Raw genomic sequence first — 115,343 nt, 5'->3', positions numbered from 1 at the left:
CCAGTCTTGTAAATAGCCGAGATCCTTTAGAAGCTGCTGAGAAGGAGATAGAAATAAGGACATGATTTCTTCTTTTTTCAACCCCGTTAGACGAGTTCGATAATTCTCCATCAGCTGCCAGCCTCCATACTTTCCTCGCCTAGCTACAACAGGAATCCCTGCTACACTTAAAGCTTCCATATCCCGATGTATCGTTCGTTCTGTCACTTCCAATTGTTGAGCCAATTCCTTCGTAGTCAATCTCTCTTGGTTCTGTAATAACAGAAGAATTCGAATCAATCGATCTGCCCTCACCGCATATCACCCTTACTTTTTATATAAAAGAAATGATCCCTTCACTTCTTAATATGACAATAGATGTCTACATTCATGAGTATACTATATTCATTACCAAATAGGAGCTGAGGCTATATGAAACCATTAGAGGGAAAAGTTGCACTCGTTGCAGGTGGAACCCGCGGAGCAGGTCGAGGAATTGCCATGGAACTAGGTGCGGCAGGCGCAACCGTATACGTAACGGGTCGAACAACCAAAAAGCAAATTTCAGAATATGGACGTTCGGAAACGATTGAAGAAACTGCGGAATTAGTAACTGAACTTGGGGGGATTGGTATCCCGGTTCAAGTAGACCATTTAGTCCCCCAACAAGTAGCATCTTTAATAGAGCAAATAGAAGAAGAACAGGGAAAACTTGATATCCTGGTAAACGATATATGGGGCGGAGAATACTTGACGGAGTGGGATACACCAGTGTGGCAGCACTCTCTGGATAAAGGCTTACGCATGCTTCGTCTCGGGGTAGAAACACACTTAATTACAAGCCACTATGCCTTGAAATTGCTTATTCAAAATAAAGGAGGGCTCGTAGTAGAAATCACCGATGGGACGGCAGATTATAATGAGGATCGCTACAGAATGTCCCTATTTTATGATCTGACAAAACAATCTGTCATTCGAATGGCCAAGTCACTTGCTCACGAACTCGCCCCTCATGAATGTACAGCTCTTGCTATTACACCAGGCTGGATGCGTTCAGAAATCATGCTTGAAGTATTCGGTGTCACCGAGGAGAACTGGAGAGATGGCACGAAAAAAGATCCGCATTTCATCATCTCTGAATCTCCGCGTTATATTGGACGAGCGGTTGCAGCGGTAGCGATGGATGAAAACAAACATGTACTAAACGGCAGCTCCTGTTCCAGCGGAGAGTTGGCAAAGAGATATCATTTTACAGATCTAGATGGATCACAGCCCGATTGCTTCCGCTATCTACAAGAAGTACAAGAAGCGGGAAAACCGGCAAACGCTGAAGGATATCGTTAAGCTTAATGCAATCTATTCTATTCATACTAAAAAAGAAGGAACCCCGGCCAAAGAATGACCTCGTGCTGGGGCTTTTTAATACTCGTTCTATTTCTCACTGCCTAAAATACTTCTCGTCTGAATCTTCCCATCCCGAACTCGAATTTGAATTTCTCCCATCGTATCCGTCCTGAAGATTTCACTTCCGTGGTCTTGCAGCCTCTCTGTGACAATCGGGTGAGGATGTCCATACGTGTTGTTTACTCCTGCCGAAATAACAGAGAGGCGAGGATGAAAGTAGTTCAGCCATTCTTCCGTCGTTGAAGATTTGCTCCCATGATGAGCAACTTTTAGTACATCGATCGGGAACATTTTACCGTTATTACTGCCGTTGACACTGTTAGTATGGCTCTTCCCGTTAGTAGATTGGTTTTTATCAGCTGAGTTTTTTATTCTATCCAAAATTTCCAGCTCTCCAGCACTGTCTACATCGCCCGAAAACAGAAAAGATACCTCCTCCATTTCCATCAGAAATACAACAGACACATGGTTTTGCTCTTCGAGAACAGGCAGTGCGGATATTTCTCCCGTATCGTCTGAAGATGTATGAAGGATATTCTCCTCAGGAGCGATAAAGGATAGGATCGTCTCCGCATCAGGGCGATACTCAATTCCGTCAGAAACTTCATACATCGTCACTTTTTGTTCCAATACCGTCTGTATGAGTTCTTGATAAAAAGGTTTCTCCGTTATTGTCCCATTACTTATGAACTTGGACACAGGTATATCTTCAAATACGGCTTTCAGTCCTCCGGCATGGTCTTGATCGGCATGGCTTAGAATGACCGCATCGAGTTTATGAACTCCCCGCTTTTTAAGCAGTGGAACGAGTAGTGATTTCCCTACCTCATATGGATCTCTTCGCTGTTTCCAGCTTGCCTGCTGTCCAAACTGAATGGTGCCTCCACCATCCACGAGAATATGTTTGCCTGTAGGCGTAGTGATCAGCATACTATCCCCTTGCCCCACATCAATAAATGCAACCGTTCCTTCCCCCTTGCGATAGGGTCCTTGATAACTAATCGATAGACCTGCTAACAAAACAATAGCCAAGATAATCAACGTGATTCTCTTTACAAAAGTAAATGGTTTCCGTGCAAAATATCCTGCGCCTTGGACTGAAAAAAGACTTTCCAGCTCAGGCCAAGCGGATGAAATCTGTACGGCTTGAAACACCTGTTGCAGGCGGGTCCCACCGCTAAGTAAACCTTGTCTTTTCTCGTTAGTCCGAACTGAATCAAATCCACTCACAAAAGAAAAAGTGTGACTTTTCCTCCTTACATCCGGCTGTACTGATTGCAGCAGAGGCGTGAGCGGAACCGTATCCTCTGAACTCAAAGGAAGCGGCTGTTTGCTTATTTTCCATTCCTTAAGCAGTTGGAAGAGGTAATACAGCAATAAATAATAAATAAGGACAATGATAAAGTGTGGTTTAGCCCAAATAAGTACGAACTGATCAAAGGTATTTAGCCAGTTCACAAAATCAAAAGTCCATTGGTTCAGCCAAGTAACGACCCATACGATCGGTTTCACCGCAGGTTCCCATATGTAAACAAGCAGCAGCACAAGTGCGCCGAGCGGGAGAATAAGAAAACTAATAAAACTGACAAGCAGGAAATTAGCACCAAATGATAAAAGGGAGAACTGATTAAAATAAAACACCGTCATCGGAAAAGATAGTAACTGAGCCGCAATAGTGATGACCGCTGTTCCTGACAGCCACTTGGGCCAAGCATCAAAGTGAGGCTGAAGCAGCGGAACAAAAATCATGAGACCCGCTGTCACCAAGAAAGAGAGCTGAAAACTGACATTTACCAGCATATATGGATCTACCCACAACATGATAAGCGCCGTAAGGCAAAGAATATTGAGCCCATCTTTCATCAGACCCTGCCTCGTCATATACAGTCCCATCATCGACATTATACCTGCTCTCACTACAGAGGGAGATGAACCCGACAACAATACATAGAAAGGGATCAGCAGAAAAGTCACAACAAGTGCCGTCTCCTTACTAAGCCGAAGAAGAGATAATAAGAAGAGTAGACCCGAAACATAAATTGCGACATGCATTCCAGATATCGCGAGAATATGGGTAAGCCCGAGTTTAGAAAAATCCCCGTACGTATCTGCATCTATCTCATCACCTATACCGATCACAAGACCTTTCATGTATCCCGCATGAGGTTCCTCAAACATAGATTCCATTTGGCTTCCTAGTTCTTTTCGCGCTGAGTCACTAAGCCTGAATACGATATATTTACTAAACCACGTTTCAAGAGGCTCATGGGCAATTCCTTCTGCACCTTTTCCTTTGAGCAGCCAGTGAATATGGAGACGGTGTAAATACTGTCCATAATCAAAACTCCCAAAATTCCTCGCTCCCCCCGGGATCTCTAAGGTACCTGTAAAATGGATCTGATCTCCTCGTTTCCATCTCTCTGCTGTCTCTTGTTCTCCTTCTTCCAGCAGCTTAATCTGAACTTGTACCTTTTCCGAAATGTCAGAGAATTTACCTTCTCCTTTCTCATCATCTGAGCCGAGCGGGTGAACACCCTGAAGTGAAAGGACAAACTGTGCCCGGTCTCCGTCAACTTTGACCTTAGAGGCAATCGTCCCCTCCACCTCAACGGACATCCCGACTACTTCAGCAGGCATCACGTTAAGCGTGGTCGGAAGTTTGCTCACATTACGCACATCTGTCCACTCCATATAACAAGAAGACACGAGAACAGCCATTAGCAAAACTAGCGAATATATTCCTTGTACTTGTTGCAAATAGAGAAATATACCCAGCAGCAATAAGACTCCGAGGAGTATCCTGATCAGGGACCATCCATTATAGAGATAAGCTGCCGAACTCCCTATAATCCAGCATACACAAAATAAGGCAAGCGGCCTCCCTTTCAAAGTCCTTTTCCTCCTCAAAAAGAAAAGAAGAACCCTATAAAGAGCCAGCTTTGACACTGTTCTTCATAAGGTTCTTCCTTATTATTTTCGATCCTTGTATTCTATTGTTGATCTTCTATCACTAATCAAGCACAGTCATTATAGTCTCTTTTGGAGGTTCATAGGTGCTCAGTGAACGGAAGGTAATCCCTTTTTGCTCCATCATTTGACGCACTTTCGATGTATCTTTCGGATAGGGACGGTGGTATACAATCTCGACGATTCCACTGTTCGCAAGCATATTAGCACAAGTCCAGCAAGGTTCATCTGTTACATAAACACTTGATCCTTCCCGGTCCGCACGATCAGTAAACAGCAGCAAATTTTGCTCTGCATGAATCGTACGCACACAGCGCTGTTTCTTGATCATTTCTTCTTTTCCGTCTTTAACGATTAACTCGTACTCTTCCGAAATCATACATCCTGCTTCCAGACAGTCCGGCACTCCCATAGGCGCTCCATTATATGCGGTTCCAAGCAGCTTCTTGCCCTGAACGAGAACTGCACCTACATGTCTGCGCGAACACCGGGAACGAGTAGATACCATATAAGCAATATCCATGAAGTACGTATCCCAGTCTTTTCTTACCCCCGTATTCATCCTTCTCCACTTCTCCTTACCTATAAGTTTAAATGTTTGCAATGTAAGCATTCAGAAAGTCTCGATAAAATAATACTCTAATCTATCACGACATAGGGTGACATTTTCTCAAGCATCTTTATCCCGATCCCCTTGACCTTTGTCAGGTCACTCGGTTTGGTAAAGGAGCCATGTTCTGTACGATAATCAATAATTGCTTGTGCTTTCTTCTCTCCAATACCAGGTAAATCCATCAATTCTTCACGTGATGCTGTATTTACGGTTATTCTGCCATCTGTATTGGCTGAAGATGGAGCGCTCTGACTCTGAGTACCTTGTTCTTCTATAGAAGTAGTTTCCGCTGGCTTTACCATTTCCTCTAGCAATGGTTTTGCAGCAACTTCAGTAGGTCCTGTCTTATCAATTTCTACTTTCTCTTTCTCTTTCTCTACAGTAGGAACTGCCGGCTGTATTTCCGGTAAAGTATTCTTATCCGAATCTGCTGAGCTCTGCTCCTGCTGCGTCTCTGCTGCCGTATCACTCACCGATATAGCTGCCCTGTCATTAATAGCAGTCCATTCCGCAGGAGCCGGGTCACTCTTTCCTCCGAACAAGATGAAACCACTCCCAAGAAAAGCCCCAATCGTTAACAGCACTGTCGCTTTCTTCACCGTATTCAAAACCTCCCAAACGATTATCATACCTAGGTAAAACTTATCGTCATGTCGTCCAAGTCTAGATGCATACATTAAGAAGAACGTACCCGCGCCAGTACCGTAAAGCAAGAAAGGGGGAACCTCAAGATGTTGAAGGTCGGATTTATAGGAACCGGCAGCATGGGAAGTTTACTCATTAACACCTTCCTTGCTTCCGGAGCACTTGACGCGTATCAAATTACTGCAAGTAATCGAACCCGTGAAAAAGTCGTAAACCTAGCTTCTCTGCATCCAGGTCTGTATCCAGCCGAAACAAATCGTGAAACCGTTGAAAAAAGCAACATTGTATTTCTTTGTATCAAACCGCATGAATTTAAAGAAGTCATCGAATATATTAAACCCGTCGTAACTCCTGATCAGATCATGATCTCAATTACGAGTCCTGTTCAAATTAGACACTTGGAATCCGTCTTACCATGTAAAATCACAAAAATTATTCCGAGTATTACTCACTTAACCGGCAGCGGCGCTTCCTTATGTATTCATGGAAATCGATTGAATGATGAAGACAAAAAACGGGTTGAGATGCTATTCAGCTACATTAGCAGACCGATACGCGTAGAAGAAACCTTTACCCGAATCAGCTCTGATTTTAGCAGCTGTGGTCCTGCCTTTGTTGCCTTTTTTATAGAACAATGGGTGGAAGCAGCCGTTCGCAAGACGGGAATCACTTCAGATGAAGCTACTCGTCTTGCAAGTGAAATGCTGCTTGGCACAGGTAAATTACTAGCAGAAGGAGCTGTGACTCCGTCACAGCTCCAAGAACGTGTTGCCGTACCCGGCGGTATAACCGCCAAAGCCTTGAACCTGCTTGATTCAAGCCTTGCGGGTGTATTTGATCAGCTCATTCAGGTCACGCACGCGAAGTACGAAAAAGACCTGGAAGCGCTAGATGCTGAATTTGGTGCAGGTGAGATTAACCGGCAACAATATTAACCAGTTTACCTGGTACTGCAATCACCTTACGGATGGTTTTGCCTTCTAATGCTTCCTTGATTGCAGGAATCTCTAAGCTGAACGCTTCAAGTCCTTTTGCATCAAGATCAGCTGCAACGCTTGCGCGCTGTACGATTTTACCGTTAATTTGAATAACGATTTCTATTTCTGCATCAACGGTTAGTGCCTCATCATACTGCGGCCAGGATACATAGCTGATGCTCTCTTCATGACCAAGACGCGACCACAACTCTTCTGCGATATGCGGAGCAAGAGGAGCAAGCATCTGTACAAAGTTCTCCATTGCTTCGCGTGGCAGGCGGTCTGCTTTGTACGCATCATTAGTGAAGATCATCAGCTGACTGATCGCTGTATTAAAGCGTAGATGCTCGAGATCATCGGTAACTTTCTTAATTGTTTTATGCCATGTGCGTTTGAAATCGTCATCTCCGCCATCGCCGATTTTCTCATTAAGTGTGCCATCTTCATTAATAAACAAACGCCACACACGTGCTAGGAAACGATAAGCTCCTTCTACACCATTCTCGTTCCAAGGTTTGGTTGCCTCAAGCGGCCCCATGAACATTTCGTAAATCCGCAGCGTATCTGCACCGTATTTTTCCACAATCTCATCTGGATTGATTACGTTGCCGCGGGACTTACTCATTTTCTCATTGTTCGTTCCAAGAATCATTCCTTGGTTTACGAGTTTATGGAATGGTTCTTTTGTATCTACGATGCCTAGATCATACAGAACTTTATGCCAGAAACGTGCATAGAGCAAGTGAAGTACCGCATGTTCTGCTCCGCCAATGTACAAGTCAACTGGAAGCCATTCGCGTTGTTTTTCTTTGGATACCAGTTCCTTATCATTGTGTGGATCAATAAAGCGCAGGTAATACCAGCAGCTTCCAGCCCATTGCGGCATGGTATTGGTCTCACGGCGCGCCTTCATTCCTGTTTCTGGATCGATTGTGTTTACCCAGTCTGTTGCATTGGCAAGTGGAGATTCCCCTGTACCGGACGGCTTAATCTCATCCATCTCTGGAAGCACAAGCGGAAGTTCACTTTCAGGTACTGTTTTCATCGTACCATCTTCCAGATGCAGAATTGGAATAGGTTCACCCCAATAACGCTGACGGCTGAAGAGCCAGTCACGAAGTCTGTACGTTACTTTTCCTTCGCCTTTTCCGTTCTCCTCAAGCCAGGCGATTGCTTTGGCAATAGCTTCTTCATTCTCAAGTCCATCCAGCATACCGGAGTTTACGTGTGGGCCATCACCTGTGTAGGCTTCTTTTTCCACATCTCCACCCGATACCACTTCAATGATTTCAAGACCGAATTGTTTTGCAAATTCCCAGTCACGTGAATCATGTGCAGGCACTGCCATAATCGCACCTGTTCCATAACCAGCAAGAACATAATCGGCAATCCATACCGGCAATTTCGCACCGCTGATCGGATTAATTGCATATGCGCCAGTAAACACACCTGTTTTTTCTTTTGCAAGATCCGTACGCTCAAGGTCACTCTTACGTGCCGCTTGATCTTGATATGCTTTTACCGCAGCCTGCTGCTCTGGTTTCGTAATCTTCTCCACCAATTCGTGTTCAGGAGCAAGAACGGCATAAGTTGCGCCAAACAAAGTGTCTGGACGTGTCGTAAATACTTTCAGCTGTTCTTCATGTCCTTCCAGCTCAAACGTCACTTCCGCACCTTTGGAGCGTCCAATCCAGTTGCGCTGCATATCTTTAATGCTTTCTGCCCAGTCCAGTTCATCCAGATCATCAAGAAGACGGTCTGCATATTCGGTAATTTTCAGTACCCATTGACGCATTGGTTTACGTACGACAGGGAAGCCTCCACGCTCACTTTTCCCATCGATTACTTCTTCGTTTGCAAGAACCGTTCCAAGCTCTTCACACCAGTTCACCGGAACTTCAGATACATAAGCAAGACCACGTTTATATAGCTGGATAAAGATCCACTGTGTCCACTTATAGTAGTCAGGATCTGTCGTGCTGATCTCACGATCCCAATCATATGAAAATCCAAGTGATTTAATCTGACGGCGGAAGTTATTTACATTCTTCACCGTTATATCACGCGGATGTTCTCCTGTATCGATTGCATGCTGTTCTGCCGGAAGACCGAAAGCATCCCAACCCATCGGATGCAGAACATTATATCCGCGCATTCTTTTGTAGCGAGATACGATATCAGTCGCTGTATATCCTTCTGGATGTCCTACATGGAGACCCGCTCCGGAAGGATAAGGGAACATATCAAGGGCATAGAACTTTGGTTTATCTGCCTCTTCCCCTGTTTTAAATGTTTTGTTAGCATCCCAATATTGTTGCCATTTCGGCTCAATGGATTGCGGTTGATAGCCGTGCTTCGGCAGTTCTTTCTGACTCAATGTCCATCCTCCTCGTCATATGAAAACGTTAGAACCGGATTACGCCTTGAACGTCATACCATGCCAAAACGTATCACGGACCAACAAAAAAACCTCCGCATCCCATAGCGTATCATCGCTAGGGACGAGAGGTTAGATTCCCGTGGTACCACCCTAGTTAGCGGACATACGTGCTTCGCTGTCCACTCCCTTAAGCACCCTGTAACGGCGGTGAACCGATGAGGCTTCCCCTATAAAATATAGCCTGACCTCATATCTCCAAGGCGAGTTCATACAACCATGGCAACCAGCTTGCACCACCCGCTGGCTCTCTGTTATGCATTGGTTCTATTACTACTCCTCTTCATCGAAAACATGTTAAGTTTAATCGCAATCATTATACAAGACTGCAACAGATAAAGTCAAATAACTCTGTAAACCCCTGGTCCCCGTTTTAATTAAACTAAGAATATATTTAGCTGAAGACTAAACAGTGCAGGGCCAATAGAAAGTGATTCTGCTGATCTCTTATTTTATAGAGCTTTGTCGTCTATAGAATTAAGATAATCTTCAATACTCGTAATTACAGAAGTTACACACCCGTCTTTGAAAGGTGAAATAAGACCTGCCTCTTCCACCAGTTTGGTAAAGGATAAACTTCCTCCTAATTTGCACAAGTGCAAATAATTCGTCCAAGCTGCTTGATAATCCTCTCTGGACTGCTTCCAGAACTGGAACGCACAGATTTGAGCCAGTGTGTAATCAATATAATAGAATGGAGATCTGTAAATGTGAGCTTGTTTTTGCCAGAATCCGCCTTGCTCAAAGTAGAGATTGCTCTCGTAATTACGATGAGGCAGATATTTACGCTCGATCTTACGCCAAGCTTGTTTGCGCTGTGCGGGAGTTGCTTCTGGATTACTATAGACATAATGCTGGAACTCATCCACGGAAACACCATAAGGAATAAATAGAAGAGCACTCGACAAGTGATCGAATTTATACTTTTCCACTTCATTTTCAAAGAATAGATTCATCCACGGCCAAGTAAAGAACTCCATACTCATGGAATGAATTTCAGCCGCTTCATATGTAGGAAATAAATATTCAGGCACTTCAAAATTCCGGCTTTGGTATACCTGGAATGCATGACCTGCCTCATGCGTGAGAACATCAATATCATCCGAAGTCCCATTGAAATTGGAGAAAATAAAAGGAGACTTGTAGTCATAAATAAATGTACAGTACCCGCCGCTTTCTTTCCCTTTCTTACTGACTAGATCCATCAGCTCGTGATCCAGCATGTAATTGAAAAACTCGCTCATTTCCGGGGCTAGTTCGTCGTACATTTTTTTGCCATTCTGTACGATCCATTCCGGATTTCCTTTGGGCGCTGCATTTCCTGATGGGAACACGATATTCTCGTCGTAATAATACAGCTCATCTACCCCGACACGCTCGCGTTGACGCTCTTTCAGCTTCGTAGCCACCGGAACAATCTCCTCCAGCACTTGTTTACGGAAGCTCGACACCATATCAGCGTCATAGTCCGTTCGATTCATTCTGGCATAACCCATCTCCACAAAGCTCGGAAATCCAAGTTTCTTCGCCATCTTGGTTCTTACCTTCACCAGTTCATCGTAAATCCGGTCAAGTGCTTCTTCATGTTCACTCAAAAAAGCAGTCCGTGCTTCTTCCGCACGTTTACGCATATTTCGATCTGTAGACCGCATGAAAGGAGCAAGCTGCGATAAGGTACGTTCTTCTCCTTCAAAAAAAATCTTAGCCGAAGCAATCAGCTTCGAGTATTCTGTCGTCAGTTTATTCTCTTGTTGCAAGTCACCAATAATGTCCGGACTAAATGTTTTGATGGTAAGCTCTGCAATCTGAAATAACTGTTTACCCCATTTTTTCTCCAGCTCAGCTCTAAACGGAGAACTCACAAGCGCCTCGTAAAATTCAGTCGTATATTTCTGGAACATAGGCGATGTTTCATCGAAAAAATCTTGCTCCGCCTTATAAAATTCGTCATTGGTATCTACGGAATGGCGAATCGAAACCAGCGTTTCCTGTGTGGATAAAGCCCCGCGCAGTTTGTTGATGGCCGCCATAGCAGCTTCCTGTTCATCTGCATTTTTTGCTTCACGGAATGTGGCGAGCAGCCCGTTAAACTCTTGTTCAAAACGTGCCACATCCGGCCGTTCATATGCATATTCACTAAATTTCACTTACTAAGCACCTGCTCTCTATTCTCAATTTCTATCCATTATATCCCAAATGGTTTCTTGGTTCTATGTGTAGTTCTTCTATAATTGAATTATGGTTAAAAAAAAGCATCCTTCTCAATAAATCATAGAAAGGATGCTATATAAGCTACTTTTTAACGGCTACAAAAAATAAACGCGATGAATTCTCATTCGCCGGTTCCCACTCAAAATCGGCATATATATTCACATCATGAAAACCTGCTTTAAACAGCTGCCCTTTCATCCATTCCGGATCATATGCTCTCTGATTATGAACTTCTTCAAAGCGGTGATATACATCAGGTCCGCTGCCCTCTGCACGCGTAAAAATGCTTAAATGATGTTCAATCTCATAACTAGCACGGTCTAAATCACAAGTCCAAATATAGGAGATTGATTTTTCATCCAATACAAAAGGCTGCTCTTCCTCATAACGAATAAAAGTGCTAGGGTGATGTACATCAAATAGGAACGTACCGCCTGACTTGAGACCTTGATACGTTTTTTGGAACGTGCGGATAATATCTTCTTCTTTTAGCAAATAATTAATACTGTCACAAAAAGAAATAACGGTATCCACGGGTTCCGGCAGTTCCCAGTTTCGCATATCCTGGTGAATCCAGCGGATCGTTCCTTCACGAAAGAAACGGTTACCCTGCGGAGTTTCTTCTAGCTTTTGCCGTGCTACGGACAGCATATCAGCAGAAAGATCAATCCCCGTTACTTCAAATCCTGATTTAACTAAAGGAATGGTCAGAGAACCGGTACCACAGCCGAGTTCTACAACACTTTTAGGTATTCCATGCTTCTCCCAAGCAATTCTAGCGAATCGAATCCATTCAGGGTAAGGCATGTCTTCCATCAGTTCATCATATACGTAAGCAAATTTGCGATAGGACATAGGAAACACCACCTTAATGTCAAAAATAATGTTGAAAATAAAGTGAAAGTGTGGGCAGGATTCTGCTGTTCGCGCGATTCCTGCTTATGAGGCTCCAGTGGATGGATGGTTCTTACGAGCGCTGTTGTTTTCGGATTTCTTGGGTTGTATAAAACCAGCCGAGGGGGAAATCCGATAACAAAGGCGCCCGCTTCGCTTCTACAGAACCATTCCATCCACTTCCGCTTCCTACTTACTTCCACTTTGTTTTCAAAAATATGGTTGCCCCTAAGTTTAGAGGGGCAACTGGGGTGAGTTCCTGCAGCTTTACTGGCAGGAACTTGTGAGTCAAAGGAAAAAACCAGCATGATTGGACACTACGCTTCGCTTCTCTCTAATCATGAACTTCTTCAAAGACAAACCTATCATGATTTAGACGCTACGCTTCGCTTCTCTCCAATCATGAACTTCTTTAAAGACAACACCCAGCATGATTGGACACTACACTTCGCTTCTCTCCAATCATGAACTTCTTCAAAGATAAAACATCCTTCATGAAAAGCAAAGAGCCCTTAAAGGGCTCGTCACTCCAATTACAACATAAGATTACTTGCTTATTCTTCAGACGCTTCTTCTTTTTTTACAAGATACGTCCAGTTTTCATCCTGAGTCACCAGGCCGTCTTTCATAAGCTTGCCCATGGCACGCTTGAAAGCAGACTTACTGATTCCGAATTTGTTTTTAATAATATCCGGCGGTGTCTGGTCAGAATAAGGCATTGCTCCGTTTGGTCGCTCCTTAATAAATTCAAGGATACGTTCAGCGTCTTCGTTACGTCCGATTTCCTTACGTTGAGTCATAGAAAGATTCACTCTTCCATCCTCACGAACAAGGGTTACACGAACGCTTACTTTCTCTCCAAGTCTAAGCATACGAGTTCGCTCGGAAGAGTGAATCATCCCAATCGCGCCAAAGCCTAATACCCCGCCGTCTACAAGCACAAAAGTACCCATCTGCAGCGGTTTATACACCGTCGCTTCTACCCACTCATTCATCCAAGTCGTCGGTGCATGGAACGTGAAAGGATCAAGTTCTCTTTCTCCTGCAAGTTTTGCACGCAGACGTCCCTGCCGGTCATGCTCCATAATAACAAAGACCTCATCTCCAACTTGCGGATGAAGTTCTCTCATTTCGGGAAGCTCGCGAATCGGCAGCAACAGCTGACGTCCAAGTCCCATTTCTAGAAAGCAACCCAGTCTTGGGTGGACGTCTGCTACTTCGAGCTTCGCCATTTCACCCAAGGTAAGATAAGGTTTCTTCATTGTTGCTGCTGGGCGATCATCGGTATCGAAGAAAAGAAAAACTTCCACTTCTTCTCCAACTTTAATGTCTCGCGTCAGCTCCGAATAATGCAATAATACATCTTCACTGCCTGTTGATAAAAAATACCCATACGGGGACACTTCCCTTGATACCGGGAGTGTAACTACCGTTCCTGCTACAAAACTCATACTTTATTCACCACTTTAGCATCTGACCAAAGTCTTTCAATATTATAATATTCCCGCTCATCGCGGTGGAACACGTGCACCACCACATCACCAAGATCCATCAGTACCCAACGTGCAGAATTCATTCCTTCTAGTCCTTTTATCTGAACTCCGGATTCTTGCACCCGTTTACGGATTTCTGTAGCGATGGCTTGTACCTGTGTATCTGAATTCCCGTGACAAATAACAAAATAATCAGCAACAAGTGAAACCCCTTTAAGATCAAGGGCTACAATGTTCATCGCTTTTTTATCGTCTGCTGCCTCTACTGCAATCTGAAGTAATTCTTTCGATGAGATACTCATGAATCAACCTCCGATTTTAAGTGTATTGGGTTTATCCATTCGCTTTATTTGCTCAATTAAATCATTACGAGTAAAAATCGTTAAAGGATAGATAATCTTTCTCTGAGAAACAAGGTGAGTAATGGTACCATCAAATCCAGCTAGAAGAGCTTCTTCGAGGCTATGCTCTGCAAGTTCACGGATCCGGTCCACTCCAGGGAAGTCTCGTCCCGGCTCCATATAATCTGCAAGACATACCACTTTATCGAGAAGACTCATACCTACACGTCCGGAAGTATGCCATTTAATTGCACTTAGAACTTCAGGATCTGTCACTTTATACTCCTGTTCCGCTACAAAAGCACCGACTTCTGAATGCCACAACTGTTTATCATGAAGAAGAAGATCTTGATTCAAGTTATTCTCCCGAATGATCTTTTCCATCTCTTTGACAGGCCAGTACTTCGCTACATCATGCAAAATAGCAGCAAGATCCGCTTTGACCGGATCTGCTCCGAATCGTTCAGCAAGCACTACCGCTGTTTGCATGACACCTTCTGTATGTTTCCAGCGCTGAGGTGGCATTTGATCGGAGACGGCTTTTATTAATTCATCTCGATTTAGACTCATATAATCCGCTCCTTGTAATATACGTAAGGACCGAGTCAGGTACCATGAACCGCACCGAATTGCCGCTTGCTAAACGTCTTCTAATCGCTGTTGATGAAATATCAACTTGCGGCATCTCTGCAAGTAGCACGCGGCTTTGCAGAAATTCCGGAAGATCATCCAAATGCAGATCAAATCCAGGCCTGCCTACACCGATAAAGGTTATCTGCTGGACAAGCTCTTCAATCCGCTCCCACTTCGGCAAGTAATTCACCATATCTGCACCAATGATAAAATAAAAAGTGGTATTTGGATATTCTTTATGCAAGAGCTGGATCGTATCAATGGTATAGGATACTCCCCCGCGAACGACTTCAATATCAAGCGTTGAATAATCTAGATAATCTTCCGTCGCAAGTTTGGTCATATCCAGCCTTTGCTCGCCTGTTGCTCCTGCTGCATGTTTATGCGGTGGAATGTGAGAAGGCATAAACCACACCTCATCAAGCTTATAAGCATCCTTCACCGTCTCTGCCGCAAGCAAATGCCCCATATGAATAGGGTCGAACGTACCGCCCATGATACCTACCTTCATACGGCCTACTCCTTTTACATCACATAATCTATTGTTTGTTTAGTTTCGCGGCAATTCAATCTGCTTATTATCGCGAGACTCTTTATATAGAGTAATCGTGTTTCCCAGAATTTGAACAAGTTCGCTGCCTGTACGCTCTGCCAGTTCAGCTGCTACTTCTTTTTTATCATCCAGATTATTGCTTAAGATGGAAACTTTCATAAGTTCACGTTTTTCAATTGCTTCTTCAATGTGACGGAATAGATGTTCATTCGTACCGCCTTTACCAATTTGGAACACAGGATCCAAGTGATGTGCCTGTGCACGTAAAAATCTTTTTTGTTTACCCGTTAACATTGTATTAACCCCTTATAATATGCATTTTCTGTTGGAATCTGCATTCCTCTTATGTTTGTCCATTCGCATGACAGAATATGAGGAATACAGACTAAGATAATTAAAAACTTTCTAGTACTGCTTTTCTCATGGCGTGAACAGGGGCAGGAATACCAAACCAATGTTCAAAAGCGATCGCTCCTTGGTATATAAACATACCAAAGCCACCGTGAATGATACATTTCTTTTCTTTTGCTATAGAAAGCAGCTTTGTCTCCAGTGGATTATATATTAGATCGCTTACGACAATCCCTTCTGGCAAAGCGTCTTGTTCAATCGGAGTTTCATGCAGATGTGGATGCATCCCTACCGAAGTCGTATTAATGATAATATCCGCATGTAAAAGTGCTTGATATGCCTCCGAAATAGGTAGTCCTTGAACTTGTCCCATCACTTTGAAATCAGCAGCCATCTTCTCAGCACGTTCAATGGTTCGATTAAGGATGGTGACCGATGCCGGGCTTTCCAGAAGCAGCGCATACACAATCCCCCGGGCAGCACCGCCAGCACCAATCACGACAATATGTTTTCCCTCTAGCGAAGAGATGGCTTCTTCTTTTAACGACCTCACATAACCGGATCCATCCGTATTATATCCGATTAGCCTGCCTTCTTCATGAACGACGGTATTGACTGCGCCCGTGAGCTTCGCACTGTCATCGAGCTCATCCATATAAGACATGATCTCTACTTTATGGGGGATTGTCACGTTTACACCGCGAAATCCCATTGACTTTATTCCTCTAACAGCTGCTTCAAGGCCCTCCGGTTTCACATGCAAGGGGACGTAATCCCCATTGAGCCCTGTTTCATAAAGTGCTGCTTGATGCATAGCGGGAGACTTACTGTGTGCAATCGGGTCACCCATGACTCCAAGAAGCGTATATCCACTAGGCTTAAGTTCTTGTATTTTGTTTGACATCCTGTCTCCCCCTATGAACTCCCATGTTCAGATAGAGCAAAATCAGATTAAGGAAGGACGAATCATAACACGAACTCCGCGCGGTGCATGTACTGCAACGAGAGCTCCTTCCTGTCCGTTCACTTTAATCCAGCCAAGTCCGGAAATAAAGACATCATTACGACTTCCTTTTTTAATGCGGAAATCATGACGTGTCCACTCTGGAAGATCTTCCATATCCTCGCGAGATGGAGGGGATAATAATTCGCCAGCATGATCTTTATAAAGTTCATCTGCACGCTCCAGTTTGGTCCGGTGGATCTTAATTGCATTGTTGATGTAACAAGTGAACGACTGACGTTCTCCTTCGATAAAATCAAATCGTGCAAGTCCCCCAAAGAACAGAGTTTGTCCGCTGTTCAGCTGATAGACAGCTGGTTTCAGCGGCTTATCCGGCATAATTGCAGATAAGTCTTTGCGCGATACAATCTCGCTGTAACGCCATGGATATACGATTCCTGGTGTATCAATGATGGATGCTCCATCATCAAGTGGAATATGGACCATATCAAGCGTAGTACCTGGATATCTAGAAGTTGTAAGCTCTTGATCTAAGTCACTGTAATCACGGATCAATCGGTTAATAAGTGTGGATTTCCCAACATTCGTCGCACCAACAACGTATACATCACGATCTCCGCGATGTTCATTAACGGATTCAAGAAGCCGATCAAAACCTTGATTCTGTTTCGCACTGCATAGCACGATATCTACTGTTTTCAGTCCTTGCGCTTTGGCTTGCATCTGAACCCAGTTACGAACCTTGTTCCAATTCGTTACTTTAGGAAGCAAGTCTGTTTTGTTTACTGCAAGCAATACCGGGTTGTTCCCGACAAAACGCTGCAGAGCTGAAATCATGCTGCCTTCGAAATCGAATAAATCGACGATATGAATAACGAGTGCGTCTTTATCTCCGATTTTACTGAGCAGTGCCAAGAATTCATCCTGATCCACCGTAACGGAAGAAGCCTCGCTATAATTTTTAATACGAAAACAACGCTGGCAAATGACAGGATCGCGATCCAGCGCTTTAATGGGTGTATATCCCGGCAGCTCAGGTTGTTCTGTCTGCAGTAGAATACCGCATCCGCTGCATCTTCCTTTTGTGCCGTCATGCATATGATTCATTTTTTCTTTTCCTCCTCAAGCCATAGGCCTTTCCTGCGTAGACGAGATAACGCAATACGTTCGATCCGTCTGTTAAACTTCGTCATAATCCCTTCGTCTGCAATTGCAATGGGCAGCACCAGAACGGTAAAGAGTCCTAGTCTGTTTCCTCCAAACACATCCGTAAGCATCTGATCTCCGACTACAATCGTCTGCTCTTCTGTTAAGTCCATCATTTTCATTGCTTTGCGAAACGGGGTGTTCGAGGGTTTACGTGCCTCATGTACATACTCAATCTGTAAGGGAGTAGCAAAAGTAGACACCCGAGTCAACTTGTTGTTGGAAACAATGACCAGTTTAAACCCAGCATCTCTCACCTTCTCGAACCAAGCGATGAGTTCCGGGGTTGCTTCAGGTGCCTTGGCTCCCACAAGTGTGTTATCAAGATCGGTAATAATCCCGCGATATCCGCGTTCATATAATGCTTCCAAATCAATATCAAACACGGTTTCCACCTGGAGTTTTGGTATTAGCCTTTTAAACAACATGTTCACCTCAATTTCATACGACAAACTATAACATAATCTGTACAGTTAGTAAAAAGGCAAACGGACACGGGGAAAGCTTACACCCGTGCCGATTTCAGCCTTTTCTTCATTTGTCCAGCTATGTCTTGTACCTCTTGCCAAGCATTCACCTGCACATGATCCGGGCTATACCTTGCCATTTCAAATTGTCTTAGCAGTTCAGAGAGCTCAGCTGCGACTCCAGGAACTTCTTGTTGCCATCTTGTAACCGATTCTCGAAGCGTTTCGTGCTGCTCTCGGCGCAGCCCTTTACGCCGAACCGTACGAATCCACCGCTCTGTTTCTACGACGACTTTTTGATCCGGTGTCAGCGGCTTACCTATTCTTAATCTAAGCACATAGAAATGCAGATTATATCGATTGCGCCATATAATATATCCTGCCCATAGGATGAGTATAGATACAGCAGACCATCCAATAATCGGACTTACGGTAAAAGCAGCATCCTTTTCATCTGTAATCGGTTCTTTTGTTTCTTCTGGCTGAACCTCATCTTCTTCCTCAGGTGTTTCCTCTGGATCTGCATCTTCTGTACTCGTAAGGAGCGGCATATTGAACCCCGGAGTCGCTTCCACCGGAATCCAGCCGTATTCCTCTCCAAAATACACTTCAGCCCAAGAGTGAGCATCGGCATTTGTTACCACGTATGACATAGAAGACATCTCACCATTATACTGTGAGAACGCAGCATCCTCAGCAAAATCAGCCTGACCAGGAGCATAACCTTTTACCCATCTTGCCGGAATATCTAAGGAACGTGCCATCATGACAAGTGAAGTGGAGAAATAATCACAATATCCTTCTTTTATTTCAAACAGAAATCCATCGACAAAGTCATTGCTTTGTTTTAACGATAGATCGGGATTGTTTGTGTAACTGAAATTGGTTGTTAGATAGTTTTGCAGTAAACTGACCTTTTCATACGGATATTCTGAAGTTGCTGTAATTTCTTTTGCAAGCTCGGTAACTCGTTTAGGGAAACGATTAGGAATCTGTAAGTAATCCGAATTCATCTTATCTGTTCCGTACAGTTCTTCGTATGTTTTAGCTTTAATTGTGTCCACTGGAATTAGCGGCACTTCGGACTGAATCGTATAGGTTCTAGGAAAAGGTGTGTCACGGCTCCCATCCCAGTGAAGCTCAGCTTGTTCACTTTTCCATAATAGCGTACTTGCTTCGCTCTCTCCATCAACTGAGACCACTTCATTAATCGCATACGCGCCAAAAAGAACAGGATACACCTTATCATTAAGCATTGTAACGGATTGAGTTACTTGCTTCGTATTTCCCCGAGCCGCAGCACCGTCGTTATGAAGTTTACTTCCGAGATCCGCATCATCAAACGATCTACGAGAATAAGAAGGATCCTGCCAACCTGTACCGGAATACTCATCCCGTGTTTCACCACGCCAGTAACTCCGTTCTGACGTATATATTGTCATTACAGGAGAATAGTCATAATTAAAGCCACCGCCGAGCTGATTGTCTTCTCTGCTATATCCAGATTCAGAGTTAGTGAAGCTTCCATTCTCCCCATTGGCAGAAAAATTTGCTTGTGTACTATCTCCTCTATTCTTAACCCATGCCGTGTATGGATCGGTTAAGATCGGAGGTATAATCGGCATATTAACACCGACAACGATAATCAAAGAAAAGATAATAATCACGTTGGCAACAATTTTAAAAGGATTACGTCGTAATCTTTTCCAACCTAGAGGATATTTGATCTGGAATGACCGAAGATGTAGACATACAAGCCAAGCCATTCCTGCAAATGCAGTCCAAGCTACTTCTTTCCATAAGACAGCAGGCGTGAAAGAATCTAGAATACCTAGCGCAACAATGTTCAAACCAAGAAACATCAGTACTTTTCTTGCATCCGTTATCAGCCGGATGATACACTCCATCATCACCCACGTACAAATTGCAAACCAAACATATGGATTCAGGCTGGCAACAAAGGCAATAAGGTTCTCAGGTAAGGTGCCATTTGGTATAAAAATACCGTAAAAAGATAATACATAATATAAAATAAATCCGATAAGGATGAATTTCAGAAACATTCGAATACTTGTACGAAAAGGAAGAATCATCTCACAGATCGCTACACTGATTAATGTGACGGCAACAAGTGTGGTCGTCTGCTGGAACCAAATAGGCTCTGTGTAAAAGACCCACTGCATCCCAATGATGACAATCCATAATAATGCGAATGCGTCATACCAAGAACGTTTTTTTCTGCTAGAAAAGATCCTCATGCATTCCCTCCTCCTAGAACTGAGGGCAGCTCTTGCAAATCAGACACCCTATACCCTTTTATTCCTCGAGTACGAAGCAATGAGATCCATTCGCTTTCTGACTTTGGTTCAGATTTGCTGATGATTTGAATATGACAAGCTGTCATGCCCCTCGAACCTGCAAAACGCAATGTTTCCATAATCTCTGAATTATGCTCGGCCGAAATGAGCACAAAAAATGCACCTTGCGGGAAGAAACGAATCGATTCCTGCACGCCCGAGAGTAAATTTCCAGTTCCACTGGAATCCAGATCGACTAGATGGTGCATCATTTTATAACGTTCATTTAAGCTATCGGTCGGCTGAAAACAAGTAGATTTCTCGCTAAGGGTACATAGACCCATGCCCATCCTCTCTCGGCTGCCGTATTCGAGAAGTGAGGCTGCTGTTGAAATGGCAAGTTCATAATGTTCTGAATTTTTATAGCCGAGTGTTCGTGAATCTAAGACAATCATCGTTTTCGGCACAGACTCATGTTCAAATTCCTTCGATTTCCACTGCCCTGTTTTTGCTGTAGCATTCCAGTGAATCCGAGATAACCGGTCTCCATACACGTAATCACGAACCCCATTAATTTGTGTTGTCTCTCGGCGAGATTTCATCATTGCTGTCTGCGGACCCGATAACTTGGAATTTCGATCATACAGCTGCCAGTATGGGATAAAAATGGTTCTCGGCAGTACTCTGAATGAACCTTGGGCTTGAAATTTCCCTTTATGCTCGATCAGTCCGAAAATATCTTCACTCACACATTCTGTATCTGTAAAATCATATTTTCCGCGTTCAAGCGGCGGGGTTTGAAAAATAAGCGTACCGTTTCCCCGCATATTCGGAATCAGACTTTCCTCAAATGACCAAGATTCTCCATTATGACGTTTTAATACTTCTCTAATCACAACATATGGCAATGGAAGTATGCCGGGAATCTGTAAATCCAGCCGTACTTGAACTTGATCGCCTGCATGAAGCAGATCCGCATGTTCATTACCCGAAGTTAATTTTCGTTCACCCTTCGTTCGGCCAGTCCCGTTAAACTTGCCAAGCACTAAATAAACGCTCAGTAAGCTGACCATACCAAAAAGCATAATCGATGTTTTGCCGCCTTGAAACAAAACATAAAACAGACATGTCATCCATACCAGCAGCACCACCCATAGTCTGGATTTCATAAATTGCAACGGCCTAAACCGCGCCGGTCTCAGCATGTAGTATCAGCGCTCCATCGAGACAGGAACTTTTTCGTTTCGAAGCACCTGTGCAAGAACGGTTTCCTGACTGATATGATCAAGCCTAGCTTCTGGTTTCAGTACGATCCGGTGCGAGATCACATAAGGAGCTAGAACCTTCACATCATCAGGAATGACGTAATCTCTTTCATGCAAAAAGGCGTAGCTTTTCACTGCGTTCATAAAAGAGATTGCAGCGCGCGGGCTCGCACCAAGCAGTGCTGCCGGATGTTCCCTTGTTCTACGGACAATCCCAAGTAAATAATCAGTAACCGCTTCCTCCATAAATACACTGCGAATTTCATCTTGAATGGATGCGATTTCTTCCATTGTAGTAACCGGAGCAAGATTGTCTGCCGGTTGCCCTAGCTGATGTTGTTTTAATAAATACTTCTCCGTCTCTGCGTCCGGATAACCGAGGCTAAACTTCAGCATAAATCGATCAAGCTGTGCTTCTGGAAGTGTATAGGTTCCTTCAAAATCAATTGGGTTCTGGGTGGCACAAAGCATAAATGGTTTAGGAAGATCATATGTATCCCCATCTACGGTTACACTGCGTTCTTCCATGACTTCAAGCAAAGCTGACTGAGATTTGGTGGTCGCCCGGTTGATTTCATCTGCAAGAAGGATATTCGTCATCACAGGACCAGGTCTAAAGTAAAAACGTTCATCTCGAGGATGAAATACGGAGACCCCTGTAATGTCACTTGGCAAGATATCAGGATTGCACTGAATTCGGCGGTACTCTCCCTTCATTGAACGAGCGAGCGCTTTAATCATTTGTGTTTTTCCCGTTCCAGGAACGTCCTCTATAAGCACATGTCCTCCGGCTAATAAAGCCGTTAGAAGCAACTTTATTTCAAATGTTTTGCCTAATATAGTAGATTCGAGATTCGATTTGACTCTGGATATAGTATGTACTGATTCCTTAGTCACAGGCATTTATTGTATTACCTCCTAATAGGCAGTAGTTTTTCCTTATATTGTACATGAAATTAGTGCGGAAAGTACAATTTATAACTAGGATTAAATGAGATATAAGAATGAATCCTTATTGACCATTTCATACAAAAATAGGGAAGTGTGGATAGTGTAACTTACATCGGGTAGTGCAAGCAAGCTGGAACTCTATTAAATGAAAAAAAGATAGAGTGACAACTCCATTATAAAAAAGTACCCCACAGGATAGACTTTTTTCAATGTGTCTATTCTGTAGGGTACCGTTTATATTCTCACAAGGTTTCTTTACTATAAATGTTTGATACAATTTACCCTTTCGGTCTGACAAACAAAGCTGCGAGGAAAGAAAAGATAATCGCTGACGAAATACCAGCACTTGTTACGTTGAATATCCCTGTAATTACACCCAGCCAGCCGTCTTTTTCAAGTTCAATCAGGGCGCCATGAACAAGAGAGTTCCCAAAACTCGTGATGGGCACAGATGCGCCTGCACCCGCAAATTTTACAAGAGGATCATATATACCAAAAGCATCAGCGACTGCGCCAGCAACAACCAGTGTACTCATTGTATGTGCTGGAGTTAGTTTAAGTACGTCAAACATCAATTGACCGATGACACAGATCGCTCCGCCTACCAAAAAAGCCCATAGAAACTGCATTTAGTTAGCCTCCTCTCTCTCGATCGCGACTGCATGTGCAATACAAGGGATGGTTTCGCCTTGTTGGTATGATAAAGGGGATAATAGGGCGCCTGTCGCTACAACTAATACCTTATTAAGCTCCCCTCGCTCCATTCGTTTTAATATATGTCCATAAGTTACCGCCGCGGAACATCCGCATCCACTGCCTCCGGCAAAAACATACGTTTGTTTTTTTAGGTCGTAAATCATTAGCCCGCAATCATTAAATACAGTTTGCTCCATTTGAATTCCTTCCTTTTGAAGCAAATCCTTAGCAATAGGAAGTCCCACCGAAGCAAGATCACCGGTAACTATGAGATCATAGTAGCCTGGTTCGAGTCCTGTATCACGAAAATGAGCAATCATGGTATCTGCGGCTGAAGGGGCCATTGCTGCACCCATATTATAGGGATCCTTAATCCCGAGATCCATAACTCGTCCGATTGTTGCCCGTGCAACAATTGGACCTTTGCCCGTACTGCTGACAACTGCGCACCCAGAGCCTGTTACCGTATTTTGCGCGGTTGGCGGTTTTTGAGCCCCGTACTCTGTCGGAAAACGAAACTGTTTTTCCACTGTACAGTTATGGCTTGAAGTACCAGCAAGGACCTTATCTCCCCCGCCAGAGTCAACAATAAGCGCTGCAAGAGCTAAACTCTCCATTGATGTAGAACATGCCCCGAATAATCCTAAGTATGGAACCCCTAGTTGCCTTGCTGAAAAGGAGCTGCTGATAATTTGGTTCATTAAATCGCCGCCAACAAAAAACTGTAGATCATTTTTTGAAATACCGGCATTCGCAATAGCCATTTGAGCTGCGTGTTGGAAAAGCCTTCTTTCTGCTTTCTCCCATGTCTTCTCGCCAAGTTCCAAATTATCGTAAATATAATCAAAGTAGTCTTTTAAAGGACCTTCGCCTTCTTCTGGACCTACTACACTAGAGGCTCCAATAATTTTGGGTTTGTTCTCAAATTCCCAGCTCTGCTTTCCAACTCGCTTCATAGATGGTACCCTCCAAACCCGAGACAAGCGTAAATAACTCCGATAATAAAGGCAGCGACCACACCGAAGACGATAACCGATCCGGCCAGCTTAAACATGTTTGCACCCACACCTAAAACCAGTCCCTCGGACCGATGTTCAAGTGCAGCTGAACACATGGAATTGGCAAAACCGGTAACCGGCACAGCAGAACCTGCACCCGCAAATTGCGCCAATTTATCGTATACTCCAAAACAAGTCAAAATGACAGATGTCAAAATAAGAACTGCAACCGTAGGGCTAGCAGCATCCTTCTGTGTCATATCAAATCCGGTCATAAAAGCCTGCTGGATACATTGTCCAATCAGGCAAATGGTCCCTCCAACAAGAAATGCACGAATACAGTTTTTCAAAACAGGCCTTGAAGGCTCATGCTTTGATGCAATCTTTTTGTATTCCTTCGTATCGATCGAAAGCGAAGAAGATTTCGTGCTTGTTTCCGGAGATTTCTTTTGATCCGAAATAGCTGACACCCCCCTTATAACCCTAAGTAATTTCTCTCACACTTTCGTCGTGCCTGAGATATGTTCATTATGGGTTACACTCACCAATCTTATGTTTGGTAAATCATCCTTTTGGATGGATAATAAAGGGGGTATTAAAGCTAATTGTCATATCGCCGCTCTCCCGAGAATTTATGTGTCATTTATAGAAAAGAACAAAAATAGTTAAAATAATTAAAACGCCGAGCATAATTAATCCTTTTCTTACGTGAGGATCCATATCTCGTCCGCTCCCTTCATCAATTTGGCAGTCTTTCGATGAACTTTTGCATTCATTATTAGTCTATGCACTAGGCAGTTGTCTTGTGTGCAACACCGAATCTAAGTTATGAAGTATCATCCTAAGGACCCAAACAGGGGGAGATTGCAACATGGACAATCAGGATTTCCAAGTTCATAATAGAGGAATTGAACATTGGTACATAAATAATAGATGACAGGAGAGATGATGATGGAACAAAAAACAAAAGAACTATTTAAAACGCTAACCGAGTTCCCTTCAGCACCTGGTTTTGAAAGAGAACTTCGTGCCTATACGAAAAGTTTAATGTCGCAGTATACTAATGAGTTCGTTCAAGACCGTCTTGGCAGCTTATTTGGTGTATTACGCGGGAATGAAGAAGGACCGAAAGTTATGGTCGCTGGACATTTTGATGAAGTAGGATTTATGACTTCGGGTATTACCGAGACAGGTATGGTTACTTTCCGTCCAATCGGCGGATGGTGGAGCCAAGCTGTATTATCACAAAGGCTGCAGATCATTACACCGGATGGCCCGATTACAGGCGTTGTCGGCTCCACTCCTACTCATTTGTTGTCTGAAGCGCAGCGCAGCAAGCCTGTTGAGCTGAGTACCATGTATTTAGATATCGGTGCAGATAACCGTGCGGAAGCAGAATCCTGGGGAATTAAACCCGGTATGCAGATCGTGCCTATTTGTGAGTTCACACCTCTTAAGAACGAGAAAAAAATCATGGCAAAAGCGTGGGATAATCGTTACGGAGTCGGCCTCTCCATAGAACTGCTGGAAGCATTACATAAAGAAAAGCTCCCAAATATTTTGTATTCCGGTGCAACCGTTCAGGAAGAACTTGGGCTACGCGGAGCACGCACAGCAGCCAATCTTATTCAGCCGGATATCTTCTTTGCACTCGATTGCAGTGCAGCAAATGATATGACAGGAGATAAGAGTCAATTTGGTCACATCGGTAAAGGTGCGCTTCTACGGATTCTCGATCCGGGTATGCTTACCCATCGCGGTATGGTTGAGTACGTGCAGGATACTGCTGAAACGAATAAAATTAAATATCAATATTTTATTTCTCCAGGCGGTACCGATGCAGGGCAAGTTCATTTGAGCGGCATCGGTGTTCCATCTACGGTAATTGGAATCTGTGCGAGATATATCCATACATCCTCTTCGATTATTCACACCGATGATTATGATGCAGCCAAAGAGCTGATTATCAAGCTCGTTCGTGGTCTTGATCGTACGACGATGAATACCATAATTGAGAATTCCTAATCTGTCTGTATAAGCAACAAAAAAGGTGTCCTATTAAGCACAAAGCTTAAAAAGGCACCTTTTTTATGGATAAAATCCTTCCGAGGGAAAGATACTTATAAAAACAAGGGTGAAAAGGATAGCCAGGCAATAATAAATGTAACCCCGATAAAGAAAATTTCTACCCAAGCGCCTTGCCTCGAACCCGTACTCATCAGTTTAAATTTAATCTTCCACTTGAACGGCGGAAGCGGGCGAATCCCTCTGCTTGTTAAACTGTCAGCCAATAGGTGAAGGGTATACGACAATCCTCCGGCAATCCATACTGCATCTCCATAGGACTTGGTGGTCCCGTATAGTAAAAACGTCCACACGGCAATTGCATACAAAGTATGGGTCAGTCCCCTATGGGGAACTAGGGTGGCCAAGATCAAAAGACTGCCAACAAGCAAATTCCACGGATGTAATGAGTGACCATACACGATGAGCCCAAGTCCAATAAAGAACATAATCCACTGCCTTAGCGACCTGGAAGGCATAAAAGAAACCGTGGCAATGAGGGCAGCAAGGATCCAGTTCCAGGGTGAACGAGCCATCCCATAAATACCAACAGCCAACGCCAGAATAATTAACGCAATCTGAACAATTCTAAGCAGCCAATTGGGAATTACACGTGTCACAAGTAGTGAGTTCGGTTCATCTATATCCGGCAATATGGAGCTTACGAGAGCAACAGCCACTGCAGGAACCGTGATTGGTATACCACCCAGCTCTAAAAGGGATAAAGATATCCCTGTTCCAACGATAATATGGGTTCTACCCATCATGGCAATAATACTTCCCTTCTGTAATATGTATAATTCTGAGGTGTCCGGCGCTAAGAAAGCTGCATTCCATCTGAAATATCTTGACCATTATAGCACGTACGTTCGTATAGGTATACCCAAATTTAACCCTACATGCTCCTCCTTGAACTTTCTTTCCTATCCCAGTTATTGGATTTCACCTCAACAAAAAACTCCCATTGAATTTATTCTGAATATGTCATCCAAAATAAATTCAAGAGAGTATTTTATATTACATTCTAAATTATTGAAACTCTAACGGTTAAGCAAATATTTAGTTTTAATGGCATCATACTCGGTTTTGGTTATCGGAATAACCGTCCCATGGCGAGGACTATTTGGTAAATCATACTGTGGAGAAATGTTCCATACTCCAGAGTCCAGATCCGTCGTTTCAAGCGGCACATACCCTCTGCCACCAAATTCGTCGACGAACAAATACCATTTTTCTTCCGTATTGGATTTGAAAACAGTTGGTCCTTCGACTCCTTTAATGCTGCCGACACCTTCTTTAATCATTTGATAATCAGGATCGAATACGGAATCCATTGACTCCTGAAAAATCATTTTACCGTAAGGGGATAGAGGCTGGTTATCTCTTTCATCTTTTGTAAATCTATAAATCTTACCTTTATGAGAAATCATTGTCGTATCGATAATGGAATATCCGAAATCTATATATTCCTGTGCTTCCGTAAAGACACGAAAATCTCGAGTTTTGCTGTACATGATTTTTTGATGAGCATCCCCGGTATGGGTTTCATCGGCAAACAATTTGGAAGCCCAAAATACAATATATTCACCTGTAGTCTCATCGTAAAAAACTTCAGGTGCCCAGGTGTTACCCGCTTCTTTAGGTGAAATCTCTACCATTCTTGGCTCCGACCACTTCACAAGATCGTTCGATTCCCATACCACAATGGAGCGACTCCCCTGTCTTTGGGCTCGGTCCCAGTTCCAGTCACCGTTTATTTTTAAATCGGTAGCTATCATATAGAATCTGTCGCCTTCAGGAGAGCGGATCATAAAAGGATCCCTTACTCCTTTTTCACCCATTGTAGATAGAAGTACCGGCTTCCCGCCATTCAACTCTTTCCAGTGCAGCGGGTCGTTTCCTTCACTAAGTGCAAAATAAACTTGCTCTCCTTCCGGTGTTCCTTCTCCCGTAAAGTAAGAGAAAAGATAACCGGCGTAATCTTCTTGGACAGGTTGCGCTATTACCACCGCGTTGAACACTTTCACTGCAGTGACGCCATTTTTGGAGATCGTTGCTGTGAGTGCTACCGATACATCTCCGTTCCCATACTTAGGGCGCATCACTTCTCCCGACTCTGTAATCACTTTAGGATTACCCGATTTCCAAATGATCTTCGTTCCATTGTCTCCTATGACAGGCAAATTCAAGTGACCCTTTACGTTATTAATATTGTATACTTGGAGCGCTTCTTTAGCCCGTTGAACCGCTTCTTCATCACTTCCGCTATTTCCATTCTCAGCATTCATTTTCTTCGTCACTTCACTTTCCATGTCATCGTTTGCTTCGACTGTACCCTCTGCCCCTCCGCCCGTCAGGGTAACGACAGACTTCGCAGGAATTGTGGCTTCAAAGGAATGATCTTCTAACGTAGGAACGTCCTCTCCCCTAGCAAGATCATGGCTATCTGAAGTAATGTAGGATTCCATCATGGCGATCGAGTGATTTTTATCCACGCCTTCAAGAGAAATCCGAATGCGCTTATCCTCTTCACTATCATTAATAAAAACAGCTGTAACCGTCTGTTCACCCGCATGAATGTAAGCCGAACCCAGCAAACCGCTACGGGAATGCTCATCCAGGCCCGAAAGCGAGATACGTTCTGCACCTGGGCGTAAAAATTTGCTGTAATTACCGAGAGTCCACATGATTTTAGAAGTTAAAATATTTTGCTCGTCGCCTTCTTTATTAAAATCGGTATAGATCAGTCCATCTTTATAATCGACCTTGGAAACCGCCGTCCACCACTGCCATGCGGCTGCATTCGCCTTAGTTAAATCAAAGTGAATGGTTCGAGCTACATGCAAAGCCGGAGTCATGCCAAGGTCACGACCAGGACCGTAATCCCCGAGTATACAATATTCCGTGACCCAGTATTTTGCATCAGCATCATACTTTTTCATATTATCAACCAGTAACTCTCTAAGTTCACCCAACCGATCGTCACCTGGCTTACTGTAATCGGACCAATAGGAATGCGAAGCAATCTTATTTCCAATGGCTTCCTTAAGATCAGGGGCGCCGAGTAAATCCTTAATATATTCGCGGTATTTGCCTGTTCCAAGACTGTTGGCCCCGCCTGTATATTGCTCCCCACCTGCAAATCTTTGATAATATTCATCATCTAATAACGAGGTGATCTCCACACCGTCTGGTGCGCTGATTTGTACATCAAATCCGCTTTCCTTTATCTGCCGATACAATTCGAGAATGACACGTTTTAGATCATCATTGTTATAACGATTCCCTTCCTGATGTGCCTGATTCCAATCCCAGGTCGGCTCGTTAATAGGACTTATATATGTAAAGTCCAGACCTTCCTGTCTAAAATGGGCTAAAACATCAATTAAGTATGTTGCAAACTTATCCTCGTAGCCTTCTTTCAAATTCGTGGAGCCAACAGACATATCAGGCTGGGCGTGACCATTCTTTGTCATCCATACGGGAGGGCTGTTCACGAACGCGATCAGGGTATCCACCCCGCGCGCCTTGGCTGCCTGCAAAAACCACTGCTGCCCCTTTTGCTTGCTCCAATCGTAATCGTCATCCTCTGACATCTTGAACGCCTCAGCCTGCCGCCACGGATCAGGAATAATCGTCTGATCCGTTTCTGCCGAACCTGCGCCAATATTAAAACGCCAGGCCGATAGACCGATCCCTTTCTCTCTTGAAAAAAGTAAATCCGCTACGCGATTTTTATTTTCATCTGTCCAATGTTTCCCTATAGGGTCCATGGACCACGCGTCAGAAGCACCGAAATTATCAACCGTTTGATATCGTACCGATCCATCAATCGATACATAGGCGTCCAGAGGCACCGGCTGCTGTATGGGCTCCTCCGCCTCTTTCACCTTATTTGAATTATGAGAACTGCCGGACCCACCTGATGTAATTCCGAAATACAAACCGAGTACTGAAGAAACAGCGACAAGTGTGATGACTATCGTTTTCTTTTTCATCCGCATCTCCTAACCTACTAATCCTGAACGTTCCACACTTTCTACAAAGTGTCTTTGCACGAACAGATATAAAATAATAAGGGGGAATATGGCCATCAAGACGCTGGTATTCATCATCATCGACATGAAAAACGGATCCTGAACGTAGGATGCCGTTGCTGCCTGTTCCCCTCCGCTAAGGTAAGTTGCAATTGCATATCCGGAAGATGACATCATCGACGACATAACCTTTGGTTCATTCAAATACATGTTTGTAAAGAAGGAATCGTTCCATTGCCATACGAACGAGAATAGCATGACCGTTACCATCGCAGGGACTGCATTGGGTAAAATAACTTTACTAAAAGTTTTAAAGTAGCCCGCTCCGTCGACGTAAGCGGCTTCTTCAATCTCCCGTGGAATCCCTTTGAAAAACTGGCGGAATATATAGACGTATAAGCCCGTCTTCACGCCCATGCCGAGAATTGCAGAAATAATAAATGGCCAGTAAGAGTTGATTAGATTAGCGGGTTTACCGCTAATCAGCTCAATTACTCCAAATAAATCAAAATTTTTGAAGTTTAGATAGAGCGGGATCATAATCGTATGAGATGGCACTAAAATTGTAAAAATTACTGCCCCAAATAAAAGACCGCTTCCCTTGAATTTCACTCTCGCAAAACCGTAACCAGCCAGCACGCAGGATATCGTCTGCAATAGCATAACTGCGGAAGAGAGAAATAACGTATTGAGTAGAACACGCGGATAGTTCATCGCTTCGAATACCAGTATGAAGTTCTCGAGTGTAAACTGCTTAGGCACCCAAATTACAGTGGGATCGTATAAATCGTCCATACTCTTAAACGAAATCGATAACTTCAATAGAATCGGATAGATGATGACAAACGAGATGCCAAAAATGAGTACAAATCGGACGAAGATCCATAACCATTTCTTTGTGAATTCAACCCAATAGTCAGGTGATGTTATACGTTGTATTCGCTCTTCTTTCGTCTGCCGCTTTTGCACTACGCTTTCCGTCTTCATGCAATCCCTCCTTCAAACCGCTAATCTTGGTAAAATACCTTTCGCGACACGATCAAAGTCGTGACCCACAGTACAAGTGCAATGACGGCAAAATACATCCATGCCATGGCAGCGCTAAGACCAAAATCGAAGTTTTTGAATGCCGTATCCACTACTAATCGGCTTGTATCATCACTGATAAAGCTATTGATTATCGTGTATACCAGATTGGTCAGAATCAATGGGCTGATCATGGGAAACGTAATTTTCCAAAAGGCCTCGTAGCCAGTAGATCCTTCAATCTTGGCGGCCTCGTATAAGGAGGGAGAGATTGACTGAAGCCCAGCTAGAAAAATCAAAATTTGAACACCTGATTGACTTACAATCTCATAAATTCGGCTGACAGCACCTGTCAAATACTCTACCAAAGTAACATTGATCCCTGATTCAACGAGCATGATAGTAAGCTCCAAATTTTTCATAAAAGATAAACTGCCTCCGGTCGTGTCGTTCGCGCTTCGAACGACCGACTGCATCAAATCACCGTTCTCGATGCTGGCAATAATGCCGGATGCGAGTATAACGGGAAGGAAGAAGATTGCTCGAGCAATCACCCGTCCTCTAAACTTCTGATTGAGAAGAACCGCAAAAAATAAACTGAATATAATAACGAGCGGTGTGTTAATCGCAATATTCATCACAGATTCCGTCAATACCCTGACATAAGATTCATGTGACAGCAGAGCCTCTCGATAGTTGGACAAGCCGATAAAATCCAGGCTAAATCCCTCATCCGTAACCTGTAGATTGCTTAAACTGTACCGGAATGAGGACAGCAGCGGAATCATAAACAGGAACAAGAAGCCTGCAAACCACGGAAGTATGAAATAAAGTCCGTAATATCTATTTTTTTGTTCTAGCGAAAGCTTCTTGAACCTCATCGCTGCGTTTCACCTCCAACCCAATAATCCTTTGCCCCCACTATTATTCCGTTCACGCTCGATTCCATATCGTTATAATTGACGATGATCGTTTTTCCTTTTTCAAACGTAGTTTGAAACACACCTTTGGCAAGCTCTCGATGATCGGTAATCGTTTGAGACTGTACATCATGGAGTACATCGTTAAGTTCGCGATACCTTTGTGCTGCTTCCTCGATCCATAGGCGGTAATCGGCGGAATACAAATGATCGAAATCTGTCATTTTTATCACCGACGAATCAGCAACAAACCATGTGTAATTCATAGCTGATCCCGTTTCGATTGCCTTCAAGAAGTTGTACGTTGAATCTTGATCATCCGCCATATTCCAGGCGGTTCCCGCATAATTTACATATCCGTGAAACACGAGTTGAAAGAAAGGAACGGACCCATCGGTAATGATAAAGTTACTGCTTGTCATCGGCGCTTCTACGATATGCTCCGCATAAGGAGCCGCGTAGGCATTCCCGCCCTCAAGCATAATTTCCTCGATCGAGCCACTAATTCGCTTCAACTGTTCGTCCATTATGCTTTTTGATTCTTCACGATCAATAACGTGGGAACGGTTAAAGTCGGAATTTAGCTTATTACCAAGATCACTCAGCGACAATCCGGTGAGCTGAAGCTTCTCGTAATCATCTATGAATCCGCTTACTACTTCGGGTATTGACTTCGGACTGAGTACATAACCAGGTTCAAGGTCGTCTTTTTCTTTGAAATCTGCATAACTGTAAGGAAAAACTTTCGCCAGCTTGCCTGTAATAAACCGGGAAGCCTGCGATTTTTTGAAACCTTCCGATTGCGGAGCTGCTTCAAGAAATGATGCTCCCGGGAACAGCGAGATACCATTCGCATCTGCATAAGTTTTTAGCTCTTTCAACCCTTTGCTTCCTCCAAGCTTCTTGTCGACAGTAATAGATTTCGCAAGATCATGGTTTATACCGCCGTTGAACCAACCTGTATAACGCAGCTTGATGTTGCCTATTCCCAAATCCAGCATTTGACCTAACACGGATTCAGCCTGATTAAAAGTCGTAAGCGACTCATAGGCGTTGTAGGGAATGCCTATGAAAAACTTCTTTTTAGGTATACCACCAATAAACTCAGCATAAAACGGAATGCTTTCTTCATCCGTCAGCCTAGTTAAACCTGCTTGTTTGATTAAATAATCACGGTAGTGCGCAGCCATACCGGAGTAACTGGCTTCCTCTGCCCCGAGAAAGCCGTAGCGCACGCTAATATCACCTTGAAAAGGCTCTGTTTGAAACTTCTTCACTGTACTAGAACGCCACCCATTCGTCAGTGTGACCTCTTCAAGTTTGCGCAGCGTAAAGCTAGGGGACACCGTGTTATAGACGTTCAGCCTTCCGCTTATGTCAGCCTCGACTGAAGCTACTGCATCTCCTTCTTCGATAATACCGACGATTGCCCTATCTACATATTTCATCCCGAATACAGGCAATCTCGCAGCTTTATCATTTTGTATTCGGATCTGCTGACTAATCGCTGAATCAGTTCCATATAGCTCTTTACGGAATGGGGCGGCATACGTTTTTTCATTATTGAAGCGGATCAATGAACCAGAACCATCTGGAACAAGTGTATAACCTTCATCCCCCAGTCCACTCGCGCCAAAGAATGGCAAAAGGGATAGGGTTTGAATTTTCAGCGATTCCGGATATTCGATACTGCCCGACTCAATCGTCACCTTCAAGTTCTCTCCATCAAGACGATAAAGGAGGGGGATCTTAACAGTGAGGTTGTCAGCAGCCGTCACGCCAAACGCAGCGTTATCAATCGCTTTCTGTTCCTCGTTATACCCAGCTTTTTCGAAAGCATCCGTCACCTTTTTTAATCCGACACCCTTGAGTGAGGAATCCCTTCTTTCGTATCTCTTCTCTTCCTCATTATGTTTAAAACGTTTTTCAACTTCTCTCTTTTCTCCCGCATCTTCAAGTTTATCTATAATGAGAGTTTGAAATCTTTCCTCGCTAATATATTTAGGGATCGCGTCGATATCGCTTTTAGCTTCTCCGAGCGTATAATCGATGTTCAAGCCGCCGTTTACCTTCTCTAAGACAAATTGTTCATTCTGAACACTATGTGTATAGTTATCATACTTTAATGAGTTTCCTGTATTATCCAAATAAGATATTTCGATCTGTACGTTCAGCTTTGCCTTGTTATATCCAGTTGCGAGCGAATCGTCCTCGCGATCTTGAGGATTGGAATACCAAATTGCTCCGCTGCGCTTATCTTTAACAGCGATTTCTGTCGTTAACGTGTTGACGTACAAAATCAAAAATTCATTCTCTGCCGCCATTTCCATATCGCTAGCTATACTCGCCGCTTTACCGGAGTCGACACTCGTAGCCGTACCCACGACAGTCTGTTCATCGGCCTGCGCAGATTCGGACACCGTCTCTGTCTTTAAATCAGATCCCGTCCCCGATATAGGTTTCGCGAAATTGGTGCCTTGGGATATTAGCAAACAGCCGATAATGACTGTAGTCAGGATAATCGCAAGTCTTCGCTTCACCGCCTGGCCCCCTTTCTCATGATCGCAATGAAAGTTCCTGATAAATCGTGTAAACAAACCCAACAAATTGTTGAATAAGATTGAAGAAAAGAAGCCCTAAAAAGATGATGACACCCATAACCACGACCGTTAAGAACATCGTCATGATCGTTTTGATAACCGTATATTGATGAACCGTCATTGTTCCGATAAACAATAACCACATAAACCAAAGCATAGCCACTGATTCCAGTAAATAATAGAACGGAGACTCCCGCAGTGAAATGACATTGCTAAGCAATAAATTAGGCAGATAGATAAGAATCAAAGGGATCATCGCGTAGCCAGTGACGATGACAATTTCTTTAAACTTTCCTTCCCCGTCCATCAGTGTGGTGAGCGACCAATTCGCGACGCACCAGAGCAGGAATGGAAGGACAATGTACTTCAACTCATCTATGCTGTTCAGATCAAGTGGGTAATTAAAGTTGACTACATAGCCGGCATATTGACGTTTCAGTATCATCATAACCGTCACGCATAACAAGATAGTAAGCGCGATTCTGAGCTTCCCTTTATTCTCGTATTTCAGATCCCAAAACCCATCAAAGGGATGAAAAGCAACGTGCAGCGTGTACTTAGCGTCCTTAAGAAACTGCATTCTGTTTCATGCCCCCTTTTCTTACCTTCAGAACTCGGCGCACGGCTATTGCGGCCCCTATGAGTGCGATCACCATCGTCATGTAGATCCCAAAATACTCCCGCATATATTCCCTGCGATATTTCGTTAATGCTTTAGAATAATATTCTCTGTCGTTTCCCAGCTTCAGATATTTCATAGCTTCCTTGTATTCTCCTTGACGCAGCATAGACTTCCCGATTCCGACATAAGCCATTTCAAAATTTGCGTCAAGCTTGAGCACCTGTTCCCATAGCTTCGCGGCATCATCGTGCTTCCCTATGCTGTATAATCCATTCGCTTCATTAACTAGGCTTCCGAATTTGGTCACGGTAAATTCCGTAATCATTCCTAGATCTTGATCCAAAACGAAGATACGATTATCGAAACTTTCAATTGCAATCGGTGTTTTGAATGTGCCGAGTTGATTCCCAAGTTGACCGACTACGTACAACAAATTGCCGTCCTCGTTGTAAGTGAAAACGCGTCCCCGAGTTGAATCAAGCGTGCGGTACACACCATTGCTGCTAACATCAATGTCGATGAAAGCCGATCTTTCTCTACTAAGATCACCTATCGGGCCTAGTTCCCCGTTTATACGAAGCACATCGATGCCTGACGGGTTCAGCCTTTTGACAGGAACTGCAGTTTGCTTATCCGCCGTAGTCGTATAAATAAATCCGTCTGCATCTAAATCCGTATTATTAAATTCAATCGGGACAAAGCGGATCATCTTTTCCCGCTGTTCTTTGGTGGATACTGTTTTCCAGAACAAATCGACTGGATCGAATTGCACTTTATTGGTACCTATAAAACCGGTAAAGCCGCCTTCATTATCAAACTCAATAATGCCGTCAAAGACACCTCTGGCAACGACGTAGATACGGCCGGCTTTATCGACAATAACTTTGCGCGGGAAGTATTCGAAATTGTCACTGAGCACCTCCGACTTCGGAGCACCAATTTCTCTGATAAACTTTCCGTTTTCGTCCAATACGACTACACGCCTATTTTCGGTATCCGCTACAAAAACATGACCTGCTGCGGTAACGAAAATGCCTTCCGGTTTATTAAAGCTGTTCTGCTTCCCATTATTATCGAAACCTTGGATTTGGTCGATCACCTTCCACTCCCTGTTAAGCACTACAATTCGCCCGTTACCGGAATCCAGAACGTACAGTTTACCGTCAGGCGCCGCAAACATATCACTCGGCGTTGTGAATGGTCCAATCCCTAACTCCTGGCCCGTTATCATCCTAGAAGGAAGATAAGCAATAGGCGATTTAACGTCCTCTTCCCAATACGAATAGGTATATCCCTCGTACGGCGATGCTTGAGCCGGCTTCGGACTTAGACCGAATATAATCATCGCTGCCGCTAGGATCAAAATCGATCGCTTCATTATCAAGCTATACGCCTCCATCGCTTTAGTCCTTCATTCCGGACGAAGCCATCGTGTGAATCACATTGCTTTGTGACAAAATAAACGTTACGATCGGCACCGTCATTATAATTACTGCAACTGCGGCTCCCACCCCTGCGCGGGCAATACCGCCTTGAACGATTTGCCCCATCGCATAGTGCATCGTCTTCAGTTGCTCGCTGTAAATAAAACTGCCTCCATCTGTTCCCCACAGCATTTGCATCATCAGAATAAGTAGTGTCAACCAAGCTGGCTTAACGAGCGGCATGACAATCCGCCAGAAAATACGGTATTCACTAGCGCCGTCAATCTTGGCTGCTTCGAGTAGTGCATCGGGTATTTGCTCCATGAACTGCTTCATCAAATACAAGCCAAGTGGATATGCGAACGCCGGAACAATAACAGCCTGATATGAATCAATCCATCCCAAGACAGACATGATCATATAGTTTGGAATAGCCGTTACATGCGGAGAAAACATCAATGAAAGAACAATAAGCGTAAACAGTACTTTATGACCACGGAATTTGATCTTAGCCAGCGGGTAAGCTGCCGCCGAAGCGAGCAGAATATGTCCTGCAGTACCTACCGCCGTAATAAAGAACGTATTGAAAATATATCTCGAAAATGGGACCCAAGAGCTTTTCATTACTTGAAACAAATCCAGAAAGTTATCGAGTGTCGCATTTCTCACAAACAGCGTAGGTGGGAATATGAACAACTCATCTAGCGGTTTAAATGCATTATTAATGACATAGATCAACGGTAACGCCATAAAAGCACCAAACAAACCAAGTAAAAGGAATAACAAGAGATCTACTTGCCAGGAGCGGTTCAATTTTTTTTCAAGACGTAGAGAGAGTTTCATCTAGCTATTCCCCCACCCTCTTCAGCAACTTTTGAATAATTAGGTTCGAGCCTAGCATCAGTATAAATAGTACGGTTGCAATGGCGGACGCATAACCCATTTCAAAACGAATCGTGCCATAATCGACCAAGTGGGTAACGACCGTATGAGCTCCATACTGCACGCTTGGAAAACCTGCTAAAGCCATTGCGACGTCCGCTACGGCAAGGGAAGCTGTAATCTGGATCACGGCACCGAACATCAATTGAGGCCGCATCGAAGGAAGTGTAATAAACCAAACCTCTTGCCAGCGGTTTTTGATTCCGTCTACCGCCCCCGCCTCGTACAGCGTCCGATCAACCGTCTGCAAGCCAGCAATAAATGCCAGAAAGCTGGTGCCGAGACTCAGCCATAATTGAACGATAATAATGATCGCGAGCATGTATTTGGTATCTTGAAGCCATAGAATCGGCTCATAGATCATCCCAATCTTCATCAGTAAACCATTCATAATGCCGTACGAATCACCTGAAAAAATAATTTGCCATATAAAAAATACGTTCCCTGATATTGAAGGTGCGAAAAAAACAAGCGTCATAAATGCCCTAACCTTCGGTTTAAGTTCATTAATAAGCCAGGCAAAGACGAAACAGGCGATATAGCTGACCGGTCCCGTAATAACAGCAAAGATCATCGTATTTTTAAGCCCAATCAGGAATACATCATCGTTCCATAACAGCTTGGAATAGTTCTCCCAGCCAACCCAGCTCGGAAACTCCAACATATTAAAACTCGTAAAACTAAAAAAGATAGATATAACGACCGGAAGCACGGTAAATAACAGGAACAACAAAACATAAGGAGCTAGCAGGACGTACGCATGCCGATCCCGTTTTATGTCCTTGACGAATAACTTCCACTTCTCTTGCAACCGGACAGGGCGACCATTCGGCTGCATCATCATCTCGGCAGCTATTTTCGTTTTTGGCAAAAGAGACCCTCCCTAGTCCTGACCATCCAACTTGAACTCGTTCCGTTTTTCCATGATTTCATAGTCGATTTCCTGTACATAGTCATAGAGGGCATCGGCCGTGTTTGTTCCATTGTTAATGACTTCACGAAGCGCATTGTCTAGATGCCTACCAGTGAAGTAACCGCCCGGCACTTCTGGCACCCCCTGCACCCATTGCCATTGCTCTTCCAAATTCTTATAATCACGAGCCGGCCAAGGCAGCTCCTTAATTGCTTCAATATTGGCTGTTGGATAACGTGCTGCGGCGCCCATCAGCCCTTCCATCTCTCTTCCGTAGCGTACCTGAGCGTCCTTGCTTACCCACCATTTCATGAACTCCCATGCCGCGTCCTTGTTCTTCGCTCCCTTGAGCATAATAGTTGATGTTCCGCTGCTAGCAACATCACGCCGAATTGTTCCATCCGATTGCTGCAAGCCAGGAACCGGAACAAATTCCCATAGACCTTTGATTTCGGGCGCGGATACGGTCAAATAGTTGTAAAAGGTGTAATCCTGAATCCCAATCGGCATTTCACCAGTACGAAACCGCATTGGAAAATCGAAAATCAAGGGAAGCTTGTAACTCGTATAGAAGTCGGTCCATTTTTTGAATGCGCTGAGACCAATCTCCGTATCCAGACCGCTTTTGGCACCGTCGTTGAGGTAGAAGGATCCGTCCATCTGATACAACATCATTGCAAAGGCACGGTTTGCCTCAAGCACAGGTACACCTGTCGATTGAGCAAGTGGAAGAGCAAAATCCATATGGTTCTTCTGCAAAACCGGGATCAGCGCATATACATCCTCCCACGTTTGCGGCGGGTCTAGATTTAGTTCCTCCAAAATATCTTTCCGGTAAAAGAGCATATTAAAGATTTGCTGCTCAGGTAGACCAAATACTTCACCTTCAAATTGATAAGGAACTGTTGCGCTTTCTCTGAACTGTTTTATAACCGTCTCGTAATCTGGGAATTTCGTTAAATCCTCCGCTGCATTCCGCATACCAAAATTGACCGGCACATCGTTTCCGACCTGCATACCTACGTCGGGCCCTTCCCCCGCGAGCGATGCACGAAGAAGTACATCCTGATTGACCAACTTCAGATTTACACTAATTCCGCTAAGCGGCGTAAACGTATCATCAATCATTGCTTTCAGCACTTGTGCCTGATCACGCCCCGTTCCGATCCATACCGTTATGGACTCTTCATCTTCGGCCGTGTTTCCGATCGTATTGTAATCTTCAAAGAAGGAAGTGAAAAAGGACGATACCTCGTGTACCATCTTTTTACCCAAAGAAGAATTTGCTTTAGGCAGCTTTTTGTCAGACGATGCAAGAATTAAGTAATCGATTTCAAGCGGCTGTTCTCTAACCTCGAGAAGCCAAGCACCGACGCTGCCTACATTGATTTTGAATTGATTAAGCCGCTTCTGAACCGTTTCTGGTTTAGCCGCCAAATCTGCCAGTTGATAAGCTGTTTTGTTCAAGACAGCAGTTTTATCGCTCTTTTCACCCGTTAGACGTACTAACTCTTCCGACACACCATATAAAATGTCGCTTTGTTTCTTAAACACTTCAACCATGTCGGGAATTTGCTTATTTAATTGATAATCTCGGTGAGGATCTGGTACATTACCGGTAATCATCAAGATTTTTCGATACATCGCATTAATTTCGAGGACACTTGCTTCTACTTGGCGAATCAAAGGTGCAACCGCACCTAAACTGACCTCAAACTTCAGCTCATGCTTACCCTTAGTCAAATAGAATAAATAGGGCTCTTCCTCGTTGCCGAGTACATTCATCTGCCAATCCGAGTCGTAATGAAACGGAATTTGCATCATTTCCTTAAAAGGGATTTCTCCATCAATCCATAGTGAGCGTGTAGAGTAAATTCCCCGAAGCAATTCTTGTCTGCTCTTAAGAGCAATTCGGTATAATCCATCCTCCGGTGCTTCAATTTCCCAGGAGATCCATTGGCCCGGTAATCGCCAATTATTTCCTCCAATTGTATTCATTCTGATCTTCGACACGTCGTAAGGTTCTGTAGACGGACTGGAACGATCGGGAATGGGATATAAAGTCGGAGAAGATTTGTAGGAAGCATTCTCACCCTGAACTTTAATCAAATGACCGCTTGTCTCTTTATAACCTTTAGTGTCATAGCCCGCCTTCACCTCTTCGTAAGCAGCAGGCATTTCATATTGGAACAATTTGATATAATCGATTGCCATCGGTTCTCTGGATGAGACGAGTGTCAACTTGTGTTTACCTGCTGAGAAATGGAACATATACGGTTCTTCGTAATATCCCTCTGTATCTCTAAGCAGCGATTCCTGCCACATCGGTAATTCGATTTGCCGCGGACGTAGCTCATTGCTCCTGTTATCTTTTGCGATTTGCTCGCTCTCGTTTTTCCATACCCGGTGAAAAGAAAGGTTTTTAGCACTGGAGAATGGAAGTACTCCGTCAATCAACAATTCCCTTTCGATTGCCGAGCTTTTTCCTTCTATCGGAAAATAACGAACGGCGATATGATATAAGCCCGATTTCGGTACATCAAGTTCCCAGCTAATGGAGCCGCTTTCCCCCGTCTTGACGAAATCACCCGCTAGTCCACCTAATTCGTTTACGATTTCAGGTTTCATTTCATTAGCATTTGTATAGTCCGCTCCTTGGATCACAATCTCGCCACTCGGCCGTTCTTCATTTTTGTACTGCTCCAAATATTGGTCGTAGCTGTTATCCAAAGTAGCTGTCAAAGAGTTCTGGTCGATGAGTGAATCGGCTTCTGTATTTGCTGCGGTTCCAGTACTAGACGCGCTAGACTGAGGTATAGGGAAAACCAATATCGAGATCAGCATAGTAATGAGAATCAGCCATGAGACGGTCATTCTGGAAAAGGCGATTTTCACCTAATATCCCCCTTTTGCAAACTAGCGGAATCTTATTTTGTCAGCCCGCCGGTCTTCTTAGCCAGAAAACCGGACAGGCTGCTTTTTTACATATAAGTCTACTCTTTCTTCTCTTCAATCTCGCCGCTCAGCACTTTGTCAGCAGCCGCTTGTGCGGGTCCAATTACTTGAGCAACACCCGTTGATGGCGTAATTTCACCTTTAACAAACTTGCCTGTCACGGAGTCGAGTTGATCTTTAACACCTAGGCCGCCGAAGCGTCCGCCAAATACTCGCTGTACCTTGCCTTCTTCATTCATCGCATTAGCGATCGAGGTTTCGTCCGGAAGCACATTTTCAAGCGAAAGTTGGCGGTTGGATTCCCAATTATCAAAATCCTGTAGTTCTTCCCAAATTTTCACGATAACTTCTGCATCCTTAACGCCTTTAGGAATGACATAAGAAGCGGTTTGTCCGATCGGATCTGAATAGGATGATGAGCTAGGTGATTTAGGAAAGTAGACGTAACCCCATTCATCTTGCATTTTATCTGTCAGACGTCCTTCGATTTCCCATATTCCGCCTGGATACATCGCAATCTTGCCTTCCGCGAAATATTTTGCTGGATCTTCCCAGTCATTTCCTTCATTTTCTTTAATAACTTTGTGAGTGTTGTACAGATCGTATTCGAAGTTAAGAGCTTCTATTGCTTGCGGAGAGTCAAATACTACTTTCTTGGTGGTTTCATCGAAGATACGTCCGCCGTTACTTGCGATCAACAATTCTGAGATAACATAATGGGCTCCAGCCAGACCATGTTGGTCCACTTTACCATCACCATTATTGTCTACCGTCAGTTTCTTCGCAGCATCCAGCATTGTCGTCCAGTTCCAGTTATCCTTATCCATCAATTGTTGAGGATCTTCCAAACCAGCTTCCTTGAAGATGCGTTTATTGTAGAACATGCCCGAGTCATTCGGGTTGTACCAGCTTTCAAGTCCGTATACATGCTCGCCGCCAAAACGCATCGAATCGATTACGTCTTGAGCAACACGCGTATCTTTCAGGTAATCTTCCAATGGCATTAAGAACCCGCCGTTCATCAGTCCCCAGATGAATCCGTCAGGCAGACGAACGATTTCTGCAAATGGATCGTTAGCCATAACAGAAGACGACAGTTTCTCAGAAGTCGACCAATATTCCGTGTTTAGGTATTTAATTTTGACGTTGTATTTCTCTTCTACCTTTTTAATTCTTTCCCGGGCCAGTTCATCCGCTTCCGAATCTCCTGCTGGTGTTGCATCCCACCAATGCGAAATGCGAATCTCTCTGCCTCCCAAATCTGGGGCAGCCGGCTCAGGCTCTTCGGCTGGCTGCGTTACGACTGGAGCCTCGGGTTCCGGAGTCTGAACTTCTGGTGTATCCCCCCCGTTGTTGCCGCTGCATGCAGTCATAATCATCAACACGGCTAATAAAAAAACAATCAACATCGGTTTCAACTGTTTCACGTTAAACCCACTCCCCTTAATGGATGATTAGACGAATGCAAACAAGACGGTTCGGTTAAAAAATCACTTCGATCCTCCCCCCAAAAACAGTACATCTTTCGCGTTATTAAATTATGTAAGGGTTTTCATGAAACCCATTTCATTATATCCTTATTACATTATTTGGTCAATATTACAATTTGTTTCTTTCCACTGTGACTCCTCAAAGTACATTTCAACATTTTAGTCCGTTCACCAGAATAATAATTATTCAAGTGAATCAATTTCATAATACCTTTAGTTGCTTTAATCAGGGGTATATATAGATCAAAATTGTTCTATTTGTCTATATATAGTTACAAATTTATCGTTTTAATGAGTTATGAAATTGATTTAAGTAAGGGAATATTTCAGCACGCTAAAAAGCAGCAACCTAAAATTTCGGATGCTGCTCTTATAAAATGAATTTCACTTTAATGAGTGCTGTAGAAGAATTATCGACTCCGATGTCCCGAGCTTTGCCGAATAATAAGCTGCGGCTCGAGCGAGGTAAGCTTCTTCACTTTTTCATTGTTCATCATCGCTTTAAGCACTTTAACTGCCGTTCTGCCCAGCTCATGTGCCTGCTGGGAAACGGTAGTTAGCTCCGGTATAAAATGATGAGCCAACGGAATATCATCAAATCCAACAATAGACATGTCATCTGGAATCGACAAACCCGCCTCTATTGCTGCCTTAATTGCTCCAATCGCCGTATAATCGTTGACACAGAATACGGCAGTCGGTCTCTCCTCCATCGCCAAGAGCTTCAGCATTTGCCGCTTACCCGAATCAATCGAAAAACTGTCGGGCAGTAACCATTCCTCCCGAACATCGAGTCCCTCATCTTTCATCGTCTTTCGGAATGTCCGCAACTTGATGGAAGTTGTCGTCATATGGCTTTCTCCTCCGATAAAGCCGATTTCTCTATGCCCAAGTAGAGTCAAGTGCCGAACCGCAAGAGCAGTGCCTGCCGACTCGTCCGTGACTACCCTAACCAAGTCGGTTTTGCGTAAATCTCCATTGACTAATACAGTCGGAATGACGCTTGCACACTGCACGAGCTCCTGTACTAGATGCTCTTCACAGTGTTTTAAATTGATCCTTCCTCCTAAGAATATAATACCGTCCACACGCTTCTCTCGCAGAATACTGAGATATTGCGATTCTTTAGCATAATCGCCGATTGTATTACTAAGCAAGAATGTATGTCCCGACTGCTGCGCCTCTTCTTCCGCTCCGGCGAATACTTCAGTGAAAAAGGGATTTGTCAGATCCGGAACAATTACGCCAATAATTCCCGTTTCATTTGTAAGCAGGCTTCTAGCCATCGCATTAGGCTGGAAATTGTGTTTTTGAATGACTTCTTCAATCTTGGCACGGGTAGATCTCTTTACTGGCGCAGTATCGTTTAATACCCGGGATACAGTTGAAACCGATACATTTGCTTCTTTTGCAATATCATATATGGTGACCTGTCTCAAGCCTAACGCTTCCTTCCTGATTTCACGATTAGCCCATTATAAATCCTCTCTGAATTGCAATTAAATTAACGTTTGCCAGCTTTGATTCGATTGCACATCATATAAGAGCCGTACTGAATCTGGTCGTCTGCCCTCTTCATCAAACAAGATTAACTCATTGCCCGTCTGCTTCAGCCACGCCATTGGAACTTTGTAATCCTCTTGAGGCCCGATTTGCCAATAGCGTCCAAGGTTTTTGCCGTTCAGAAGTATATAACCTTTGCTCATTCCCGTCATTCGGAGCTTCAGCTTAGGATTCAAATTATCTGGAATTGCTGGAAGATCGAATGTGCTGCGATTCCAGGTAGGACTCATTTTACTGTTGACTGAATCTTCCTCAAACTCCACTGTGTCTTCCATTATGACTGACGACCAATTTGTTAATTCCCGTGACCTGTTATACGTCAGCAATTCCAGCCGATTCACAGGTGTTTTGGATACTGGCATTTCAATCGTGTTGGTGCCGCTGACGATATAGGCGGAAATGTCGACAGCGTGATAGGCAAACCAATTTTGATAATCTTCCATAAGAACCTCCTTGCCGTTAATTTGAAGTCCGCTGTTTAACGCACCAACCAGTATCGCTTGGTCATTCACCATCAGCTCAAACGTTCGGGTTAACGCAGAAGTAAATGTTCCGGTATGTACCTCATCCAGATGGACAACCTCTTCGCCACTATACCAGTCTCTTCGAAGTTCAACGGCCGAGCCCTCCATATAAACGGAACCGAATATCCCCTTTTCTTCACCCAAGAAAGGGGAAAAATTGAGACTACCCATATGCTGTACGAGAAGTTGCAGCTTGTTGTGGCCTTTCGACAGTCGGACTGCAGCAGATGCCGCGCCGACCTGGCGAATCATCGCTTGTTCTTGTCCATTAACAAACAGGCGCGCAGAGTCCTGTATGGCTGAGAAAATAAGAGTGCTTTCTTGATCCTGATCACACTCCACATCATTGCTATATATGAGATAACCAAATTCAAGACCCAGTTCCGCAAATCCGCGAGGACGTTCAGTAAGCTCGCCTGATGTAAGCGAAAGAAGATTTGTGGTTTTCCGTTTCCATTCCGAAAAGCTTGGCGGTACTAGCGGTTTGATCGCATGGCCGGAGTAGCTTGTCATTCTGTCCGCATGATCCTGTACATCGTCTCTTTTACGACCCCATTCCCCTAAAAGAAACGGTTCACAATCGGATCCGCCGATTACTCCGATAGTGTTGCCACCAGCCTCAAAGTCGATGTCCGTCCAGCCGATTGCCCAGCGAATTTCGTCCCCTTGGATCCTCCAGGCTCTATCCGACATAAAACTATTTAACATGATGACTTCAACTAGCTGCCCGCCAGCCATCAGCCGAATCCGCTGAGGTGTCTGGAAATGAAATACGTCCAAATGTAGTGCTCGGCCATCCTTACTACTTTCATATGGGATATTTCCTACGTTATCGTAATGAAGGTCCTGATCTGCTTCGAATACGATATGTGTACGTCCTCCGTCTTCTCCCGCTAAGATCACAGTTTGGATTTCACCAATCCGGTCGTTTCCGATCACGAACCCGCTGCTTGTGAGCTTTAGACCTGGACAAATTTCAATCCGGTCAAGTATCGGAACGATTTGCCCCGGTCTGATCGATACCTGAAGCGTTCGGCCGTTTTCGAGCGTTATCGGAAAGATTCCCTTCTCCTGCTTGATACTCTCGGCAAACCAAAGCTTTTGTCCGTTCCACTGTCTACCCTGGAGTTGGATGCCTTCCTCACAACGTGCCTCCCCGTTATCAATCGGCTCTGATTCTAGTAAGATTTCTCCAAGTGCCTGCGTGAACAAAGACATCTTTTTGGCCGTTCTATATTTGTCTGTAATTCTTCCGTATTCTGATAAAGGAGCATCGTAATCATAGGAGGTCACCATAAAAATATCGCTGCTTCCTACAGTACGCCCTCCATATCCCCCGAAATTGGTGCCGCCAAAAAACATATAATGACTGATTCCGTCAAAACCTGCACGAATCGCCTCCATGATTCGCTTTTCGTATAAATCGGGCGTTTTTTGCGTAGCCGCTGGCGCTCCCCAATGCTCAAACCACCCCGTCCAAAATTCGGTTACCAGCTTCGGGACATCTGGCTGCTTACGCATTAACTTCTCATAATGTCCGTCTGCACCTGACCAAAAGTTCGCCCCTTCAATCGTCCCTTCCGCGCCTCCCTCACAGGTGATCAACGGTACCTCAATTCCCCGCTCCAGCAAAGCATCACGAAGACCATTCATGTAAGATATGCCGGACGCGTCTTCAGCCAGATATCCATATTCATTCTCTACCTGTACAAGAATAACGGAACCGCCTTTCGTCAATTGACGAGACCGAATAACGGGAACAAGCTGATCCAAGTAACGATAAACGTAATGGAGATACGCTTCATTATCTGTTCGGAACTGAATGTTTTCTTTTGTCTTCAGCCAGTAGGGAAAACCACCAAAATCCCATTCCGCACATATGAACGGACCCGGACGCGCAATAACCCACAATCCAAGTTCAGAGCATAAATCAAGGAAAGCCCCACAATCGTTATCGCCGCTAAAGTCCCATTTCCCTTCTTCTTGTTCGTGTACATTCCATGCAAAATAAGTATCAACGCAATTCATTCCTGCAAGCTTCGCCTTAACAAGTACTTCCCGCCATTCTTGCCTCGGCATCCGAAAATAATGAATTGAAGCGATGTTCAGAAATACTCTCTTGCCCCCAATGATAAAACTTTTCGCATCATATTGAAGCTGTATTTGTTGCTGCGGTTGATTACTTGATAATGTTTGTAATCCAGAGTCCTCTATCCTATTAGTCATAAATTCCTTACCTTCCTCTCTGAACGCAATAGTCGAATCGCTGATCGAATGTATGGAATTTTTTAAGGATTGTACGCAGCGATAAACGTAATCATTTTAAATCAATCATTTATGAAAGGGGTTTCATTATAGTGATTAAATTATAGAAGAATTTGGTAAATGTTGTCAACATCTATCCTCTCTTCTTAGATTTTACTACGTCCTCGTCAGTTATCTACGCCGCCTTATTCATCAACTGATTGATATTAGAAATAAAATAGACGCCCTGTATAGGACGTCTGTGCTATATTCCACTTTAATAAAGTTATTTCACTATTAATTCTTCGCCTTATAAAACTCATGATACAGTTTCATCAGTGCCCGTTTCTCGATACGAGAAACGTAGGAACGTGAAATACCAAGCTCTTTCGCAATCTCTCGTTGTGTCCGCTCTTCTCCGCCGGTTACCAGACCAAACCTGCCAACTACCACTTCTTTCTCCCGATCATCGAGGATATCAAGGTTCTGATAGATTTTGCTCTTCTCTATTTTAAGCTGAACCTTATCCATCACCTCATCGGCTTCGGTACCGAGGATATCGATAAGGGTAATTTCGTTACCTTCCTTGTCAGTTCCTATCGGATCATGTAGAGATACATCTTTTCTTGTCTTCTTCAAGGAGCGGAGATGCATCAGTATCTCGTTCTCTATACAACGTGCAGCAAAGGTCGCTAGTTTCGTCCCTTTTCCTTGCTGGAAACTCTCAATGGCCTTGATGAGTCCAATCGTTCCAATCGAGATCAGGTCTTCTTGATCTTCACCAGTGTTATCAAATTTCTTCACAATATGTGCAACCAGCCGTAAATTATGTTCAATAAGCAAATTACGCGAGCGCCCATCGCCTTCCGCCATTTGCTTTAAATGCTTTGCTTCGTCTTTCTCAGACAAAGGCTGAGGAAATGCATTATTTTTTACATAAGACACCAGCAAAGAAAGCTCTTTAATAAATAGTGCAATCGCCGTAAATAATCCAGGCACGGGTGACACCTCCTACAATTTTCGGGACAGTTCTTGGTTTGTCGTCTAATCATTGTATGTAGGCATACACCTATTCGTGCCTGTACGGCGGAAATAGCTAATTACCGAAAATTTTAAAATATCATTTCAGCAATCCTTATTGTTCAAAACGGAACCAGCCAAAATCAAAATTGCTTCCAGGCAAAAAGATAAAGGTGACTTTCTTCAGCCCAGTAACTCTCTCCAGCTCAAATCCACGTTCCACATATCCTTCGGACTCCGTAAATTCGATAAGTTGATTGTCTAAACCCTCATCATCCTCGAAGCGAACATGGATGGTATTCTTATCAACCGGTGATCTGCCATAAATAACGAGCTTTGAAACTCCTTCTGCTCCAAAATCCATCTGTTCGAACGTAAGGGATACGTTATTTCCGATCCCTTCCACTCCCTGTTCAGCTAAGGTAAAGGTATCTCCGTAAATACGATCACAATCTGCCGCCTTATTAACCTCAAAGGCCCGGTTCTTTTTCTCAAATGAGAATCCCTTGATATGCACCTTCTTCTGCAAAACAAAGCAAAGAGAAGTAACCCCAACAAGTCTTTTCAATAGTTGATACGTTTCCGCTTGATAGACATTCCACTGGGATTTTTTCTGATAAATTACATCAGCCAGCAGTTCACTGCCTTCTTCTTCCGGCATACCTTCCCAAATCTGCAGTTCATAAGGATCATCATCCAGCGCAAAGATTGGAATTGTGATCAGATCCGATCCATAGGCACCGAAATCGATATTGCGATAGCAGACTTGTGTTTCCCCATCACGGCTTGTCGCTACCCCCCGTTCATTTCCATTGCCGACCTCCCCTTTTACTTCATCGTATAGCCCTCCAAAAATAAAGCTGTATGGATCTTTAAAAGCCATACCCAAACCTTTTGCAGTGAATTCCAACTGGGATATCATTCTGATCTTATCCGAGCCATTCTTACTCATGCAGCGTACTCGAAAGCTTCCATCCCCGAGTGCCGTAATCTTCGCTTCTTGGCCAAAGGATTCAATTCGGGCTAGACTAGACTCAATCCCTGCATCATTCACCACACTCCAAATTACATCTTTATACGATGTGTCCGCAGGGAATAAATTAGCTTGCACTGTCATCTCTCTTGTGGATTCATCAAATTGTTGTCCGGAAGGACTCAGCAGTTCGATTTTGCGAAGAGGGATTTCATCCATATTTCCTAGATTAGGCTCCAGCTCTTTATTTTGCATACTTGCCGAAATCCCTTCTAATACGCTTTCATCTACAGGTAGAGATGTAATCTCAATCTTTTGGCTTTCTAACCCTTTTGATGAAACTTCCACCTCAATCGTACCTGGCTCTAGCGTTGTTCCAATGATCGCCATCAGTTTACCGCTGAACAATCTTCGGCTTGTGCCCTTGTATGGATCGTAATCTGTACTGTCCCCATTATCTAACCCTAGTAAGCGCCCGGCTCCTGTAACCTGTACATGTACGCGGCTATTCGCATTTTCTACCGGATACCCATGCTCATCTTCCATCGAAATCTCAACAAAGACCACATCGGTTCCACTTGCTGTAACCGCATTCTGATCCTTCTTCAAACAGATTCTGCTTGCATCACCAAAGGATCTTCTCACATCTACAGCGATGACTTGATCTGATTCGTCATAAGCAATCGCTTTCAGTTCTCCTGCTTCATAAGGAATTTTCCACCAGCCAACCAGCTGATCTCCGTGCTCATGATCGATTTCATAGGTTCCTACCGTTTCCCCATTGAGCTGAAGTTCAATCTTTGGTGCATTCGAGCAAACACGAACATCAATGATTTGACCCGGGTTAAAGTCCCAATAGGGGAAAATATGAATCATGGGCTTCTTCTTGTAATCCGTCCATGCAGCCTGGTAGATATAATAAGAGTCTTTCTTAAAATTAGCCGTATCAATTTGTCCGAAATACGAATTTTTCGTATGATACGGTGTCGGCTCACCAATATAATCAAACCCTGTCCAAATAAACTGTCCCAGCGAGAAGGGCGCATCTCTCTCCGCGATAATGCATGCTTCTGCCGACTTTGCTCCCCAGCTCGTTGTGCTGTTCCCGAGTGCTGAACACTGCTCATCGTCATCATCAAGAATGGATTGCTCGAACGGGAAATGATAGATCCCCCTGCTTTGGACAACCGATGCGGTCTCACTGCCGTAGATGATCCAGTCTGGATGCTCTTTGTGATGCTTATGATAATATTTTTCTGCATAATTATAGCCGGCCAACTTCACGATATCTGCACATTTCTGTGCGTTTTCCCATGGCATATAATTCGAGCCGATCGTCACTTTGGCATTTCCTTTGTAATCATATAGTTGGACTTCTTCCATCAGCATCTTCGTTACTTCTTGTCCCCGCTTATCGGCATGCGTATCATAAATTTCATTGCCGATACTCCACATCAGCAAGCTTGGACGATTACGGTCCCTCATTACCCAGCTTTTCACATCAATCGGAGCCCATTCCTTGAAAAAACGTGCATAATCATAGCTCGTCTTCGGTCTTTCCCACATATCAAAACCTTCCGAGACAATGAGCAATCCCATCTCATCGGCCAAATCCATAAACTCTACTGCAGGCATATTGTGTGCTGTCCGAATCGCATTAACACCCATATCCTTCAAGATTTCAAACCGTCTTCGCAGTGCCGTTACATGAAACGCTGCTCCTAATGCGCCCAAATCATGGTGCTCACATACCCCATTCAACTTCATCTTCTCGCCATTTAACTTCAACCCTTGCTGAGGGTCCATGACTAGAGTTCGAAATCCGATGTTCTGAGTGATGCTTTCAACGACCTTCCATTCCTTCTCCGCTATATCGTCCGGCAAGAGACATAATAATTCTGTTCTCAGCTGATACAAAGGCGGTTCATCTGTACTCCATAACAAAGGACTCTCGGTATGGAGTACTTGACTTACCTTTGAAACCGATTCACCCTTTTCAGAAATTACCTCTACACCATTTGTAATCATTTGATCTTTGTACAGCAATGTATGTAATAGCTGAGTTTCCCCTGCGCTATGTAGATCAGTGTCAATTTCAATACTCCATTTATGCCCTTCTTGATTCGTGTGTATATAAACTCCATTTGTCTCGATATAACTGCTTTCTCTTGTCTTAAGCCATACATTGCGATAAATGCCCGCTCCCGAATACCAACGACTGTTCGGACTTTGATGCACGACTTTCACGAGAATCTCATTCTCCCCTTCAATGAGCGCGTCGGTAATCTCAAATTCAAAGGAGGAGTAGCCATATTTCCATTCTCCAACATACGTATCATTCACATAAATGGTAGAGTCCATATAAACGCCATCAAAGCAGAGCAGCGTATGTTTCTCTTTCTTCGAGATCGTAAAGCGCTTACGATACCATCCAATACTATTCTCATATAAATCTAATGTGTTATAAATCAGCCAGTCATGAGGGATATCTACCGGCTCAAAATGAAGCTCCGTTATAGCCGTTGTTTCTAAATCACTCTTATAAAACTCCCAGCCATCGTTAAACAATTTCTTATGATTCACTGTGCATATCTCCCTTTCTTCCACCCTAAAATGTGTTCTCGATTAATGCCGAACTAATCAATAACAAGAATTCGTGGAGATGTGGCAGCGATCACTCTTGAGGAAGCCCACGAACCTATTCCTACCGCAATGAAGGTAACAGCCGCAAAAGAAAGAACTCCTCCCCAGTGCAAAATCAAAGGAAGCTCCGCAATCCCATACTCTGATAAAATTGTCCCAAGCAAGCTCGGAAGTAAATAAACGCCGAGTAAAATACCAACGATGACTCCCACAGCAGAGAGAACGATTTGCCCTATCAAAATCGATAATCGAAGATCCTGTGAAGATAATCCAATTGATTTATAAATCCCGTAGGTTTTGCTTTCTTTTTGAATCGTCATTCGGCTGATACTGTATATGATGATAATCGTTACTCCGGTGAACAACAACCCCATCATGCTCATCGGCAGAAGCAAAGAGGCTACCGCTTGTTTAAAAGTGGCATCTAATAACGTCTGCATCGTCGCTGCTAACAACGCATTTTCATACTGCCTATTTATTTCACTAACAATTTCATCCGCATCTTGTTCTTGGTTGATATTCACAAATGCAACAATATAATCGTCGTATTCATCGTGCAGGGCATCTGCCATAATTCTTGCGGATACAGACTGGTTTGCAATCGATTGGAAAATACCGCTTACGAGGAAGGATTTTTTGGTTCCTTCAATATAAACCTGGGCGGCATCCCCTACATCTTTGCCTAACTCCTCTGCAACGCGGATACCGATAGCAATCTCATTCTTCACTTGCGGGTTTCTTCCTTTAAGCGTGGTATATCCTACTTCATCATAATTTCCATTAAGTAACGAAATACTAAAATTCATAGACTTCCGATCTTCATCATGAGAGACCCTGTTTTCTTCTGAAGACACGACACCATTAACGTACCCTTGCCATGTTATATTTTTGATCCTTGGGTCAGAAGACCACATTTGATGAAATGACTCACGGGAGAAGGTAGAGGAATTTACAACTCGTAAGGAAATATCCGAGGAATCATACCCCCAGGATGTCGATGTCTGCTTAATGTAACTAATGCTGTATAAGAGAACAAATCCCAGAACAAGAACAGCCGTCATAATCGTAGCCAGAAGCATCATGAGCGTAGAAGCTTTCTTGTTTTTTCGTGTGTTTTTTAATCCTAGTACAACCAGAAACGGTGCCTTACCAAATGAATAGAGTCCTGCTTCTTTCCCCATAAATGGCTTTGTCTTCTTGCTATAGTCTATCTCTGACATTCCGTACCGAATCGCCTGCATCGGCTGAATATGGCGTGCTTTACTTGCATATAAAAACACGCAGAGCAGAATCAACACACATACGAAGCTACCCGAAGCGACAGGAATAAAATAGGCTCCGATCTTCTCTTGTGAATCTCCTAGTTTTAACGATGACAATGAGCTTTCTATGATCAACTTTGATACCCACTCGCTGGCTAATAAACCTGGAATAATCGAAATGATCGAAATAAAAGCATATTGCACTAGATAAATACCTACCATTTTACCTGAAGATAAACCTAATGCTTTCATCACACCAATCGTTCTATAATTCGATAACACATCATCTGAAATGGTGTAACCAATCGTAAATAAGGCGACCAGCGTCATTACAACACCTAGAAAAATCATAATAAATCCGATTGCTTTATTCATGATTAAATAAAAAGAAGACATCTGCTCATAACTGATCTTGGTCTCCAAATAGGGAGTACCCATATCCTGTTCAAATCGCTCCCAGTACCCCAGACTCTGATCATAATTATCATATCGAAGTCCGATCATATATTGTTCTTTGCCCTGCATACCTTGAGTCTGCTGTATATAATCCTCATGATTCATCCATATCCGTGCATCTGTAGCGAAAGGTGCGCCAAACGGCATATCGATGACAAGGGCAGATACCTCTAAGGTGAATGGACGCTTTCCATCGGTGAACTCCAGCCTGTCTCCTATCGTTATCTCATATAGATAAGCGATCGAAGTAGGAATCCAGATCTCCCCTCTTTCTGGAGATACACTCTCCTTCCCTTGCGCAAATAATAACTCATCTACTGCATACGGACGGGTCAGCGTATCCATCATATAGAGAGTGAGATTGGAAAGTTCGGCAGCCCGATCCTCACCCTGTACCGACATGCCAGCTAACATTCGGTAAGGATTCAAAGAGGAGGTTTTCACCCCTTGCTGCTCTTCCCACCACTGAGCGATCTGCTGCGGATGATGCAATTCGTCTCGTAAAAGTAACATCTCATGCGACCCCTGTGTTCTCGTATGCATCTCCGTAAATAAATTTGTAGTACTGAAGATCACATGAATAGAAGTGGTCAAAAGTAACGTCGATAATAGAATTAAGAGACCGATCAGTCCATTCTGAATTTTCTTTTTTTTGAGGTTTGCTAGACAGAGAGTGAATACAGCATTATTCATAAGGCTCACTCCTTCCCTGAGATACAAGAAAAGATAATAGATTCTCGATCCAGCAGATCACTAGAATCAAATTTACCAAATTCGAGCACATCTGCTACTTTTCCGTCTTGAATCATAATCAGTCGATCTGCCCTAGCCGCTGCTTTCATATCATGTGTTACCATGACCACCGATTGTCCTCTTCGATTCATTTCTGTTAGAATTTCAAGTACGGCTACCCCCTGATCGTAGTTCAAGCTTCCTGTCGGTTCATCTGCAAAAATGACGTCTGGATTGTTTATCAATGCTCTAGCAATCGCTGCTCGTTGTTGCTGTCCTCCTGAGGTTTGAGACGGCAAACGATGCTGCTGCTCGTCAATCCCCATCGCTTTTAGAAGTGAACGCACCGATTCCTTCACATTCTTAGTAGACTGCCCGGCGATATATCCAGGCAAAGCAATATTCTCGAACAACGTAAGATCAGGAACCAAATTTATACTTTGATAAATATATCCGATCCGCCTGGCTCTAAACTCGGCTAATTGCTTCTCCGTGTAGCGGTCTATTCGCTCTTCTCGAAAATAAACCTCTCCCACAGTTACTGCATCCAAACCACTTAGCAGATAAAGCAGTGTGGATTTCCCTGATCCCGAGTTCCCCATGATGACCGTGAAATCTCCTTCATACACTTCTAAATCTAAATTACGAATCGCATGGAATTGTTCCGTACCTGTAATATATGTTTTACAAAGGTTTTTCGCCTGAATCACTGCCTTTTTCAACAATAAAAGCCTCCTCAAGATAACGTATAATCTCATTGTAGGGAGTATTTATGTATAAATCCTTATCTAAATATGAATGAAATATTACAGCTGTTAAGAGTTACCTTACAGGGATACAGCAATAAAATACCGTTCCTTGATCAGGTACACTTTGAAAAGAAATCGAACCCTGATGTGCTTCTATAATATGTTTACAAATAGAAAGACCGAGCCCCGTCCCAGCAGCCTCTGGCTTCATTCTCGATTTCCCTTTAAAATATCGATCAAAAACAAAAGGCAGATCCTGCGGAAGAATTCCTTTTCCCGTATCTGCTATGGTTATTTTTAGATGTCCATGCTCAAGCATCGTATCCACACGAATCGAATCTCCTGAAGATGTATGTTTTAGAGCATTAGAGATTAGGTTTGTTATCACCTGCTCTAGCCGGTTCGCATCGACATGAATCAGTACATTTGGAATATGCTCGGGCTCCATAAAGATCACCCCAGCAGAACGAACGTAATGCCCCACCGGCTGCAAGATTCTAGTTAGTACGCCCTTACTGTATTGTTCGGTAAGCGTGACGGAGATTTGTCCTAGTTCCTGTAAGGCATGCTGTAGTAAATCTTCTGTTAATCGCGTCATTTTCAGCGCATTGTTATGCATCACTTCTACATATTCCATCACAGAGGGCATATCCCGGCATCCTCCCTCTCTTATCATTTCAATATAGGCGGTAAGGGTAGTAAGAGGGGTCTTCAGTTCATGAGAGATCGTAGAGACTAATTCTTTCTGTGCTTGCTCTTGTTCATCTCTCCGGCGGCTATGATGCATAATTTCCATTCTCATTTGGTCAAACATCGCATAAACCTCACCAATCTCGTCCATCGTTGTGTACTCCAATGTATTTTCGTAGTTCCCTTTTAAAATCGCTTCGGAATACTCTTTCAACTGATGTACTCGTCCTATCATATTAGTTCTTATTTTCTTTGCTAGAAGAAACAGGAGGAAGCATAGAATAAGAAATATCACCGTCATCACAATGAACAAAGAAACAGGAACAGCATGGGATTTCTGTGTGAAGATCTCACTTTCAGGCATAGTAAAAATTGCATTTCCCACTTGAATACCGGCTGCTTCATCAACGATGGGAAAAGCAATACTATAATTGCCATGGTTTTCTTTTGCATGATATAAATCGTAATGAAGTTCCGTATTCACATCGATGTACTCACGAGTATTTTCTTCTATGGTATCATATAAGATCTGTCCCTCTAGATTCGTATAAAGTAAGCTTACTTGCTGATCTTGAGCCATGGACCTCAGGGTTTGCTGTAACTCTAAATCATAAGGAATCTGCTCATGATACTCTGCTATGTATAACCTAAGGGCATTCACTTGGAGCCGGACCTGATTAATAACAGCTTCAGAAGCATTATTTTGCCTGCTAGAATGCATGAGGAGCATACCTGCGCCGCATCCCCATAGCAGAATAAGACAAGTCATCCCGGCGATCAGCCATGTTCGCATCCAATCCTTCAAATACATTTTGTTCTCCCACCCTGACTGGTCTCTTTTGTTGAATACCCTAACAAATTATTTTGTGAATATTTTCAATTCATACCCATTGCTTTTTTCATTTTAGAACCATATTTCTCTGTAAATCCGTCAAAAGCATAATGAACAACTAACATATTATCTCGTTTATACTCTGTCACTTTAGTCAAGGTGGTAATGGTGTATTCCGCATTTTTGACGGCATTTTCCACTTGGCTCGAAGACTTAAAAAAATAGATAAAGATGGCATCTTCGTTTCCCCCATTTTCTTTGATATTAAATTGATAAGGGACTACACTTTCTATCACTGCATTTGACGACGGCTCTACCTGTCTCATCTCTATTCCTTGACTTTTAAGAGACGTCTCGAAACTTTCTAGAAACTCATTCTTATCCAAACCTTCTCCCTTTCCCATACAACCAATAATAAAGAGCAATAACAGAATGCTCAGCAAATTAACCTTTTTCATGCGATCACCACCTAAATGAAGAGCTTCTTGTCCATTTTGCGCTAGTTATTCGTTGCTGCTAAGCTTGTAGCCCACACCCCACACTGTCCGAATATACTCAGGTTTTGAAGGATTTACTTCCAGTTTTTCACGCAATCTGCGAATGTACACCGTAATCGTATTTTCATCACCATACGCAGCATAGCCCCACACGGCATCTAGCAGCTGAGTTTTTGTGAACACTTGGTTTTTATGCTTGGATAGAAAAAATAGCAGTTCCAGTACTTTTGCGGAGAGCGAAATTTCTTTCCCCTCTCTTGTTACTTGATATGACTTTTTATCAATTCGAATCTTTCCAATATGTAAAATATGTTCATCACTTTTCTGCATTTGCTGTGTGCCTATCATTTCAATTCTTCGTAAGTTCGATCCAACTCTTGCAAGCAGTTCACGTAAGGAGAATGGTTTTGTCATATAATCATCCGCACCAAATCCAAGTCCGAGCACCTTATCTGTATCACTGCCTCGTGCACTTAATATGAGGATCGGCACAGGGTTGTTTGCCCGAATTTGACGACAGAGTTCGATTCCGTCTATATCAGGCAACATGATATCTAGAATAATAAATTCCGGGTTTTCTACTTCTATCGCTTGTAATGCTTCGATCCCGCTGTATACAGCACAAACTTCATAGCCATTAAGGACAAGATAATCTTTTATTACCCGAGAAATATCTTGGTCATCTTCTACAATAAGAATCTTTCGATTTAGGCTCATCTCTATTCTCCTGAACATGAATATGTATTACGCATCCATCATAACATATATACCCATTCCATCTAGAAAAAGGATGGAAAATTAAAAAGCATACCCTGCACAGCCTTTACGCTGTTCAGAATATGCTTTATTAACCATGTCGTTACTTAAACGACAATTAGATGTGTTCTTTGCAGAACGTTTCAAGCACGGCCAGTTCATCTTCTTCAAGATCAAAGTCAAGATATTTTTCGGTTACTTTTTCATACAAATCGTACTTAATAATTCCATCTTTAGGCTCGTCCGCTCTATAAATGACGCGAATGTAGACCCCATTCTCAGAGTACAACTCATCATCTTCCTCTGGATCAATTACGATTTGGAACTCATATCTAGTCCCTTCTACAATACCAAAGGGGTCGTTAATTTCTTGTACCTCAAATTCTGTAATTGTTAACATATGATTTTATGTCACCCTTTCTGCCTGTCTTAAAAGATTCATTATAACTGATCTTATGTACTCATACTATCCCTCGGAACCGTTCTTTAAAACTGAAAGCTTGGTATTTGCATAAAATTGCAGTCTTTTTCGACATTTTCCGATATACTTTACATAGCAATCCATAGAAACAGGAGGAGAAAGAACCGATGGCTATCTACCAGTATAGGACGATTTTAGGACAGAATATGCCTAGGAGAAACAGGGGTGTCTACTTGTGACTGACATTGAACTCACAAAAAAAAGAAATAACCGCTTGGTGTTTGTCCTAGCAGCAGCTATTACAGTAAACGAAATGCTTAGTTTTACAATTGGGATTTCACCCCAATTTATACTTCTAGTATTGGGTACCATATTTCTCATTATTGTACCTGTGACACTTATATCCAATCATCCCAAATTCACTCGGACCGTTCCTTACATAAAATACTTTATTACCCTCGTTAATGGTATTGCTTTATTTTTATTAATTAAGATCGATCCTCATATGATCAATATTATGACGATGTATTTTTATGTGGCCATCATGGGCATTTACCAGGATCGAATAATTAATGCACTCACACTGCTCATTACCTTGTCGATCTTATGTTTCTATTTTTTTACTCAAGGAGAAAATATATTTCACTCCACAAATGTTCAGGACCTTCTTTTCTATATCATAACTTTCACTTTGGTATCTGTCGTAAATCTGATGTATGCGCAGTTCAATAACACTTTACAGCAGGAAAAGGAACAAGAAAAGCAAAGAGCATTAGAAGCCAAATGCGCAATGGAAACGATGCTGACTAAAATTACAGAATCCGTTCAGGCTGCGAATCAATATCAGACTGATTTACAAGTGGCCACAAATGCAACCAATCAACGATCGATTGAGATTGTGTCTTCCATCGAAAACATCATTGAATCGTTTGAAATGCAGAACAAACAATCTTTGCTGCTAGCTAATCAGTTCAATCAGGTTAATGAGCAGGTTAATGAGCAGATTAATAATCTACTTATACCCACCCTTTTACCACATCAACAAAACTCTTCCTCCTCAGCTACAGCCGTAGATTTAACTGTAACTGCACCTGTAGAGGAGGCTCTTTTTGAGATGAAATCCATGTTACAGGACCTTGGAGTGGCAACAGAAATAACAGTAGATATGACCGAATACAATAAAGGAAGTCTAAATGATGTACTCCATCTGGTCTCAATTCAACAGCAGGAAATCCACTCTCTATCTGAAAGTTTTGCCAAACTTGAAAAACAGCTCAGCCGGATGAACCGGAGAAGTCAACTATAATTGAACAGGGGCATTCCGTTTTGGAATGTCTTTTTGTTAATAAAAACTGCACCTCCAATGTTAGTTGATGTCTAACATTAGGGGTGCAGTTCAAACTCGGCGGTTTACCTATTTCGCTTATTTCATTGTCATAACGTTATTTTTTCTTAATCATCACCGTTCTAGAATTCGTAAAAGCTGCAAGTCCTGCTTTACCGTGTTCAACACCAATTCCTGACTCTTTATGGCCGCCAAATGGGAAGTCAGGCTGCATGACTTGGGATTCATTAATCCAGACTGTTCCTGTTTCTAGACGTGAAGCCACATCATACGCCAGCTCCAAATCTTTGCCCCAGACAGAACCGGCAAGACCATATCTCGTATGATTAGCACGCTGTACCGCTTCATCAATATCTTTATATTTTAAAAGCGGTACGATGGGGCCAAACGGCTCTTCCTGAACGAGCCGAGAATCTTCTGGCGGATTATCTACAATCGTAACAGGAATATAATATCCTTTACCTGCAGGAACTTCTCCTTCATAAGCAATCCGGGCACCGCTGTCTTTTGTCTCTTTAATGAGTTCCTTCACCTTGTCATACTGCATTTTGTTTTGCAACGGACCTAGACCGGTCTTCGGATCAGAAGGATCTCCTACCTGAATCGTCTTCGCATAAGCGATCATTTCTTCCAGCACTTCATCATACATCTTTTCATGAATATAAAGTCGTTTTGCATCCACACATACTTGCCCTGTATTCGCAAAAGCTGCCCAGAATAACCCTTCAACCACTTGCTTCGGATCTGCATCAGGCAGCACAATCGCGGCATCATTCCCGCCTAGCTCAAGGGTTGTCCGTTTTAGATTGTCTGATGCGCTCTTCATTACTTTCTTCCCTGTTACCGTTGACCCAGTGAAAGAGATTTTATCCATTCCTTCATGTGCTGTCATCCAAGGACCCAGGTCGTCTCCACCCGAGATAATATTCAGTACCCCTTTAGGGAATAAATCCTTAGCGAGTTCTGCCATACGAAGGGTAGAAAGCGGCGTATTAGGAGATGGTTTAACAACGAGTGTATTCCCGGTAAGGAGTGCCGGTGCGATTTTCCAAGCCGCCAAATTCATAGGGAAATTCCAAGGTACAATAGCCCCCACTACACCAAGAGGTACATACTGCAGTACCACTTTATGCTCTTCGGAATCCTCCAAGATCTCTTCATCCAGACGCTGCGAGGCGATTGCTTGGTACCACCGGATCGCATCTTCCATTTCAGCCTGGCTTGCCTGAAGCGGCTTCCCATTCTCATTCATAAGAAGTTCTGTTAATTCTTCTTTGTTCTTCTCTATTACATCCGCTAGTTTTATCAGAAGTTCTGCACGTTCCTCAGTTGGTCTGCTCGACCAAGCAGGGAATGCTTCCCTGGCTGCTGCAACCGCTCTATCTAAATCCTCACGTGAGGCATCAGGAACTTCAGCGATGACCTCTTCATTGGAAGGATTAATTACAGGGATCGTTTTTTTCGTCCGAATATACTCGCCGTCAATTAACATGCCCAAAGGTTTATTAAATGTAATCGTTTTCATTTTTGGTTCCTCCGTTTCGCATTTACAGTTCCCACACCGGAACTGTTCTTAAAGATGAGATATAAGTATTGATTCTTCAATCTACTTATTACACTTGATTTATGTTATGCAGAATAAACTGCTTCACATCAGGCATACCAGCAAAGGTCTTGATGCTGTAGATGATTTCTACAGACTTCTCAGAATCCCAAGCTTCCACTTTCTCCATGATGCCTTCTTTCAGTTGAAAACAGATGGCTTTTCCATTTATTTCAATCTCCGCAGTATGTGGATCCGCAAGACCGGTGTAAACTCCTTCAGCTTCTATTTTATTAGATTCACTTGTTTTGATCTCGGTATTATTTTGAATCGTCTCTGAAGTTGTTTCATATATGATCGGCTTTTCAGGGGAGTCTGCTGTGCTGAGCTCTGCAGCCGCCGCCTGTTCTGCGTTAAAAGTAGCCACAGCTAACATCAATATACTTCCCGTTAACAACGTCGAATGATGTTTTCGTCTTTTCATAAGTTTATCCTCCCAATCCTGAGTTAAGCTTACTTTTCATTACACGAAAAATGATGGGTTCAATCATATCTCGCAAAGATGGGGTGCATTTCAAGTTTGTTTTTTTGCTTTTCGGCTTTATTATTTATCGGTATAATATGAAAGGTTGCAGGTGATTTTTAATATACATCTAGAGACAAACCATACATTCGATTGGGAGAATAAGAAATGCAAAGTGAACGACGGTCATTTAGTAAGTATGAACTGCTTTATATTATTGGCATTGTTGCCATATCGTTTTCCTCTATTTTTGTAAGATGGTCTGCGGCGGAAGTATCTGTCATTGCCATGTATCGGCTTTTTTTAACGAATCTATTGATGACTCCACTGCTCTATAAGTACCGCCATGATATCTTTCGACTAAGCAAAAAAGAGTGGATAACACTTGGCATCTCCGGCATCATGCTTGGGCTTCACTTTTTATTATGGATGAGCTCCTTACGGCTGACTACTGTTGCCAGTTCTACGGTCATTCTGACACTTGAACCGATTCTTGTAATGCTGGGTTCCATGTGGATTTTTGCTACCAAACCCAATCGTATGATGCTCATAGGCATGGGGATGGCTGTAGCCGGTTCCGTCATTATTGGAGCGGGTGATTTCCAGGTATCTGGGAATGCACTCAAAGGTGATTTTCTCTCTTTGCTTGGCACAATTGCGGTAGCTATACATATGATTATTGGACAATATGCGCGAAAGAACATCAGTGCTTTTGTCTATAATTTCTGGGTGTTCCTATTCGCAGGTTCTTCCCTGGCCGTGTATAACGCGGGAAACCAGATTTCTTTTACAGGATACGATGCTCGCGAATGGGGAATCTTCCTTCTTCTTGCGATTGTACCTACTTTGCTCGGTCACTACCTGTTTAATTGGCTGCTAAAGGTAATGAATGCAACAACTGTATCCATGTCTGTACTTGGAGAACCGGTGATTGCTTCTCTCCTCGCTTGGGTACTGCTTGGAGAAGCGCTGACCATCCTGCAGCTTATCGCGGGAGTAATTATACTTACCGGGGTATGGTTTTTTCTTCGGTATGGTAGTGAACCTCTTGATGCAGAGACCATGCCCCTGACAGAAGCAGCAGATCCCTTGAATACGATAAGCCCCGTTCCTCAAACCAAAGGATAATGCGTAAGAATATGAAGTTGAAGTCATTAAAAAGGAGGAAGCTCAAATGAACTCAATCGTAAGTATGAGATGGGTCTTGGCAAGAATGTATGAGCCAGATCTCTTTATCGCAGACTGCCGTTTTTCTCTGGCAGAGCCTGAAGCAGGAAGAAAGGCTTTTCAGCAAGACCACATCCCTGGAGCGGTTTATTTTGATCTTGAGCGCAGTCTGTCCTCTCCGCTGCAAGATCAGGGACACGGGGGACGCCACCCTTTGCCGGATATCGACAGCCTTGCGCAGCTATTGCGAAAATCAGGCGTAAGTAACGAGACACGTATTGTTGTGTATGATGATCAGGGCGGTGCGATGGCTTCCCGTCTATGGTGGCTGCTGCGCTATATGGGCCACGAAGAAGTATACCTAATGGATGAAGGATATAGTGCCTGGAAAGCATCGGGATTTCCGGTTACGGCAGAGGTGCCGGTTCGTATACCTGCTTCTTTTACACCTCATATTCAGCAGCATCTACTCGCAAGCTTGGAAGAAGTTCGAGAAGCTTCTAAACAAGGATCTTCCTTACTCATTGATTCTCGTGAACATGCACGTTATTTAGGAGTTGAAGAACCGATCGATCATACAGCAGGACATATTCCAGGTGCGATCAACTTTTTCTGGAAGGACAATCTCTGCTCGGACGGTACATGGAAATCCCCCGATGCACTTGCAGATCGCTTCCACCACCTGCCGAAAGATCAGGAGATCATTGTATACTGCGGTTCAGGTGTCACGGCTTGTCCTAATGTGATAGCTCTTCGCGCAGCGGGATTCGATAAAGTGAAACTATATGCAGGAAGCTGGAGCGACTGGATCTCCTATCGGGAGAATCCGGTGGTGACTACAACGGAATAAAATGGAAGAATCCGCACTCATCGCGGATTCTTTTTGTTTTTCGTTTTTTTAAATCCACCCATCATTACAGTGAGCGGATGCAGTAAGGCGATATTTATTTAGGGATTGTTTTACTTTTTCTTCTTCGGTTAATTACAACTTACAACCATGTATATATCGAAGGAGGTTACATAATGTGGGCTGCACTCTTGTGGGGCGGATTTTCAGCTTCCGCTGTTTTGTTGGGCGCCTTGGCCGCCTTATTTATGTCTATTCCTAAAAAAATCACCGGATTTATTATGGCTTTTGGTACCGGTACTCTCATCGGTGCAGCAGCATTTGAACTTTTAGATGAATCACTAAATAGTGGCGGAATTAAGGCAACAGCTTTAGGCTTTGCTGCGGGTTCTATCATTTACACTGCCTTTGACCTTTATATATCTAACAAAGGCGGGGCCAACCGCAAGCGATCGAATAACAATAAAAAAGATTCAAAAGAAGAGAATCAAAGCGGACTCGGCATTTTTGCAGGAACGGTAATGGATGCTATACCGGAATCGATCATGCTGGGAGCTAGTCTTCTGGCAGGTAAAGGAGTTAGTATCGTGCTTGTTGTTTCCATCTTTGTAAGTAACATTCCCGAAGGACTCTCCAGTACCATTGGACTCAGAAAAAGTGGTTATTCCAAAGCGAAAATTGCACTCATGTGGGCTTGTGTGTTACTCATTTCTGCCCTGGCTGCAATGGGAGGATATCTTTTTCTCGAACAACTGTCTGGTGAAATGAAGGCAGCAATAGGAGCTTTTGCAGGAGGAGGCATTATCTCGATGATCTGTTCAACCATGATGCCTGAAGCGTTTGAGGAAGGTGGACCTTTGGTCGGATTCATCGCTTCGATGGGGCTGCTTGCTTCTCTGCTTCTAGATATTTGGTCTTGAGGAATCAGCATAGTCAAACTGGATCATTGGCTAGCTATCAAATCTCGATAAAAACGAAAAAAGGACCCACACTTTTACGGACCACCCACTATAAGTTAGACATGGTTATTTCATATAGACAGCTTGAATAAAATGGGTTCGGTACTGTACCGGACCATTTTTCATTTTTGCCTTCACGGTAATACATTATGTACTTTTAGTTCCAATTTAAATACTTCACATTTTCAAATCCCTTTAAGTATAAAAATTCTGATCTCAATATGCCAAAGAAATTTTCCCTGCTGAGTTGTCGTAACAATTGCCTTTACACGACATACTTTGCGTAACCCCACTTGATTCAAGGGCATTACGATATGGTTTGTCTTTTGTTTCCCGACTCAATCTAATAACGAAAGTCCACAAGCAACAAAGGGAGAAAAAATTATCATTTGCACATCGATAGTTCTTTTGACCTATACAACGAATCTAGAAGAATCGTAAAATAGTATTATTACAACTAAATAAAGGTTATAGTGAGTTTGTATGATGTAGTTTAAATAATATGAAATGGAGATTTCAGAAGATGAACAATAAATTTACATTTTTGCTTTTAGGACCAGCCGGTTCAGGCAAATCCACATTCCTTGCTGGGTTTAGTAAATTAAGTATTTTTGACTATGTGGCAGCACAAACTTTTGGAGGAGCTAATACCACAAAGGTAAGTACTACATATGAATTCATTAAAAACAGTAACAGCTTAGCTATCACTGAATGTATTACGACTGATCCTGATGATAAAAAACAAATATTAAAGGAATTAAACGACCTCATTATTGAAGAGCACGGTATAATTAGATTATTTCAAAAAATAAATAGTGATGAGTTTTCTAAAAAGTGTTTGAGCATAACAATACAGTTACCTGCTAGAGAAGGAATATTTTCTGGAAGTAGCAGGTTTGACACTATCGTTATCAGAGATAGTAGAGGGTTTGGAGATGTTGGCGATAACAATAGTTTTGAATTAGAAAAGCTCAACGTAACTTATGATGTAAATGCTATTTTATTCTTTTCGATTTCATCAATACAGCAACCTATTATATTTAAAGAAATTATAGATAAAATAATGGAAACCAACTTAAAAACTCCAATGTTCCTTTTAAGAAGAGATATTGATTTAACAAAGAATGATGAGAAATTTGAAAGTGAAATATTAGAAAATATACTCAAGAGCGACAAAGACTTACATAGTATTATTTCCGAGGTTGGTAAACACAAACAGGAGTGGAGACTAAATAATTTTGTCTTTAATTTGCCTGAAGTAAAAAAATGGAAGGGTGCGATTAATGTTGAAGATCAGTCACATAATCGTCAGATAAAGGATTACAACAATGCTTCAAAACAAGTTCTAGAACATGCATTCTCCATGTATGATAAATTATATGAAGTTATTCTAAAAAAAATGCAGGGCGAGCTCCAAGGTATATTTACCAGTACAATACTAAACAATCTTTTGACTGTCCACTCACTTGAGATTGTTCAAAACATAGCAACTCAACCTTATACTAAGCCCCACGCTGATTATTATATTGATAGAGATACAGCAGCATTAGCAAATCCCGTACAATTATATGACTCCTCAGTGAATGAAGAAATTCCTTTTGTGAACGAAGTTAATAAAAGAGGAAACAGATATGCGGATGGAGTTATTCCTAGCTATAGCTACTCATGTGTTAACTTCAGGTCAGTATTCCAAGATATCGTAAGAAAGCTTACAGACTGCAGTAATTCAAAGAATCTGTTCTCTCTGTTTAGTACATTTATGGATATTGTACTAAAAGATTATACAATCACCACATATACTGGGTACACCTTTGCAGATAGTCGACAAAACGCTTTCAAATTCAACCTATTTTTAGAAGTTAGAGATAAAGCCACCGAGACACTAAAAGAAGTTGGACTGGTTAAAGATACTGGAGAATGGAAATCTTTTGATTATACAATTAATGGTCAGAGATATACCGAATCTGCCGCTATATGTGTTTTAATGTATAAATGTTTAATAGACGCTCTTAATTTAGAGCAACAGTTTAACAAATTAAAGATACTTGACATAGAAGGTGAAAGTTTGAAGTATTTAGAAATAAACCAAAAGGATAAAATTCAAAATAAAATTGCACGTAAATAATACATATTAGAATTTCTTTTGAAGGCAAGTGCCATTTTAAGATAGCACTTGCCTTTTATCATTTGACTAAAAATCACCACAATCAATCTCTTATTTTGCTAAATATCTTCAATCGCAGTAGCTACTTTTTCAAATATTTTTGATTCATCCCCTTGGGGCATGAGACTAAAGGATTCTTTAAATACATGCTCAACAATCAATCTCCATTCTCTAGAAATAGACTCCCACTGATTGTTCCAATTTTCTGCGATGAATTTGTAAGCTTTATAAGGTTTCTCATTTGTAGGTGCTCTATAACCCAACACATCCTCGATACAGTTAGATAACATTATTCGAGCTTCTTCATCACCAACAGCAACGAGAATTGGATTATTGAACATTTCTGCTTTAGCAACCCCCGTGTCTTTATCATGTATAACAATAGGATGCAATCCCATTGCTTTTAAATATTTCACAAGAGATATTATTGTAGCTTTTCCTCTAGCCTTTATAATTTGCCAATTACACTCAATATCTTTTTTAACTATTTCAGGCATTCTTTTAATTGTTTCTCTTAATACAATATCTTCAGTATCTCCCTCAATAATTAAGATATTCTTTGAAAAAAATACCCTTGATATATAATCATCGATTTTCAAAAGCATCTTAACATAAGTCTTATCTTCATGGTGAAGTTTTATAAACTCCTCACTAGTATTAAAAGAATTACAATTCAATTTTTCTACGTTAACCTCACTATCTCTAAGGTTAATTTTTGAATTTTTTCGTGATAGACAATTCAATATTTGTAAAGGTTTCTTACTTAAATCAATCATATACGGGGAATGAGTAGTACAGACAATTTGGTTACTTGTAGCACTTGCTAGTTCGTATATAGTATCTCTCATTTGTTTGGCGGCATTCGGATGCAAATAAATTTCGGGTTCTTCAAACCCGATAAGTAGCGGCCTAATTTGACCATTTTCTTTTTTATTCTCTCTAATATTTCTAAATCGTAACAAGGCAAAAACTGCCGAACGAATTATTCCTGTCCCTTGTAGTCCAACAGATGTAGTTACATTACTGAACATTGATATTTTAAATTGTGGTTTTATAACTTTATCAGCTTCTGTCAAACTTGTTACAGCCTTTAGTCCAGTATTAGGAAACACATCGCTAACTGTTTTATTTAATTCAAGCATCATTTGTCCAAACTCACTTTGGTCATCTTCAGGATCCAACTCATCAGCTAGCAAATTCAAGTACTGCTGAGCCTGTTTATAATTTTCCGAAGAGTCTCTGACATCATTGAATAATTGCGATAGTGTAGATATAAGTGTACCCGAAGCACCAGATAGTTCATCAGCCTTGTCTTGCGCAGGGATTAACAGAAACTTTGGCAATTTCGTAAGAACGTTTGCGGGAATTCCACCTGGGTTTTGAAACCATTCTTCATTTTCTTCATCATAATCATATAGATCATCTAGACCTTTTATTAGATTGTGTTCTTTTGTACTTAATTTTTTAGTGGAACTAATATTTAAGACTAAACAATCTAACAAAGAACTATCTAATCCAGAATCGATATATTCTTCGATAGTTGTACACTCTTTATATTGTGGCTTTAAGGTTTTTACTTGTTGGCGCATTTCAACAACATAGTCAGTATTAGGTTTAAATGTCTTCCTATAAATAACTCTAAGTCCTGTTTCACCACTGTCACTTAAATAATTTAATACACGTCCTTTGAACCCGATCCAATTCTTAGCTTCTTGTGAAATTTCACGAAATTCTCCTGTGAGAACAATTTCCTCAGCTACACGAATGTTTAAATTTGTATCTGCATCTCTGTAGGAAAAAAACTCTTCTTCGGGTAACTTTCTTACATCGTTCAGTAGTATGTTTAAAGCCATTAGTACTGAACTCTTGCCAATATTATTCTCACCAATTAAAAATGTCGCATCAGAGAAATTTACTTCCGAATCAGTATGTCTCCTGAAACCTTCAATTTTCAATTTATGTAATTTCAATACATCCACTCCTAATATAGATTATGATTCAATATACCTACTTTCAGTATTCAACAAACTTCTGTCTCTTCCTGCGTAAATTTACATATATCTTAATATATGGGTATTTAAGCCCAATTAAGAGAAACTAGATTCACACAGGATGCCGGGTGTATCATATTACTGGATATATTCAATGTAGGATCACCTGTTGATCTATTCTATTTTTCATCAGCCTCTTCGTTGACTTTAGATAGATATCTCATTGTTCTTTCGTAACATTAGCTACAATAAGTGGTCCATGATGAGCATCGAAGAAATTGATCACCACATCCTCTAGATCGCCCTGGGTCGTCTCTGTAAAAAGCGTAAACTCCAATTGACGAAACTGATACCCCTCGTCTACTGCATCCTTTTCGTAGGAAGCTATGCCCGTCGTGTAATATCCTTCATTCGTGCCTGTCGTATAGATGGCTGTTCCTCCATCTTCCGTTTCTGCGGCTGACTGATTCCATTCAGTGAATGACAATGGCTCATATATGGTAAACCCTTTCTCATCAGCCCACTTCGCTTGATCTGGAAAATACGCACCTATTTTAGTAATCGCACAGCCCTGACAAGACCCAGCCGTGTCGCTATAACGAAGCGTTTGCTCTTTATTACTTGGATCGGTCAACGTTACCCCATAAGAACCATCCGCTCCAACGACTGCGGAAGCTTCCCAACCGGTGGGTGCAAGCAGCAGATATCCAGAAGCCATATCTGAACGATAGACCAGTACCGCTTGCAGTTCATCCTTCATCTCAGGTGGAATCTTATAACTTACAGCAGTTGGTGTAAGAATGTGAGAAGGGTCTAACTGAGCACCATTATCCAGACTGAGATCAGCTTTTGTTATTTGTAATGGTAGTTCCACTTCTTCACCTTGAGTACCCGAGAATGTGATCACTTTTTCTGTAGAAGCAGCCCATTCCGCTTCATTATTTACTGTTGCCTGATTAGGTGAGGTTATTTGGGTAAGAAGCTGCTGTCGATCTGTACCTCCCCCGGAACTGTAGGTTATATAAATAGTACCAGCTAGTATAAGAAGCATAACAGCGGATATTATCCACTTTTTAAAACCTGACTTTTTCATCGTTCTTTTACCTCCTCTATGCCAGTATCTTTACTGAATAGACTGATTTATAACGGTAAAAGTTTTATAATCATCCTAAAATTCCTTTATTATTAGATCGTTATCAAAAATGAACAATAGAATACAAATAAAAATGGTCGTCTTCTTAGACCGGAGACTTAAAACTCGCGGACAAAAGCACGGTCCGACTTCATTCCTCTCTCATATGTTAGGGAGAAAGGGGTGAGATTTTCCGTTATGAACTATCAAAGTACAACCATTAAAAGCAAATGGACGAAAACAAAATGGCTTTTACAAAGCACAAGAATAAAAAAGTATATCCCTAAAACCCTTCCTTTTACCTATGAAAATTTGAAATTGATGCTTTCCAAATATTCCACTGTCTATTTCAAACCTACAGGCGGATCCGGCGGATTTCATATTATACGGATTATGAAAATGGGTGACAGCTATCAAACACAGCACAAATCTGTAAAAAAGCGTTACTCTACTATTCAAGAACTTTATTCGTACTTGAAAAAACGTTCGAATGGACGAGATTATATTTTACAAAAAGGGATTCAACTTGCCACGGTAAAGGGCCGGCCCTTTGACATTCGGGTCATGGTTCAAAAAACAGATCAAGATGCTTGGAAAAGCACGGGAATCTTCGTTAAGATCGGCAAACCGGATACCGTCGCAACGAATTATAACCAAGGCGGGGATATCGGATTCTTACCACAAACACTCTCTCAAGCAGGATTGAATAAGGAACAAATAAAAAGAATCGATGACGAACTTAAAAAACTCGGGGAATCCGTAGGATACGTATTTAACAAACACAGCACTGGATTTCAGGAACTTGGACTGGATGTAGCCTTGGATAAGGGCGGTAACATTTGGATTCTTGAAGTAAATACAAGGCCGCAGATCTATCCTCTTAAACAAATGAAGGACAAAAGCATGTATTACCGGATTTTATCCTATGCAAGGCAGTATGGAAGAAGGAAATAATTGAACCGGAAAAACAACTACAGATGTAAGTCTCCTCATGTTTCAGCTGTTCACATATTTACAGTCTGAATCTAATTCATTATAATGATTCTATTAAAAGAGCTGCGCAAGTTTAGGTTTGCACATAGCGATTAAAGGATATCCTTTCCTTTAGTCGCTTTTTTTGTGGTAAAAAGACAAACGGAGGAATTACACACATGAAGAAAAGAATGTATGACATGGTTATGCTCATCGTTGGAGCATTTATTTTTGCACTTGCCGTCAATTTATTCATTATACCTAATGATTTTGGAGAAGGCGGCGTTACTGGAATTTCTATTATTCTATTTTACTTATTTGAGTGGTCACCTGCTATTGTCAGTTTAGTCGCTAATAGTATCTTGCTGATTATTGGATATCGACTGCTCGATAAAACAACTACGGTGTATACGATCATTGTAGTCGCATTTAATGCTTTGTTTCTGCACCTGACCGAGCATTGGTATATTGAGTCGAATGAACCGGTTATCAATGCGATATTTGCAGGTTTATTTGCTGGAGTCGGCATTGGACTCATTATCAGAGTCGGTGGAACCACGGCTGGAACAACCATTCTTGCCCGTCTTGCTAATAAGTTCTGGGACTGGAATATAAGCTATGCTTTGCTGTTCTTTGATCTCATTGTAGCCGGATTATCCGTCTTTGTTATCGGGATTGAAAAAACGATGTTCACCGTTCTCATTCTCTACATCGGCACGAAAGCAATGGAATTTATTATTGAAGGTTTGAACCCGAAAAAAGCAGTAACCATCATCTCTCCTCATCACGATCGAATTGCAAAGCAAGTAACCGACATTATGGATCGCGGTGTCACCGTCTTGCGAGGTTATGGATATTACACGGGGACAACAAAAGATGTGCTGTATATCGTAATCAATAAACAAGAAGTATCGACCCTGAAAAAAATTGTAAAGGCAGAAGATGTAAATGCCTTCGTCACTATTCATGATGTTCGGGATGTATTTGGGGAAGGATTTATCGATATTTCTAAATAGGAACTCCTTATATTTAATTAAGAATCATATAGAGTTTCTCACTCTCGTGAAAAATTGTTACAATAGGGTATGAATGTGTGAATATAACTGAAGATTAGAAGCGAAAGTGAGGCCTATCCATTACATGATTATAAAACCGAGAACACGCGGATTCATCTGTACAACCTCCCATCCGGCGGGTTGTGCACGTCACGTAGAACAACAAATAGAATATGTAAAATCACAACCAGCAGTGAAAGGTCCAAAAAACGTCCTCGTTATTGGAGCGTCGACGGGATATGGTTTATCGTCCCGAATTGTGGCAGCTTTTGGTGCAGGTGCAAATACGATTGGCGTGTATCGCCCAAGCGCAGGGACTGAGAAACGCACCGCATCTGCAGGCTGGTATAATTCTGCCGCTTTTGAAGCAGCTGCGGAAGAAGCAGGACTTATTTCTTACAGTGTGACTGGCGATGCTTTTACAGAAGAAACAAAACAAAAAACGATAGAAGTCATTCGTGAAAAACTGGGACAGGTAGATCTTGTCGTATATAGTGTAGCAGCTCCTAGACGTCAAGATCCGGTTACGGGTGAGATGGTTAACTCGGTGCTTAAGCCGATCGGTGAGCCATATACTAATAAAACAGTCAATTTCCATACTGGTGAAGTAACGCCGATTACGATTGAACCGGCAACAGAAGAAGAAGTTCAGCATACGGTTACCGTTATGGGCGGAGACGACTGGCAGCTATGGATTCATGCCCTTAAAGAAGGCGGCGTACTTGCCGAGAATGCAGTGACCATTGCTTACTCCTATATTGGTTCTGACATTACACAAGCGATCTATCGCGAAGGTTCAATCGGACAAGCGAAAGATCATCTCGAAGCGACAGCCCATACCTTAAACGATACACTTTCTGAAAATGGGGGCCGCGCTTATGTAGCAGTAAGCAAAGCCCTTGTAACCCAATCCAGTTCTGCAATTCCTGTCGTTCCGCTATATGTATCCGCACTTTATAAAGTAATGAAAGAAAAAGGACTGCATGAGGGTACCATTGAACAAATGTACCGTTTATTCGCAGATCGTCTATATCATGCGGAAGGCACGGCAGTGGATGAAAAAGGCCGTATTCGAATTGATGACTGGGAGCTTCAAGCAGATGTTCAAGAAGAAGTTCGCCGGATTTGGAATGAAATTTCTACAGAGAATATTAATGAACTTTCGGATCTTGAAGGTTATCGTAAAGAATTCTTCCAATTATTTGGATTTGAAATGGACGGGGTTGATTACGAAGCGGATGTAAATCCGGATGTTAAAATCCCGCAAGCCATTACGGTTTCTGAATAAAATAATGAATAGCGATTCGATCGGCAGTTCCTTTTCTGTCGGTACGGATCGCTTTTTTATATTAGGCTGTCTTCCTTACGATGCGGTGCATATAGTATGAAAACCAGGATAGATAAGGAGGAAGAATACAGGGTGCATATCCTCATCGTAAGCCCCGAACAGTTTCCTTTGCCAGGAAGCGGATCTGTTGAAATTTGTATTCTTGCCATTGCTGAACAGCTATCTCAGCACCATTTAGTTACCGTAATCAGCCCTTTATTCTCTCATCAAACCGAAGAAACGTGGCGGAATCCCAAGCTGCGGATTAAACGAATAAACGACGCAAAACTTCCCTCTGAATACAGTAAAGCAGTGATTAAGACCATCACTCAGCTGGAACAGCCTGTCGATATCATCCAAGTCGATAATCGTCCCAGATCCATGTCGAGAATAAAGGAGGCGTTCCCTTCCATACCCGTCGTCCTTTTCCTCCACTCGCTTACCTTTATCCCGCAGAATCGTCTCATTACTTCTTCCCTGCAAAAGGCTGATCTTATCATAACCAATAGTAAGTCGCTAACACGAGCTGTTCTCCACCGCTTTCCTATACAGACAACAAAACTTACTCATATCGCTCTCGGCGTTGATCATTTTCGCTTCAAACCATTAGAGGATGCAGAAAAGCGAGTCTACTATGAGCACTATGGACTCCCGGCAGATCAATTTCATATTCTTTATGTAGGCAGACTTATTCCCCAGAAAGGGATTTCTACCCTTATTCGTGCGATTCATCACCTTAAACCGAGCATCAAATCTAAAACTCATCTGATCATTGCCGGAAAAACAAAAAGTAAAGCTTACAGAAACACCTTACAAAAGCTCGCTCAAAAACTGCACGTTTCCGTTACTTTTCTTGGTGAAATACCGCATGAGCAAATTCATACTTTATATCCGCTCGCTTCTTGTATGGTATGTCCCTCTCAAAAACACGAGGCCTTTGGTCTCGTCAATATAGAAGCTCTGTCGTGCGGGATCCCCGTGATCGCCTCCCGTAATGGAGGGATGAAAGAGATTATTACTCATGGATATAATGGTTTCTTAGTAACCCATTATAAACAAGCAAAAAACTTTACTTCTCATCTCTCCCATCTGGCTCAATCAACGGAACTATTAAGCTTAATGGGCGATAATGGAAGAACAGCTGTACTCGAAAGATATGCTTGGCAAGTAACCGCTCAAAAACTGGAATCTGTTTATATGAATTTGCTATGACAAGTTCGCTATGACCCGTTTGCTATGAAACCTATGTATCCGCCCGCTATTAGATTTGTTCCGATGGAGTGCGGTACATAATGAACGCTTCCTTCTCTCCCGTTCCCGGTTTCGTTGCTACTTCCTTCAGTTCAATAATAGCGATATCATGAAAAATAAACTGCACTACCCCTAAGGTCTGTTGCCGAAAGGAGTCATAGATCCGGCCCGCACTGCGGCATCCTCGAGGAACCGAAGCTGAATTATTCGCTATATAACCCACTTGTCCATGAGAAGGCAGAACGACCCGGATTGCCTCAGGATCAGACAGATTATCAGGATCCTTCACCAGGAATACAGGATCACCCACTTTTACTTTTAAAGAACTCGGATAATATTTCATACCTATAATGGCTGCGTAAACCTTTTTATGCATTGTTCTTCCTCCTTCATCATCAACACGATCAACATGTAATACTTACTATATCGGTAACCTATATTCGTTCTTTTACACTATTAACTAAAACTTTTGAACTATATGAAATATTTTGTTTCAATAAACTAGTTCTAAAGTCACTGTTCTGTCATTAAACATACCCTTGTTGTTTTTCACTGGATTAGGAAAATTGAGATTTTAGTTCGATTCATTCTGCATAATTATGAAAATGAATCCTACCTTTCTTCTTATGATCAAATACCGAAAAAGCTCGACCCTAAGGGCCGAGCTCTTTTTTACTTTCGATTTAATTACTATTACTAATTACTAATTTACATATTATTCTTCAGACAAGTTATTCTTCAGTCGAGTCCTCCGCTGGTTCTTCAGAAACAGCGGTGTCTTCACCTGTATCCGTATCTGCGGCTCTAAGCACGGTTACCGAAGCAATGAGCATATCTTCCGAAGAAACTAAGATGACCCCTTCCGGCAATTTCAGATCAGACGCAGATAATTTATCTCCGACATCCATTCCCGAAATATCCACTTCGATGGAAGCAGGAAGAGTATCCGGTAATCCTTCTACAATTAGTTCTGTTTCCTGTGTCTGAAGAACACCCGCTTTTTTAGTCCCTTTTGGTGTTCCTTGAAATTCAATAGGAATCGTTACTTGAATAGATTTATTTTTAGAAATTTGAATAAAGTCAACATGAATCAGCTGATCATTTTTCTTTTGCATATCTTTAATGAGAACCGGTACTTTTTTTCCGTCTTTCAATTGGATTTCAAATAACTCTGAACGTCCCGTACGAGCTAAACGATTGATATCCTTCTCGTCTACATGAATGGAGATACTATCAATCGATGGACCATATACGACGCCAGGAACTCGTCCACTTTTTCTGAGAGTTGCAAGTGCTGCGCCCTTGTTCTCTGTTCTTTGCTCAGCTGTGAGTTGGGCTGTTTTTCCGTTGGATTTCATTGTAAAACATCCTCCTTCAAAGATCCGTGGTTTCCTAATTTGGCCACTTGGTCATAATCTACATTACCCACTAGAGGAGGAAACTTAACTTATTAATGAATATTTTTTTAAAATAACCGTTGAGAATCCTTCCATCGAAAAAGAAAAGGACTGCCAAATAAGCAGCCTCTTCTCCACAATTATGCACTACTTAAACCATGCATCTTCATTAGTCGTTCTCCTATGGCTACGACGATTTCCCTTGTACCGCTCTTCACTTTGACCTTAATGCGCTCATTTCCTAGGGTCGAAGGGATTTCGATGAACAAATCGCGGTCACCTTCACGTCTTTCCCATTCATTCAGCCGTATGATATATCCAATTCGTTTCATACCTGGAGCGACTTTAACCTTGGCAACCACGCTTCCATCTGAAGTCGGATGGAATGGGATTTTCCCATCATGGATTCCGGTACCCCATACCCAAACGTTCCAGCCATCATAATGATGGTCAGGACGCTCATATTCAATCTCAACCGTCCGGATAGAAAAGGGATGAATCTGAACATTCCACTCCGCTGTAAGAGAACCACAGTGCGCCATGATCACTCCTTTTCCAGGACGCATGGCTAGAAGCTTTCCTGTATGATCTATGGACACAATTCGGGGAGTTGTCGTAGCAAGCTGGACTGTTTGGCCCGGAAGGACTTGATTATACTGATCCCGCACAGTCGTTTGTATAGGATAGTGCCGGGTTGCATACATCATGGGTTCTCCCGTAACTTCAATGCGGGCAGGTACTAGATGATCTACGATGATACGGATGGAAGCCTCAACTTCTCCGCACACAGCGGTAATGATTCCTTCACCTAAAGCCGTTCCTATTATTTTTCCTGTCTGACGAACGATCATCTTCTCAGGATCCGAAGATATCCACTGCGGCTGCAGTCCTTCTATCCTTTTGTCATGCTGATCTTTAAACACGACCTCAAGCTTCATTTCTTCTGCACATTGTATTGCTTTTTTAGGAGACCGGATGTCCATAGATGTTAGAATCTGAGGTTCCACTCCGCTTTCCTTGTCGTAAAGAACCATCATAGACAGCCGCGGAACGGTCACACTTCCTTGGACATGGTCCAGCACTTCGACTCCCGCAGTACGATCATTAACGACAACATTCCATACGCAGTCTTGAGGCAGATCCACTCTACTTTCCTGTTCTTTCCCATTATAAATAATCAAAATTCGGTTCCATGAGTCCTTTACCTCTGTTCCTTCTAAAAGATAAGCAAGTACTCCATGCCCGCAGCTAAGCACCTTTAAGTGACGTTCCACTTGTTCCCGGTGCGCCATCTTAAATGCCACATGCGCTTTACGCAAACGAAGAAGTCCGCAGTAATAGTCAAATACAGGGCGAAACCTTGCCTTATTACTCCAGCGCAGTGCATTTACAGCATCCCCGCTGCGGTAACTGTTATGGTCACCATATTTAGATCGAAGGATCTCATCTCCCGCATGAAGAAACGGAATTCCTTGGGAGGTAATCATGATTCCATTCGCTAGAAGTGAGCGCCGTACTGTATCATTACTGAGCATATTGTCCGGTTCAACAAATCGATATGGATCAGCGGAGGTAACGGCCTCTTGAGCACTATATCCTCCAGAAGGCGATCCATTATGCCACTCAGGAAAAGAAAGCGCATGCCGCATGCCTTGGGAAGTAACTATTTTGTCCCATAAGTTAAGATTATCGTGGGCCGTTACGTAATTAATGGTTTCCGAAGGATGATAAGTGAAATCATGAATCGCACCTTGAACTCCCTTAAGAACAGAACCTTCAACCCCCCACCAGCCCGTAGCAAAGCCGCTTGAATATCCATCATTGTCTCCTTTTACAGCAGACCGGTAGTTATCATTAAAGACAGCAAACCCCTTGCCTTTCTGTGCACCTTTTAATGTTTTATCCCACAGCGGTGAATCCCCGCCCGTCCACGGTTCTCCATAGACCAGGATCGTACGATCTATCTCTTGCTGCAGCATATTCGTAATTTCCGTCATGGTTCGTGTATCAATCAGTCCCATAAGATCAAACCGAAAACCATCGATATGATACTCTTCAGCCCAATAACGGACAGAATCTTTAATGTATTTCCGCACCATAGGCCGTTCTGTGGCAAGTTCATTTCCTACACCTGAACCATTTGTAAGATATCCCTCACTGTTCGTACGATAGAAATATCCCGGTACAATCCCTTCAAATGGACCATCATCCACACCAAATGTATGGTTATATACCACGTCCATAATGACGCGAATTCCCTTTCGATGGAGCGCTTGAACCATTTGCTTAAACTCGATAATCCGGGCAACTGGATTTGTTGGATCACTCGAATACGACCCTTCGGGAACATTAAAGTTTTGCGGATCATATCCCCAGTTATATTTCCCTTCGGCTACAGACGGGTCATGAACCGTCAACTCATTTACTGTTTTAAAATCAAATACAGGCATCAGATGCACATGCGTAATCCCCAGCTCAACCAAATGATCAATACCAACCAGATTGCCGTCTTGATCAGTTAGGCCTTCCTCCGTAAAGGCACGGTACAGCCCTTTTTGCTGAAACAAGTTGTCATCGTTAATCGAAAAATCTCTGACATGCAGTTCATAAATAATCGCATCTGTCGGTCTGATCTGCGGAGGACTTACATCATCTTCCCAATCTTCGGGATTTGTTTTCTTCATATCTATAATTGCGGTACGTGCTCCCCCTGCGGCCACCGCTTTTGCATAAGGGTCCACGGCATAATTTACGGTTCCACCCGGAAAAGCAACACGGTACATGTAATACTTCCCAGTATAATCTCCCTCCAATTCGAGAGACCAAGTCCCTTTTTTCCCTGGGTTCATGAGAAAAGCGAGTCCACCTTCATGGTTATGCACCATACCATACTGATCGTATTCCCCGGCATCCTCGTAGAGAACAACCTCTACTTGACTTGCCGTAGGAGCCCACACCTTAAACCTGCAAGCATTGCTCGAATACGTGAGACCCAGATCATTGCTTTCATAGTGTAAATCCTGCATATAACTCACCGCCCGTTATTGTAAAATCAATCTTTACGGACCCTGCTCTCGTATTAGTAGGTTTGTGGGTTATGCCACAAATACGTTTTCGAACTATAATATGTGTACCGACAGCAAGGTAATTAGCTTACGCTATAAAGCTCTTTCATTCCGTTACTATCAGTAATGCCATTTCATAGAGAAACTATAACTAAATGAACAGAGAATATTACGATACATCGGACAAGAATAAGCACAGAAAACGCTTACACCATGTAGTATATGTCGATATCAGCAAAGGTTGTCGGCTATTTTTCCCCTGGTCACAAAAAAAGGCTCCTATCTATGTTTTAAATGGAATATGAGAGGGACTTTATGTAGGACCTATTCATTCTGTCCATACGTCAAAAACTGCCCGTTAGCGCCTTGTTAGCAGCGAATTTGGGCAGTTTTTTCATCTATAGTATAGGGTATAGGGGAAAATGTCTATCACCCCGTGATAGATTCATGGCTGAATACAGTTTCTACCGCTGGGGTATGGGCAACGATCTCTCCCTTATTGTATGAAATCCTAGTTCTCTGACTTCATTTCTGATTCATGCCAAGAGCTGAGTGCCCATTTTGAAAATGCACTAACTAGCAAGAAAAAGGTAATTCCAAGGACAGAAGCAGAGAGCCCGCAAGCAAATAGATAAGGCGTTTGAAGTCTCGATGAGGCTACCGTAATCGCATAACCAAGTCCACCTTGACCGCCGCCAATACCCGCGATGTATTCACCGACAATGGCGCCAACAACGGAAAGTGTACAAGAGATTTTAAGTCCAGCAATAATGTAAGGCAGCGCAGCTGGCAGGCGGAGCCTCCACATCACTTGCCAGCGCGAAGCATTGTAAAGTTTGAACAGATTTTGCATATTGCCTTCCGTAGAATTCAGGCCAATCAGCGTGTTTGAAATCATGGGGAAGAATCCGATCAGAAAAGCTATAATGACGATGGAGTTCACCCCGGCACCAAACCAGATGACAATAATCGGCGCAATCGCAACGACGGGTATGGTCTGCAGGACAATCGCATAAGGGTATACTGCTTTTTCAATGATTTTGGAACTGGCGAGCAGTACCGCTCCCGCTACCCCGATTACGATACTTAGTAAAAAACCGAGTACCGATTCATACACTGTAGTAAGTACAGAGGTCATCAGATTACTCCAGTTCTCTGCAGCAGCACGTACAATATCAGAAGGCTTTGGCAGCAGGTAAGGAGCATATCCCAGCATTCGGGTCACCATTTCCCACAGTGCAACTACCACAACAAAAGCAATGGCTGGGGGAATGAATTTCTCTAAAAACTCATTATTCTTCTGAGCTGGAGGAATGGCCAGCATCTCGGTAGTAGAGGAAGGTGTTCCATTTCCGTCCTGACTGCTTTTCTCATATGCAAGCTTTGGTTGATTCATTGCCATGTCGCGCACGTCCTTTCTTTCTTAGAGCCTTTAATCAAATTTCCTAGGGTAACCCCTTGCTTAGTGGTGCAGTACACCCGAAACTTGACCCACAATCTGACTAAATTCGGAAGCAGTACGGAAATTCTCATTTCGCGGGAATGGAACAGGAACGGGAATGGTTTCTGCAATCTTACCGGGCCTAGCCGACATCACCACGATGGAGGTGGACAAATAGACGGCTTCAAATACGTTATGGGTAACAAACAAGACCGTCATTTTTTTATCTTTTTGCCATATACCAAGCAGCTCATCTTGCAGAGTTTGTCTTGTCATTTCATCCAGCGCTCCAAAAGGCTCATCCATCAAAAGCAGCTTCGGCTCAGATGCCAGCGCTCTTGCAATAGACACCCGCATCTTCATCCCGCCGGACAGCTGCCTTGGCAAAGCATGAGCATAATCTTGAAGGCCCACCATTTCCAGTACATGCATGGCCTTTTCGATCCTCTCTTGCTTAGGTATTTTGCGCAGTTCCATCGGCAAGGTGACATTATCAATTACTTTGCACCAAGGGAGTAGTGTAGCATCCTGAAAGACAAAGGAAATATCACTTTGCTTTCTCGCTTCCGCTGGATCCATTCCCATGAGCCGCATCGTTCCTGACGTCGGATCTCCAAGGCCGGCAATCAGCCTGAAAATCGTTGATTTTCCGCAGCCAGACGGGCCTACAAAACTGACAAACTCTCCTTCGGGAATACTTAGATTTACATCTTGGAGTGCAATGGTGCTTGTTTGATAAACTTTGCTGATTCTCTCCATTTCTACGAGCGGAGTGGATCCTTTTTTTACAGCTGGCATTACCCCAGATGTGCTAATGATACTGCTCATATGTCATCTCTCCCTTGGTAAGAATCCAATTGGACCATTCTTCTCATTAAAACTAAATATAGCCATCATTTTAAATAGTTCTGCTGCATTTCTACCTGCAGAGGCAAGAATCGCCTTCCCCTTCTCTTCCGTTGCCAGCTGTGCATTACCACAAGCACCGGAAGAAGACAGATCTTTCATCAGCCAAGCAAATCGTTTATTGCTAAATTGAAGTTTCCAATCTGATGTAATGGGAGGAAATTCATTCGGAAGTTTATTTTCGTGAACCCAGTCTCTATGTAAAACCATGATCATGGAAGTCTCGGAATCTCCAGCATGAATGCCGTACATTCGTTCTTCCTGTGTAAGCAAATCCTTCTCATCACCTAATCCGCCGCCGTCGAGCCGAAAAACGTACATGCCTGTTTTTTCGCGGATATCTCTCGCTGCTAGATTCAGAGCATCTATGTTGCCGCCATGCGTATTAAATAGAACGAGCCGCTGAAAACCTGTTTTCGCAAGACTATCCGCTATATCCATCAGCACAGCCAGCAAGGTGGAAGCTGACAGTGTAACTGTTCCATGCCAGCCGGTATGCTCGTTGCTTTTTCCATAAGGCAAATGCGGTAAAAGCCAGATATGATCCTCACGAGTAAGGTGCTTGAATGCTTCCGTTAATATCCCTTCTCCTATCAGTGTATCGGTGAAAACGGGAAGGTGCGGCCCATGCTGCTCCATTGCACCAATCGGCAGAATTACCATTGCCCCTGCTTTTGCTAATTCGCCGATTTCTGGTCCCGTTAATCTGGGCAGGAACAGCTGGTCATACGCTATGCCTCGATAACGTTCGTTCATTCACTCACCGCCTTCTCGTTCATTTTGTTAAGACCAATGTAATGGGAAGAAGCCACTCATGTAAACTAAATTCACTTCAATTTGGATATTTATATAAAATGACTGGAGCGATTTGTGCTTCAGGCACTCAATATGTTATATCAATGTAAGATTAGCACGAAAATTAAAATCATAGAGGGAATTCAACGATGTATTTCATGAAAAAAGGATACCCAACTAATGTCAGGTATCCTCCTCATATCTTTTTACCTTTAATGTCGCAGCCTCTTAACACTCTCTGCGATATCATCTGCCAGACTGATCGCTGAAATTACCGCTACTCCATCTGCTCCTGCCTCCAGCACCCTGGCAGCATTCAGTGCAGTAATGCCTCCAATACCTACGATCGGGATATCCAAATCTTGTGCCCTCATCGACTCAATTACCTCCGGTCCCTGCACCGCATATGCATCCTCCTTGGAATTCGTAGGATAAATTGGTCCAACCCCGATGTAATCAGCCCCTTGGTCTTGTGCTAATCTCGCTTCTTCCAACGTATGAGCAGAAACACCGAGAATTTTATCTCCGATTCGTTCTCTTACCTTAGAAGCTTCTTCATCCTCTTGCCCAATATGCACACCGTCCGCTCCGATCGCAAGCGCCAAATCTACATCATCATTAACGATGAAGGGAACACCTTGTTTCCGGCACAGTTGCTGCAAATGAAGAGCAAGTTTCATCCCCTCTACTCCACTCATAGATCCAGGCCCTTTCTCCCGAAACTGGAACAGGGTAATTCCGCCTAGAAGCGCTTCAGTTAACGTGCTTTCCGGAGATTTCTTACAATTTTGGCTTCCCATCACAAAATACACCTGAAGCAATACCTTCATACGGCTGCTTGAAATTCGAGTCACACAATCACTCCTTTGAGCTTCGCGTATGCCCAGTGATTCGTAGGACCATGGCCGCTTCCAATACCCAGCGTATCGGTAAGGGCCGCTTGCACGAATCCTCTCGCGATCGATGCCGCTTCTCTCATCTCTGTTCCCTTAGCTAGCTGCGCCGTAAGTGCTGCTGCAAACGTACAGCCCGTCCCATGAGAATGAACAGTATCCACTCGTCTTCCCGAAAGCTCGGTGAAAGAGGTACCGTCATATAAAATATCCGTTATCATATCGTTCACTGCATCATGCCCGCCTTTGATGACCACATTAGCCGCCCCCAGATCGTGTAATCGTCTAGCAGCTTCCTTCCGATCCGCTATGGTTCGAATCTCCATTCTCGTCATGACCTCTGCTTCCGGAATGTTTGGCGTAACGACCAGCGCAAATGGAAGCAAATGCAAGATTAGAGCTTCCACTGCTTCCGACTTCAGCAGAGAGGTTCCTCCTTTGGCAATCATGACAGGATCTATAACCAGCTTATCCACATGGTACCTGCTAATTCTTTCCGCTACCGCTTCAATGATTTCACTGCTAAACAGCATCCCTGTCTTCACAGCGTCCGGTCTCAAGTCAGAAAATACGGAATCGATCTGCTCCACTACAAAACGGGCAGGCAGAGGATGAACTCCCTGTACCCCAAGCGTATTTTGCGCAGTGACTGCAGTAATCGCCGACATGCCAAAGGCATCCAGCTCTTGAAAGGTCTTGAGGTCAGCCTGAATGCCGGCTCCTCCTCCGCTGTCTGATCCTGCAATCGTTAATGCTTTTATAACGGTCATTCTAGATCTCCCCCTTACTGAACAAAGAGTGGATATCCAAGACCGTTACATATTCTTCAAAAGAAGAAGGAGTAAGATTCGATAATTCATCGAGAAAAGCAATCTGAAAACTACCCGGTCCCGCCTGTCCTTTGTCCTCTGCTGCCCGCAGCGCTGCGGCTCCATAAAAGCCAAGCCCCGCTGTGCCTGCTTCCATTATGGAAGGTTCAACAGCCAAAAAAGCTCCGATGACCGAGGTAAGCAAACACCCTGCCCCCGTCACACGCGTTAATAGAGAATGACCGGACTTTACAACATATCCCGCATCTCCATCCGTAATCACATCTTCTGGTCCGGATACAATGACGGCGGTTCCAAGCGTACGTGCGGCGCGTATGGCTAACTGCGCTCTTTCTAATGTCTCAGTTTGACCTGCGTCCACCCCTTTAACGGTCATAAATTCACCAATCAGGCGACTGATCTCTCCTGCGTTGCCTCGAATCAACGTTACATTCACCTCGTGGATAATACGAAGAGCCGCATCCGTACGATAAGATGTTGCTCCCACACCTACTGGATCAAGTAATACAGGGATTTCATAAGCATTTGCAGCTTTGCCAGCCACGATCATGGCGTTTAAAAGTTCCGTAGTTAAGGTACCAATGTTGAGTACCAGTGCACGAGCATTTTGGACCATATCGGCCACTTCTGCCTCCGCATAGGCCATAACCGGAGATGCGCCAAGTGAAAGCAGTCCGTTAGCCGTAAAGTTCGTGACTACCGTATTTGTCATGTTATGAATTAGAGGCTGTTCTTCATGAATGAGGGTAATGAGGGGCGGAAGTTTGTTTATATTCAACATGTTTCATCAGACCTTTCTTTCTCGAGATAAGGGAGTCTGATCTAATGCCATTGACGGTGAAAAGATAGATAACTGAGGAATGGGATAAGACCCACATGATAAGAAGAATCATGATTTTTTATGCAGAATGCACAAAAAAACGCATGCGAATGCATGCGTAAATATACATGTTCGCTCCCTACGCTGGCATTATCCATGGCAGGTTCCACCGGTCAACAACAGATTAGTTGTACTCTCAGCTTGCTTCCGCAGGCTCCCGTTCTACGATTTAGTTTTTAGTATCCCTTCCAGTTTACACCAGGTTATTGTCATGGGCAACCAAGGTTTGACATTTCATTTGTTGCCGCGGCTTAAAAAGAAACTGTACACATTATTAGATAAGGGAGGTGTCTGCAATTGTTTTAGATAATAATACGAAAGGTCAATGCACCGTGCTGGTAAGAGGCAAACGAATCCAGATTGCTCATAAAAGGTTACAGAAATATGATAAACTAAATGAAATGATAATTCAGTAAGAGAGGTTCTACATGAACACACGCTCCATGAATGATCCGCTGATCTGCCCTTTATGCCGTAAACCTAATCACTGTGCTTATGCTGCGGGAAGACCTGCCGAAGAGTGCTGGTGTATGAATCTATCTGTCCCCAAACGACTGCTTTCGCAAATTCCAGACGAACAGAGAGGCAAATCTTGTGTATGCGAAGCCTGTGTAAGAGCGTTTAAGACAGACTCCTGAAATTAAAAAGCACCCTAAAGATTGGACACTCGTTGCAGATGTCTACTCTTGCAGGGTGCTTTTTTAAAATTAGCTATGTAAATTGGCTTATGCCTGAAATACTTTATCCGTAACATGATCAGAGCTTGGGAGCTTACGTGTGGTCTTATCAAACAACCAGTACAGACCAATTAATAACACAAAAAGTCCGCTTACCCCAATAATCATTTCACTTCCAAACACTTCTCCTAAGATACCTCCGCATAACGATCCAATAGGCGCTGCAATACCGCTGAGGCTGTAGGATGCAGAGAATACTCTGCCTAATAGATGCTGAGGGATTCCTTTTTGGATATAAGAATTGATCAGAATATTGGTCACTCCGCCGGGAACCCAAGACAAACCGTATATGATCATCATCATCCAGATATTTGGGCTGAGCACACTAAGGGTCCACAATATACCGCTCACCGAAAACGCGACGGCATAGATAAGACCCATACCGATTTGCTCCAACTTCAAAAAAGGAGCAATCAAGGCTCCAAACATACTTCCCATCGCTTGCGCCATTAGTAAAAGTCCATACAATTCGGGTCCCCCATGTAATTTACTAAACGCAGGCAAAACCACAAACGTGGCTCCCCCGACCAAGTTAATGAGGATCATCCCCCAAAGAAGTCTTGAGAAAGATTTGCCTAATAGAATGTGGATCCCTTCTAAGAGTTCTGTTCTATACTGCTTTAATATCACTGATATTTTTTCCTTTTCAACTGGGTGACTCTGTTTAATTTGCTGCTTATGCTTCGGAATTCGGAGGAAGGAGAATAAAATAGCGCTGATTATAAATAGGACAGAATCCAGTAAGTAAATGGAGACAGCTCCTACAATCACGATGAGTACACCGGATACTGCATTACAGAAGGTATCGATCCCTTGACCTGCAAAGGTGAAATAGGAGTTCGCTTTGGTGAGATCTTTTTTATGGACGAAAGAAGGTAAAGATGACATTTGTGCGGGGTATATGAGTGTATTGAAGATCGATATAATGGGTGAAATGATAAGAACAAGGACAACATTCAGCTGACCCAAATAACTTGCTGCCGGAATAATCAATAGTAGAAAAGCTTGGATGAGCTGAGTATGGATGAGCAGATGCCGTATCGATATCCGGTCTATGATCGGTCCGCTGAAAAATTGAATAAACCTGGGTATTAGCGAGAGGAAGCCAGCAAGCCCTGTATAAAAAGTAGAGCCGCCAAGCTCCGATACCAGCCACATTGCCGCTACAGCGTAGATGGAATCTCCTACATTTGTGACAAGCCTTCCAAAGAACATAAATAGAAAATTCCGATTCAAGAACAGATTCATAGATGAATCACTCACCCTTTCCTTTCTTGCTTAGGCTCTACCGATATGATCTTGATTCCAATACTAAATTCTTGTGTATCTTCGTTCCTCTCGGCTATAGACTTGTTAACCCAACGTTCCAGAAAGGATCTGAATTCACTCGTCATTTCTTCTTTTTGCGCTTCAGTCAACTCCATTCGGATGCTTAATTTGGTCGCATCTGCGGATTCATATTGATCACTGAGTACGGGATCAATGATCTCCACTCCCTCCGTGTTAAACCATTTCGACTTGGATTGGTAATACTTTTCGGTAACCCCCCCGTTCTTTTTCTCCTCGACAATTTCAAGTAAACCGCCATCGTACAGTTTTTTGATGTGGTAGTGAACATTTCCGCCAGATTCGCCAAGAAGATCAGCGACTTGTTTTGAGGTTTTCGGAGAATCGAGCAAATACTTCATAATTTTCACTCGCAGCGCACTGCTTAATAATTTGGATTGTTGAACGGAAATATTCAGCATTTCCTCATTCATAAATGAGTTCCCCTTTATCAATCTGTTTTTACAGATCATCGATCTGTAATTTTAGACTATCACTCCAAAATGGAATTGTAAACCATTTTTGGAGTGATTCACTTTTATTCCAAGGTTTTTTACCTTCTCCCTCAAAGATGGAAAACTACCTTCCTAAATAATTGTGACTTTTCACACTTTTAATCTATCTCTAAACCTTTACCATAGAATTATAAATTAGGTTACTCACGAGTAACCTAATTATCTATTTATGATTCAGCTCATTTAACCTTAGGAGGTACATACTGATGAATCATCCTTATGAAAAGCTATTTACTCCATTCCACATTGGAAGCATGGAGGTAAAAAATCGTATCGTGATGTCGCCCATGGGAACAAATTCAGCAAACCCTGATGGGCGAATCTCGATTGATGAAATTGATTACTATGAGGAACGTGCCAAAGGCGGAGCAGGAATGATTATCCTTGGCGCGCAGTTCTTGACAGAAGATCTGGCTCAGGGTGTATTGGAAGGCATCGTTGAAAAGGACTATGTCGTTCCACTTCTTACTGACCTTGTTGATTCTGTACAGCAATACGGCACTAAAATTATCGCTCAGTTAAGCTGCGGTACAGGGCGGAATGCACTTCCGGATCGTTTTGGTAAACCTCCGGTATCTGCATCGGCTATTCCGGCTGTCTACAATCCCGAGGTGCTCTGCCATCCACTTACTGTGGAGGAAATTCAAACGATTCTGGATCAATTTACAGATTCAGCAGCCAGACTTAAACGAGCAGGATTTGATGGCATCGAAATTCACGCTCATGCAGGTTATCTGATCGACCAGTTCATGTCCGAAGTTTGGAACAAGCGCGAGGACGAATACGGAGGCACTACAGAAAAACGGATGCGATTTGCAGTCGAGATTGTACAAGCCATTCGTAAAGCTATTGGTCCAACCATGCCTATTCTGTTCCGGATCGCAATGGATCATCGTTTTGAAGGTGGTCGTACAGTAGAGGAAAGCCTAGAAATACTGCAAATTCTCGAACGTGCCGGTGTAGATGCCATTGATATAGATGCTGGTTCCTATGAGAAAATCGATTATATTTTCCCACCAGCTTATCTGGGTGATGCTTGTATGGAATACATTTGCGAACCTGCTCGCAAAGCAGTTCAAATTCCAATCCTGAACTCGGGCAGCCATACACCTGAGAGTGCAGTTCGGTTAATTGAGTCTGGAGTCGCTGATTTCGTTATGTTTGGTCGAGCTCTAATAGCGGATCCTGAACTCCCAAACAAGTTGCGCTATAATATGCGTGAAGATATTCGCCCTTGTATTCGCTGTAACGAAGAATGTATAGGTCGCATTATTGAACGGAATACCAAAATCAGCTGTGCAGTTAACATACAGGCTGCGAACGAGAAACGCTTCGCAATTCTACCAGCACAGACCCCTAAAAAGGTTGTCGTTGTAGGTGGAGGTCCTTCTGGACTTGAAGCAGCTCGTGTAGCTGCCTTAAAAGGACATGAAGTTACTTTGTATGAAAAAGAAGCCACCATCGGTGGGCAGGTGACAAGTGCAGCTACTCCTGAGTTCAAAGGACAACTACGGGCGCTAATTGACTGGTACGAGAGACAATTAAGCCAGCTTCATGTAAACGTTCAGGTTAACTATGAGGTCAAACCAGATGACACAGCACTTGAAACAGCCGATCATATTTTCATTGGAGCAGGTGCCGTACCTATCACCCCTCCAATCCCTGGTATTGATGGCGAACACGTCATTGAAGCAATTGAAGCCCATTTACATAAAGAACGTGTGCTAGGCGAAAATATTGTCATTACAGGTGGTGGTTTAACAGGTTGTGATTTGGGCCTTGAACTGGCTATGGAGGGCAAAAAGGTAACGATCGTCGAAATGCGACCAGAAGCGGGACAAGATGTGATGTATATTAATAAAGCAGCCTTAATGCCCATGCTTGAAAGTTATGGAGTCACTATTCTTGCTGGTCATAAGGTTCTCTCTTTTGAAGAGAGTGGCCTGCATGCTGAGAAATCAGATGGTTCCAAGGTATACATTCAGGCCGATACGATCATTAATGCTTTTGGTATGAAGAAGAATACAACAATAGCAGAGCTTATCCGAAACAGATATAGTCATAAAACCAACCTCATTGGAGACTGTGTTAAAATTGGCAAAGTCGGGACTGCCGTTCGTTCAGGATTTTATGCAGCAAATGCAATCTAATCATACTCAAATGAAGCCGGACCCCAATAACACAAGGAGTCCGGCTTTTTAATAACTTTTCTGTATTACATGTTTTAATAAATCCCGTCATAATAAAGTATATTACTATACGTAATTGTTAGTTCCTATGATGTACGTCTAAGATTCCGTAGAAAAAAAGATCCTGTGTTCGTCGCGCCAGCTGTAAAGGACTTTCACGACCGGACAGCAGTTGGGTAAGTGTTAAACGTTCAACGATCCCCAGTAGACATTCTGCTGTAAAAACAGTATCTAGATCATGTCGATAATATCCAGATTGTTGCTCTTGAATCAAGTTCTGTTCCATCAGTCCGGCAATCTCAGCCTTGATTTCTGTAGACGCCGACGATTGAAACAAGCCTATTGTTGTTAATGCGGGATTTGCTGCGAGGTACGTATATATCTCTTCCAATGACTTAACAACCGCTTCCTTGAGATCCGCCCTATTCTTACCCGGTAGAATGTGGCCATTACGTACTACCTGACTCAATCCTTTCCTAAAATCTTCCACTAGTTCAGCAAAGGCAGCCTCCTTGCTTTCAAAGTACAAATAGAATGCAGGCTGTGTCACCCCTGCCCGAGCAACAATATTACTGACTTTGGTTTGATGAAATCCGTTCGATGCAAACTCCTCAGCTGCAGCCTCCAGCAGGCGCAGTCTGCTCTCTTTACCAGTAACCCCTTGCCTTTTCCTTTTACTCAAATCAAAACCGAACTCCTTCCTCCTAAAAACATTCTCTTATTCATCTTAACTTCTTCTATTTTAGATTATAACTGATGTGTAAGTAACTTTTGATTTTCGCTTTATTTATAGATATTATTCCTTCTCTATTGCAAATTAATATACTAACATTCCTGCTATCAGACACAGCAATTTCCTCGTTTATACTAATCTACAAGTAAAATATGTTATTAATCATAGATAAATAACTAGATTCAGAGTCAAATGTATGTTTGGCTAGTCCCTTTTTGCTACAAGTCACATATTAATAAACTACAGATAGACTTGAAGGACCAATGGAGGGGAACATTCGAAATTGATTCTTTTAATCTATCAAATCTTAAGTAAGAGGAAGGGGAAATAAATAATGACGAAAAAGGGACAAAGTATGAGAGGTTTATTAGGTAAAGTAGTAAAGATTAACCGAGGCGGACCAGAATCATTTGAAGGAACATTAGTAAAGGTAAGTTCAGACTATATGGTTATTCGCAGCAAAGAAGGCTTCATTTATGTGAATGAAGCCCATGTTAAGAGTGTAACTGAAGCAGGACATTCCCACCGTGAAAACGGACTAAAGCAGAAACTTATTCATTCCAATGATTTTCATGGAGTATTAAAATCCTTACGTCTTAAGCGCGTGCAGATCAATCAGGGGGGACCAGAGAAATTAGAAGGGGTACTCGTAAGTGTGTCTCATAATCGATTGATCATCATCTTAAAAAACAACGAAATTGTTCGAGTTTTTATCCATCATGTTAAAACAATCTCTGTTCATGTTCATGGCCATAATAACGAAAACCAGGAAAATAAAGATAATCAATCTAAGGACAACAAGTCGAATGACAATAAATCAAAAGATAACAAATCGAATGACAACCAAACGAGAGGCAACCAGTCTGGAGCAAGAAACAGCAACTCCAGAGGTAAACAATCCGGTGGCAATCAGTCCCGGGGTGCTCAAGCCCAAGGAAATCGGAGTGCAAAGAAAACTGCAAAATAAGATAAAGAAATAAGTTAAAAGTTAATTTTCAATCAAACTAAAGGGGGGAATCATCATGTTGATATTTATAGCAATCATTCTTACTGGCGTGCCTCTATACTTTATTGTCCTTCCCAAGAGATATACGCCGTCCGAAGAAGCACCCTTGCAGCTGACTCAAGGAATTCTTCCCTTAGGAGGTGAATCCCAATAGAATGCTTGATTATCAGCTTTGGCTGACCTTTGGTGTATTCATCACTACGGTGATCTTCTTAATGTGGCGTCCACGCGGAATGAATGAATCGATTCCAACCTCTTTGGGCGCCCTTCTTCTTATCATCACTGGGGTAACCAGTTATACCAACATCATTGACATTTTTGGTATTGTCTCAGGTGCTGCCGTAACCATTCTATCTACCATCGTCATGTCCATTATCCTAGATAGTATCGGTTTCTTTCGCTGGATCGCTATCAACATAATCGATAAGGCAAAGGGGTCCGGTGTTACATTATTTTGGCTTATCATCTTACTTTGTTTTCTGATGACCATATTTTTCAACAATGACGGTAGTATATTGATCACAACCCCCATTATTATTCGCATCTGCTCTATGCTTCGTTTGAAATTGCATCAAAAACTTCCTTATCTACTCTCTGGGGCATTAATTGCAACGGCTTCAAGCGCTCCGATCGGGTTAAGTAATTTAGCAAATCTGATTGCACTAAAGATGGTGGGACTGAACTTAAACACGTACACACTCATGATGTTTGTCCCTTCTATGCTGGGTATTCTAAGTATTATGTTATTACTCTATTATTACTTCCGCAAAAATATCCCTAAAAAGATTCATCATTTCCCTAACCAGTCCTCTTCTCCAAACTATCATCCATTACAGACACCACCTGATGAAGACGAAAAGGTGGATTGGTGGTTATTCCGGGTCTGCATTAGCATCGTCGTTTTCATTCGCGGAGGTTTTTTTCTAGCCGAGAGTGTAGGTATCCCCATGGAGATCGTTGCAATCACTGGCGTTGTTCTCTTGTTATCCGTTAGATATTACCGCACTCGTCAAGGACTGCGAGATGTGTTTACACAGACGCCTTGGCATATCTTATTGTTTGCACTCAGCATCTATGTAATTGTGGACAGCCTGCATCGGGCTGGTATCACTGAATCGTTAATTGATCTATTAAAGCCGATTGCTGAAATGGGAGATGCTGCTTTGATTCTATCATCCGGCATTTTGCTTACCCTCCTATCTAATCTAGTAAACAATCTACCTTCCGTGATGATTGGAACTTTTGTAGTTACAGATCTCGGCCTAACCGATCACCAACTCCACCTAGCTTATCTTGCTAATATTTTAGGAAGTGATATTGGAGCATTGCTGACACCAATCGGAACCCTCGCAACACTGATCTGGATGTACATTTTAAAAACTCACCATATTCGAATCTCTTGGAAACAGTATATGAAAGTCACGTTTATTGTGATACCCATTAGTCTAATCATCAGCCTAATCTCCCTATATATTTGGACATTAATTTGGTTTTGAGAGGAGGTAAACCATGCAGCTGATTACATCTTGGTTAGGCAAACAAGCAGAATTCGTACTTTCCGGTTGTAAGAACTCAATTCAAGGAGAAATAATTGATATTGGAAATGATATTGTAGTCGTCTATGAAAATTATCGTTATATTTATATACCAATTCATCACTTGCAGCAGATAAGACTTACTCCCAATCGAAGTAATATGGCCGACAGCACGCCTCCTGACCCTGCCATTGATCATAGTAAAATTTCGTATCGTAAAATACTCATGAATTCAAGAGGTATCTTTAGTGAAGTATCTCTCGGCGATCAATCAATACATGGATATGTCACTGCGATTATGAACGATTACTTTGTATTTTTCTCCCCCCTCCACCACTCCGTGTATATATCTGTAAAGCACCTAAAATATATCGTACCCTACCCGGTAAATACGACGCCATTCTCTCTGAGACACGATCATTTTCCTGTACAACCTGCTGCTATATCACTATCTAGGACACTGGATCAACAGCTTCTTAAACTGGAAGGACAACTTGTTACTCTGAATCTTGGAGCGAAACCGTACCGAGCCGGATTACTAAAGAGTGTGGAAGGTAATCTGCTCGAATTGGTAGAGGCCGAAGGCGCATCCCTGATGATGCACACGGACCATATCCAAGCGATTCATGTACCTTAATCCGTATAAAAACACAAGAAGACCTTACTGAGGATCTAATCCTCGAAAGGTCTTCTTTCCCTATTATTATTTGTATAATGGTTTGAATCAATTTCATAGTTCCTTTAGCTGCTTAAATCAGGACAATATATACCTTAAAAAATGGAGCTACTTCTTCTCCCACACTAACTCAAGCTTTGTTTGGTCTGATCCCTGGATATATATTTTATGTAGATCTTTATATTCATTTTTAATGTTGAGATGGAATTCTCCACTGGATTTTTGGAGGCTGAGTAGACTTCCTTGGATCTGTACATAAAGGGTATGATCACGGTAATCTACTTTGTACCCTTTGTACAGGCTGGCACTATCTATAATTCCTCCTGTTAAAGATATAGATTGCTCAGATACCTTGCTTTCCGATATATAAATAATTTCTGGATTGACTACACTAAAGCTCGGTAACAACATGATTCCAATAATGACGATAAAAAAGCCAATGATCATTCCTATCCTCATCATAACGCTCTTCAAGAAATATTCACCCCATTCTTTTCGAATAAAGTCTACCCTGTCAATCAGGAAGAAGCAATGCTCTTTACAATATGCTTCACCGAGTTCATAAAAAAACGGTATCCGCATAAAGCGAATACCGTAGTTACTGCAAAAGCAGTTATGAATTACATTGGAAAATGATAAAGGTCTTGAAAACTATTGTCCGATACTGCGAACAAGTTCAACGACTTGTTCTGCGGTTTGCATATCCAGCGCTTTTGCTGCAAGTTCTTTCATTTCTGCTTGAGACAGCTTCGTCAGCTGACTGCGTGCAGGAAGAATAGAAGTTGCGCTCATGCTGAATTCATCAAGGCCGAGACCGAGAAGAAGCGGAATAGCTGTTGTATCTCCTGCCATCTCACCGCACATTCCTGTCCATTTACCTTCACGATGCGATGCATCAATGACCATTTTGATCAAGCGAAGAATGGATGGGTTATATGGTTGATACAAGTAAGATACACGCTCATTCATGCGGTCTGCTGCCATTGTGTACTGAATCAGATCGTTTGTTCCGATACTGAAGAAGTCCACTTCTTTTGCAAATTGATCCGCTAATACCGCAGTTGAAGGAATCTCAACCATGATACCGAGCTGAATGTTATCTGCAACTTCGATACCTTCCTTCACAAGCTTCTCCTTCTCTTCAAGAAGAACAGCTTTTGCTTCACGGAATTCACCCAGTGTTGCGATCATCGGGAACATGATTTTCAGGTTCCCATGGACACTCGCCCGCAGCAATGCGCGTAGCTGCGTACGGAAGATATCCTGACGATCAAGGCACAGGCGAATTGCACGGAAGCCAAGGAAAGGATTCATTTCTTTTGGTAGATCAAGGTATGGAAGTTCTTTATCGCCACCGATATCAAGTGTACGAACCACAACTGGTTTGCCTTCCATTTTTTCAAGAACCGTTTTGTATGCATTGTATTGTACATCCTCGGAAGGAAGCTTATCGCGTCCCATATAGAGGAATTCTGTACGATACAAACCTACACCTTCTCCGCCGTTATCAAGCACGCCTGCTACATCATTAGGAGTACCGATGTTCGCAGCAAGCTCAACATGAACGCCATCAACAGTTACAGTCGGCTCGTCGCGAAGTTTTCTCCACTCTTCAACCTGAGCAGCGTAAGCAGCTTGTTTTGATCTATATTCTTCAACCACGGAATCTTCCGGGTTAACAAGAACATGTCCATCTAATCCATCTACGATGATCAGATCGCCGCTTTTAGCTTGTGTAAGAATGTCTTTTGTTCCTACTACTGCAGGAATTTCTAGAGATCTCGCCATAATTGCAGAGTGAGAAGTACGTCCTCCAATGTTCGTTGCAAAACCAAGAACATATTTACGGTTGAGCTGTGCTGTATCCGAAGGAGTTAGATCTTCTGCAAGAACAATCACTTCTTCATCGATCTCTGCTGGATTTGCGACTTTAAGACCAAGCAAGTGACCAAGCACACGCTTCGTAACGTCACGCATATCTGCAGCACGTTCTTGAAGATAAGCACTCTTCATATTTTCAAACATTTGAATAAATGTAGTTGCTGTTTCATCCAAAGCAAACTCAGCGTTTACTTTTTCATCAGCAATTTTGGATTTTACTGGATCAATTAGTTCAGGGTCATCCAAGATCAAAAGATGAGATGCAAAGATCTCTGCTTTTTTCTCTCCAAGTTCCTGTAACGTTTTTTCTTTGATTGCCTCGAGTTCGGCTCTGGATTTATCCAAAGCCGACTCCAGTTTAGCAATCTCTGCGTCTACGTCGTTAATCGAGCGTTTTTCTACAGAGTAATCAGGGTGCTCCAAGATAAACGCTCGGGCAATGGCGATACCAGCCGAAGCAGCAATCCCGGAAACATTAGGCATTAATTTCGCCCAACCCTTCGTTAACCATAACATCAGTCAAAGCTTGAAGTGCTTCTGCTTCGCCTTCGCCGTTAACGATGATGCTGATTTCATCACCTTTTTCAAGACCTAGAGAAAGTACTCCCAAGATGGATTTCAAAGTTACTTTTTTACCTTTTGCTTCTGCGAAAGATTCTGCACCTTTGAATTTATTAGCTGTGTTTACCAGCGCTGTAGCTGGACGTGCATGGATACCGTCTTCGTCTGTAATTCTGAATGATTGTTGCATATGGATTCATCCCACTTTCTGTTATTTTAGTTTGGATTTCATTTCAACCATAAAATCACGTAATACATAATACCTTTTTTTTAATGGTTGTGAACCTCAAAATTATTAATGAATTGTGATAATTTTTTCTTCTCCAGCCTTTTGCACTCCTGATTTTTCCAACTTAACCATAGAACCTTCAGGCAGATTAGAGAAAATTACCGGGGAAATAATAGATGGAGCATGTGCTTTCACATATTCCACGTCTACTTCCATAATGGGTTGACCAGCGGATACAAGATCGCCTTCTTCAACCAACACTTTGAACCCTTGTCCTTTGAGTTTAACCGTGTTAACCCCAATATGAACAAGTACTTCTTTTCCACCATCGGACAAAATGCCGATTGCGTGCTTACTAGGGAATACATTAAACACTTTTCCGTTAACCGGAGAATGAATCGTATTCTCATGTGGCAGGAAGGCAAAACCATCACCTGTCATTTTCTCAGAGAAAACAGGGTCAGGTACTTGCGTAATGTCCAGAAGTTCACCATTAGCAGGCATTACAATTTGCTCAGGAATAATTGCTTCACCAGACTCACCTTGAGCTTGTTCTACCTCTGGTTCTGGATCAACTTCCGGTGCCGCAGGAGCACGGCCATCCATAATATCTTTCATTTGCGACTTGATTGTGTCTGAACGTGTACCGAAAATAGCTTGTACATTATTACCCACTTCAAGAACACCCGAAGCGCCTAAAACTTTTAGACGATTCTTATCAACTGTCGATTTATCTTTAACTTCAATACGAAGTCTGGTGATACATGCATCCAGGTGTTTAATATTATCCGAACCGCCAAATGCTTTCAAGATTTGATGAGGCAATTCGTCTTTAGAACCTGTACTTGTCGAACCTGTTTCAATGACTTTTTCTTCTCGGCCCGGTGTTTTGAGATTGAATTTCGTAATAACAAAACGGAAACCGAAGTAATATATTACCGCAAATGCAAGACCCACGACAATAACTAGATACCATGGCGTACGGTTAGGAATAACCCCGAACAAGATGTAGTCAATTAAACCTCCCGAGAATGTCATACCTATTTTAACGCCCAGAATTTGCATTACCATAAAGGACAGACCAGCAAATACTGCATGGACTGCAAACAAAAGCGGTGCAACAAACAAGAAAGAGAATTCAAGCGGTTCTGTAATCCCTGTTAGAAACGCGGTAAGAGCACCGGATACCATCAGGGAACCAACCACTTTTTTGTTCTCTGGTTTAGCTGTGTGGTAGATCGCCAGTGCCGCTGCAGGAAGTCCGAACATCATGAACGGATATTTACCGGTAGTAAACGTACCTGCTGTGAATTCAACTCCATCACGAAGTTGAGCCATGAATATACGCTGGTCACCACGTACCACTTCACCTGCTTGGTTGATATATTCTCCAAATTCAAACCAGAACGGAGAATAGAAAATATGATGAAGACCAAAAGGAATCAGCGAGCGTTCAATGGTACCGAAAATAAACGCTGACAGTGTCTCGTTCGAACTAATCATGCTCTGAGACACAAAGTTTAATCCATTTTGAATCGGCGGCCATACGAGCGTAAGAGCCAATCCTATTATTAATGAAAACGCAGCTGTAGCAATAGGTACAAATCGCTTACCTGCAAAGAATCCCAAATACGACGGAAGTTCGATTTTGAAAAACCTATTGTACATCGCCGCAGCCAAGACCCCGATTATAATACCACCAAATACCCCAGTCTGTAAGGTAGGTATACCTAGTACACTAGCATAAGCAGCACCTTGTTGTGATAATACATAATCGTTTACACCCAGTACTGTTCCCATCGTTACATTCATGATGAGATAACCAATAATTGCTGCGAGTCCGGCAACCCCGTCTCCACCAGCAAGTCCTACCGCAACCCCAACTGCAAACAGTAAGGATAAGTTATCGAATACAATTTGCCCTGAGTTCATAAGAACGTTGGCAATCACTTGTACCCAATGTGCTTCAAGGACAGGTACGTATTGCAGAAAGTCTGGATTGACTAACAAGTTACCAATCCCTAGAAGCAAACCGGCAGCCGGCAAGATCGCTACCGGAAGCATGACCGCTTTACCGACACGCTGCAACACGCCGAAAAGCTTTTTGAACATTTTCGTCACTCCTTCTGTAGAATCCACACAGTGTTAATTGAAAACGCAAAAAAGCATGAGTTAATAGAGTATTCTTGTTCGACCTATGGGTTATCTTACCCCAATATAGTCTTCATCAATCATACTTTTCTCAACTCATGCCTGATCGTATCAGTAACACGTTGTAAGTATTAAGTTGTTAAGCCTTTCAAGGACTACATAATAGCACCATCAACAAAAGATTGCAAGCCTTTTCAATAAAAAAATTCATTTTGTTGTTTCCTGCTCTTTTTTTTGAGATAGCCGCTGCAAATGCAACGCAAGATAGCTGACTTCTGCTGCATACACCGCATGCTTCATACGCTTCTCCATAATTTTGGTTAACGTCCATGAAAGGGAATACATTTCTGGATATTCTTTACTTAGAAGAGAATCCAGTTTTTGAACCTCTGCTACTTCTTCTCCGCGCTTGATGCGTTCAATTGCAAACCTTAAATGTGTAACCAGCCTAGAATAATCTAAGGATTGCCGAGGAATTCGATAATCAAGTTTATCCTCCACGACAGCTACAAGATCGGCAATTAATTTAGAATGTTGCTGCACTTCGCTTAAGTTCTGATTCGTCATTGCACTATAGATATGGAGAGCGACGAACCCTATTTCTTCTTCTCCTAAATCTACACCAAGTCGTTCCTTGATCAGATTTATGGCATAAGATGCTAAACGGTATTCCATTGGATAAATTTCCTTCGTCTCATACAAAAAGGGATTGTGCAATACAATACCTTGTTCCATCCGTTTCAGTGCAAATGCAATATGATCCGTTAAAGCGATGTGAATATGCTCATTTAACTTCACATTACTCTCACTTGTTATATATAAAATAATATCGTTTACTGTCTCAATTAAATTTTCACTCACTCGCGGAATGAGCTGTTTGTATTGCTCTTGTTCTTCCTGATTGGTTAAAATAAACATTTTTTCTACCGTTTGGAGCGGGATAACATCTCCAGACTTGCGATGAAAACCAATCCCCTTACCGATAACAACAACTTCTTCGTGTTCTGGATGGGTTCCAATAATAACGTTATTGTTCAGTACTTTTGCCACTTTCAGGTTCACTTTAGCACCTCTTTTGCCCCATAATTCTTGTAACATCCGCGCAGTAAATTTAGATAAGGCATACTGCTAAAAGTAACAAATTATGAGGCAGAGGTCAAATGTAGATCATGTTAAACAAGGCTAATCATACAGGTAATTCTTTAAATAGAATCTTTAGTCGCTGCAACTTCAGCAGGAATGGTAATTTTCTCTATAGCTGCCGGTTCTTCTTTACTTAGTTTTTTAGTAAAACCTTGGATAAGTTGCTCTACGTCGATGCCGGATACACTCTTAAGCATTTCCGGTGCGGTCGCCATCAGTTCTGTCACATAATTACTTACGCGTGCAGCCCCCTCACCTTTACCTGTATCTACCACTGTTAACTTATCAATAGAAGAGATTGGTTCTGCAATTTTACCGGCAAGTTCAGGCAGCATTTTCACGATAATATCGAGTACCGCTGCTTCTCCAAATTTTTGGAAGGCTTCGGCCAATTTTTCTTTTGCTTCGGCTTCTGCTAAACCGCGCAGACGAATAACTTCTGCATCTGCTGTACCTTTTGCGAGTTCTGCATCCGCCATCGCTTGACCTTCGAGCCTTTTTTGCTCTGAAGTAGCTTTTGCCTGAGTTTCGATCGAATACTGAAGTGCATCTGCTTCACGCATTCTTTTCGCTTTATCCGCTTCTGCTGCCTGTTCAACCGCATAACGGTCGGCTTCTGCCTTTTTCTTCACTTCTGCATCGTATTGTTTCTCACGAACCATAATTTCTTTGGCTTGCAGATCAATTTCACGTTCTTTACGAACGAGTTCTACTTTCATTTGTTCCTCAACCATCGTCTGTTTTGCACGTGCTTCTTGGATATGATAAGCCTGATCCGCTTCTGCTTTTGCTGTATCTTGATCTTTCTTAAAGGAAGCGACTTTCAATTCTTTTTCTTTAGCAGCTTCTGCAATGTTCGTATCTCTTAAAAGTTCTGCTTTTTGTCCTTGCTCTTCTGCATTTGCTTTTTGAATCCTAGCATCCCGCACTGCTTCTGCTTCAGCAATTTCGGCATCCCTTTTCACCATAGCAATACGCGGTTTACCGAGCGCATCCAAATAACCATGTTTGTCACGTACATCTTTAATCGTAAATGATACAATGCTAAGCCCCATTTTTTTGAGGTCTCTTGCCGCTACCCCTTGCACTTCTTGAGCAAAGCGATCCCGGTTACGGTACACTTCTTCTACTGTCATGGTACCGAGAATAGCACGCAGATGTCCTTCAAGCACTTCCTGTGCCTCACCTCTTAGGGCTTCTACTGGTTTCCCGATGAACTGCTCTGCTGCAGTGGCTACGTCTTCGACTGAACTTCCTACTTTGATAATAGCTACCCCATCCGCAATAACCGGAACTCCTTGCTCTGTATATACTTCTGGAGTCATTACATCAAGCTTGTGAGATAATAAAGAGATGAATTCGGATTGCTGGAAGACCGGCCATATAAACGTACCGCCGCCTCTAACAATTTTAATTTTTCGTCCACTGTCATCATCTGCGATGTGTTTATTCCCTAAGAAAGAACCTGTTACGATCATGGCCTCATCCGGCCCAACTGTTTTGTACCTCGCCCAAAAAGCAATACCTAATACGAGAATCACACCTACAACAATAGCAGGAACTACGAACACATCTGGCATACTCATCTCTCCTTATTAATGAACATTTTTAATAATCCAGTTCAGCCACATGAAGGACTCCATCAGCGACTTCGACAACAACGACTTGGGCTCCGGCAAGAATAGGTTTGGCTTCAAAACTGGTTGCTGTATGTACCGTATTTCCGCTCACCAGCTTAATCATGACCTCTCCATACCCCTTTTCTGGAACAGGAATTGTAATTTCACCCATCTTGCCTGTCAGCTCTTTTATGGAAAAGCCTGTGGACATCTCACTATTCCGTGCTGGCTTTATGTAGGCAAAAAACACAAGTACGCCGCCTAGCAGTCCAATGAGCAAAGAAAGAAAAAGAAGCCCTGCAGTATCAAGCTCTGTGTACTTGGATAGCATGATTCCTGCTCCACCAAAGATCGTAATCACACTTGCAACAACCGTCGTATTCAAGAAATCGAACCCCGGGAAATCGGCAGCACCTTCAAGCAAGCCATCCAGCAAATCTCCAAATAAAACACCGATTACTGCAAAAAGCGCTCCTCCAATCAGACAAGACCAGTATAAAGTTTCCATGTTCCACCCCCTCTTCTGTTGTATGTACATGTAAATTAATACGTATGAATTAGGAAAATGTTTCAATATTTTGAAACTGCAGAAAAACGAATTAAATAGCCCTTCGCAGAGTAAACACCTGCAAAGGGCTTTTGGTTAGAATTAATATATATACGATTGCAAATTACAATGATGCTTTGTAGATGGCCACAACATCTTCACGTTGCAGTTTATTAAAGTTACCGAATGGGCCAAATACCATTGCTTTATCAGCCATTGTATCAATTTGACTGTCGTCAATATCATAATCAGCTAGGCGACTTGGTGCTCCAATGGAAGTCCAGAATGTACGAAGTGCTTCAATTCCTTCAAGGGCAATTTCCTCATCCGTTTTCCCTTCTGGATTCACTTCAAATACATTGATTGCTAAGCGTTTGAATCGAGCTACATCCACATGCAGGTTATGTTTCATCCAGTTCGGGAACAAGATCGCAAGTCCGCCGCCATGAGGGATATCATATACCGCAGATACCGCATGCTCGATGTTGTGGGTCGCCCAGTCTCCTGCTAGACCCATGCTTACCATGCTGTTTAGAGCCATCGTACCACAGTACAGAATCGTTTCACGCAGTTCATAGTTTTCGAGATCACCAATCAGTTTTGGCGCAGCTTCCATCACAGTGCGAAGCAGCGTCTCACAGAATCCAAGCTGAACCGGAGTATTTGGATCCAAATGGAAGTAATGCTCCAGTACGTGAGACATCATATCGACCATTCCATATACGGTTTGATCTAGAGGTACAGAATACGTATGTTCTGGATCAAGAATAGAGAATACAGGGAAAACGTATGGACTTCCCCAGCCCAGTTTTTCCTGAGTATCCTGGTTTGTAATAACAGATCCGCTGTTCATTTCTGAACCTGTGGCAGCCATTGTCAGTACCGTTGCTAACGGCAAAGCATCTTGCGGCATTGCTGTGCGTTTGCAGAAATCCCACATATCTCCATCGTATTTCGCGCCTGCTGCAATAGCTTTCGCACAGTCAATTACACTACCGCCGCCGACAGCAAGAATTAAGTCTATTCCTTTGCTTTTACAAATCTCTACTCCTTGATGAACGGTGGACAAGCGCGGGTTTGGTTCCACACCAGACAACTCATGTACTTCTGCCCCAATGTCGCTAAGAATGGATAGAGTGCGATCATATAGACCGTTACGTTTTATACTTCCTCCGCCATATACAAGCAGTACTTTTTTGCCGTATTTCGGTACTTCTGTTTTTAAAGCTTCCAACTGTCCTTTTCCGAAAATTAGACGTGTTGGATTATAAAATTGAAATGATCTCATCATGAGGATCGCCTCCAGATTGTTTAGAAGAATAGCGTCTATTTATTTGCGCCGTTCTATCATTATAAATGCCAAAGAATAGTAAAACAAATTTCATAGACTAGAAACCAACTTCAACATACCTTTGGTTGCTTTAATCACTATGAAATTACTCACGAGCTGAATGAAAAAATAATAACTTACATGCACTATTAGAATAAAAGCACACCCCCGGTTTGAAGGTGTGCCATATCGTTATTTTTGTTCTGTGAAACCAACATGTTGTACAAAACGACGGAATGCAGCTTTACCTGCTTCATCTCGTTTAAATACGCCGGCATGTTCAAGAATTTTCGCAAATTTGATACCTGCTTCTTCTTGAACTTTACCCACTGCTTTTTCCTTTGATAAGGAGGTTCCATATTTATCTGTAAGCTCTTCAATCCATGCTTTGTGCTTATAGAGAGCAGATTGTTCGTTCGTTATAGTTTGTTGTCTTAGTTCATGATTTCCTGCGAGCATGTCTGCAATGAGATCAAGTTCTTCTTTTAAACGACCTGGCAAAATAGCTAGTCCCATAACTTCGATTAGGCCGATGTTTTCTTTTTTGAGGTGATGCATTTCTGGATGCGGATGGAAGATTCCATCTGGATACTCGCTGCTCGTACGGTTATTACGCAGTACTAAATCCATCTCATACTGCCCATCTTCTGTACGGCGAACAATAGGAGTCACGGTGTTATGCGGTACCCGTTCTCCGCTTGCCTCTGTATGGGACAAGATATCAACTGCTGCATCGCTGTATTCCTTCCACGCCTCGTATATCTCATTACCTATTTCAAGAAGCGCATCCGAACTTTCGGACGTCAGACGAAGCACGGACATTGGCCATTTCACAAGACTAAGCTTCACTTCTGGAGCTTTTTCAATCGTAAATACCGCTTCCTGTACCGCCTTCTGAATTGGAAATGTATGACGTCCTCCCTGGAAATGATCGTGCGTTAGAATACTTCCGCCCACGATGGGAAGATCAGCATTTGATCCAATAAAATAGTGTGGATACTGATCAACAAATCCAAGCAAACGGCGAAGGGTATCTTTAGTCAGTTTCATCGGTACATGATCATGATGGAACACGATACAGTGTTCGTTGTAATACACATACGGTGAGTACTGGAACAACCATTTTTCTTGATTCATCGTCAGCGGAATCGTTCTGAGATTCTGACGAGCTGGATGGTTAATCCGGCCCCGATAGCCTACATTCTCTCGGCATAACTGACATTTCGGATAAACAGGAGGCGGCAAAAGTTTAGCCATTGCAATCTCTTTCGGACTTTTTTCCGGCTTGGATAAATTGATTGTGATCTCCATGTCGCCATACTCTGTAGACTGTTTCCAGTACACATTCTTCTTAACTCGTTCCATCCGAATATAGTTGGAGTCTATGGACAGTTGGTAGAAACGGTCGGTAGCCGCCTGAATTCCTGATTTCGACTCATTCTCTCGGAACTCCCGAATTACCTCAGATGGGCGGGCCATGAGAAGACCCATAATCTGAGCATCGAGCAAATCACGGTACGTATCCGTATTCTCTGGGATCAGACCCATTTCAACTCCATAATCAATTAGAATATCAAGAACAGGCTGCGGTCCGGAAAGCTCGGACTCATCTACCAATCCTGCAAAAGGTTCATCGAATTGAAACAAGCTCAGCAGCTGATTACGGCTGTAGTCTACATCTGCATCTTCAATGAGTGTGTGTCTGTGAGCAAACAATACCAGCCTTTCAATGGCATGAAGCGCTTCTTCTGCAGCTGGTAAGGACTGTGAATTTTCTGAAGTTGTTCCTGCACCGGCGTTCATATTCATTTCAGACATTAGTTTACTCTCCTTTATTGTTCGCACTATAACCTTCGGGATGAGACTGATGCCAGCCCCATGCACTCGCGATTACATCTTCAAGATTTGTATATTTTGGCTCCCAACCAAGAACAGAACGAGCTTTTGCGGAGGAAGCGACAAGAACTGCCGGGTCTCCTGCTCTGCGCGGTTCCATGACAACCGGGATTTCTAGACCGGTCACTTTCTTCGCCGTTTCGATTACTTGTTTTACACTGAAGCCTGTACCGTTTCCTAAGTTAAATACATTGCTTTCTTCACCCTTGCGAAGATAATCTACAGCCCGTAAATGCGCATCTGCCAAATCGCTCACATGGATGTAGTCACGGATACAAGTACCGTCTTCTGTCGCATAATCATCACCAAAGATAGCAATTTGTTTACGCTGTCCAAGTGCAGTTTGCAGTACCAATGGGATTAGATGGCTTTCCGGCTGATGATCTTCCCCAATTTTTCCATCCTTATGAGCACCTGCTGCATTAAAGTAACGAAGAGATACATACTTAATACCAAGAACTTTATCAAACCAAGACATCATGCGTTCCATCATGAGCTTCGTCTCACCATATACATTCGTAGGTTCGGTACGATCTGTTTCTTCAATCGGTACTTTTTCCGGCTCGCCGTAAGTAGCAGCGGTAGATGAGAATACGATTTTGCTAACCCCTGCATTATTCATTGCTTCCAGAAGAGTTAACGTACCAAATACGTTATTGTCGTAATATTTCGCCGGATTCTGCATGCTTTCACCAACCAGTGAATTCGCTGCAAAATGGATAACAGCTTCAATCTTATTCTCGGCAAACACCTGATCCAAAAATGCTTTGTCTCGCAAGTCGCCTTCGTAAAAAGCTCCGCCAAGTACCGCTTCACGGTGCCCTGTCTGCAAGTTATCCACTACCACTACTTCTTCTCCGCGTTCAAGGAGTGCCGCTACCGTATGAGATCCAATATATCCTGCTCCACCTGTAACTAAAATTGCCATTTTTTATTCCTCCCCGTCCCATTCTTTTACTCCATCGCCAACACCGCATACATAGAATTCGCCTTCAAGACCTGTGCGCTCTTTATATGCAGCCCCCACTTCTTTAACAAAACGCTCTACATCATCTTCATGGACAAGAGATACCGTACATCCGCCAAATCCTGCACCCGTCATTCTGGCACCAAGTGTTCCTGGAATCTTCCGTGCTTCTTCTACCATGACATCGAGTTCTGAACAGCTTACTTCATACAAGTCGCGAAGCGAGTCATGAGAAGCATTCATCAGCTGACCGAATGTCGTAAGGTCGTTTGCGCTTAGCGCTTCAACAGAAGCTAGTACACGCGCATTCTCTTCTACAACGTGTCTAGTCCGATTCTTCAGGACTTGTTCTCCGAGATGTACTTCGAGCTCTTCATATTGTTCTGGCTTCAGCTCAGCAAGATACTCGAGTGACGGTACATGTTCTTTCAGAATAGAAAGAGAACGATCACATTGTTCACGGCGTTCGTTATATGCGGAATCAACCAATCCCCGGCGTTTATTCGTGTTGCCGATAATGAGTTTGTAAGATCCCGTTTGGAAAGGAACATGTTTGTATTCCAGCGTATCGCACATGAGCAGAATCGCATGATCTTTCGCTCCATTTGCAACCGCGAATTGGTCCATAATTCCGCTGTTTACCCCAACATACTGGTTCTCTGCTCGCTGAGAAAGAAGGGAAAGTTCTACCGTATCGATGTTGCCGCCTTCCATCGTTAGCAGTCCAAATCCAGTAACGACTTCCAGCGAAGCAGAAGAAGACAAGCCAGCTCCATTTGGAATTTCGCCATGGAATAACAGGTCATATCCTCTAGTTACAGGAGTTCCTGCTTTTTTCAGTTCAACCATGACACCTACTGGATAATCGATCCACTCATCTGTCTTGGATGCACCAATTTCTCCTGCTTTTACAGTCGCTGTATAAGGAATATTGGTAGAGAAGAAGTGAATCTCATCATCTTCACGCTCGCGAATGAGTAGTGTTGTACCAAATTCAAGTGCTGCTGGCAGTACATAACCGCCGTTATAATCAATATGTTCACCGATCAGATTTACACGTCCCGGAGCATAAAATACACGAATGTCAGAAGAGCTGTTACCGTACTGATTAATAAAAGAAGCTGTAAGATCTTGCACGTTCACGGGTATATCACCTCTTGTATAAGTTGTTTTGATTTATAGGTTCAGTATACTTGAAAGCGTTACACATGGTAATGTAGTGATGTGTTTTATATATGGACAAATGTGACCTTCAAATAAAATTAAACATGGAAAACATTGGCATTACGGACGTATTCACCCTGTTTTTTATGGTATAATTCTTATAACAATAAACAAGTAAATGAATAAGGGAGAGAAGCCCATTCCCATGACACATAACGAAATTCCATATACGTATTCTATAGCTTCCAACCCTGTTTCTTATGAAAACAGTTCTTTGCACGTTCTTTTTGCAGGCGAAAGCCAAACCAAGCCAAGCCATGCACTTGGGCCGAAAATTTATGATTACTACCTGCTCCATTACATTGAGTCGGGTAAAGGCATCTACAAAACAGAACATCACACCTACCATTTAAAACAAGGGGATTTGTTTCTTATTCATCCTTCACAGCTCGTGAGCTATGTATCGGATGAGGAAGAGCCTTGGCGATATCGGTGGATTGCTTTTACAGGGGCAGAAGCCGATGAACAAGTACGGTATACCGGATTCACATTGGACTTACCTGTATCCTCTGCAGGAGAACAAGATCAATTCTCGAAGCTCCTCGGTATGATGCAGGAGGCCTTTTACGAGAAAAAAGAGAGTGCACACCTTACCTCCTTAGGATATTTGTATCTTGTTTTCGCTTTAGCTAAAGAACGACTTCTTTTAGAATCAGCATTGCCTCTCGTAGATGCAAGAGTCGGAGGAACGGTCAAGCAAATGATTCAGTACATGTCGACGCAGTATGCTCACCCCATCTCTATAGAGCAAATGTGTTCGAGCCTCGGATATAACCGGGCCTACCTTTCTCGTATTTTCAAAAAAGAAACAGGATTTTCTCCGGTAACCTATCTGCTCAAACTAAGAATTGATAAATCAAGACAACTGCTGCGAGAGAGACCCGAGTTATCCGTGGAACAGGTCTCTGCATCGGTCGGGTTACCGGATTCCCTATACTTTTCAAGACAATTTAAACGTTTTTATAAACAATCACCAACCGCCTATCGAAAACAAGTACAAGAGCAGCCTAGTGATAAAAAGTCATTCCCTTGAACAAGCAAAAAATCCTGCCCCGAGATCAAACCAGGCAGGATTTTTCTATTAATTTATCATGTTCGTTCATCTATATAAGTGCTCTACTAGGATTCATTGTCTCGAAGAATATTTTCGATTCGTTCCAGCTCTTCTAGAGAAAAATCGAGATTTTGCAGTGCGTTAACATTCTCCTTTATCTGACCAGGGCGGCTCGCCCCGATAAGAGCAGAGGTAACTTTTCCACCGCGAAGTACCCACGCAAGGGCAAACTGCGCCAGACTTTGTCCTCTTGAAGCTGCAATCTGATTGAGTGCGCGTACTTTACGCAGCGTTTGAGGAGTGATCTGATTTTCGTTCAAGAATACAGACGAGCTTTTCGCTCTTGAATTGTCAGGAATCCCATTTAAATATTTACTAGTAAGAACCCCTTGCTCTAATGGACAAAAAGCAATGCTTCCAACTCCATTTTCCTCGAGTACATCCTGAAGTCCATTTTCAATCCAGCGATCAAGCATTGAATATCTCGGCTGGTGGATTAATAACGGTGTGCCCAGTCCATTTAGAATACGAACCGCTTCTTTGGTCTGATCCGCAGAATAGTTAGAAATCCCAACATATAAGGCTTTTCCCGAACGAACAATATGGTCTAGTGCCTGCATCGTTTCCTCTAGCGGAGTCTCTGGGTCAAAACGATGAGAATAAAAAATGTCTACATAATCTAGTCCCATTCGTTTCAGGCTCTGATCAAGGCTTGATATTAAGTATTTACGTGAACCCCATTCCCCATAAGGTCCTGGCCACATGTGATATCCTGCTTTCGTAGAAATCACCAGCTCATCTCGGTAGGGTAACAGATCACTCGTAATTATTTGTCCAAACATTTCCTCTGCTGATCCAGGAGGAGGTCCATAATTGTTAGCTAAATCGAAATGAGTAATCCCTAAATCAAAAGCGGTACGAATCATCTCACGACCGTTCTCTAGACTGTTAATTCCACCAAAGTTGTGCCAGAGTCCAAGTGAGATGGCAGGCAATTTCAAGCCTGAGCGTCCCAGCCGATTATATGTCATCGTCTCATATCTTGCTTCATTTGCTATATAAACCATTATTGTTCATCCTCTCCCTATTCCTCATACCACACCATTCATTTCTAGTATTTATGATAGACCTTACCTCTGTTCTACGCAAGAAAACGTTTACAAATAAATAAAAAAATAAGCCTATCTTAAAAATTTAAGACAGGCTGTAGTGCAACCTTCTCTACAATAACGCATTTACTTGATCCATCACTTTACCAATTGGTTCCGAAATGAGAAGATCTGCTTTGTTATCGTACGGTGTAGGTGTAGCGTTTAGGAGTGCGATGTGCTTCCCTTGAAAATACGTCACAAGCTGTGCAGCAGGCTGCACGGTCAGCGAAGTACCGCCAATGATAAGCAAATCTGCCTCCGACAAGGCATCAACGGCATGATAAAGTGTTCCCTGATCGAGTGATTCTCCGTAGAGCACGACATCGGGTTTTACGATGCCGCCACATTTCTCACAGTACGGCACTCCGCTCCCCGATTGCAGAATATAATTCAAATGATAAAACTTAGAGCAGTCCATACAGTAGTTACGATGAACGGAACCATGTAATTCATGTACCACTTTACTGCCTGCTGCTTGATGGAGTCCATCAATATTCTGGGTTATGACAGCCGTCATCTTCCCTTCTTTTTCAAGACGAGCCAGCAGACGGTGTGCTCCGCTTGGTATGGCATCCGGGTGCAGCATCTTATTACGGTAGAAATCATAGAAGATATCGGGGTGCAGTTTAAAAAAATCGATACTTAATAGTTCTTCGGGTGAGTACGGAGAATGCTGTTCCGTTTGATAAATACCGGCCGCAGAGCGAAAATCAGGAATACCACTTTCCGTGGAAGTACCTGCGCCGCCAAAAAAAACGATTTTGGAACTTTGCTTTATCCAGGTTGTTAATTGTTCAACGGGTTCCATCATGAAAGTGCACTCCATTTCATAAAAAGTCTATTCAAGCGATATTTGGGTATAACTCGTAATGACGGTATCTGCATCATGTAAATAAAACGGATTATGTGACTGTATGAAACCAACAGCAAGTGCTGATCTTGCACTTTTCGCCATCTGCATATCACCATTACTGTCACCAATGACGGCACAATCTTGCGGAGATAAACCGAGCTTTGCACAGCAGGCATGAGCACTTTCCGGATGAGGTTTACTGTTCTGTACCTGATCATATCCGATTATAACATCAAAATAATCTAATATCCCGAGCCATCTCAAATGAAGCTCCGCAGTATCTGTTGAGTCAGCGGTCACGACGCCGAGCCTCAGCCCTTTTTCACGGCAACTGATGAGAAAAGGAATTAATCCTGGTGTGGGATGAGCATGCTCTTGTTTCACTTTGCTCATCGCCTGCCTGCTGACCATTCGTACATAAGTGATGGCATCATTCCACGGCATTCCAGCAGCGTACAGCTGCCAGGCAAGTAATCCCGTAGATTCACTTACGGTTGCAATGGCAAACGGCCCTTGTGCATCGTAACCAATGACGCTGCCGCTGCTATTATACTGCGTACCGAATACCTGGTCTCTATGTCCCGTAAAAGAACATCCCAATGAGGCCAGTTTCTTCTCCAGTTGATCAAGTACAAATGTAGCCCATGGCGCCCACAGCTTATTTAAATCAAGCAATGTTCCATCTTTGTCAAACAAAATTCCTGAGACGTGTGCCTCTGCTTTTTCTGTTTTTAATAAAACCATTGCTAGGTCCCCCCTCCCTCATTTCCATAATTAAACAATCTTCATCTTATCATGCAACAGCTTATGCAAAAAAAATTCTGACCGGGTCCCCGATCAGAATAAAAGTTAATATTGCTATAGATTACTGCCTTACTTTTCGGATTGTATCTGATCCATCCAAGAAAGAAGAGAATCGGCAGTTAATGTAATTTGTTCTTCCATCGTAATGTCAGCGGTGCCGTCCCCTTTTTGCAGACCATAGTCACCATACTGCGCATGATTACCTCCAGGCAGGTTGTAATAGATGGTATCTTGCGGAAGATAGTTTCTGCCTACCTCTACATTCTCACGATTGACTACATCATCTTTCTCCCCAATAATGCTGATGACAGAAAGCGATGTATCACTCACATCTCCTTTTTCATCTGCATAAGCACCTAATAAAAACATGCCTGCAAGATCATCTGCATGACCCGCTGCAAACCTTGCAGCCATAGCTCCGCCAAGTGAATGTCCACCAATCACAAACGTTTCATCAGGATAAGCTTCTATTACTTTACTAGCTGAATTTCCTCCAGCCACCGACAGATTAGCCGGCATTTTCATTACATATACGGGATGTCCGCCTTCCGCAAGCAGCTGAGCTAATGGAGCGTAACTTGCTTCTTCAACAAAGGCTCCTTGATAAAAAATCACACTCACGCCCTGTGGTTGTTTAGGTTGAAATTCAATCCAATTCTTCTGATCTATCACTTCAACTTGCTCGGTAGACTGCATTGCAGCTTGGGCTTTCTCCAGCGGTTCGAGGGTGTTCATGGAAAGATAAGCCCACATACCTCCAATAGCAAGCACTACTACTAAGATAATGCTCCAAATTGTTATTTTTAATTTTCGATGTTGTTTTGTCTTGCTGTTATTCAACTCAGTCACCTTTTCTTTTCTTATTTCTCGAGAATCGCTTTACGGTAAGCACCAATATACTCTTCAGCCTTTCGCTTTACGTAAGTCATATCCCCTGTTTTTACTGCTTGCTGTGTCAGATCTGAGCCAATTCCTACTGCTACAGCTCCGCCCTTAATCCATTCACCTAAATTATCCAAGGATACACCCCCCGTAGGCATAAAATTAGCCTGTGGAAGCGGACCTTTCATCGTTTTGATGACGGATGGATCGTATACACTGCCTGGAAACAGTTTTACTACATCCACACCAAGCTCAAGTGCAGTTTGAACTTCAGCAATCGTCATCACACCTGGCATCACAGGCACTCGGTATAAATTACACAACCTTACCGTGTCCGGATTTAACGAAGGTCCTACAATAAAAGCGGAACCTGCCATAATTGCAGCTCTTGCGGTCTGAGGTTCAAGCACCGTCCCCGCTCCGATGATTGCAAAACGCTCTTCATCTGCTGTGTCCCAGCTGTACGTTTTACTTAGTTCCTCAATAGCCTGCAAAGCACCCGGTACGGTCAAGGTAATTTCAATTACTTTAATCCCGCCTGCAATCGCTTGCTCGGCCATTTCAACAACCTGCTTTGCAGAATCTGCACGTAAGACAGCTACGACACCATGTTCCACGATTTTTTGGATTAACTGCAGTTTTTTCATCTTCCTTACAACTCCTTATATTATGTATGATTTGTTCTATGATTTCAAAAGGGAAATTCTTTAGATCAAAGATCCAATGACCCCATACTATCGTTCAATATGCTGAATATTGTTCAGGGCAGCTTCTACTTGGGCATGTGTCGGGAGCGCTTCCCAGTCTCCTACCGCCTGAATAACCATGCTTCCCATTAAACTTCCGAGTTTCGTTGCCTCTAAAGGTGTCTTGCCTTGTAATATACCAGCAAGGAAACCAGCGCAAAATCCATCTCCCGCCCCTACGGTATCAATTACTTGCTCTGCTTTGACATAAGGAACCTTTTCTATTCTGCCGTCATCCAGCACATAGGTAAGATCAGGTCCGCCTTTTACGATGGACACGGCCTTCAAAGTCGATAACTTCTCGAAAATCCGTTCTGAATTTTCCTCATCATATAGAAGTTTCAATTCATCAAGACCCGGCAAAAAATAGTCTGCTTGCTCGGCCAAAGACAAAAGCACAGGTCTAGCCTCATCAATTGTCCATAACTTCAACCTTACATTAGGATCAAAACTCACTTTCACACCAGAATCTTTAGCGATGCGAATCGCTTCCTGCACCGTCTTTAAGCTGGATGGACTAATAGCAGCTGTAATCCCGGTAACATGAAGTATTTTGGCACTGGCAATATAATCCCTGTCGAGTTCAGATGGTGTCATACAGCTTGCTGCAGACAGCTTCCTATAATAATGCACCGAAGACTTGCCCGGTAGATTTTCTCGGATCATAAGCCCTGTTGCCATTCCTTCCTTCAACTTCGCTCGGGATACATCAACTCCTTCTCCGCGAATCGACTTCATGATCATCTGACCTAAAGGATCATTACCAAGCCATCCGCACCATCCACTTCGTTGCCCCAAACGAGCAAGACCAATGGCTACATTGCTCTCTGCTCCGCCAAAAGATTTATGCAAGGTTGAAGCGTATTCTAGTCCTCTGGTATCTTGCGCGGTGAACAACCCCATGCTTTCCCCAAAAGTAACTACTTCAGGCTGAACGGATGTATTTCGCATTTTCTAGAAACCCCACCTTTTCATCACAAAAACGATAGGCGTTTTTGCTTTAGATAATTTCCGTTTCGGTTCATAATCTTCCATTAAGGTTCATTAACTCTATTGTCATCTGCATTGTAACCGTTGTCAATTATAAAATTGTTAAAATAATATGCTTTACAACATTTTTTTACAATCACTCATTTTCTTCGTTTCACAGCAAATCAGCTGTGGTAATTAGATGTTAATAATGAAAAAGGAGAGAGTCTACATGTCAAATTCAAAAACCAACCGACCCAAAATGACTCGTGCTGAAGCAGGGCGGCTTGGCGGGGAAGCCACTTCAAAAAAATTTGATCGATCATTTTATGAAAATATAGGTAGAAAAGGAGGAATCTCCACGTCAGAGAACCATGATGCAGATTTCTACCAAGAGATTGGAAGCAAAGGGGGACAGGCTACGGCTCGCTCCCACGACCGTACATTTTATCGTGAGATTGGACGCAAAGGGGGCCTTCGTTAAGATATCTTGTGTACTGGCTTAATTTCAGAAACGTAAAATTGATAAATAAAAGAGACTTTATTTCACATGACAATCATCTGCTCACATAAAACGAATCTAGCGGATCTTTTAGGAAAATATACGGGTTCGTAAAGCTGCGGAGTCTTGATCACTGGGAAATTCAGGTCTCTTTTTTGTTTTTCTGTACCTATGATCCCTTAATTTTGTAGAAATATGCCGGAAACTGTGATAGACTCATACAAATTATATATTCATTTTACGGTAAAGCCTATTTGCGGTAAAGCATTACAGAACGAACGAAGTACAATTGAAATTATTTTGATTCTGGGGGGAAACAGTCACCATGGCACCGAAAAAAATGCGTTCAGACATGATTAAAAAAGGGTTTGATCGAGCACCGCATCGGAGTTTGCTTCGTGCAGCTGGAGTAAAAGAGGAAGATTTCGGTAAACCGTTTATTGCCGTATGTAATTCATATATCGATATTGTACCAGGACATGTGCATCTTCAGGAATTCGGAAAAATTGTAAAAGATGCGATTCGTGAAGCAGGCGGTGTTCCTTTTGAATTCAATACCATTGGTGTAGACGATGGAATTGCAATGGGTCATATCGGGATGCGCTATTCGCTTCCAAGCCGTGACATTATTGCAGATTCAGTAGAAACCGTAGTTTCTGCTCACTGGTTTGACGGTATGGTATGTATTCCTAACTGTGACAAAATTACACCAGGCATGATGATGGGTGCACTTCGCGTGAACATCCCAACGATTTTCGTTAGCGGCGGACCTATGAAGGCAGGACGCGACAGTAATGGCCGGGCATTATCTCTTACTTCTGTATTTGAAGGAGTAGGTGCTTACCAAGCGGGTAAAATAGATGATCAAAGCCTGCTCGAATTAGAACAATTCGGTTGTCCTACATGCGGATCCTGTTCAGGTATGTTTACTGCAAAC

General features: G+C 42.7%; 96 protein-coding genes, 2 pseudogenes and 1 other annotated feature (2 of these 99 cut by a window edge). Of the genes and pseudogenes, 22 read left to right on the top strand and 76 right to left on the bottom strand.

From position 1 onward, the window contains the following. Positions 1-294 carry the start of a helix-turn-helix transcriptional regulator gene (locus GQY27_RS12030; protein ID WP_160034628.1) on the bottom strand. Its footprint begins 708 nt before the window's first position, so only the first 294 of its 1,002 coding nucleotides appear in the window; it begins with the start codon at positions 292-294; its stop codon lies off the left edge, out of view. 117 nt (positions 295-411) lie between these two features. Between GQY27_RS12030 and GQY27_RS12025 the strand changes: the two genes are divergently transcribed. Next, positions 412-1,323: an SDR family oxidoreductase gene (locus GQY27_RS12025; RefSeq protein WP_160034627.1), complete on the top strand. Its 912-nt coding sequence runs from the start codon at positions 412-414 to the stop codon at positions 1,321-1,323. A gap of 87 nt (positions 1,324-1,410) precedes the next feature. On the opposite strand, the gene GQY27_RS12020 is transcribed toward GQY27_RS12025, so the two are convergent. From GQY27_RS12020 to GQY27_RS12010, 3 genes are all read right to left on the bottom strand, one after another. After that, positions 1,411-4,272 (bottom strand): ComEC/Rec2 family competence protein, encoded by a 2,862-nt coding sequence (locus GQY27_RS12020; protein ID WP_160034625.1) that lies wholly within the window; start codon positions 4,270-4,272, stop codon positions 1,411-1,413. A gap of 121 nt (positions 4,273-4,393) precedes the next feature. After that, positions 4,394-4,912, bottom strand: a complete 519-nt coding sequence (locus GQY27_RS12015; protein ID WP_160034624.1) for a deoxycytidylate deaminase — start codon at positions 4,910-4,912, stop codon at positions 4,394-4,396. Positions 4,913-4,989: 77 nt separating this feature from the next. Next, positions 4,990-5,562 (bottom strand): ComEA family DNA-binding protein, encoded by a 573-nt coding sequence (locus tag GQY27_RS12010; RefSeq protein ID WP_236570571.1) that lies wholly within the window; start codon positions 5,560-5,562, stop codon positions 4,990-4,992. A gap of 117 nt (positions 5,563-5,679) precedes the next feature. On the opposite strand from GQY27_RS12010, the pseudogene comER reads away from it, so the two are divergent. After that, a pseudogene (gene comER / locus GQY27_RS12005) lies at positions 5,680-6,543 on the top strand (late competence protein ComER); the annotation flags it as partial. On the opposite strand, the gene leuS reads toward comER, so the two are convergent. The 3 genes from leuS to GQY27_RS11990 form a co-directional block, all read right to left on the bottom strand. Then, positions 6,524-8,962: a leucine--tRNA ligase gene (gene leuS / locus GQY27_RS12000; RefSeq protein WP_160034621.1), complete on the bottom strand. Its 2,439-nt coding sequence runs from the start codon at positions 8,960-8,962 to the stop codon at positions 6,524-6,526. The pseudogene comER and the gene leuS overlap by 20 nt on opposite strands. Before the next feature lie 117 nt (positions 8,963-9,079). Beyond that, positions 9,080-9,318 (bottom strand) — a binding site (T-box leader). 156 nt (positions 9,319-9,474) lie between these two features. Beyond that, complete coding sequence (locus tag GQY27_RS11995) at positions 9,475-11,169, bottom strand: M3 family oligoendopeptidase (RefSeq protein WP_160034619.1); 1,695 nt, start codon at positions 11,167-11,169, stop codon at positions 9,475-9,477. Positions 11,170-11,314: 145 nt separating this feature from the next. Next, entirely contained in the window at positions 11,315-12,088 is a 774-nt protein-coding gene (locus tag GQY27_RS11990) for a class I SAM-dependent DNA methyltransferase (protein WP_160034617.1), read from the bottom strand. A 345-nt stretch (positions 12,089-12,433) separates the two neighbouring features. Here GQY27_RS11990 and GQY27_RS11985 point away from each other — a divergent pair, with 345 nt between their 5' ends. Beyond that, positions 12,434-12,595 carry a hypothetical protein gene (locus tag GQY27_RS11985; RefSeq protein WP_160034615.1) on the top strand — a complete coding sequence of 54 codons (162 nt, stop codon included), beginning with the start codon at positions 12,434-12,436 and terminating at the stop codon, positions 12,593-12,595. Positions 12,596-12,681: 86 nt separating this feature from the next. Here GQY27_RS11985 and GQY27_RS11980 read toward each other — a convergent pair whose 3' ends face one another. The 14 genes from GQY27_RS11980 to spoVAC form a co-directional block, all read right to left on the bottom strand. Further along, positions 12,682-13,578, bottom strand: coding sequence for a CvfB family protein (locus tag GQY27_RS11980; RefSeq protein WP_160034613.1), 897 nt, complete (start codon positions 13,576-13,578; stop codon positions 12,682-12,684). Further along, positions 13,575-13,922, bottom strand: a complete 348-nt coding sequence (gene rsfS / locus GQY27_RS11975; RefSeq protein WP_160034611.1) for a ribosome silencing factor — start codon at positions 13,920-13,922, stop codon at positions 13,575-13,577. The genes GQY27_RS11980 and rsfS overlap by 4 nt, the downstream gene beginning before the upstream one ends. A 3-nt stretch (positions 13,923-13,925) precedes the next feature. Continuing rightward, on the bottom strand, positions 13,926-14,531 hold the full coding sequence (yqeK, locus tag GQY27_RS11970; protein WP_160034609.1) for a bis(5'-nucleosyl)-tetraphosphatase (symmetrical) YqeK: 606 nt from the start codon (positions 14,529-14,531) through the stop codon (positions 13,926-13,928). After that, on the bottom strand, positions 14,512-15,105 hold the full coding sequence (locus GQY27_RS11965) for a nicotinate-nucleotide adenylyltransferase (RefSeq protein ID WP_160034607.1): 594 nt from the start codon (positions 15,103-15,105) through the stop codon (positions 14,512-14,514). Before GQY27_RS11965 ends, yqeK begins: the two co-directional genes overlap by 20 nt. Positions 15,106-15,144: 39 nt before the next feature. Then, positions 15,145-15,441: a ribosome assembly RNA-binding protein YhbY gene (gene yhbY / locus GQY27_RS11960; protein WP_160034606.1), complete on the bottom strand. Its 297-nt coding sequence runs from the start codon at positions 15,439-15,441 to the stop codon at positions 15,145-15,147. A 100-nt stretch (positions 15,442-15,541) separates the two neighbouring features. After that, the gene (gene aroE, locus GQY27_RS11955; protein ID WP_160034604.1) at positions 15,542-16,402 is read right to left on the bottom strand and encodes a shikimate dehydrogenase; all 861 of its coding nucleotides are present in this window, start codon (positions 16,400-16,402) and stop codon (positions 15,542-15,544) included. Positions 16,403-16,444: 42 nt separating this feature from the next. Beyond that, positions 16,445-17,569 (bottom strand): ribosome biogenesis GTPase YqeH, encoded by a 1,125-nt coding sequence (yqeH, locus tag GQY27_RS11950; protein WP_160034603.1) that lies wholly within the window; start codon positions 17,567-17,569, stop codon positions 16,445-16,447. Next, positions 17,566-18,093: a YqeG family HAD IIIA-type phosphatase gene (locus GQY27_RS11945; RefSeq protein WP_160034647.1), complete on the bottom strand. Its 528-nt coding sequence runs from the start codon at positions 18,091-18,093 to the stop codon at positions 17,566-17,568. Before GQY27_RS11945 ends, yqeH begins: the two co-directional genes overlap by 4 nt. Before the next feature lie 80 nt (positions 18,094-18,173). Next, positions 18,174-20,393: a DUF4129 domain-containing transglutaminase family protein gene (locus GQY27_RS11940; RefSeq protein ID WP_160034602.1), complete on the bottom strand. Its 2,220-nt coding sequence runs from the start codon at positions 20,391-20,393 to the stop codon at positions 18,174-18,176. Further along, positions 20,390-21,637: a DUF58 domain-containing protein gene (locus GQY27_RS11935; RefSeq protein ID WP_236570570.1), complete on the bottom strand. Its 1,248-nt coding sequence runs from the start codon at positions 21,635-21,637 to the stop codon at positions 20,390-20,392. The genes GQY27_RS11940 and GQY27_RS11935 overlap by 4 nt, the downstream gene beginning before the upstream one ends. 6 nt (positions 21,638-21,643) lie before the next feature. After that, entirely contained in the window at positions 21,644-22,600 is a 957-nt protein-coding gene (locus tag GQY27_RS11930) for an AAA family ATPase (protein WP_160034601.1), read from the bottom strand. 326 nt (positions 22,601-22,926) lie between these two features. Continuing rightward, entirely contained in the window at positions 22,927-23,277 is a 351-nt protein-coding gene (spoVAE, locus tag GQY27_RS11925) for a stage V sporulation protein AE (RefSeq protein WP_160034600.1), read from the bottom strand. Continuing rightward, positions 23,278-24,300 (bottom strand): stage V sporulation protein AD, encoded by a 1,023-nt coding sequence (gene spoVAD, locus GQY27_RS11920; RefSeq protein ID WP_160034599.1) that lies wholly within the window; start codon positions 24,298-24,300, stop codon positions 23,278-23,280. Further along, positions 24,297-24,812, bottom strand: a complete 516-nt coding sequence (gene spoVAC, locus GQY27_RS11915) for a stage V sporulation protein AC (protein ID WP_160034598.1) — start codon at positions 24,810-24,812, stop codon at positions 24,297-24,299. The genes spoVAD and spoVAC overlap by 4 nt, the downstream gene beginning before the upstream one ends. Positions 24,813-25,293: 481 nt before the next feature. On the opposite strand from spoVAC, the gene GQY27_RS11910 reads away from it, so the two are divergent. Then, a complete protein-coding gene (locus tag GQY27_RS11910; RefSeq protein ID WP_160034597.1) occupies positions 25,294-26,367 on the top strand; it encodes a M42 family metallopeptidase in 1,074 nt (357 codons plus the stop codon). A 95-nt stretch (positions 26,368-26,462) separates the two neighbouring features. Here GQY27_RS11910 and GQY27_RS11905 read toward each other — a convergent pair whose 3' ends face one another. From GQY27_RS11905 to GQY27_RS11805, 21 genes are all read right to left on the bottom strand, one after another. After that, positions 26,463-27,173: a metal-dependent hydrolase gene (locus tag GQY27_RS11905; protein ID WP_160034596.1), complete on the bottom strand. Its 711-nt coding sequence runs from the start codon at positions 27,171-27,173 to the stop codon at positions 26,463-26,465. A 273-nt stretch (positions 27,174-27,446) separates the two neighbouring features. Further along, positions 27,447-30,404, bottom strand: coding sequence for a glycoside hydrolase (locus GQY27_RS21740; RefSeq protein WP_236570569.1), 2,958 nt, complete (start codon positions 30,402-30,404; stop codon positions 27,447-27,449). Positions 30,405-30,413: 9 nt separating this feature from the next. Further along, complete coding sequence (locus GQY27_RS11895) at positions 30,414-31,430, bottom strand: carbohydrate ABC transporter permease (RefSeq protein ID WP_160034594.1); 1,017 nt, start codon at positions 31,428-31,430, stop codon at positions 30,414-30,416. Positions 31,431-31,450: 20 nt separating this feature from the next. Further along, a complete protein-coding gene (locus tag GQY27_RS11890) occupies positions 31,451-32,350 on the bottom strand; it encodes a carbohydrate ABC transporter permease (RefSeq protein ID WP_160034592.1) in 900 nt (299 codons plus the stop codon). Then, positions 32,347-34,929, bottom strand: coding sequence for a DUF5696 domain-containing protein (locus GQY27_RS11885; RefSeq protein ID WP_160034590.1), 2,583 nt, complete (start codon positions 34,927-34,929; stop codon positions 32,347-32,349). The genes GQY27_RS11890 and GQY27_RS11885 overlap by 4 nt, the downstream gene beginning before the upstream one ends. Positions 34,930-34,945: 16 nt before the next feature. Continuing rightward, a complete protein-coding gene (locus GQY27_RS11880; protein WP_160034588.1) occupies positions 34,946-35,569 on the bottom strand; it encodes a Yip1 family protein in 624 nt (207 codons plus the stop codon). Continuing rightward, positions 35,556-36,989 (bottom strand): gluconolactonase, encoded by a 1,434-nt coding sequence (locus GQY27_RS11875; protein ID WP_236570575.1) that lies wholly within the window; start codon positions 36,987-36,989, stop codon positions 35,556-35,558. Before GQY27_RS11875 ends, GQY27_RS11880 begins: the two co-directional genes overlap by 14 nt. 25 nt (positions 36,990-37,014) lie before the next feature. Beyond that, positions 37,015-37,878 carry a carbohydrate ABC transporter permease gene (locus tag GQY27_RS11870; protein ID WP_160034584.1) on the bottom strand — a complete coding sequence of 288 codons (864 nt, stop codon included), beginning with the start codon at positions 37,876-37,878 and terminating at the stop codon, positions 37,015-37,017. A 4-nt stretch (positions 37,879-37,882) separates the two neighbouring features. After that, a complete protein-coding gene (locus tag GQY27_RS11865) occupies positions 37,883-38,821 on the bottom strand; it encodes a carbohydrate ABC transporter permease (protein ID WP_160034643.1) in 939 nt (312 codons plus the stop codon). Positions 38,822-38,860: 39 nt separating this feature from the next. After that, positions 38,861-41,785 (bottom strand): extracellular solute-binding protein, encoded by a 2,925-nt coding sequence (locus GQY27_RS11860; RefSeq protein ID WP_236570568.1) that lies wholly within the window; start codon positions 41,783-41,785, stop codon positions 38,861-38,863. 98 nt (positions 41,786-41,883) lie between these two features. Then, entirely contained in the window at positions 41,884-43,272 is a 1,389-nt protein-coding gene (locus tag GQY27_RS11855) for an extracellular solute-binding protein (protein ID WP_160034582.1), read from the bottom strand. A gap of 473 nt (positions 43,273-43,745) precedes the next feature. Then, a complete protein-coding gene (locus GQY27_RS11850; RefSeq protein ID WP_160034580.1) occupies positions 43,746-44,774 on the bottom strand; it encodes a LacI family DNA-binding transcriptional regulator in 1,029 nt (342 codons plus the stop codon). Positions 44,775-44,834: 60 nt separating this feature from the next. Next, positions 44,835-47,648, bottom strand: coding sequence for a beta-galactosidase (locus GQY27_RS11845; protein ID WP_160034578.1), 2,814 nt, complete (start codon positions 47,646-47,648; stop codon positions 44,835-44,837). A 315-nt stretch (positions 47,649-47,963) separates the two neighbouring features. Further along, positions 47,964-48,665: an RNA polymerase sporulation sigma factor SigK gene (sigK, locus tag GQY27_RS11840; protein WP_160034576.1), complete on the bottom strand. Its 702-nt coding sequence runs from the start codon at positions 48,663-48,665 to the stop codon at positions 47,964-47,966. A 136-nt stretch (positions 48,666-48,801) separates the two neighbouring features. Continuing rightward, positions 48,802-52,242 carry a glycoside hydrolase family 2 TIM barrel-domain containing protein gene (locus GQY27_RS11835; protein WP_160034574.1) on the bottom strand — a complete coding sequence of 1,147 codons (3,441 nt, stop codon included), beginning with the start codon at positions 52,240-52,242 and terminating at the stop codon, positions 48,802-48,804. A gap of 53 nt (positions 52,243-52,295) precedes the next feature. Continuing rightward, positions 52,296-54,713 carry an ABC transporter permease gene (locus GQY27_RS11830; protein WP_160034572.1) on the bottom strand — a complete coding sequence of 806 codons (2,418 nt, stop codon included), beginning with the start codon at positions 54,711-54,713 and terminating at the stop codon, positions 52,296-52,298. 5 nt (positions 54,714-54,718) lie between these two features. After that, positions 54,719-55,477, bottom strand: a complete 759-nt coding sequence (locus tag GQY27_RS11825; RefSeq protein ID WP_191798767.1) for an ABC transporter ATP-binding protein — start codon at positions 55,475-55,477, stop codon at positions 54,719-54,721. 97 nt (positions 55,478-55,574) lie between these two features. Further along, positions 55,575-57,002, bottom strand: a complete 1,428-nt coding sequence (locus GQY27_RS11820) for a sensor histidine kinase (protein WP_160034568.1) — start codon at positions 57,000-57,002, stop codon at positions 55,575-55,577. 65 nt (positions 57,003-57,067) lie between these two features. Next, entirely contained in the window at positions 57,068-57,481 is a 414-nt protein-coding gene (locus tag GQY27_RS11815) for a hypothetical protein (protein ID WP_160034566.1), read from the bottom strand. 45 nt (positions 57,482-57,526) lie between these two features. Further along, complete coding sequence (locus tag GQY27_RS11810) at positions 57,527-58,237, bottom strand: response regulator transcription factor (protein ID WP_160034564.1); 711 nt, start codon at positions 58,235-58,237, stop codon at positions 57,527-57,529. 157 nt (positions 58,238-58,394) lie between these two features. Continuing rightward, on the bottom strand, positions 58,395-58,676 hold the full coding sequence (locus GQY27_RS11805; protein WP_160034562.1) for a DUF6509 family protein: 282 nt from the start codon (positions 58,674-58,676) through the stop codon (positions 58,395-58,397). Between the two features lie 256 nt (positions 58,677-58,932). Between GQY27_RS11805 and GQY27_RS11800 the strand changes: the two genes are divergently transcribed. After that, a complete protein-coding gene (locus tag GQY27_RS11800; protein WP_160034560.1) occupies positions 58,933-60,003 on the top strand; it encodes a hypothetical protein in 1,071 nt (356 codons plus the stop codon). Between the two features lie 136 nt (positions 60,004-60,139). Here GQY27_RS11800 and GQY27_RS11795 read toward each other — a convergent pair whose 3' ends face one another. After that, on the bottom strand, positions 60,140-61,567 hold the full coding sequence (locus GQY27_RS11795) for an aldehyde dehydrogenase family protein (RefSeq protein WP_201450722.1): 1,428 nt from the start codon (positions 61,565-61,567) through the stop codon (positions 60,140-60,142). Positions 61,568-61,655: 88 nt separating this feature from the next. Further along, positions 61,656-62,069, bottom strand: coding sequence for a LytA/YqiH family protein (locus tag GQY27_RS11790; protein ID WP_160034558.1), 414 nt, complete (start codon positions 62,067-62,069; stop codon positions 61,656-61,658). 207 nt (positions 62,070-62,276) lie between these two features. Between GQY27_RS11790 and GQY27_RS11785 the strand changes: the two genes are divergently transcribed. The 3 genes from GQY27_RS11785 (at position 62,277) to GQY27_RS11775 (ending at position 65,042) form a co-directional block, all read left to right on the top strand. Continuing rightward, the gene (locus GQY27_RS11785) at positions 62,277-63,236 is read left to right on the top strand and encodes a DMT family transporter (protein WP_160034556.1); all 960 of its coding nucleotides are present in this window, start codon (positions 62,277-62,279) and stop codon (positions 63,234-63,236) included. Between the two features lie 46 nt (positions 63,237-63,282). Beyond that, on the top strand, positions 63,283-64,125 hold the full coding sequence (locus GQY27_RS11780; RefSeq protein ID WP_160034554.1) for a sulfurtransferase: 843 nt from the start codon (positions 63,283-63,285) through the stop codon (positions 64,123-64,125). Between the two features lie 173 nt (positions 64,126-64,298). Further along, positions 64,299-65,042 (top strand): ZIP family metal transporter, encoded by a 744-nt coding sequence (locus GQY27_RS11775; RefSeq protein ID WP_160034552.1) that lies wholly within the window; start codon positions 64,299-64,301, stop codon positions 65,040-65,042. Positions 65,043-65,147: 105 nt separating this feature from the next. Here the strand turns inward: GQY27_RS11775 and GQY27_RS21735 are convergent. Next, positions 65,148-65,402: pseudogene (locus GQY27_RS21735) on the bottom strand (IS3 family transposase); the annotation flags it as partial. Between the two features lie 202 nt (positions 65,403-65,604). Between GQY27_RS21735 and GQY27_RS11770 the strand changes: the two are divergent. Then, positions 65,605-67,206, top strand: coding sequence for a hypothetical protein (locus tag GQY27_RS11770; RefSeq protein ID WP_160034550.1), 1,602 nt, complete (start codon positions 65,605-65,607; stop codon positions 67,204-67,206). 98 nt (positions 67,207-67,304) lie between these two features. Here GQY27_RS11770 and GQY27_RS11765 read toward each other — a convergent pair whose 3' ends face one another. Both GQY27_RS11765 and GQY27_RS11760 read right to left on the bottom strand, forming a co-directional pair. Next, positions 67,305-69,215 (bottom strand): AAA family ATPase, encoded by a 1,911-nt coding sequence (locus GQY27_RS11765; RefSeq protein WP_160034548.1) that lies wholly within the window; start codon positions 69,213-69,215, stop codon positions 67,305-67,307. A 241-nt stretch (positions 69,216-69,456) separates the two neighbouring features. After that, on the bottom strand, positions 69,457-70,329 hold the full coding sequence (locus tag GQY27_RS11760) for a DUF4850 domain-containing protein (RefSeq protein WP_160034546.1): 873 nt from the start codon (positions 70,327-70,329) through the stop codon (positions 69,457-69,459). Positions 70,330-70,566: 237 nt separating this feature from the next. Between GQY27_RS11760 and GQY27_RS11755 the strand changes: the two genes are divergently transcribed. The 4 genes from GQY27_RS11755 to GQY27_RS11740 all read left to right on the top strand — a co-directional run bounded on the left by GQY27_RS11755 (position 70,567) and on the right by GQY27_RS11740 (position 74,934). Continuing rightward, complete coding sequence (locus GQY27_RS11755) at positions 70,567-71,322, top strand: YheC/YheD family protein (protein WP_160034544.1); 756 nt, start codon at positions 70,567-70,569, stop codon at positions 71,320-71,322. A 197-nt stretch (positions 71,323-71,519) separates the two neighbouring features. Then, positions 71,520-72,356 carry a YitT family protein gene (locus GQY27_RS11750; protein ID WP_160034542.1) on the top strand — a complete coding sequence of 279 codons (837 nt, stop codon included), beginning with the start codon at positions 71,520-71,522 and terminating at the stop codon, positions 72,354-72,356. 124 nt (positions 72,357-72,480) lie between these two features. After that, entirely contained in the window at positions 72,481-73,683 is a 1,203-nt protein-coding gene (fabV, locus tag GQY27_RS11745; protein ID WP_160034540.1) for an enoyl-ACP reductase FabV, read from the top strand. A 132-nt stretch (positions 73,684-73,815) separates the two neighbouring features. Continuing rightward, positions 73,816-74,934: a glycosyltransferase family 4 protein gene (locus GQY27_RS11740; RefSeq protein ID WP_160034538.1), complete on the top strand. Its 1,119-nt coding sequence runs from the start codon at positions 73,816-73,818 to the stop codon at positions 74,932-74,934. 49 nt (positions 74,935-74,983) lie between these two features. Here GQY27_RS11740 and GQY27_RS11735 read toward each other — a convergent pair whose 3' ends face one another. From GQY27_RS11735 to thiM, 9 genes are all read right to left on the bottom strand, one after another. Continuing rightward, positions 74,984-75,349, bottom strand: a complete 366-nt coding sequence (locus tag GQY27_RS11735) for an HIRAN domain-containing protein (RefSeq protein WP_160034536.1) — start codon at positions 75,347-75,349, stop codon at positions 74,984-74,986. A gap of 355 nt (positions 75,350-75,704) precedes the next feature. Continuing rightward, positions 75,705-76,331 (bottom strand): 50S ribosomal protein L25, encoded by a 627-nt coding sequence (locus GQY27_RS11730; protein WP_160034534.1) that lies wholly within the window; start codon positions 76,329-76,331, stop codon positions 75,705-75,707. Between the two features lie 179 nt (positions 76,332-76,510). Next, a complete protein-coding gene (pulA, locus tag GQY27_RS11725) occupies positions 76,511-79,396 on the bottom strand; it encodes a type I pullulanase (RefSeq protein ID WP_160034532.1) in 2,886 nt (961 codons plus the stop codon). Between the two features lie 550 nt (positions 79,397-79,946). Next, the gene (locus GQY27_RS11720; RefSeq protein WP_201450723.1) at positions 79,947-80,759 is read right to left on the bottom strand and encodes an ABC transporter permease; all 813 of its coding nucleotides are present in this window, start codon (positions 80,757-80,759) and stop codon (positions 79,947-79,949) included. A 138-nt stretch (positions 80,760-80,897) separates the two neighbouring features. After that, positions 80,898-81,704 carry an ABC transporter ATP-binding protein gene (locus tag GQY27_RS11715; RefSeq protein WP_160034528.1) on the bottom strand — a complete coding sequence of 269 codons (807 nt, stop codon included), beginning with the start codon at positions 81,702-81,704 and terminating at the stop codon, positions 80,898-80,900. A 3-nt stretch (positions 81,705-81,707) separates the two neighbouring features. Then, positions 81,708-82,538 carry a creatininase family protein gene (locus GQY27_RS11710; RefSeq protein WP_160034526.1) on the bottom strand — a complete coding sequence of 277 codons (831 nt, stop codon included), beginning with the start codon at positions 82,536-82,538 and terminating at the stop codon, positions 81,708-81,710. A gap of 251 nt (positions 82,539-82,789) precedes the next feature. Then, complete coding sequence (thiE, locus tag GQY27_RS11705) at positions 82,790-83,431, bottom strand: thiamine phosphate synthase (protein WP_160034524.1); 642 nt, start codon at positions 83,429-83,431, stop codon at positions 82,790-82,792. Further along, positions 83,428-84,240 (bottom strand): bifunctional hydroxymethylpyrimidine kinase/phosphomethylpyrimidine kinase, encoded by an 813-nt coding sequence (thiD, locus tag GQY27_RS11700; protein WP_160034522.1) that lies wholly within the window; start codon positions 84,238-84,240, stop codon positions 83,428-83,430. The genes thiE and thiD overlap by 4 nt, the downstream gene beginning before the upstream one ends. 1 nt (position 84,241) lies before the next feature. Further along, positions 84,242-85,081, bottom strand: a complete 840-nt coding sequence (thiM, locus tag GQY27_RS11695; protein ID WP_160034520.1) for a hydroxyethylthiazole kinase — start codon at positions 85,079-85,081, stop codon at positions 84,242-84,244. Between the two features lie 527 nt (positions 85,082-85,608). Here thiM and GQY27_RS11690 point away from each other — a divergent pair. Further along, complete coding sequence (locus tag GQY27_RS11690) at positions 85,609-85,818, top strand: cysteine-rich CWC family protein (protein ID WP_160034518.1); 210 nt, start codon at positions 85,609-85,611, stop codon at positions 85,816-85,818. Between the two features lie 87 nt (positions 85,819-85,905). Here GQY27_RS11690 and GQY27_RS11685 read toward each other — a convergent pair whose 3' ends face one another. Both GQY27_RS11685 and GQY27_RS11680 read right to left on the bottom strand, forming a co-directional pair. Then, positions 85,906-87,165 carry an MFS transporter gene (locus GQY27_RS11685; RefSeq protein ID WP_160034516.1) on the bottom strand — a complete coding sequence of 420 codons (1,260 nt, stop codon included), beginning with the start codon at positions 87,163-87,165 and terminating at the stop codon, positions 85,906-85,908. Between the two features lie 11 nt (positions 87,166-87,176). Further along, complete coding sequence (locus GQY27_RS11680; protein ID WP_160034514.1) at positions 87,177-87,677, bottom strand: winged helix-turn-helix domain-containing protein; 501 nt, start codon at positions 87,675-87,677, stop codon at positions 87,177-87,179. 287 nt (positions 87,678-87,964) lie between these two features. Between GQY27_RS11680 and GQY27_RS11675 the strand changes: the two genes are divergently transcribed. Further along, positions 87,965-89,908, top strand: coding sequence for an NAD(P)/FAD-dependent oxidoreductase (locus tag GQY27_RS11675; RefSeq protein ID WP_160034512.1), 1,944 nt, complete (start codon positions 87,965-87,967; stop codon positions 89,906-89,908). A gap of 118 nt (positions 89,909-90,026) precedes the next feature. Here the strand turns inward: GQY27_RS11675 and GQY27_RS11670 are convergent, their stop codons facing one another. Continuing rightward, entirely contained in the window at positions 90,027-90,629 is a 603-nt protein-coding gene (locus GQY27_RS11670) for a TetR/AcrR family transcriptional regulator (protein WP_160034510.1), read from the bottom strand. A gap of 385 nt (positions 90,630-91,014) precedes the next feature. Between GQY27_RS11670 and GQY27_RS11665 the strand changes: the two genes are divergently transcribed. The 4 genes from GQY27_RS11665 to GQY27_RS11650 are packed head-to-tail and all read left to right on the top strand — an operon-like array spanning position 91,015 to position 93,858. Further along, positions 91,015-91,647, top strand: a complete 633-nt coding sequence (locus GQY27_RS11665; protein ID WP_160034508.1) for a hypothetical protein — start codon at positions 91,015-91,017, stop codon at positions 91,645-91,647. A gap of 55 nt (positions 91,648-91,702) precedes the next feature. Further along, positions 91,703-91,840, top strand: a complete 138-nt coding sequence (locus GQY27_RS11660) for a hypothetical protein (RefSeq protein ID WP_160034506.1) — start codon at positions 91,703-91,705, stop codon at positions 91,838-91,840. Between the two features lies 1 nt (position 91,841). Continuing rightward, positions 91,842-93,182, top strand: coding sequence for an arsenic transporter (locus GQY27_RS11655; protein WP_160034504.1), 1,341 nt, complete (start codon positions 91,842-91,844; stop codon positions 93,180-93,182). A gap of 13 nt (positions 93,183-93,195) precedes the next feature. Next, positions 93,196-93,858 (top strand): YwrJ family protein, encoded by a 663-nt coding sequence (locus tag GQY27_RS11650; protein WP_160034502.1) that lies wholly within the window; start codon positions 93,196-93,198, stop codon positions 93,856-93,858. A gap of 147 nt (positions 93,859-94,005) precedes the next feature. Here GQY27_RS11650 and GQY27_RS11645 read toward each other — a convergent pair whose 3' ends face one another. The 11 genes from GQY27_RS11645 to GQY27_RS11595 form a co-directional block, all read right to left on the bottom strand. Further along, positions 94,006-94,344: a hypothetical protein gene (locus GQY27_RS11645; RefSeq protein ID WP_160034500.1), complete on the bottom strand. Its 339-nt coding sequence runs from the start codon at positions 94,342-94,344 to the stop codon at positions 94,006-94,008. A 204-nt stretch (positions 94,345-94,548) separates the two neighbouring features. Next, on the bottom strand, positions 94,549-96,261 hold the full coding sequence (gene ptsP / locus GQY27_RS11640) for a phosphoenolpyruvate--protein phosphotransferase (RefSeq protein WP_160034498.1): 1,713 nt from the start codon (positions 96,259-96,261) through the stop codon (positions 94,549-94,551). Further along, positions 96,254-96,529 (bottom strand): HPr family phosphocarrier protein, encoded by a 276-nt coding sequence (locus GQY27_RS11635; RefSeq protein ID WP_160034496.1) that lies wholly within the window; start codon positions 96,527-96,529, stop codon positions 96,254-96,256. Before GQY27_RS11635 ends, ptsP begins: the two co-directional genes overlap by 8 nt. Positions 96,530-96,634: 105 nt before the next feature. Continuing rightward, on the bottom strand, positions 96,635-98,680 hold the full coding sequence (gene ptsG, locus GQY27_RS11630) for a glucose-specific PTS transporter subunit IIBC (RefSeq protein ID WP_160034494.1): 2,046 nt from the start codon (positions 98,678-98,680) through the stop codon (positions 96,635-96,637). Positions 98,681-98,926: 246 nt separating this feature from the next. After that, on the bottom strand, positions 98,927-99,781 hold the full coding sequence (gene glcT / locus GQY27_RS11625; protein ID WP_236570567.1) for a glucose PTS transporter transcription antiterminator GlcT: 855 nt from the start codon (positions 99,779-99,781) through the stop codon (positions 98,927-98,929). A 140-nt stretch (positions 99,782-99,921) separates the two neighbouring features. Continuing rightward, a complete protein-coding gene (gene floT / locus GQY27_RS11620; protein ID WP_160034490.1) occupies positions 99,922-101,442 on the bottom strand; it encodes a flotillin lipid rafts scaffold protein FloT in 1,521 nt (506 codons plus the stop codon). Positions 101,443-101,470: 28 nt separating this feature from the next. After that, the gene (locus GQY27_RS11615) at positions 101,471-101,989 is read right to left on the bottom strand and encodes an NfeD family membrane protein (RefSeq protein WP_160034488.1); all 519 of its coding nucleotides are present in this window, start codon (positions 101,987-101,989) and stop codon (positions 101,471-101,473) included. A 163-nt stretch (positions 101,990-102,152) separates the two neighbouring features. Next, positions 102,153-103,316, bottom strand: coding sequence for an iron-containing alcohol dehydrogenase (locus tag GQY27_RS11610; RefSeq protein ID WP_160034639.1), 1,164 nt, complete (start codon positions 103,314-103,316; stop codon positions 102,153-102,155). A 234-nt stretch (positions 103,317-103,550) separates the two neighbouring features. Next, the gene (locus GQY27_RS11605; protein ID WP_160034486.1) at positions 103,551-105,176 is read right to left on the bottom strand and encodes a UDP-glucose--hexose-1-phosphate uridylyltransferase; all 1,626 of its coding nucleotides are present in this window, start codon (positions 105,174-105,176) and stop codon (positions 103,551-103,553) included. Positions 105,177-105,180: 4 nt separating this feature from the next. After that, the gene (galE, locus tag GQY27_RS11600) at positions 105,181-106,182 is read right to left on the bottom strand and encodes a UDP-glucose 4-epimerase GalE (RefSeq protein ID WP_160034484.1); all 1,002 of its coding nucleotides are present in this window, start codon (positions 106,180-106,182) and stop codon (positions 105,181-105,183) included. A 3-nt stretch (positions 106,183-106,185) separates the two neighbouring features. After that, the gene (locus GQY27_RS11595) at positions 106,186-107,364 is read right to left on the bottom strand and encodes a galactokinase (RefSeq protein WP_160034482.1); all 1,179 of its coding nucleotides are present in this window, start codon (positions 107,362-107,364) and stop codon (positions 106,186-106,188) included. Positions 107,365-107,590: 226 nt separating this feature from the next. On the opposite strand from GQY27_RS11595, the gene GQY27_RS11590 reads away from it, so the two are divergent. Then, a complete protein-coding gene (locus tag GQY27_RS11590; protein ID WP_160034480.1) occupies positions 107,591-108,478 on the top strand; it encodes an AraC family transcriptional regulator in 888 nt (295 codons plus the stop codon). An 86-nt stretch (positions 108,479-108,564) separates the two neighbouring features. On the opposite strand, the gene mgrA is transcribed toward GQY27_RS11590, so the two are convergent. The 6 genes from mgrA to GQY27_RS11560 form a co-directional block, all read right to left on the bottom strand. Then, the gene (gene mgrA, locus GQY27_RS11585) at positions 108,565-109,566 is read right to left on the bottom strand and encodes an L-glyceraldehyde 3-phosphate reductase (RefSeq protein WP_160034478.1); all 1,002 of its coding nucleotides are present in this window, start codon (positions 109,564-109,566) and stop codon (positions 108,565-108,567) included. A gap of 154 nt (positions 109,567-109,720) precedes the next feature. Beyond that, positions 109,721-110,458: an NAD-dependent protein deacylase gene (locus GQY27_RS11580; protein ID WP_160034637.1), complete on the bottom strand. Its 738-nt coding sequence runs from the start codon at positions 110,456-110,458 to the stop codon at positions 109,721-109,723. Positions 110,459-110,488: 30 nt separating this feature from the next. Further along, positions 110,489-111,247, bottom strand: coding sequence for an HAD family hydrolase (locus GQY27_RS11575; protein ID WP_160034476.1), 759 nt, complete (start codon positions 111,245-111,247; stop codon positions 110,489-110,491). 129 nt (positions 111,248-111,376) lie between these two features. Beyond that, positions 111,377-112,147, bottom strand: a complete 771-nt coding sequence (locus GQY27_RS11570) for an alpha/beta hydrolase (protein ID WP_160034474.1) — start codon at positions 112,145-112,147, stop codon at positions 111,377-111,379. A gap of 20 nt (positions 112,148-112,167) precedes the next feature. Next, on the bottom strand, positions 112,168-112,836 hold the full coding sequence (locus GQY27_RS11565) for a bifunctional 2-keto-4-hydroxyglutarate aldolase/2-keto-3-deoxy-6-phosphogluconate aldolase (protein WP_160034472.1): 669 nt from the start codon (positions 112,834-112,836) through the stop codon (positions 112,168-112,170). Between the two features lie 87 nt (positions 112,837-112,923). Continuing rightward, the gene (locus GQY27_RS11560) at positions 112,924-113,886 is read right to left on the bottom strand and encodes a sugar kinase (protein ID WP_160034470.1); all 963 of its coding nucleotides are present in this window, start codon (positions 113,884-113,886) and stop codon (positions 112,924-112,926) included. Positions 113,887-114,136: 250 nt separating this feature from the next. On the opposite strand from GQY27_RS11560, the gene GQY27_RS11555 reads away from it, so the two are divergent. Together GQY27_RS11555 and ilvD are read left to right on the top strand one after the other, a co-directional pair. Beyond that, a complete protein-coding gene (locus GQY27_RS11555; RefSeq protein ID WP_160034468.1) occupies positions 114,137-114,388 on the top strand; it encodes a KGG domain-containing protein in 252 nt (83 codons plus the stop codon). A gap of 343 nt (positions 114,389-114,731) precedes the next feature. Continuing rightward, on the top strand, positions 114,732-115,343 hold the 5' end (the start) of the coding sequence (gene ilvD, locus GQY27_RS11550) for a dihydroxy-acid dehydratase (RefSeq protein WP_160034466.1). Its footprint extends 1,077 nt past the window's final position; 612 of the gene's 1,689 nt are visible here — the first part of the coding sequence; it begins with the start codon at positions 114,732-114,734; its stop codon lies off the right edge, out of view.

Origin of the sequence: Paenibacillus sp. An7, assembly GCF_009870785.1 — a bacterium.
Lineage (GTDB): Bacteria > Bacillota > Bacilli > Paenibacillales > Paenibacillaceae > Paenibacillus.
The sequence above is the reverse complement of the archived record's forward strand: the minus strand, read 5'-3'. Positions and strand labels throughout refer to the sequence as shown.

Excerpts from the sequence above, each read along its gene's own strand:
- GQY27_RS12025 (WP_160034627.1), top strand. The coding sequence starts at position 412 with ATGAAACCATTAGAGGGAAAAGTTGCACTCGTTGCAGGTGGAACCCGC.
- GQY27_RS12015 (WP_160034624.1), bottom strand. The coding sequence starts at position 4,912 with ATGAATACGGGGGTAAGAAAAGACTGGGATACGTACTTCATGGATATT.
- GQY27_RS11990 (WP_160034617.1), bottom strand. The coding sequence starts at position 12,088 with ATGTCCTATCGCAAATTTGCTTACGTATATGATGAACTGATGGAAGAC.
- GQY27_RS11985 (WP_160034615.1), top strand. The coding sequence starts at position 12,434 with ATGATTGGACACTACGCTTCGCTTCTCTCTAATCATGAACTTCTTCAA.
- GQY27_RS11980 (WP_160034613.1), bottom strand. The coding sequence starts at position 13,578 with ATGAGTTTTGTAGCAGGAACGGTAGTTACACTCCCGGTATCAAGGGAA.
- rsfS (WP_160034611.1), bottom strand. The coding sequence starts at position 13,922 with ATGAGTATCTCATCGAAAGAATTACTTCAGATTGCAGTAGAGGCAGCA.
- yqeK (WP_160034609.1), bottom strand. The coding sequence starts at position 14,531 with ATGAGTCTAAATCGAGATGAATTAATAAAAGCCGTCTCCGATCAAATG.
- GQY27_RS11965 (WP_160034607.1), bottom strand. The coding sequence starts at position 15,105 with ATGAAGGTAGGTATCATGGGCGGTACGTTCGACCCTATTCATATGGGG.
- yhbY (WP_160034606.1), bottom strand. The coding sequence starts at position 15,441 with ATGTTAACGGGTAAACAAAAAAGATTTTTACGTGCACAGGCACATCAC.
- aroE (WP_160034604.1), bottom strand. The coding sequence starts at position 16,402 with ATGTCAAACAAAATACAAGAACTTAAGCCTAGTGGATATACGCTTCTT.
- yqeH (WP_160034603.1), bottom strand. The coding sequence starts at position 17,569 with ATGAATCATATGCATGACGGCACAAAAGGAAGATGCAGCGGATGCGGT.
- GQY27_RS11940 (WP_160034602.1), bottom strand. The coding sequence starts at position 20,393 with ATGAGGATCTTTTCTAGCAGAAAAAAACGTTCTTGGTATGACGCATTC.
- GQY27_RS11935 (WP_236570570.1), bottom strand. The coding sequence starts at position 21,637 with ATGCTGAGACCGGCGCGGTTTAGGCCGTTGCAATTTATGAAATCCAGA.
- GQY27_RS11930 (WP_160034601.1), bottom strand. The coding sequence starts at position 22,600 with ATGCCTGTGACTAAGGAATCAGTACATACTATATCCAGAGTCAAATCG.
- spoVAE (WP_160034600.1), bottom strand. The coding sequence starts at position 23,277 with ATGCAGTTTCTATGGGCTTTTTTGGTAGGCGGAGCGATCTGTGTCATC.
- spoVAD (WP_160034599.1), bottom strand. The coding sequence starts at position 24,300 with ATGAAGCGAGTTGGAAAGCAGAGCTGGGAATTTGAGAACAAACCCAAA.
- GQY27_RS11910 (WP_160034597.1), top strand. The coding sequence starts at position 25,294 with ATGGAACAAAAAACAAAAGAACTATTTAAAACGCTAACCGAGTTCCCT.
- GQY27_RS11905 (WP_160034596.1), bottom strand. The coding sequence starts at position 27,173 with ATGATGGGTAGAACCCATATTATCGTTGGAACAGGGATATCTTTATCC.
- GQY27_RS21740 (WP_236570569.1), bottom strand. The coding sequence starts at position 30,404 with ATGAAAAAGAAAACGATAGTCATCACACTTGTCGCTGTTTCTTCAGTA.
- GQY27_RS11895 (WP_160034594.1), bottom strand. The coding sequence starts at position 31,430 with ATGAAGACGGAAAGCGTAGTGCAAAAGCGGCAGACGAAAGAAGAGCGA.
- GQY27_RS11890 (WP_160034592.1), bottom strand. The coding sequence starts at position 32,350 with ATGAGGTTCAAGAAGCTTTCGCTAGAACAAAAAAATAGATATTACGGA.
- GQY27_RS11880 (WP_160034588.1), bottom strand. The coding sequence starts at position 35,569 with ATGCAGTTTCTTAAGGACGCTAAGTACACGCTGCACGTTGCTTTTCAT.
- GQY27_RS11875 (WP_236570575.1), bottom strand. The coding sequence starts at position 36,989 with ATGAAGCGATCGATTTTGATCCTAGCGGCAGCGATGATTATATTCGGT.
- GQY27_RS11870 (WP_160034584.1), bottom strand. The coding sequence starts at position 37,878 with ATGAAACTCTCTCTACGTCTTGAAAAAAAATTGAACCGCTCCTGGCAA.
- GQY27_RS11865 (WP_160034643.1), bottom strand. The coding sequence starts at position 38,821 with ATGATGATGCAGCCGAATGGTCGCCCTGTCCGGTTGCAAGAGAAGTGG.
- GQY27_RS11845 (WP_160034578.1), bottom strand. The coding sequence starts at position 47,648 with ATGACTAATAGGATAGAGGACTCTGGATTACAAACATTATCAAGTAAT.
- GQY27_RS11830 (WP_160034572.1), bottom strand. The coding sequence starts at position 54,713 with ATGAATAATGCTGTATTCACTCTCTGTCTAGCAAACCTCAAAAAAAAG.
- GQY27_RS11820 (WP_160034568.1), bottom strand. The coding sequence starts at position 57,002 with ATGTATTTGAAGGATTGGATGCGAACATGGCTGATCGCCGGGATGACT.
- GQY27_RS11815 (WP_160034566.1), bottom strand. The coding sequence starts at position 57,481 with ATGAAAAAGGTTAATTTGCTGAGCATTCTGTTATTGCTCTTTATTATT.
- GQY27_RS11810 (WP_160034564.1), bottom strand. The coding sequence starts at position 58,237 with ATGAGCCTAAATCGAAAGATTCTTATTGTAGAAGATGACCAAGATATT.
- GQY27_RS11805 (WP_160034562.1), bottom strand. The coding sequence starts at position 58,676 with ATGTTAACAATTACAGAATTTGAGGTACAAGAAATTAACGACCCCTTT.
- GQY27_RS11795 (WP_201450722.1), bottom strand. The coding sequence starts at position 61,567 with ATGAAAACGATTACATTTAATAAACCTTTGGGCATGTTAATTGACGGC.
- GQY27_RS11790 (WP_160034558.1), bottom strand. The coding sequence starts at position 62,069 with ATGAAAAGACGAAAACATCATTCGACGTTGTTAACGGGAAGTATATTG.
- GQY27_RS11785 (WP_160034556.1), top strand. The coding sequence starts at position 62,277 with ATGCAAAGTGAACGACGGTCATTTAGTAAGTATGAACTGCTTTATATT.
- GQY27_RS11780 (WP_160034554.1), top strand. The coding sequence starts at position 63,283 with ATGAACTCAATCGTAAGTATGAGATGGGTCTTGGCAAGAATGTATGAG.
- GQY27_RS11775 (WP_160034552.1), top strand. The coding sequence starts at position 64,299 with ATGTGGGCTGCACTCTTGTGGGGCGGATTTTCAGCTTCCGCTGTTTTG.
- GQY27_RS11770 (WP_160034550.1), top strand. The coding sequence starts at position 65,605 with ATGAACAATAAATTTACATTTTTGCTTTTAGGACCAGCCGGTTCAGGC.
- GQY27_RS11760 (WP_160034546.1), bottom strand. The coding sequence starts at position 70,329 with ATGAAAAAGTCAGGTTTTAAAAAGTGGATAATATCCGCTGTTATGCTT.
- GQY27_RS11755 (WP_160034544.1), top strand. The coding sequence starts at position 70,567 with ATGAACTATCAAAGTACAACCATTAAAAGCAAATGGACGAAAACAAAA.
- GQY27_RS11750 (WP_160034542.1), top strand. The coding sequence starts at position 71,520 with ATGAAGAAAAGAATGTATGACATGGTTATGCTCATCGTTGGAGCATTT.
- fabV (WP_160034540.1), top strand. The coding sequence starts at position 72,481 with ATGATTATAAAACCGAGAACACGCGGATTCATCTGTACAACCTCCCAT.
- GQY27_RS11735 (WP_160034536.1), bottom strand. The coding sequence starts at position 75,349 with ATGCATAAAAAGGTTTACGCAGCCATTATAGGTATGAAATATTATCCG.
- GQY27_RS11730 (WP_160034534.1), bottom strand. The coding sequence starts at position 76,331 with ATGAAATCCAACGGAAAAACAGCCCAACTCACAGCTGAGCAAAGAACA.
- pulA (WP_160034532.1), bottom strand. The coding sequence starts at position 79,396 with ATGCAGGATTTACACTATGAAAGCAATGATCTGGGTCTCACGTATTCG.
- GQY27_RS11720 (WP_201450723.1), bottom strand. The coding sequence starts at position 80,759 with ATGCTGGCCATTCCTCCAGCTCAGAAGAATAATGAGTTTTTAGAGAAA.
- GQY27_RS11715 (WP_160034528.1), bottom strand. The coding sequence starts at position 81,704 with ATGAGCAGTATCATTAGCACATCTGGGGTAATGCCAGCTGTAAAAAAA.
- GQY27_RS11710 (WP_160034526.1), bottom strand. The coding sequence starts at position 82,538 with ATGAACGAACGTTATCGAGGCATAGCGTATGACCAGCTGTTCCTGCCC.
- thiD (WP_160034522.1), bottom strand. The coding sequence starts at position 84,240 with ATGACCGTTATAAAAGCATTAACGATTGCAGGATCAGACAGCGGAGGA.
- thiM (WP_160034520.1), bottom strand. The coding sequence starts at position 85,081 with ATGTTGAATATAAACAAACTTCCGCCCCTCATTACCCTCATTCATGAA.
- GQY27_RS11690 (WP_160034518.1), top strand. The coding sequence starts at position 85,609 with ATGAACACACGCTCCATGAATGATCCGCTGATCTGCCCTTTATGCCGT.
- GQY27_RS11685 (WP_160034516.1), bottom strand. The coding sequence starts at position 87,165 with ATGAATCTGTTCTTGAATCGGAATTTTCTATTTATGTTCTTTGGAAGG.
- GQY27_RS11680 (WP_160034514.1), bottom strand. The coding sequence starts at position 87,677 with ATGAATGAGGAAATGCTGAATATTTCCGTTCAACAATCCAAATTATTA.
- GQY27_RS11675 (WP_160034512.1), top strand. The coding sequence starts at position 87,965 with ATGAATCATCCTTATGAAAAGCTATTTACTCCATTCCACATTGGAAGC.
- GQY27_RS11665 (WP_160034508.1), top strand. The coding sequence starts at position 91,015 with ATGACGAAAAAGGGACAAAGTATGAGAGGTTTATTAGGTAAAGTAGTA.
- GQY27_RS11660 (WP_160034506.1), top strand. The coding sequence starts at position 91,703 with ATGTTGATATTTATAGCAATCATTCTTACTGGCGTGCCTCTATACTTT.
- GQY27_RS11655 (WP_160034504.1), top strand. The coding sequence starts at position 91,842 with ATGCTTGATTATCAGCTTTGGCTGACCTTTGGTGTATTCATCACTACG.
- GQY27_RS11650 (WP_160034502.1), top strand. The coding sequence starts at position 93,196 with ATGCAGCTGATTACATCTTGGTTAGGCAAACAAGCAGAATTCGTACTT.
- GQY27_RS11645 (WP_160034500.1), bottom strand. The coding sequence starts at position 94,344 with ATGATCATTGGCTTTTTTATCGTCATTATTGGAATCATGTTGTTACCG.
- ptsP (WP_160034498.1), bottom strand. The coding sequence starts at position 96,261 with ATGCCTAATGTTTCCGGGATTGCTGCTTCGGCTGGTATCGCCATTGCC.
- GQY27_RS11635 (WP_160034496.1), bottom strand. The coding sequence starts at position 96,529 with ATGCAACAATCATTCAGAATTACAGACGAAGACGGTATCCATGCACGT.
- ptsG (WP_160034494.1), bottom strand. The coding sequence starts at position 98,680 with ATGTTCAAAAAGCTTTTCGGCGTGTTGCAGCGTGTCGGTAAAGCGGTC.
- floT (WP_160034490.1), bottom strand. The coding sequence starts at position 101,442 with ATGCCAGATGTGTTCGTAGTTCCTGCTATTGTTGTAGGTGTGATTCTC.
- GQY27_RS11615 (WP_160034488.1), bottom strand. The coding sequence starts at position 101,989 with ATGGAAACTTTATACTGGTCTTGTCTGATTGGAGGAGCGCTTTTTGCA.
- GQY27_RS11610 (WP_160034639.1), bottom strand. The coding sequence starts at position 103,316 with ATGAGATCATTTCAATTTTATAATCCAACACGTCTAATTTTCGGAAAA.
- GQY27_RS11605 (WP_160034486.1), bottom strand. The coding sequence starts at position 105,176 with ATGTCTGAAATGAATATGAACGCCGGTGCAGGAACAACTTCAGAAAAT.
- galE (WP_160034484.1), bottom strand. The coding sequence starts at position 106,182 with ATGGCAATTTTAGTTACAGGTGGAGCAGGATATATTGGATCTCATACG.
- GQY27_RS11590 (WP_160034480.1), top strand. The coding sequence starts at position 107,591 with ATGACACATAACGAAATTCCATATACGTATTCTATAGCTTCCAACCCT.
- mgrA (WP_160034478.1), bottom strand. The coding sequence starts at position 109,566 with ATGGTTTATATAGCAAATGAAGCAAGATATGAGACGATGACATATAAT.
- GQY27_RS11580 (WP_160034637.1), bottom strand. The coding sequence starts at position 110,458 with ATGGAACCCGTTGAACAATTAACAACCTGGATAAAGCAAAGTTCCAAA.
- GQY27_RS11575 (WP_160034476.1), bottom strand. The coding sequence starts at position 111,247 with ATGGTTTTATTAAAAACAGAAAAAGCAGAGGCACACGTCTCAGGAATT.
- GQY27_RS11565 (WP_160034472.1), bottom strand. The coding sequence starts at position 112,836 with ATGAAAAAACTGCAGTTAATCCAAAAAATCGTGGAACATGGTGTCGTA.
- GQY27_RS11560 (WP_160034470.1), bottom strand. The coding sequence starts at position 113,886 with ATGCGAAATACATCCGTTCAGCCTGAAGTAGTTACTTTTGGGGAAAGC.
- GQY27_RS11555 (WP_160034468.1), top strand. The coding sequence starts at position 114,137 with ATGTCAAATTCAAAAACCAACCGACCCAAAATGACTCGTGCTGAAGCA.